Origin of the sequence: Halorubrum sp. Atlit-28R (assembly GCF_003665955.1) — an archaeon.
GTDB lineage: Archaea > Halobacteriota > Halobacteria > Halobacteriales > Haloferacaceae > Halorubrum > Halorubrum tropicale.
This window is the reverse complement of record NZ_QPLS01000004.1, coordinates 109,288-220,636: the sequence shown is the minus strand read 5'-3', so window position 1 is coordinate 220,636 and position 111,349 is coordinate 109,288. Positions and strand designations below refer to the sequence as shown.

General features: G+C 70.3%; 105 protein-coding genes, 3 tRNA genes and 3 pseudogenes (1 of these 111 cut by a window edge). 60 read left to right on the top strand and 51 right to left on the bottom strand.

Going from position 1 to position 111,349, the window contains the following annotated elements; genetic code table 11:
- Together DVK06_RS08510 and DVK06_RS08505 are read right to left on the bottom strand one after the other, a co-directional pair.
- Positions 1–429: the 5' portion of a TRAM domain-containing protein gene (locus DVK06_RS08510; RefSeq protein WP_053770438.1), read on the bottom strand. 45 nt of this gene lie to the left of the window's left edge; the window shows 429 of its 474 coding nt (coding positions 1–429); its start codon is at positions 427–429; its stop codon lies beyond the left edge, outside the window.
- Between the two features lie 146 nt (positions 430–575).
- Positions 576–923 carry a hypothetical protein gene (locus DVK06_RS08505; RefSeq protein WP_053770437.1) on the bottom strand — a complete coding sequence of 116 codons (348 nt, stop codon included), beginning with the start codon at positions 921–923 and terminating at the stop codon, positions 576–578.
- A gap of 96 nt (positions 924–1,019) precedes the next feature.
- On the opposite strand from DVK06_RS08505, the pseudogene DVK06_RS19675 reads away from it, so the two are divergent.
- A pseudogene (locus DVK06_RS19675) lies at positions 1,020–1,250 on the top strand (3-keto-5-aminohexanoate cleavage protein); the annotation flags it as partial.
- 5 nt (positions 1,251–1,255) lie between these two features.
- On the opposite strand, the gene DVK06_RS08495 reads toward DVK06_RS19675, so the two are convergent.
- Complete coding sequence (locus DVK06_RS08495; RefSeq protein WP_121599974.1) at positions 1,256–3,130, bottom strand: biotin carboxylase N-terminal domain-containing protein; 1,875 nt, start codon at positions 3,128–3,130, stop codon at positions 1,256–1,258.
- An 86-nt stretch (positions 3,131–3,216) separates the two neighbouring features.
- Here DVK06_RS08495 and DVK06_RS08490 point away from each other — a divergent pair, with 86 nt between their 5' ends.
- Positions 3,217–3,429, top strand: coding sequence for a hypothetical protein (locus tag DVK06_RS08490; protein WP_053770434.1), 213 nt, complete (start codon positions 3,217–3,219; stop codon positions 3,427–3,429).
- 298 nt (positions 3,430–3,727) lie between these two features.
- Here the strand turns inward: DVK06_RS08490 and DVK06_RS08485 are convergent, their stop codons facing one another.
- Positions 3,728–4,051, bottom strand: a complete 324-nt coding sequence (locus tag DVK06_RS08485; RefSeq protein WP_053770433.1) for a hypothetical protein — start codon at positions 4,049–4,051, stop codon at positions 3,728–3,730.
- Positions 4,051–5,595, bottom strand: coding sequence for an acyl-CoA carboxylase subunit beta (locus DVK06_RS08480; RefSeq protein WP_053770432.1), 1,545 nt, complete (start codon positions 5,593–5,595; stop codon positions 4,051–4,053). The genes DVK06_RS08485 and DVK06_RS08480 overlap by 1 nt, the downstream gene beginning before the upstream one ends.
- A 294-nt stretch (positions 5,596–5,889) precedes the next feature.
- Between DVK06_RS08480 and DVK06_RS08475 the strand changes: the two genes are divergently transcribed.
- From DVK06_RS08475 to DVK06_RS08460, 4 genes are all read left to right on the top strand, one after another.
- The gene (locus DVK06_RS08475; protein ID WP_053770431.1) at positions 5,890–6,528 is read left to right on the top strand and encodes a 50S ribosomal protein L1; all 639 of its coding nucleotides are present in this window, start codon (positions 5,890–5,892) and stop codon (positions 6,526–6,528) included.
- Complete coding sequence (locus DVK06_RS08470) at positions 6,525–7,565, top strand: 50S ribosomal protein L10 (RefSeq protein WP_121599973.1); 1,041 nt, start codon at positions 6,525–6,527, stop codon at positions 7,563–7,565. Before DVK06_RS08475 ends, DVK06_RS08470 begins: the two co-directional genes overlap by 4 nt.
- Positions 7,566–7,581: 16 nt before the next feature.
- Positions 7,582–7,926: a 50S ribosomal protein P1 gene (gene rpl12p / locus DVK06_RS08465; RefSeq protein ID WP_053770429.1), complete on the top strand. Its 345-nt coding sequence runs from the start codon at positions 7,582–7,584 to the stop codon at positions 7,924–7,926.
- 121 nt (positions 7,927–8,047) lie between these two features.
- Entirely contained in the window at positions 8,048–8,239 is a 192-nt protein-coding gene (locus DVK06_RS08460) for a hypothetical protein (protein ID WP_053770428.1), read from the top strand.
- On the opposite strand, the gene DVK06_RS08455 is transcribed toward DVK06_RS08460, so the two are convergent.
- A complete protein-coding gene (locus DVK06_RS08455; RefSeq protein WP_121599972.1) occupies positions 8,220–8,861 on the bottom strand; it encodes an SWIM zinc finger family protein in 642 nt (213 codons plus the stop codon). The two genes, DVK06_RS08460 and DVK06_RS08455, sit on opposite strands and share 20 nt — an antisense overlap.
- 176 nt (positions 8,862–9,037) lie before the next feature.
- Here DVK06_RS08455 and DVK06_RS08450 point away from each other — a divergent pair, with 176 nt between their 5' ends.
- Positions 9,038–9,253 carry a hypothetical protein gene (locus DVK06_RS08450; RefSeq protein ID WP_053770426.1) on the top strand — a complete coding sequence of 72 codons (216 nt, stop codon included), beginning with the start codon at positions 9,038–9,040 and terminating at the stop codon, positions 9,251–9,253.
- 55 nt (positions 9,254–9,308) lie between these two features.
- Here the strand turns inward: DVK06_RS08450 and DVK06_RS08445 are convergent, their stop codons facing one another.
- The 5 genes and pseudogenes from DVK06_RS08445 to DVK06_RS08425 form a co-directional block, all read right to left on the bottom strand.
- Positions 9,309–10,469 (bottom strand): DNA primase, encoded by a 1,161-nt coding sequence (locus DVK06_RS08445; protein WP_121599971.1) that lies wholly within the window; start codon positions 10,467–10,469, stop codon positions 9,309–9,311.
- 105 nt (positions 10,470–10,574) lie between these two features.
- Positions 10,575–11,226, bottom strand: a pseudogene (locus tag DVK06_RS08440) (HVO_2922 family protein).
- Between the two features lie 88 nt (positions 11,227–11,314).
- Entirely contained in the window at positions 11,315–11,968 is a 654-nt protein-coding gene (locus DVK06_RS08435; protein WP_053770979.1) for a protein sorting system archaetidylserine decarboxylase, read from the bottom strand.
- Positions 11,965–13,014: an AAA family ATPase gene (locus tag DVK06_RS08430; protein ID WP_121599970.1), complete on the bottom strand. Its 1,050-nt coding sequence runs from the start codon at positions 13,012–13,014 to the stop codon at positions 11,965–11,967. The genes DVK06_RS08435 and DVK06_RS08430 overlap by 4 nt, the downstream gene beginning before the upstream one ends.
- A gap of 60 nt (positions 13,015–13,074) precedes the next feature.
- Positions 13,075–13,731, bottom strand: coding sequence for a DUF4013 domain-containing protein (locus DVK06_RS08425; RefSeq protein WP_053770422.1), 657 nt, complete (start codon positions 13,729–13,731; stop codon positions 13,075–13,077).
- Positions 13,732–13,902: 171 nt separating this feature from the next.
- Between DVK06_RS08425 and DVK06_RS08420 the strand changes: the two genes are divergently transcribed.
- The 4 genes from DVK06_RS08420 (at position 13,903) to DVK06_RS08405 (ending at position 18,403) form a co-directional block, all read left to right on the top strand.
- The gene (locus tag DVK06_RS08420) at positions 13,903–15,201 is read left to right on the top strand and encodes an ABC transporter substrate-binding protein (RefSeq protein WP_053770421.1); all 1,299 of its coding nucleotides are present in this window, start codon (positions 13,903–13,905) and stop codon (positions 15,199–15,201) included.
- Between the two features lie 53 nt (positions 15,202–15,254).
- Positions 15,255–16,241 carry a carbohydrate ABC transporter permease gene (locus tag DVK06_RS08415; protein WP_053770420.1) on the top strand — a complete coding sequence of 329 codons (987 nt, stop codon included), beginning with the start codon at positions 15,255–15,257 and terminating at the stop codon, positions 16,239–16,241.
- Positions 16,238–17,182 (top strand): carbohydrate ABC transporter permease, encoded by a 945-nt coding sequence (locus DVK06_RS08410; RefSeq protein ID WP_053770419.1) that lies wholly within the window; start codon positions 16,238–16,240, stop codon positions 17,180–17,182. Before DVK06_RS08415 ends, DVK06_RS08410 begins: the two co-directional genes overlap by 4 nt.
- A 102-nt stretch (positions 17,183–17,284) precedes the next feature.
- On the top strand, positions 17,285–18,403 hold the full coding sequence (locus DVK06_RS08405; RefSeq protein ID WP_053770418.1) for an ABC transporter ATP-binding protein: 1,119 nt from the start codon (positions 17,285–17,287) through the stop codon (positions 18,401–18,403).
- Positions 18,404–18,451: 48 nt separating this feature from the next.
- On the opposite strand, the gene DVK06_RS08400 is transcribed toward DVK06_RS08405, so the two are convergent.
- Together DVK06_RS08400 and DVK06_RS08395 are read right to left on the bottom strand one after the other, a co-directional pair.
- Positions 18,452–18,865 (bottom strand): SHOCT domain-containing protein, encoded by a 414-nt coding sequence (locus tag DVK06_RS08400; RefSeq protein WP_121599969.1) that lies wholly within the window; start codon positions 18,863–18,865, stop codon positions 18,452–18,454.
- A 64-nt stretch (positions 18,866–18,929) separates the two neighbouring features.
- Positions 18,930–19,409 carry a DUF192 domain-containing protein gene (locus tag DVK06_RS08395; RefSeq protein WP_121599968.1) on the bottom strand — a complete coding sequence of 160 codons (480 nt, stop codon included), beginning with the start codon at positions 19,407–19,409 and terminating at the stop codon, positions 18,930–18,932.
- Positions 19,410–19,470: 61 nt separating this feature from the next.
- On the opposite strand from DVK06_RS08395, the gene DVK06_RS08390 reads away from it, so the two are divergent.
- Positions 19,471–19,544, top strand: a tRNA-Val gene (locus tag DVK06_RS08390).
- 278 nt (positions 19,545–19,822) lie between these two features.
- On the opposite strand, the gene DVK06_RS08385 is transcribed toward DVK06_RS08390, so the two are convergent.
- From DVK06_RS08385 to DVK06_RS08345, 9 genes are all read right to left on the bottom strand, one after another.
- Entirely contained in the window at positions 19,823–20,638 is an 816-nt protein-coding gene (locus DVK06_RS08385) for an ABC transporter permease (protein ID WP_121599967.1), read from the bottom strand.
- Entirely contained in the window at positions 20,635–21,759 is a 1,125-nt protein-coding gene (locus tag DVK06_RS08380) for an ABC transporter ATP-binding protein (RefSeq protein ID WP_121599966.1), read from the bottom strand. Before DVK06_RS08380 ends, DVK06_RS08385 begins: the two co-directional genes overlap by 4 nt.
- A 71-nt stretch (positions 21,760–21,830) precedes the next feature.
- Positions 21,831–23,999 (bottom strand): NAD-dependent DNA ligase LigA, encoded by a 2,169-nt coding sequence (gene ligA, locus DVK06_RS08375; protein ID WP_121599965.1) that lies wholly within the window; start codon positions 23,997–23,999, stop codon positions 21,831–21,833.
- A gap of 82 nt (positions 24,000–24,081) precedes the next feature.
- Positions 24,082–25,281, bottom strand: a complete 1,200-nt coding sequence (locus DVK06_RS08370; RefSeq protein ID WP_121599964.1) for an amidohydrolase family protein — start codon at positions 25,279–25,281, stop codon at positions 24,082–24,084.
- An 80-nt stretch (positions 25,282–25,361) separates the two neighbouring features.
- Positions 25,362–25,670, bottom strand: a complete 309-nt coding sequence (locus DVK06_RS08365) for a glutaredoxin family protein (RefSeq protein WP_053770411.1) — start codon at positions 25,668–25,670, stop codon at positions 25,362–25,364.
- Positions 25,667–26,047, bottom strand: a complete 381-nt coding sequence (locus tag DVK06_RS08360) for a hypothetical protein (RefSeq protein WP_053770410.1) — start codon at positions 26,045–26,047, stop codon at positions 25,667–25,669. The genes DVK06_RS08365 and DVK06_RS08360 overlap by 4 nt, the downstream gene beginning before the upstream one ends.
- The gene (gene guaA / locus DVK06_RS08355) at positions 26,047–26,964 is read right to left on the bottom strand and encodes a glutamine-hydrolyzing GMP synthase (RefSeq protein WP_053770409.1); all 918 of its coding nucleotides are present in this window, start codon (positions 26,962–26,964) and stop codon (positions 26,047–26,049) included. The genes DVK06_RS08360 and guaA overlap by 1 nt, the downstream gene beginning before the upstream one ends.
- On the bottom strand, positions 26,965–28,620 hold the full coding sequence (locus DVK06_RS08350) for a CTP synthase (RefSeq protein ID WP_121599963.1): 1,656 nt from the start codon (positions 28,618–28,620) through the stop codon (positions 26,965–26,967).
- A 111-nt stretch (positions 28,621–28,731) separates the two neighbouring features.
- A complete protein-coding gene (locus DVK06_RS08345; protein WP_121599962.1) occupies positions 28,732–30,057 on the bottom strand; it encodes a PQQ-binding-like beta-propeller repeat protein in 1,326 nt (441 codons plus the stop codon).
- A 135-nt stretch (positions 30,058–30,192) separates the two neighbouring features.
- On the opposite strand from DVK06_RS08345, the gene DVK06_RS08340 reads away from it, so the two are divergent.
- The gene (locus DVK06_RS08340; protein WP_121599961.1) at positions 30,193–30,618 is read left to right on the top strand and encodes a hypothetical protein; all 426 of its coding nucleotides are present in this window, start codon (positions 30,193–30,195) and stop codon (positions 30,616–30,618) included.
- A gap of 124 nt (positions 30,619–30,742) precedes the next feature.
- On the opposite strand, the gene DVK06_RS08335 is transcribed toward DVK06_RS08340, so the two are convergent.
- The 3 genes from DVK06_RS08335 to DVK06_RS08325 form a co-directional block, all read right to left on the bottom strand.
- Positions 30,743–30,826: transfer RNA gene (locus DVK06_RS08335), tRNA-Leu, on the bottom strand.
- 30 nt (positions 30,827–30,856) lie between these two features.
- Positions 30,857–31,909 carry a PAS domain-containing protein gene (locus DVK06_RS08330; protein WP_121599960.1) on the bottom strand — a complete coding sequence of 351 codons (1,053 nt, stop codon included), beginning with the start codon at positions 31,907–31,909 and terminating at the stop codon, positions 30,857–30,859.
- 60 nt (positions 31,910–31,969) lie between these two features.
- Entirely contained in the window at positions 31,970–32,851 is an 882-nt protein-coding gene (locus DVK06_RS08325) for an EamA family transporter (RefSeq protein ID WP_121599959.1), read from the bottom strand.
- A 137-nt stretch (positions 32,852–32,988) separates the two neighbouring features.
- Between DVK06_RS08325 and DVK06_RS08320 the strand changes: the two genes are divergently transcribed.
- Together DVK06_RS08320 and DVK06_RS08315 are read left to right on the top strand one after the other, a co-directional pair.
- A complete protein-coding gene (locus DVK06_RS08320) occupies positions 32,989–33,540 on the top strand; it encodes a DUF309 domain-containing protein (RefSeq protein ID WP_121599958.1) in 552 nt (183 codons plus the stop codon).
- An 81-nt stretch (positions 33,541–33,621) separates the two neighbouring features.
- A complete protein-coding gene (locus tag DVK06_RS08315) occupies positions 33,622–34,425 on the top strand; it encodes a succinylglutamate desuccinylase/aspartoacylase family protein (protein WP_121599957.1) in 804 nt (267 codons plus the stop codon).
- Here DVK06_RS08315 and DVK06_RS08310 read toward each other — a convergent pair whose 3' ends face one another.
- Positions 34,426–34,806 (bottom strand): cupin domain-containing protein, encoded by a 381-nt coding sequence (locus tag DVK06_RS08310; protein ID WP_053770402.1) that lies wholly within the window; start codon positions 34,804–34,806, stop codon positions 34,426–34,428.
- Positions 34,807–34,890: 84 nt separating this feature from the next.
- Here DVK06_RS08310 and DVK06_RS08305 point away from each other — a divergent pair, with 84 nt between their 5' ends.
- The 3 genes from DVK06_RS08305 (at position 34,891) to DVK06_RS08295 (ending at position 39,306) form a co-directional block, all read left to right on the top strand.
- Positions 34,891–36,075: a CBS domain-containing protein gene (locus DVK06_RS08305; protein WP_121599956.1), complete on the top strand. Its 1,185-nt coding sequence runs from the start codon at positions 34,891–34,893 to the stop codon at positions 36,073–36,075.
- Positions 36,076–36,150: 75 nt separating this feature from the next.
- Positions 36,151–38,199, top strand: a complete 2,049-nt coding sequence (locus DVK06_RS08300; protein WP_121599955.1) for a DUF460 domain-containing protein — start codon at positions 36,151–36,153, stop codon at positions 38,197–38,199.
- A gap of 120 nt (positions 38,200–38,319) precedes the next feature.
- Positions 38,320–39,306, top strand: a complete 987-nt coding sequence (locus DVK06_RS08295) for a tyrosine--tRNA ligase (protein ID WP_053770399.1) — start codon at positions 38,320–38,322, stop codon at positions 39,304–39,306.
- Positions 39,307–39,327: 21 nt separating this feature from the next.
- Here DVK06_RS08295 and DVK06_RS08290 read toward each other — a convergent pair whose 3' ends face one another.
- Together DVK06_RS08290 and DVK06_RS08285 are read right to left on the bottom strand one after the other, a co-directional pair.
- Positions 39,328–40,095, bottom strand: coding sequence for a topoisomerase DNA-binding C4 zinc finger domain-containing protein (locus tag DVK06_RS08290; protein ID WP_199718616.1), 768 nt, complete (start codon positions 40,093–40,095; stop codon positions 39,328–39,330).
- A gap of 88 nt (positions 40,096–40,183) precedes the next feature.
- Positions 40,184–42,526, bottom strand: coding sequence for a DEAD/DEAH box helicase (locus DVK06_RS08285; protein WP_121599954.1), 2,343 nt, complete (start codon positions 42,524–42,526; stop codon positions 40,184–40,186).
- 199 nt (positions 42,527–42,725) lie between these two features.
- Between DVK06_RS08285 and DVK06_RS08280 the strand changes: the two genes are divergently transcribed.
- From DVK06_RS08280 to DVK06_RS08245, 8 genes are all read left to right on the top strand, one after another.
- Positions 42,726–43,088: a TRAM domain-containing protein gene (locus DVK06_RS08280; protein WP_053770397.1), complete on the top strand. Its 363-nt coding sequence runs from the start codon at positions 42,726–42,728 to the stop codon at positions 43,086–43,088.
- A 92-nt stretch (positions 43,089–43,180) separates the two neighbouring features.
- Positions 43,181–47,236: an LAGLIDADG family homing endonuclease gene (locus DVK06_RS08275; protein WP_121599953.1), complete on the top strand. Its 4,056-nt coding sequence runs from the start codon at positions 43,181–43,183 to the stop codon at positions 47,234–47,236.
- Positions 47,237–47,536: a hypothetical protein gene (locus tag DVK06_RS08270; RefSeq protein ID WP_121563234.1), complete on the top strand. Its 300-nt coding sequence runs from the start codon at positions 47,237–47,239 to the stop codon at positions 47,534–47,536.
- Between the two features lie 106 nt (positions 47,537–47,642).
- Positions 47,643–47,981 (top strand): hypothetical protein, encoded by a 339-nt coding sequence (locus tag DVK06_RS08265; protein ID WP_053770394.1) that lies wholly within the window; start codon positions 47,643–47,645, stop codon positions 47,979–47,981.
- The gene (locus DVK06_RS08260) at positions 47,978–48,790 is read left to right on the top strand and encodes a hypothetical protein (protein ID WP_121599952.1); all 813 of its coding nucleotides are present in this window, start codon (positions 47,978–47,980) and stop codon (positions 48,788–48,790) included. The genes DVK06_RS08265 and DVK06_RS08260 overlap by 4 nt, the downstream gene beginning before the upstream one ends.
- A gap of 24 nt (positions 48,791–48,814) precedes the next feature.
- Complete coding sequence (locus DVK06_RS08255) at positions 48,815–49,654, top strand: hypothetical protein (RefSeq protein ID WP_121599951.1); 840 nt, start codon at positions 48,815–48,817, stop codon at positions 49,652–49,654.
- Complete coding sequence (locus DVK06_RS08250) at positions 49,651–50,301, top strand: chromosome partitioning protein ParA (protein ID WP_121599950.1); 651 nt, start codon at positions 49,651–49,653, stop codon at positions 50,299–50,301. The genes DVK06_RS08255 and DVK06_RS08250 overlap by 4 nt, the downstream gene beginning before the upstream one ends.
- A 75-nt stretch (positions 50,302–50,376) precedes the next feature.
- Positions 50,377–51,072: a peptidase gene (locus DVK06_RS08245; RefSeq protein ID WP_121599949.1), complete on the top strand. Its 696-nt coding sequence runs from the start codon at positions 50,377–50,379 to the stop codon at positions 51,070–51,072.
- A 27-nt stretch (positions 51,073–51,099) separates the two neighbouring features.
- Here the strand turns inward: DVK06_RS08245 and DVK06_RS08240 are convergent, their stop codons facing one another.
- Positions 51,100–51,405 (bottom strand): HalOD1 output domain-containing protein, encoded by a 306-nt coding sequence (locus DVK06_RS08240; RefSeq protein ID WP_121599948.1) that lies wholly within the window; start codon positions 51,403–51,405, stop codon positions 51,100–51,102.
- A 123-nt stretch (positions 51,406–51,528) separates the two neighbouring features.
- Here DVK06_RS08240 and DVK06_RS08235 point away from each other — a divergent pair, with 123 nt between their 5' ends.
- The 3 genes from DVK06_RS08235 to DVK06_RS18650 all read left to right on the top strand — a co-directional run bounded on the left by DVK06_RS08235 (position 51,529) and on the right by DVK06_RS18650 (position 55,099).
- On the top strand, positions 51,529–53,058 hold the full coding sequence (locus DVK06_RS08235; RefSeq protein ID WP_121599947.1) for a phenylalanine--tRNA ligase subunit alpha: 1,530 nt from the start codon (positions 51,529–51,531) through the stop codon (positions 53,056–53,058).
- A complete protein-coding gene (gene pheT, locus DVK06_RS08230; protein ID WP_121599946.1) occupies positions 53,058–54,824 on the top strand; it encodes a phenylalanine--tRNA ligase subunit beta in 1,767 nt (588 codons plus the stop codon). Before DVK06_RS08235 ends, pheT begins: the two co-directional genes overlap by 1 nt.
- 119 nt (positions 54,825–54,943) lie before the next feature.
- Complete coding sequence (locus tag DVK06_RS18650) at positions 54,944–55,099, top strand: hypothetical protein (RefSeq protein WP_158293540.1); 156 nt, start codon at positions 54,944–54,946, stop codon at positions 55,097–55,099.
- An 84-nt stretch (positions 55,100–55,183) separates the two neighbouring features.
- On the opposite strand, the gene DVK06_RS08225 is transcribed toward DVK06_RS18650, so the two are convergent.
- On the bottom strand, positions 55,184–55,822 hold the full coding sequence (locus tag DVK06_RS08225; RefSeq protein WP_121599945.1) for a bifunctional 4-hydroxy-2-oxoglutarate aldolase/2-dehydro-3-deoxy-phosphogluconate aldolase: 639 nt from the start codon (positions 55,820–55,822) through the stop codon (positions 55,184–55,186).
- A 196-nt stretch (positions 55,823–56,018) separates the two neighbouring features.
- Here DVK06_RS08225 and dgoD point away from each other — a divergent pair, with 196 nt between their 5' ends.
- From dgoD to kdgK1, 3 genes are all read left to right on the top strand, one after another.
- Positions 56,019–57,170: a galactonate dehydratase gene (dgoD, locus tag DVK06_RS08220; protein ID WP_053770385.1), complete on the top strand. Its 1,152-nt coding sequence runs from the start codon at positions 56,019–56,021 to the stop codon at positions 57,168–57,170.
- 40 nt (positions 57,171–57,210) lie between these two features.
- The gene (locus DVK06_RS08215) at positions 57,211–58,041 is read left to right on the top strand and encodes an SDR family NAD(P)-dependent oxidoreductase (protein ID WP_121599944.1); all 831 of its coding nucleotides are present in this window, start codon (positions 57,211–57,213) and stop codon (positions 58,039–58,041) included.
- A 123-nt stretch (positions 58,042–58,164) separates the two neighbouring features.
- Positions 58,165–59,121, top strand: a complete 957-nt coding sequence (gene kdgK1, locus DVK06_RS08210) for a bifunctional 2-dehydro-3-deoxygluconokinase/2-dehydro-3-deoxygalactonokinase (RefSeq protein ID WP_121600049.1) — start codon at positions 58,165–58,167, stop codon at positions 59,119–59,121.
- An 86-nt stretch (positions 59,122–59,207) separates the two neighbouring features.
- Here the strand turns inward: kdgK1 and DVK06_RS08205 are convergent, their stop codons facing one another.
- The 6 genes and pseudogenes from DVK06_RS08205 to DVK06_RS19240 all read right to left on the bottom strand — a co-directional run.
- Positions 59,208–60,212 (bottom strand): Gfo/Idh/MocA family protein, encoded by a 1,005-nt coding sequence (locus DVK06_RS08205; protein ID WP_121599943.1) that lies wholly within the window; start codon positions 60,210–60,212, stop codon positions 59,208–59,210.
- A gap of 82 nt (positions 60,213–60,294) precedes the next feature.
- A complete protein-coding gene (locus DVK06_RS08200; RefSeq protein WP_053770380.1) occupies positions 60,295–60,867 on the bottom strand; it encodes a peroxidase-related enzyme in 573 nt (190 codons plus the stop codon).
- Positions 60,868–61,259: 392 nt separating this feature from the next.
- A complete protein-coding gene (gene ppk1, locus DVK06_RS08195) occupies positions 61,260–63,641 on the bottom strand; it encodes a polyphosphate kinase 1 (RefSeq protein ID WP_199718614.1) in 2,382 nt (793 codons plus the stop codon).
- A 168-nt stretch (positions 63,642–63,809) separates the two neighbouring features.
- Entirely contained in the window at positions 63,810–64,139 is a 330-nt protein-coding gene (locus tag DVK06_RS08190) for a hypothetical protein (RefSeq protein WP_053770378.1), read from the bottom strand.
- 202 nt (positions 64,140–64,341) lie between these two features.
- Positions 64,342–65,148 (bottom strand): hypothetical protein, encoded by an 807-nt coding sequence (locus DVK06_RS08185; protein ID WP_233561644.1) that lies wholly within the window; start codon positions 65,146–65,148, stop codon positions 64,342–64,344.
- 628 nt (positions 65,149–65,776) lie between these two features.
- Positions 65,777–65,982, bottom strand: a pseudogene (locus tag DVK06_RS19240) (hypothetical protein); the annotation flags it as partial.
- A gap of 201 nt (positions 65,983–66,183) precedes the next feature.
- Here DVK06_RS19240 and DVK06_RS08170 point away from each other — a divergent pair.
- A complete protein-coding gene (locus DVK06_RS08170) occupies positions 66,184–66,627 on the top strand; it encodes a type IV pilin (RefSeq protein WP_199718612.1) in 444 nt (147 codons plus the stop codon).
- A 543-nt stretch (positions 66,628–67,170) separates the two neighbouring features.
- Here DVK06_RS08170 and DVK06_RS08165 read toward each other — a convergent pair.
- Together DVK06_RS08165 and DVK06_RS18645 are read right to left on the bottom strand one after the other, a co-directional pair.
- Positions 67,171–67,243: transfer RNA gene (locus DVK06_RS08165), tRNA-Arg, on the bottom strand.
- Between the two features lie 27 nt (positions 67,244–67,270).
- The gene (locus tag DVK06_RS18645) at positions 67,271–67,438 is read right to left on the bottom strand and encodes a hypothetical protein (protein WP_158600067.1); all 168 of its coding nucleotides are present in this window, start codon (positions 67,436–67,438) and stop codon (positions 67,271–67,273) included.
- Between the two features lie 188 nt (positions 67,439–67,626).
- Here DVK06_RS18645 and DVK06_RS08160 point away from each other — a divergent pair, with 188 nt between their 5' ends.
- From DVK06_RS08160 to DVK06_RS08140, 5 genes are all read left to right on the top strand, one after another.
- Positions 67,627–69,243 (top strand): PAS domain-containing sensor histidine kinase, encoded by a 1,617-nt coding sequence (locus tag DVK06_RS08160; protein ID WP_121599941.1) that lies wholly within the window; start codon positions 67,627–67,629, stop codon positions 69,241–69,243.
- 67 nt (positions 69,244–69,310) lie between these two features.
- Complete coding sequence (rimI, locus tag DVK06_RS08155) at positions 69,311–69,811, top strand: ribosomal protein S18-alanine N-acetyltransferase (RefSeq protein WP_053770375.1); 501 nt, start codon at positions 69,311–69,313, stop codon at positions 69,809–69,811.
- 90 nt (positions 69,812–69,901) lie between these two features.
- Positions 69,902–71,701: an oligoendopeptidase F gene (pepF, locus tag DVK06_RS08150; RefSeq protein ID WP_121599940.1), complete on the top strand. Its 1,800-nt coding sequence runs from the start codon at positions 69,902–69,904 to the stop codon at positions 71,699–71,701.
- A gap of 571 nt (positions 71,702–72,272) precedes the next feature.
- Positions 72,273–73,412, top strand: coding sequence for an aminopeptidase (locus DVK06_RS08145; RefSeq protein ID WP_121599939.1), 1,140 nt, complete (start codon positions 72,273–72,275; stop codon positions 73,410–73,412).
- Positions 73,413–73,646: 234 nt separating this feature from the next.
- The gene (locus DVK06_RS08140) at positions 73,647–74,393 is read left to right on the top strand and encodes an archaellin/type IV pilin N-terminal domain-containing protein (protein ID WP_121599938.1); all 747 of its coding nucleotides are present in this window, start codon (positions 73,647–73,649) and stop codon (positions 74,391–74,393) included.
- A gap of 339 nt (positions 74,394–74,732) precedes the next feature.
- On the opposite strand, the gene DVK06_RS08135 is transcribed toward DVK06_RS08140, so the two are convergent.
- Complete coding sequence (locus DVK06_RS08135) at positions 74,733–76,037, bottom strand: O-acetylhomoserine aminocarboxypropyltransferase/cysteine synthase family protein (RefSeq protein WP_121599937.1); 1,305 nt, start codon at positions 76,035–76,037, stop codon at positions 74,733–74,735.
- A 159-nt stretch (positions 76,038–76,196) separates the two neighbouring features.
- Here DVK06_RS08135 and DVK06_RS08130 point away from each other — a divergent pair, with 159 nt between their 5' ends.
- Complete coding sequence (locus DVK06_RS08130) at positions 76,197–77,408, top strand: SPFH domain-containing protein (protein ID WP_121599936.1); 1,212 nt, start codon at positions 76,197–76,199, stop codon at positions 77,406–77,408.
- Positions 77,409–77,447: 39 nt separating this feature from the next.
- Here DVK06_RS08130 and DVK06_RS08125 read toward each other — a convergent pair whose 3' ends face one another.
- The 3 genes from DVK06_RS08125 to uvrB all read right to left on the bottom strand — a co-directional run bounded on the left by DVK06_RS08125 (position 77,448) and on the right by uvrB (position 80,802).
- Positions 77,448–78,038, bottom strand: a complete 591-nt coding sequence (locus tag DVK06_RS08125) for a hypothetical protein (RefSeq protein ID WP_121599935.1) — start codon at positions 78,036–78,038, stop codon at positions 77,448–77,450.
- Positions 78,039–78,119: 81 nt separating this feature from the next.
- On the bottom strand, positions 78,120–78,650 hold the full coding sequence (locus tag DVK06_RS08120; protein ID WP_121599934.1) for a hypothetical protein: 531 nt from the start codon (positions 78,648–78,650) through the stop codon (positions 78,120–78,122).
- Between the two features lie 97 nt (positions 78,651–78,747).
- Positions 78,748–80,802 (bottom strand): excinuclease ABC subunit UvrB, encoded by a 2,055-nt coding sequence (gene uvrB, locus DVK06_RS08115; RefSeq protein ID WP_121599933.1) that lies wholly within the window; start codon positions 80,800–80,802, stop codon positions 78,748–78,750.
- A 115-nt stretch (positions 80,803–80,917) separates the two neighbouring features.
- Between uvrB and DVK06_RS18210 the strand changes: the two genes are divergently transcribed.
- The 3 genes from DVK06_RS18210 (at position 80,918) to hisG (ending at position 83,302) form a co-directional block, all read left to right on the top strand.
- Positions 80,918–81,352: a hypothetical protein gene (locus DVK06_RS18210; RefSeq protein WP_147438055.1), complete on the top strand. Its 435-nt coding sequence runs from the start codon at positions 80,918–80,920 to the stop codon at positions 81,350–81,352.
- A 148-nt stretch (positions 81,353–81,500) separates the two neighbouring features.
- The gene (locus tag DVK06_RS19575; RefSeq protein ID WP_255410361.1) at positions 81,501–81,626 is read left to right on the top strand and encodes a hypothetical protein; all 126 of its coding nucleotides are present in this window, start codon (positions 81,501–81,503) and stop codon (positions 81,624–81,626) included.
- 785 nt (positions 81,627–82,411) lie between these two features.
- Positions 82,412–83,302 carry an ATP phosphoribosyltransferase gene (hisG, locus tag DVK06_RS08100; RefSeq protein WP_053770365.1) on the top strand — a complete coding sequence of 297 codons (891 nt, stop codon included), beginning with the start codon at positions 82,412–82,414 and terminating at the stop codon, positions 83,300–83,302.
- Positions 83,303–83,317: 15 nt separating this feature from the next.
- Here hisG and DVK06_RS08095 read toward each other — a convergent pair whose 3' ends face one another.
- From DVK06_RS08095 to larB, 3 genes are all read right to left on the bottom strand, one after another.
- Positions 83,318–83,566: a GIY-YIG nuclease family protein gene (locus tag DVK06_RS08095; protein WP_053770364.1), complete on the bottom strand. Its 249-nt coding sequence runs from the start codon at positions 83,564–83,566 to the stop codon at positions 83,318–83,320.
- A 110-nt stretch (positions 83,567–83,676) separates the two neighbouring features.
- Positions 83,677–83,829: a hypothetical protein gene (locus DVK06_RS18935; protein WP_004599353.1), complete on the bottom strand. Its 153-nt coding sequence runs from the start codon at positions 83,827–83,829 to the stop codon at positions 83,677–83,679.
- Positions 83,830–83,965: 136 nt separating this feature from the next.
- Entirely contained in the window at positions 83,966–84,733 is a 768-nt protein-coding gene (larB, locus tag DVK06_RS08090) for a nickel pincer cofactor biosynthesis protein LarB (RefSeq protein ID WP_121599931.1), read from the bottom strand.
- Positions 84,734–85,036: 303 nt separating this feature from the next.
- On the opposite strand from larB, the gene DVK06_RS08085 reads away from it, so the two are divergent.
- Positions 85,037–85,204 (top strand): DUF1931 family protein, encoded by a 168-nt coding sequence (locus tag DVK06_RS08085; RefSeq protein WP_004047560.1) that lies wholly within the window; start codon positions 85,037–85,039, stop codon positions 85,202–85,204.
- Between the two features lie 84 nt (positions 85,205–85,288).
- On the opposite strand, the gene rpiA is transcribed toward DVK06_RS08085, so the two are convergent.
- The 3 genes from rpiA to DVK06_RS08070 form a co-directional block, all read right to left on the bottom strand.
- Complete coding sequence (gene rpiA, locus DVK06_RS08080) at positions 85,289–86,020, bottom strand: ribose-5-phosphate isomerase RpiA (protein ID WP_121599930.1); 732 nt, start codon at positions 86,018–86,020, stop codon at positions 85,289–85,291.
- 106 nt (positions 86,021–86,126) lie between these two features.
- Complete coding sequence (locus DVK06_RS08075; RefSeq protein ID WP_053770361.1) at positions 86,127–87,251, bottom strand: ORC1-type DNA replication protein; 1,125 nt, start codon at positions 87,249–87,251, stop codon at positions 86,127–86,129.
- A 147-nt stretch (positions 87,252–87,398) separates the two neighbouring features.
- Positions 87,399–88,448: a methyltransferase domain-containing protein gene (locus DVK06_RS08070; protein WP_121599929.1), complete on the bottom strand. Its 1,050-nt coding sequence runs from the start codon at positions 88,446–88,448 to the stop codon at positions 87,399–87,401.
- 84 nt (positions 88,449–88,532) lie between these two features.
- Here DVK06_RS08070 and DVK06_RS08065 point away from each other — a divergent pair, with 84 nt between their 5' ends.
- Positions 88,533–89,093, top strand: coding sequence for a TATA-box-binding protein (locus tag DVK06_RS08065; protein ID WP_053770359.1), 561 nt, complete (start codon positions 88,533–88,535; stop codon positions 89,091–89,093).
- Positions 89,094–89,173: 80 nt separating this feature from the next.
- Entirely contained in the window at positions 89,174–89,533 is a 360-nt protein-coding gene (locus DVK06_RS08060) for a hypothetical protein (protein ID WP_121599928.1), read from the top strand.
- Between the two features lie 63 nt (positions 89,534–89,596).
- Here DVK06_RS08060 and DVK06_RS08055 read toward each other — a convergent pair whose 3' ends face one another.
- Positions 89,597–91,813, bottom strand: coding sequence for an ATP-dependent DNA helicase (locus DVK06_RS08055; RefSeq protein ID WP_121599927.1), 2,217 nt, complete (start codon positions 91,811–91,813; stop codon positions 89,597–89,599).
- Between the two features lie 185 nt (positions 91,814–91,998).
- On the opposite strand from DVK06_RS08055, the gene DVK06_RS08050 reads away from it, so the two are divergent.
- The 14 genes from DVK06_RS08050 (at position 91,999) to argF (ending at position 107,670) form a co-directional block, all read left to right on the top strand.
- Positions 91,999–92,469 (top strand): histidine kinase, encoded by a 471-nt coding sequence (locus DVK06_RS08050; protein WP_121599926.1) that lies wholly within the window; start codon positions 91,999–92,001, stop codon positions 92,467–92,469.
- Between the two features lie 55 nt (positions 92,470–92,524).
- On the top strand, positions 92,525–93,025 hold the full coding sequence (locus DVK06_RS08045; protein WP_053770355.1) for an ACT domain-containing protein: 501 nt from the start codon (positions 92,525–92,527) through the stop codon (positions 93,023–93,025).
- Positions 93,026–93,252: 227 nt separating this feature from the next.
- Complete coding sequence (gene radA, locus DVK06_RS08040) at positions 93,253–94,284, top strand: DNA repair and recombination protein RadA (protein WP_053770354.1); 1,032 nt, start codon at positions 93,253–93,255, stop codon at positions 94,282–94,284.
- Positions 94,285–94,781: 497 nt separating this feature from the next.
- Positions 94,782–96,509, top strand: a complete 1,728-nt coding sequence (locus DVK06_RS08035) for an ammonium transporter (protein WP_199718610.1) — start codon at positions 94,782–94,784, stop codon at positions 96,507–96,509.
- 97 nt (positions 96,510–96,606) lie between these two features.
- On the top strand, positions 96,607–97,944 hold the full coding sequence (locus DVK06_RS08030) for a glutamate-1-semialdehyde 2,1-aminomutase (protein WP_053770352.1): 1,338 nt from the start codon (positions 96,607–96,609) through the stop codon (positions 97,942–97,944).
- Positions 97,945–98,303: 359 nt separating this feature from the next.
- A complete protein-coding gene (locus DVK06_RS08025; protein ID WP_121599925.1) occupies positions 98,304–99,542 on the top strand; it encodes an argininosuccinate synthase in 1,239 nt (412 codons plus the stop codon).
- On the top strand, positions 99,543–101,057 hold the full coding sequence (argH, locus tag DVK06_RS08020; protein WP_121599924.1) for an argininosuccinate lyase: 1,515 nt from the start codon (positions 99,543–99,545) through the stop codon (positions 101,055–101,057).
- Positions 101,058–101,279: 222 nt separating this feature from the next.
- On the top strand, positions 101,280–101,468 hold the full coding sequence (gene lysW, locus DVK06_RS08015; protein WP_004599337.1) for a lysine biosynthesis protein LysW: 189 nt from the start codon (positions 101,280–101,282) through the stop codon (positions 101,466–101,468).
- Positions 101,469–101,509: 41 nt separating this feature from the next.
- The gene (gene lysX, locus DVK06_RS08010) at positions 101,510–102,427 is read left to right on the top strand and encodes a lysine biosynthesis protein LysX (protein WP_121600046.1); all 918 of its coding nucleotides are present in this window, start codon (positions 101,510–101,512) and stop codon (positions 102,425–102,427) included.
- Positions 102,424–103,497, top strand: coding sequence for an N-acetyl-gamma-glutamyl-phosphate reductase (argC, locus tag DVK06_RS08005; RefSeq protein ID WP_121599923.1), 1,074 nt, complete (start codon positions 102,424–102,426; stop codon positions 103,495–103,497). The genes lysX and argC overlap by 4 nt, the downstream gene beginning before the upstream one ends.
- The gene (locus DVK06_RS08000) at positions 103,494–104,426 is read left to right on the top strand and encodes an acetylglutamate/acetylaminoadipate kinase (RefSeq protein ID WP_121599922.1); all 933 of its coding nucleotides are present in this window, start codon (positions 103,494–103,496) and stop codon (positions 104,424–104,426) included. Before argC ends, DVK06_RS08000 begins: the two co-directional genes overlap by 4 nt.
- On the top strand, positions 104,423–105,550 hold the full coding sequence (locus DVK06_RS07995; RefSeq protein WP_121599921.1) for an aspartate aminotransferase family protein: 1,128 nt from the start codon (positions 104,423–104,425) through the stop codon (positions 105,548–105,550). The genes DVK06_RS08000 and DVK06_RS07995 overlap by 4 nt, the downstream gene beginning before the upstream one ends.
- Entirely contained in the window at positions 105,550–106,713 is a 1,164-nt protein-coding gene (locus tag DVK06_RS07990; protein WP_121599920.1) for a [LysW]-lysine hydrolase, read from the top strand. Before DVK06_RS07995 ends, DVK06_RS07990 begins: the two co-directional genes overlap by 1 nt.
- Positions 106,714–106,770: 57 nt before the next feature.
- Positions 106,771–107,670, top strand: coding sequence for an ornithine carbamoyltransferase (gene argF, locus DVK06_RS07985; protein WP_121599919.1), 900 nt, complete (start codon positions 106,771–106,773; stop codon positions 107,668–107,670).
- A 47-nt stretch (positions 107,671–107,717) separates the two neighbouring features.
- Here the strand turns inward: argF and DVK06_RS18930 are convergent, their stop codons facing one another.
- On the bottom strand, positions 107,718–107,873 hold the full coding sequence (locus DVK06_RS18930) for a hypothetical protein (RefSeq protein WP_167551886.1): 156 nt from the start codon (positions 107,871–107,873) through the stop codon (positions 107,718–107,720).
- Positions 107,874–108,392: 519 nt separating this feature from the next.
- Positions 108,393–109,124, bottom strand: coding sequence for a deiodinase-like protein (locus DVK06_RS07980; protein ID WP_158600066.1), 732 nt, complete (start codon positions 109,122–109,124; stop codon positions 108,393–108,395).
- A gap of 293 nt (positions 109,125–109,417) precedes the next feature.
- On the opposite strand from DVK06_RS07980, the gene DVK06_RS07975 reads away from it, so the two are divergent.
- Complete coding sequence (locus DVK06_RS07975; RefSeq protein WP_233561642.1) at positions 109,418–109,915, top strand: helix-turn-helix domain-containing protein; 498 nt, start codon at positions 109,418–109,420, stop codon at positions 109,913–109,915.
- The last annotated feature ends 1,434 nt before the right edge of the window (positions 109,916–111,349 follow it).

Sequence of the window (111,349 nt, the reverse complement as noted above, 5' to 3'; positions counted from 1 at the left end):
CGGGCGGTCGCGGCGGCTGCGCTCGTCGTCCGCGTCCTCGTCGTCCCCCTCGTCGCCGTCCGCGGCCTCGCCGTCGGACTCCTCGTCCGGGTCGTCCGGGAGGCGCTCGACCACTTCTTGCGCCGTCGCGTGGCTCGACTTCACGCGGTGGATCTTGACCTCGGCGCGCGCCGGGGGAAGCAGCCCGTCGACGAGGACGATGAACCCGTCGTCGGTGCGGCCGACGCCGGCGCCGCTCTCGTGGATGTCGTCGACCTCGACGACGACCGCCTCGCCGGGCTGGACCGGCTGCTGTTTCAGCTCGTAGATCGGCATGTCGTAGTGGTTACACCACTCCGCGCCGCCTTTGTTGCCGTAGTGTTGACACCCCATCCCCTGGATCCGTTCGTCGAAGCTGGGGCAGTCGTCGGCGAGTGGACAGTCCGCCATACCGTAGGGGAGACCGGCCGCCGTTGTAAACGTTTTCGACTCTCAGACCGAAGTTCGCGAAAACGGCCGATTCACGCGGGCGAGCGGCGGCTGCTTCGAGACGGGGAGAGAGCGGGGAGCGCGGCGGGGCGCGGACCCCGGCGGCCTCACAGGAACTCGCGGACCTCGGAGTACCACATGTCGTGGTGGTCGACGGCGTCGAGCGCGTCCGCGACGTCGACCGCGATGGCGTGCCAGCAGCGCTGGTCGGGGTCGTCGGCGTCGAGGTTGTACGTCGCGTCCGCGCAGTTACACTCTCCCCCCTCGACGACGTACTCGTCCTCGTGGCCCACGACGACGGTGAAGTCGCGGTAACGCTTCACGCGACCCTCGCCGACCGCCTCGATGGCGCGCTGTCCCCGGTCGCCGTGGGCATCGACGATCGCCGCCGCGATCGGGCCGGTCAGCTCTCCGGCCTCGTCGATCGCCGACCGCCAGTCGTCGACCGGCTCCATGGCCATCCGTTCTCGGGCGGTCGGTTAAACAGCGTCGGTCAGATCGGACCGGATCGAATCGGCTCGGAACGGAGCGGAGCGTGCGCCCCGACGCGGGGTTTCAACGTGGTCGGGTTCGGCCCGCACCAGCTCCCGATGACGACCCAGCCGCTGCTGCTCGGCGGGCACGTCCGGGTGGGCTTAGAGGACAACCGGAACTACGAGCGGGGCGAGCCGGCGACGAACGAGCAGTTAGTGGCGCGGGCGGCGCGGCTCGCCGAGGAACTCGGGCGGCCCGTGGCGACGCCCGAGCAGACGCGGGAGCTACTGGGGCTCCGGGGTCGGTAGCCCGCTCACTCCAGCACGATCAGCACGTCGCCCATGTCGACGCTGTCGCCCTCGCCGACGTGGACGCTCGCGACGGTGCCGCCGCGCTCGGCGACCACGTCGTTCTCCATCTTCATCGCCTCGAGGACGCAGACCACGTCGCCGGCGGCGACCTCGTCGCCCTCGTCGACGTCGACCGAGAGGATCGTCCCCTGCATCTCCGCGTCGATGGCCTCGCCGCCCTCGGCCACGTCGACGCCCGAATCGTCGCCGCCGTCGTCGTCGGTGGCTTGCGGCGGGCGCTGCTGTCCGCCGCTCCCGCTTCCGCCGCCGCTCTCGGGCACGGGGATCGCGGGCGCGCCGCGCTCCTCTAGCTCCACCTCGAAGCGCTTGCCGTTCACCTCGACGGTGAACTCGCGCTCGGTCACCGCTTCCTCCTCGTCGTCGCCCGCGGCGGCCGACTCCGTCCCCCACTTCTCCTGCGCGTCGGCGACCAGCTCGCGGTCGAGCTCCTCGTCGAGGTACTTCGTCGTGTGCGTCCCGTCGACGAAGCGCTCGTCGTCGAGCATCAGCCGGTGGAACGGGACGATGGTGACGACGCCCTCCAGGTCGTACTCCGCGAGCGCGCGCTTCGAGCGCGCGAGACACGCCTCGCGGTCGCCGGCCCGGACGATCAGCTTCGCGATCATCGAGTCGTAGTCGGTGACCAGCTCGTCGCCCTGGCGGAGCGCGTCGTCGACGCGGACGCCGATCCCGCCCGGCGGGTCGTACGTCTCCAGCGACCCCTCGTTGGCGGGCTGGAAGTCGTTGGCGGCGTTCTCGGCGTTGATCCGGAACTCGATCGCGTGGCCCTCGAGCTCCACGTCGTCCTGCGAGACCGAGAGGCCCTCGCCGCTGGCGACCCGGAGCTGTTCCTTGACGATGTCGATCCCCGTCAGCTCCTCCGTGACGGTGTGTTCGACCTGGATCCGGGTGTTGACTTCGAGGAAGTAGAACGGCGTGTCGGGGCCGAGCGGCTCCGACGGGTCGCGGTCTGGGTCCTCCTCGACGAGGAACTCGACCGTCCCGGCGTTGGTGTAGTCGGCGGCGGCGACGCCGCGGCGGGCGGCCTCGCCGATCCTCTCGCGCAGCTCGTCGGAGAGCGCCGGGGAGGGCCCCTCCTCGATCACCTTCTGGTGGCGGCGCTGGAGCGAGCAGTCGCGCTCGCCGAGGTGGACCACGTCGCTCTCGCTCACCGAGCCGTTCGGGTCGTCGGCGACGACCTGGACCTCGACGTGGCGGGGGGTCTGGAGGTAGCGTTCGAGGTACACCGAGTCGTTCGAGAAGTACGCCTCGCCCTCGCGCTTGGCGGACTCGAGCGCCTCCGCGGCCTCGTCCGCGCCCTCGACGACCTTCATCCCGCGGCCGCCGCCGCCGCCCTCGGCCTTGATCGCGACCGGGTAGCCGTGCTCGTCGCCGAAGTCCGTGACGGCCTCGGCGTCGGTGACGGGCTCGGTCGTCCCGGGGACGATCGGCACGTCGGCGTCGTCCATCACGCGCCGCGCGTGCGTCTTCTCGCCCAGCCGCTCCATCGCGTCGCTCGACGGCCCGACCCAGGTGATCCCGTCGGCGGCCTCGACGCGGGCCGCGAAGTCGGCGTTCTCCGCGAGGAAGCCGTACCCGGGGTGGATCGCGTCCGCGCCGGCCGACCGCGCCGCCTCGACGACGGCCTCGCCGTCGAGGTACGAGTCGGCCGCGCGGGCGGGCCCGACGTTGTACGCCTCGTCCGCATACCGGACGTGGCCGCCGTGCTTGTCGGCGTCGCTGTAGACGGCGACGGTGTCGACGCCCAGCTCCGCACAGGCGCGCATCACCCGGACCGCGATCTCGCCGCGGTTCGCCACGAGAACCTTATCGAACATTCCTGTCGGTTCTTCCACCAACTGCTACCAAACTCTGTCGGTCCGTGCCGAGACGGTTAAGGGGACCGCGGGCGCCAGGTTGAGGCATGCTCGACGCGGGAAACCCGTACGTGCTGCCGTCCGTGCTGGTCGGCGCGGCCGTCTACCTCGGACTCACCGCGGCCACCGACGCCTCGCTGCCGGTCCGGATCGGCGCGCTCCTCGTCTTCGTGGCCGTCGTGCCGGTGGTCCTCAATCGACTCCTCGGCGGCCGAGGCGGCCCGACCGACCCCGACGACGGCGACGAGACGGCGGAGTAACGGCGACGGACGCGACCGACGCGGGCCGCGCGACCGCCGGCGTCCTCGCCGGCGACGAGCGGGCGCGCCGGCCGACCGCGTGAGCCGCTACCACAGGTATATATGTCAGCGGACGTATCTGCGGACGCGCTCTGAGTAGAGGCCGGATCGACGGCGCGGCGGACCGACGCCGCGCTGTCGGGGGAATGTACGCGGTCGGACGCCGCCGCGTCCGGCGGCGCCGTTCGACGTGTCGAGGACTCGACCAGGGACGGGTCGGGCGGACGAACGCCGAAAGGCGGAGCGGCGCGTCGGCGCGTCAGAACCGGTCGCTCCTGCCCGCCGCGGTCCACGGGTCCGCGGGCGCGTCGGCCGGGACGCGCACCCGGCGGCGGCGGAGTCGCTCGATCCGGCCGGCGAACGCCCAGCGGTCCTCGTCGCGGCCGTCGTCCGCCTCGCTCGCGGCGGCCGCGGCGGCGAGTTCGCCGTCGCGGAGGTGGGCGGCGACCGCGGCGGCGATGGCGGCCGCCTCGTCGTCGCGGGCGTCGTCGGGGATCGAGAGCCCGGCGAGCGCGGCCGCCGGGTCGGCGGTCGCCGCCGGGTCGGTCGCCCCCCTTTCGTCCGGGTGGTCGTCGGCCGCCATCAGATCGGGATGTTGCCGTGCTTCTTGGCGGGCTGGTCCGAGTTCTTCCCCTTCAGCATCTTCAGGTCCTCCACGAGGCGCGCGCGCGTCTCGGTCGGCTCGATCACGTCGTCGACGAAGCCGCGGTCGGCGGCGGTGTAGGGGTTCGCGAACTCCTCGCGGTACTCGTCGATGAGCTCCTGCCTGCGCGCGTCGGGGTCGTCGGCCTCGGCCAGCTCCTCGCGGTAGAGGACGTTGACCGCGCCCTTCGGCCCCATCACGGCGATCTCCGAGGTGGGCCACGCGTAGTTGACGTCGCCGCCGATGTGCTTCGACGACATCACGCAGTAGGCGCCGCCGTACGCCTTCCGGGTGATGACGGTGAGCAGGGGGACGGTCGCCTCCGAGAAGGCGTACAGCAGCTTCGCGCCGTGGCGGATGATCCCGTTGTGCTCCTGGTCCGTGCCGGGCATGAAGCCGGGCACGTCCTCGAAGGTGACGATGGGGATGTTGAACGCGTCGCAGAAGCGGACGAACCGCGCGCCCTTCTGACTCGCCTCGATGTCGAGCGTGCCGGCGTTCACGCGGGGGTTGTTCGCGACGACGCCGACGGAGTGGCCGTCGAGGCGGGCGAAGCCGACGACGATGTTCTTCGCGAAGTTCTCGTGCACCTCGAAGAAGGAGCCCTCGTCGGTGACGCTCGCGATCACGTCCTTCATGTCGTACGGCTTCCGGGGCGCGTCGGGGACGATCTCGGCGAGCTCCTCGTCGGCGCGCTCCGGGTCGTCCCACGGCTCGACGCGCGGCGGGTCCTCCACGTTGTTCGCGGGGAGGTACGACAGCAGCCGCGCGATGTTGTCGAGCGCCTCCTCCTCGCTCTCCTCGGCGAAGTGCGCCACGCCGGAGGTCGACGAGTGAGTGACCGCGCCGCCGAGCTCCTCGAAGCTCACCTCCTCGCCGGTGACCGTCTCGATGACGTCCGGCCCGGTGATGAACATGTGGGAGGTTTCTTTCACCATGAAGGTGAAGTCCGTGATGGCGGGGGAGTACACCGCGCCGCCCGCGCACGGCCCCATGATCGCCGAGATCTGGGGGATCACGCCCGAGGCCTCCGTGTTGCGCCGGAATATCTCCGCGAAGCCGCCGAGCGAGGCGACCCCCTCCTGGATCCGGGCGCCCGCGGAGTCGTTGAGGCCGACGACCGGCGCGCCCACGTCCATCGCCTTGTCCATCACCTTACACACCTTCTCGGCGAACACCTCGCCGAGCGACCCGCCGAAGACGGTGAAGTCGTGCGCGAACACGAACGTCTTCCGGCCGTTCACCTCGCCGTAGCCGGTCACCACCCCGTCGCCCGGGATCTGCTGTTCCTCCATCCCGAACGTGTGGTTGCGGTGGGTGCGGAACCGGTCGAACTCGTGGAAGGTGCCGTCGTCGAGGAAGTAGTCGATCCGCTCGCGGGCGGTCATCTTCCCCTTGTCGTGTTGCGACTGGATCCGGTCTTCGCCCCCGCCCTTCGCCGCCCGCTCGCGGCGCTCGCGGAGGTCCTCGATACGGTCGTCCATCGTCACGGCGGACCACCCTGCGTCATTACCTCGTGGGTCGGCGACCGCCGTCAAAAGGGTTCCCCTATCCGACGTTTCGGCCTTCGACGCCCGTCGAATCCGTCCCGCGGCGGCCGACGACGGGCGCCGGATCCGAACGTGAGCGCGCGAACGACCCGGAGCGGCCCTGTCGCCGGTTCACACGGCGACCGGCGGTTCGACGCTTTTAAACCTCCGATGAACCACTCTCCGATGAGACAGGCTTCGCCTGTTTCACTGACCCGTAGGAGCGACCTGCGTACTACGGAGGTGAAAATGGCAGACACAATACAAGAGGCCGTAACCCTCGCACTCGACGATGCGCCCGAGCGGAACTTCCGCGAGACCGTGGACATCGCGATCAACCTGCGAGACCTCGACCTCAACGATCCGTCGAACCGTATCGACGAGTCCGTCGTGCTGCCGGCTGGAACGGGGCAGGAGACACAGATCGTCGTCTTCGCGGAGGGCGAAACCGCCGTCCGCGCAGAGGAGGTCGCTGACGAAGTGCTCGACAGCGACGACCTCGAAGACCTCGGAGACGACGACGACCGCGCAAAGGACCTCGCCGACGACACCGACTTCTTCGTCGCCGAGGCCAACCTGATGCAGGACATCGGTCGGTACCTCGGTACCGTCCTCGGTCCGCGCGGGAAGATGCCTACCCCACTGCAGCCGGACGACGACGTCGTCGACACAGTCAACCGGATGAAGAACACGGTGCAGCTCCGGTCGCGCGACCGGCGCACGTTCCACACCCGCGTCGGCGCCGAGGACATGGGCGCCGACGCGATCTCGGACAACATCGACGTCATCATCCGGCGACTCGAAGCGAACCTCGAGAAGGGCCCGCTCAACATCGACGGGATCTACGTGAAGACCACGATGGGTCCCGCGAAGGAGGTGCCCGTATGAGCTCGGTCCGCAAGACCGAGACGATCCCCGAGTGGAAGCGGGAGGAGGTCGACGAGCTCGTCGAGTTCATCGACTCCTACCAGTCCGTCGGGATCGTCGGTGTGTCCGGCATCCCGAGCCGGCAGCTCCAGGCCATGCGCCGGGAGCTCCACGGCTCGGCCGCCGTCCGCATGAGCCGCAACACGCTCACGAACCGGGCGCTCGAGGAGGTCGGCGACGGCGTCGAGGCGCTGACGGAGTACGTCAGCGGCCAGGTGGCGCTCGTCGGCACCAACGACAACCCGTTCGGCCTCTTCAAGCAGCTCGAAGCCTCGAAGACCCCCGCCCCGATCAACGCGGGCGAGGTGGCCCCCAACGACATCGTGATCCCCGAGGGCGACACCGGCGTCGACCCGGGGCCGTTCGTCGGCGAGCTCCAGACCGTGGGCGCGGCCGCCCGCATCATGGACGGCTCGATCAAGGTGACCGAGGACTCGACCGTGCTGGAGGAGGGCGAGGTCGTCGACGACGACCTCGCGAACGTCCTCGTCGAGCTCGGCATCGAGCCCAAGGAGGTCGGCCTCGACCTGAAGGCCGTCTACTCCGAGGGCGTGCTGTTCGAGCCCGACGAGCTCGAACTCGACGTCGACGAGTACGAGGCGGACATCCGGTCCGCCGCGGCCGCCGCGCGCAACCTCTCGATCAACGCCGCGTACCCGACGGCCGCCACCGCCGGCGCCCTCATCGCGAAGGCGTCCGGCGAGGCGAAGTCCGTCGGCCTGTTCGCGGAGATCGAGAGCCCGGACGTCGTGCCCGACCTGATCGGGAAGGCCGACGCCCAGCTCCGCGCGCTTGCGGCACAGATCGACGACGAGGAGGCGCTCCCCGAGGAGCTCCAGGGCGTCGAGGCCGCGCCGGCCGCGGAGCCGGCGACGGACGACGCCGACGAGGAAGAGGAACAGGCGGACGACAACACGGAAGACGCCGAGGAGGCCGACGACGACGCCGACGACGACGGCGACGACGGCGGCGAAGGACTCGGCGCGATGTTCGGATAACACGAGGTACACACCAATGGAATACGTTTACGCTGCGCTCATCCTGAACGAGACTGGCGAAGAGATCAACGAAGACAACGTCACCGGCGTGCTGGAAGCCGCCGGCGTCGACGTCGAGGAGTCCCGCGTCAAGGCGCTCGTCGCCGCGCTGGAGGACGTCGACATCGAGGAGGCCATCGAGACGGCCGCCGCGGCCCCGGCCGCTGGCGCGTCCGCCGGTGGCGCCGCCGACGCCGACGCCGCCGACGAGGCGGACGACGACGACGAGGACGAGGCCGACGAGGCCGACGCCGCCGACGAGGCGGACGACGACGAGGACGAGGGCGACGGCGGCGAAGGGCTCGGCGAGCTGTTCGGCTGAGCCGGCGCGCGACTCCCTCGACGCCGACCGCGTCGACCCGTACCGATTTTTCAACGACCCGCTATCCGGAGTGATAACGTCGTCCGCGAATTTATATGTCAATCTCTGATAGACGTGTGTAATGAACATCGTCGACGGAGACAAAGCCGAGTGCGCGCGGTGCGGGGAGGTGTACCCGCTCGCGGACGTCTCGCTGCTGGAGAAGGACACGAACCGGGACTACGAGCGGGTGCTCTGCGAGGAGTGCGTCGAGGTCGTCGGCGTGCCGCGCGGGTACTCGCTGCGGCGGGACATCACGTTTCTGGCGCGGTGAGCCGCGAGGCCGGGAAGGCGTACGTCCGCGCGTCGCGGGGCGCGAAGTCCGGACGGAGCGACGAGACGTAGACGGCTTCGACGGCGGGCTCGTGGGCGCCGTACGCGGCGTTCGACGCGTAGTCGACGAGGGGGCGGCCGTCGTCGGTCCGGTACTCGTCGGCGCGCTCGGTCGTGACCGCGGTCACGACGAGCCGGTCGCCCGTCTCGCGGTCGCTGACGACGGTTCCCGGGTCGAACGCGTGGGCGTCACAGAGGTACGACCCGCCCTCGTCGGCGGGGACGAACGTCGCCGTCCCGCAGACCGCGCAGGCGCCGACGCGCTCGTCGGGAGCGGGGACGACGCCGGCGGTCACCGACAGCGCGACGCGGCGCAGGTGCTTACAGCGGGCGCCGCGGATGGCGTGGTCGGGACAGGTACAGCGCCCGGCGTCGAGGGCGACGACGTACGTGCCGCCGTCGGTGTCGACGACGTACCGACGGTCCGGGAGCTGGCGGACGGTCATCGGCTCCGAGAGGGCCCGCTCGGCCCGCTCGTCGGCCGGGGACGAACGCGTCGCTCGGGGCGTGTCGGAGCGGTTCGGATCGGCGGGTGACGCGGCTGTGTTTCGGGTGTGCGTCATGGGCGACCGCGAGGCGGGGGCCTCGCTTCGACCGAAGATAGGGACCCGAGACTGGTAAACGCACCGGCGAACCGCGGAGAATCGGGCGTTTCGCCCCGGTTCGGCCCCGTTCGCGCCCAGAGCGGGGTGCCGCCCTCATCGAAGTCCTTTTTTAGCGGCGACGGGAAGCCGCGGACATGGAAATCGATGCGGAGTTCCGTCGGCAGATCGCGGTCTCGCTGGCGGCGGCCGCGGTGTTCATCGTCGGGCTGGTCGCCATCGGGGTCACCTTCGGCGGGTCGACGGTCCTCCCGGAGGCGGGGGCGATCGCGCTCGTCGGGCTCCTGACCGGGTTCGTCCTGCTGATGGCCGGCGTCGGGACCTTCCTGATGCGGGCGAACGGCGGCTCGTAAGGCCGTCGAGCCGCAGCGGTCCGCTGTTTCTGTCGCCGCGTTCGATTCGCCGCGCTCACGCCGCTCCCGTCCCGTCGGTTTCGCGGTCCGCCCGCCAGTCGGTCACGTCGTCGGCCGCCGCCACTCGCTTTTCGTAGTACGAGAGAGGGTCCGGCGCGACCTGCATGTGGTCGCCCTCGTTGTGACAGATGCCGTAGTTCGCCAGCGTCTCGCAGGTCGGCGGGGGGTACTGGGTCCCGCGGTCGTCGGTGAGGAACTCGGTCTGGTAACGGATCCCCTCGGCGTCGAGGCTGGTGTCGGCGCAGAAGGCGACGACCTCGTCGGGCGTCATGCCGATGCCGACGAGGAACGCCATCAGCGCGAACGACTCGGCCGCGGAGAGTTCCGTGTCGTTCTCGGCTTTGTGAATGAGATTAGTCATACACGGCGGGAAGAGGTCTCGATCAATGACATCCGGCGGCTCGGCGTACGTCCGCTCGGAGAGCAGCCGGCGGAGGTCGGCGACGCGCGACTCCAGCGCCGCGGCGATCTCCTCGTCGGCACCGAGTTCGAAGGGGAGCCCCTCGGCGACCCGCGCCTCGACGGCGGCCTCCAGCGCCGCGAGCAGCTCCTCGCGGGAGACCCGCACCGCGCCGTCGGCGAGCGCCCGGTTGACCAGCCGCCACGAGTCGCCCCACTCGGGGGAGGTGAGCCGGAGGTAGGGGCCGACGTCGATCCGGTAGCTGTCGGGGTCGCGGCCGGCCCCGCCGCCCGCCGCCGCACCCGCGCCACGGGCGCCGGCGGGCGCGGTCGCGTCCGGTCGCACGGCGTCGGCGAGGTCGAACTCGGCGAGCAGGTCGTCGAGCCCGACCGTCGCGGTCGACACGGACCGCAGCTCGTCGTCGGTCTCCAGGTCGCGGCGGACCCGCTCCACGGCGGTCGCCGCCTCCGCGGCGGCGTACTTCTCGATGGCGGGGTCGGAGTCGAGCAGCGAGACGAGGATCCGCGCGATGGGGTACGAGAGCAGCTCCGCTTGGGCGTCGTACGCGGACTCGCCGGGGAACGCGCCGCTCTCCGAGGCGACGGTCCCCTCGAGGAGGGCGCGTTCGACGCGCTCGCGGGCGCGGTCGACCGCCGGGGCGTCGGTCGCGACGAGCTCCGGCAGCGACACCGCGGCCGACGCGACCGCCTCGCGGGCGCTCGCGAAGAACGGGTACTTGGCGTCGAGCGCGTCCATGTCGCTCAGAGGTAGTGAAGGCCGGCGAATAAGCGGTGCGGTCCGCGGTCGCGCCGCCGGCGGGGCGGCGGTCGGACCGCGGGCGCCTCGCCGCTGGACCGAGACCTACTCGTCCGGCTCCTCGACGGCCGCGCCCGGCGCGTTCGACTTGACGCTGGTGAGGCCCTGTTTCGCCTTCTGCTTGGAGGCGTACCCCTGTCCGCTGTCGGCGATGATGTTGCCGTTCTCGTGGCGGAGCCGCCAGCGGTACTCGTCGGCCTTGTCGCGGAACAGCTCGAACGCGGCGTCGCTGCCGCCCTCCTCGGGCGCCTCCTCGTCGCGCGAGATCGTCGATCACGTGCGCGCCCGCCGCGTTCCGCTGGACGCTCTCGATCCCGGAGCTGGCGTCGCGCTTGTCGGCGTATCCCTCGCCGCCGTCGGCGATGATGTTGCCGTTCTCGTGGCGGAGCCGCCAGCGGTACTCGTCGGCCTTGTCACGGAACAGCTCGAACGTCGCCCTGCTCGCGCTCGCGTCCTCGTCGACGGCGACCTCTTCGTCGGGCCACTCCACCTCGATCTCGAAGCGGACCGTGCCGTCCTCCCGTTCGAGTTCGACCTCGACGTCGCCGGTCCCGGCCGCGTCGACCGTCACCGTCCCGCCTTCGTCGACCGGTACGGGTTCGCCGCGACCGAGCGCGCGGGCGATCCGGCGGAGGTACGTGGCCAGCCCCTGTCGGGTCCGCGACCGACTCGACTCGTGGATGGTGTCGTCGGGCATGCGCGAGAAGCGTCACCGCCGCCAAAGAAAAGTGTACGCCCGAAATCCGGGGTCTCGCGTGGTATCTCAGTCGATCGGTGTTCGACGGTCACGCCGCGGGGTCGGCCGCGTCCGGCCGCTCCGCGATGATCGTCTCGCCCGCGCGGACGCCGTCGCCCTCGGCGACGAGCAGGTCGTCGCGGCTCACGTCCGCGGGCAGCACCACGTCGGCGCGAGAGCCGAACGAGACGTGTCCGACGCGGTCGCCGCGCTCGACGCGGTCCCCCGGCTCGACCGACGGGTGGATCCGCCGGGCGAACCAGCCCGCGATGACGAGCAGCTCGTACTCCCCGAAGTCGATCGCGACCTGCTCGTTGCGGTCCGACTCCTTGTCGAACGCCGGGCGGTTCGCGCCGGGACGGTGGCGGACCTCGCGCACCTCGCCCGCGAGCGGCGCGCGGTTCACGTGCACGTCGGTGACGTTCATGAACACGCCGACGCGGAGCCGCGAGCCCTCCTCGCGGACCACGGAGACGGTGCCGTCGGCCGGGGAAACGACCGTCTCGTCGCCCCTCGGCGGGTCGCGCGCCGGGTCGCGGTGGAACCAAAGGACCACGACGGCGAGCGCGACGAGCGCGGCGCCGACGGGCGGGACGAACGGCAGCGCGACGGCGCCCGCGAGCGCGGGGACGAGCGCCAGGTCCCACGCGGCGTCGACGACCGGGAAGGGGAGCAGCCGCGAGAGCGGCGGGCGGCGGGTCACGGCGCCGCCTCCGCGTCCCGGAGACCGGGCGAGAGCTCGGTCCGCCCCGCCGCCCACGCCGCGAGCAGGTGGACGAGATGGGTCGTGTCGTGGAGCCCGTCGGACAGGTCGAGGTCGGCCTCGCCCGCGAGCGCGTGGAGGCGCGCGAGGTCGTCGCCGCCGTACTCGGAGCCGGCGCGGGCGACGCGGAGCGTCTCGCGGAGCAGCTCCTGGCCGTCGTACCCCTCGTCGAGCAGGTCGTCGAGCGCCGAGCGGGCGTCCGCCAGGTCGCCGGCGCGGGCGTCGGCGAGCGCCGCGCGGATCGCGTCGTCGTCGCCCACGTCGCCGAGCGTCTCGTAGGCGGTCGACATGGTGATCTCGCCGCCCTCGACCGCGGTCGCCTGCGCCGAGAGGATCGCCTCCCGGAGGTCGCCGCCGGCCGCGCTGGCGACGAACTCCAGCCCGTCGCCGTCGTAGTCGACGCCCTCGCGCTCGCAGATCGCTTCCAGGACGTCGATCGCCTCGTCGGTGGTCGGCGATCGGACGCGGACCGGGAAGCAGCGCGACCGGATCGGGGCGATGAGCTTCGAGGGCTGGCGCGTCGCGATCACGAACTGGGTGGTGCGGTGGTGCTTCTCCATCACGCGGCGCAGCGCCTGCTGGAAGTCCTCGCGGATCGCCTCCGCGTTGTCCAACAGGACCGTCTTGTACTCGCCGGACATCGGCGCGTACGACGCGGACTCCTTCAGCACGCGGTTTATCATGTCGCGTTTCGCCATCGAGCTTCGGCCCGCGAGGAACCCCTCGAACCGCGGGTCGGTCCGGATCTCCTTTTTTGTCCGCCCGAAGAAGTCGGCGACGTTGATCTCGATCAGGTCGGCATCCGGGTCGGCGTGCGACGCCGCCGCGAGCGCGCGCGCCGCCGCCGTCTTCCCGACTCCCGGCGGCCCCTGGACGACGAGGTTCATCGGCTCGTCGACGGCCCGACGCAGGCGGTCGCGGGCCTCGTCCTGCCGGATCTCGTCGAGGTCGGGCGCGTGCGCGTCTGTCCACAGCGGTCCGTCCATGTCGTGCGGATCCGGGCCGGGCGGTCAAGAATCGGTCGGTCGCGGCGCCGCGTCGTCGCCCTACCGTCGCCGGGCGCGCTCGACCGCGCGACCCCAGAGGTACGCGGCCACGAGGAGGCCGTACGCGAGGACGAACGTCCCGAACAGCGGCCCCGCGCGCGAGACGGTGAACAGCGCGCCGCCGACGCCGACGGCGACGACGAGCGCGGTGAAGCCGAGGGTCCACCCGAAGAAGTAGGCGGCGTGACCGGCGACCGGCCGGAGGGCGCTCGGGGAGAAGGCCCGGCGGAGCGACTCCTCCCGGCCGTAGGTGATCAGCGAGACGGGCGCGAGGTACGTGCCGAGGACGCCGACGAAGAGGACGGCCGTCGAGCCGGCGAGGATGCGGCCGACCGGCGCGTTCGCGCCGGGGTCGAGCGTGACGACGCCGTAGAGCGTCACGAGGAGGGCCGCGAACGGGACTCCGAGGAACACCAGACAGACGGCCGTCCCGCCGAGCGACCGGCGGAGGAGCGTCCGACCGTCGGCGAGGAAGGGCGGCATCGAGTCGCCCCGCTCGCTGGCGGTCAGCACGCGGACGAGGTAGCCGACGACCGGCAGCGCCGGGAGGACCGGCACGACGACGGCCAGCGCGAACAGCAGCCAGACGGCGAGGAGGGGCCGCTCCCGGGCGTCGCCGGCGACGGGATACGTGACGGCGGCGGTCGAGGGGCGCATGCGTACGCCCATCCGCCGGACCGTAGTATGCCCGTCGGTCCGTCGCCGTCCGACCGGACGTAAAGAACTCCGATTACGACTGTGGGTGACGCCGGATAGATACTTCGAAAATAGTTCTCAAAGAATGAGTAAGTATATATGGCAATCATCCATTGTGTATCGTGAAGTACCATGACAGACCAAGACAAGCGGTTATCGCGGCGACACTTCGTCGGAGCGACGGGGGCGGCGACGCTCGCGGGGCTCGCCGGCTGTTCCGGCGGCGGCGACGGCGGCGACGGCGGCGACGGCGGAAGCGGCAACACGCTCGAAGTTCTTCACGCGTGGACCGGCGGCGACGGCGCCCGCGCGGCGGAGGCGCTCGTCACCGCCTTCGACGAGGAGCACCCGGACGTCGAACACGAGTTCAACCCGATCGGCGGCGGCGGGAACCAGAACCTCGACGCGGTCGTCGCGAACCGGCTCCAGAACGGCGACCCGCCGAGCTCGTTCGCGAACTGGCCCGGCCCGAACCTCCAGCGGTACGAGGGCGTGCTGGGCGAGGTCGGCGACATCTGGGAGTCCGAGGGCTTCGAGGACGTGATGGTACAGGAGGCGGTCGACCTCCACCAGTACAACGGCGCCTATCGGGGCGTCCCCCTCGGCTCGCACCGCCTGAACTGCCTGTTCTACAACACCTCGGTCGTCGAGGAGGCGGGGGTCGACCCCGACTCGCTGACGAGCGTGTCGGCGCTCATCGACGCGCTGGAGACGGTCCAGAGCGAGACCGACGCGATCCCGATGACGCACGGCGCGAGCGGTACCTGGACGACGACCCAGCTGTTCGCCTCGACGATGCTCGGGCAGGAAGGGTACGACGCGTACATGAGCTTCATCGAGGGGAGCCCGGACGAGGCGGCCGTCCGCGCGACCTTCGAGTCGCTCGCCGAGATCCTCGGGAACTACATCAACGAGGACGCCTCCTCGATCGGACTCACGGAGTCCAACCAGAACATCATCGAGGGGAACGCGGCGTTCATCCACCAGGGTAACTGGGCCGCCGGGGCCTACCGGAACGCCGAGGACTTCAGCTACAACGAGGACTGGGGCTTCAAGACGTACCCCGGCTCGGAGAACATGTACATGCTCCACTTCGACTCGTTCCTCTACCCGTCGGACAACCCGAGTCCGGAGGCGACCAAGACCTTCCTCTCGTTCGTCGGGAGCGAGGCGGCGCAGGTCGCGTTCAACCAGTACAAGGGCTCGATCCCGACGCGGACCGACGTCGACATGAGCGAGTTCGGGCCGTACCTCCAGGAGACGCAGGAAGACTTCGCCAGCGCCGAGCAGCGGCCGCCGAACCTACAGCACGGGCTCGGCGTCCCCTCGGAGACGATGACGGCGCTGAACGAAGTGATCTCCAGCGAGTTCTCCGGACCGTACAACGTCGACGCCGCCACGCAGGGCTTCGTCGACGCGGTCTCTAACTGACACCGGTCCTCGATGCGACCGGATTTTAGCGGTTTCGGCACACGACGACCCACATGACACGGAACACTGACACCGGCGACGAGAGTGGCGACGCGGTCACGGACGGCGGCGTCGCCGAGGAGCGCGGCGGGTCCGGGTTCAGTCCGATCGACGCGCTGAACGAGCGCTTCGGCAGCGACTTCGTCGAGTCCTCGCAGTTCTGGCTGCCGCCGTTCCTGCTGGTCGGCCTCTTCGTCTACGGGGCGATCATCTGGAACCTCCTGATCTCGCTGACGGACTTCAGCGGCTTCGGGACCCCGAACTACGGCGACCTGGACCTCGAGATGTACAGCCGCGCGCTGGCCGACAGCGGGTTCGTCGACGCCGCGATCAACACCTTCATCCTGCTCGTCGGGTTCACCCTAGTGACGCTCGCGATCGGGCTCGGACTGGCGATCCTGATAGACCGGAACATCCGGTTCGAGAACACGTTCCGGACGATCTACCTGTTGCCGATGAGCCTCTCGTTCGTGGTCACCGCCCAGTTCTGGGCGTGGATGTTCAACTTCAACAACGGGGTCATCAACATCGTCATCACGTCGCTCGGCTTCGGCCGAGTCAACTGGATCGGCAACCCAGACATCGTCCTCTGGGCGGTGATGTTCGCGCTGATGTGGCAGTTCGCGGGGTACGCGATGGTCGTGTTCCTCGCGGGCCTGCGGGCCATCCCGAACGAGCACTACGAGGCGGCGAAGGTGGACGGCGCCTCGACGGCGCGGATGTACTGGCGCGTGATCATCCCGCAGCTGAAGGGGTCGACCATCAGCGCCTCGGTCGTCCTGATGGTGTTCGCGCTGAAGGCGTTCGACTTCCTCTACTCGCTCGTCGGCGGCTACCGACCGCCCAACGGGTCCGACATCCTCGCGACGAAGATGGTCCGCGAGGCGTACGCGAACCTGAACTGGGCGTACGCGTCGGCGATCGCCATCACCCTGTTCGTGATGACGCTCGGGATCGTCGGCCCGTACCTCTACTACCAGTACAACCGGGGGAACCTATGAACGACGACGCACGAACGGACGGCGGCACGGCATCGGCGACGGACTCCGGCGCGTCCGCGGGGCCGCTCGCGGAGGTCGACGGGTACCGGGTCCTCCTGTACCTCGGGCTCCTCGGGATCCTGGCGTTCTTCATGATCCCGATCGAGTCCGGGCTCGTCACCTCGTTCAAGACGTCGAGCGGCGTCACCGGGTCGCTCCCGTTCGCGCCGCCCACGGGGAGCACGTTCACCTTAGAGAAATGGCGCACGGCGTTCGACGCGCTCGGACGCGGCCTGATAAACAGCGCGCTGTACGCCATCCCGGCGACCGTCATCTCGGCGCTGCTCGGGAGCTTCGCGGCGTACGGCCTCACGCAGTCGGACTGGAAACAGCGGTACAAGGCGCCGGTCCTCGCGCTGTTCGTCGCGGGGATCTTCATCCCGTACCAGGCGGTGCTGGTGCCGCTCTCGCAGTTCTGGTCGATGATCCCGCTCCAGGACGCCCTCGGCTTTCTGTGGGCGCTCGGGATCAACAACGACTACACCGGGATATTCGAACTGATCGTCACGCACGTGGCCTACGGGCTCCCGATCTGTACGGTCCTGTTCAGGTCGTACTACAAGAACATGAGCGAGGAGATGATCGAGGCCGCGCGGCTGGACGGCGCGTCCATCCGCCGGATCTACCGCCGCATCGTGCTCCCGCTCTCGGGACCGATGTTCGCGGTGGTCCTGATCTACCAGTTCACGCAGATCTGGAACGACCTCCTGTTCACCCTCGTGTTGGTCCAGACCGAATCCAGCGCGGCGGCGCCGATCGTGTTGATCCTCGCCGGGCTGGGCACGTCGCTCGAAGGACAAGACTTCGCGCTCCGCATGGCGGGCGCGTTCATCGCCGCCCTCCCGACGCTCGCGGTCTACATCGCGTTCGGCGAGGAGTTCGCCGAGGGGGTGGCGACATGAACGGCGCCGCTCGCGGGCAGCAATCCATGACTCGACAGCAACCACGCAGCCGACCGAAGGTATCGCTCTCAAACCGCCGCGCCGTTCCGCGGGGGCGATAGCATGGGGACGCTCGAACTCGACGGCGTGAGCAAGGTGTTCCCGGACGGGGACGGCGAGGTCGTCGCCGTCGACGACGTCGACATCGAGATGCGCGACGGCGAGTTCCTCGTCGTGGTCGGCCCCTCGGGCTGCGGGAAGTCGACCACCCTCCGGATGGTCGCGGGGCTGGAGACGGTGACCAACGGCGAGATCCGACTCGCCGGGAGCGTCATCAACGACGTGAAACCCCAGCACCGCGACATCGCGATGGTGTTCCAGTCGTACGCGCTGTACCCGCACATGACGGTACAGGAGAACATGGCGTTCGGACTGGAGGAGTCGACGGACCTCTCGGACGACGAGATCGAGACGCGCGTCACCGACGCCGCGGGGACGATGGGGATCGGCGAGCTGCTGGACCGGAAACCGTCGGACCTCTCCGGCGGCCAGCAGCAGCGGGTCGCGCTCGGGCGGGCGATCGTCCGCGACCCCGAGGTGTTCCTCATGGACGAGCCGCTCAGCAACCTCGACGCCAAGCTCCGCTCGGAGATGCGGACGGAGCTCCAGCGGCTCCAGGCCGAGCTGGACGTGACGACGATGTACGTCACGCACGACCAGACCGAGGCGATGACCATGGGCGACCGGATCGCGATCCTCAACGCCGGCGAGCTCCAGCAGGTCGCGACGCCGCTGGAGTGTTACCACGAGCCGGCCAACCGGTTCGTCGCCGGGTTCATCGGGGAGCCGTCGATGAACTTCTTCGATGTCGAGCGCGACGCCGACACCCTCCTCGGCGACGCCTTCGACTACCCGCTCTCCGAGCCCACCCTCGGCGACGTCGGCGACATCACCGACCTCACGCTCGGGATCCGGCCCGAGGACATCTCGCTGGCCGACGACCCGACCGGCGAGCACACCTTCTCGACGGTGGTCGAGGTCGTCGAGCCGATGGGCGACGAGAACACCGTCTACCTGCGGTTCGAGGACGCACCCGAGGGCGAAACGTTCATCGCCACCGTCGGCGGCCTCCAGCAGATCTCGGTCGGCGACGAGGTCCACGTGGAGATCCCCGAGGAGACGATCCACCTCTTCGACGGAACCACCGGCGACGCGGTCCACAACCGCGAGATCGACGAGTAGTCCCGGAGGTCTCCCTCCGCGTCGGCGTCGACGGCTGTCCCGGCGCCGTCACTCCCGGATGCGGTCCACTTCTCGCCGGACGCTCTCTCGCACTCGGGCGGCGACGTCGCCGCCCGAGTCGGTGACGGTCTCGGCGTCTTCGGTCTCCAGGAGGCGGTCGAGCTTGCGCTCGAACTCCCGTTCGTCGATGTCGCCGCGCGCGTAGCGCTCGCGGAGGGCGTCGAGCGCGGGGTCGCCGGTGGCGTCCGCGCGGTCGTCGGCGTCGTCCTCGGGGACCGGCTTCGTGAGGACGTGGAAGACGGGCAGGACGATGACGAGCCCGAAGAACCACACGAGCGGGAGCCACCACCAGACCCCGGTGAGGAGCGGGGCGGCGACGCCGGCGCCGACGACGCAGAGGGCGAACACCCGCCGCCAGCGGTGGCGGAGGTTCCACGCGATCCGGCCGGGGAGTCCGGTCATGGTCGAGGCGACGCCGGCGAGGCCCAAAGCGGTTTCGTCGACCGACCTGGCGGCCGCGGCGGGGTCACTCCCGGTCGATCACGAGTCGGTCGCCGGGACCGACGCCGTGGCGCTCGCTCCACCCGCGCGGCACTTCGAGGACGTACCGCCCCGGCCCCTCGTAGCGGGTGAGCGGCGGCGACTCCGGCGCCGCCTCGTGGACCGTCGTGACGGTCCCGTCGGCGTCGGCGAAGACGATGTCGAGCGCGAACGCCATGTCGCGCATCACGTAGGCGCGCTCGGCCGCCTCGTCGTGGACGAACAGCATCCCCTCGCCGGCGGGGAGGTCGTCGGTCGCGGAGAGCCCGACGTAGCGTTTCACGAAGCCGTCGGCGACGCGGACCTCGACGGTCGCGAGCGTCTCGCCCGTCTCGCCGTCGACGGCCTCGACCGTGGCGGTGTCGTACCCGGTGATCAGGAGGGCCGGGTTCGCGGCGGCGGCGCCGACGGCGGCGAGGGCGATCAGCGCGAGCGCGGCCGCGACACCGACGAGGCGGCGATTCACGGTCGATCCTCGCGCCCGAGAAAGAAACCGTTTTCCGCTCCCGGCGGGTTCAGACGGGTGAGGGCTCGTGGTCTAGCTGGTTATGACGCGGCCTTTACAAGGCTGAGATCGGCGGTTCGAACCCGCCCGAGCCCATTTCTGGGACGAACGAAGTGAGTCACAGAAATGTACCCGAGGGCGGTCGAACCCTGAAAGACGCAGCGTCGAGCGAAGCGAGACGACCGTCTTTCTTCGGTTCGAACCCGCCCGAGCCCACTGTTGCTGTCGCGAGCAAAACCGCGAGCGACAGCGAGGTGCGTGTCTGAGGGCGGGTTCGAAGCAGGGAACGGAGCGAGCGAAGCGAGCGGAGTGAGTGAGGTTCGAACCCGCCCGAGCCCACTATCGGCGCCGCGGACAGCGCCCGAGCCGGTCCGTCACAGGTCGGCCGCGTCGAACTTCAGGAGTCCGGCGAGCGGCGGGGCGAGCGTCCAGAACACCAACATCGCGGCCGCCGACAGCTGCTGGTTGGCGGTCTCGCCGCTGAAGAGCCGCTCCGCGAGGAAAGCGTTCGCGAGCGCCTCGACGGCGGTGGTCGGGTTCGAGGCCCGGAGGAACACGTCGACCTGGGTTGCGGACACTGGCAGGGCGTCGAGGGCGGGCCCGACGGCGCCGACGAGCTGGCCGGTGAGCGGGCCCCACAGCAGGACGAAGAGGACGTAGACCCCGACGCCGCCGATGAGCGCCCGCCGCTGGGTCGAGAACGCAGCCGAACAGCCGACGGAGATGGCGACGAACACGACGCCGAGCGCGGCCGCGAACACGGTGTAACCGAGGAACGCGCCGGCGTTGAACACGACCGGCGCCGCGATCAACACCAGCGCAGGCAGCAGGAACCCGGCGAACACCGCGAGCGCGAGCGCCGCGCCGCGCCCGGCGACCTTGCCTAAGACCACGTCGGCCCGCGAGTGCGGCAGCGACAGGAGCAGCTTCAGCGAGCCGGACTCGCGCTCGCCGCTCACGGCGTTGTAGCCGACGACGACCCCGACGAGCGGGATCAGCGTCGTGACGAGGAAGCGGCCGACGAAGGCGCTCAACAGTAGCTCCGTGGCGAACTGCTCGCTCTCGCCGGTGGGCCGCACCGCGTACGCGAACGCCGCGACGAGCAGCGAGAACAGCACCACCAGCGCGATCATGCCGCGGGACCGAACGGTCTCGCGGAAGTCCTTCCGAGCGACGGCGGCGAGGCTCATCGGTCCACCTCCTCGGTCGCCGGACCGTCCTCGGGCGTCGGGTCGGGATCGGCCGTCGAGTCGGAATCGGCCGTCGAGTCGGAATCGGCCGTCGAGTCGGAATCGGCCGTCGAGTCGGAATCGGCCGTCGAGTCGGAATCGGCCGCCGGGTCGGGATCGGCCGCCGAGTCGGCGGCGGCGGGTTCCGAGTCGGTCCCGTCGGGCGCCGAACCGGCCGCGTCGCCCTCAGTGTACGCCAAGAAGAGGTCCTCCAGCGAGGCCTCGCGGGTGTGGAAGTCGTCGACCGCGACCCCAGCGTCTTCCAGCGCCGCGATGACCCCCGTCTTCGCCTCGCTGGCGCAGTTCACCACCAGTTCGTCGCCGTCGCGGGAGACCCCGGAGACGCCGGCGACGGCGCGGACCGCCGCGACCGCGTCCCCGTCGGCGCCCGCGGCCGCGACTTCGAGCGTCTCCTCGCCGCCGACGGCCTCGCGGAGCCCCTCGACGGAGTCCTCGGCGACGAGTTCGCCGTCGCGGAGGATGCCGACGCGGTCGCAGACGGCGTCGACCTGTTCGAGGATGTGCGAGGAGAAGAAGACGGTGGCGCCGCGCTCGGCCTCGGCACGGACGATCTCGCGCATCTCCTTGGCGCCGGCCGGGTCGAGGCCGGAGGAGGGCTCGTCGAGGATCAGCAGGTCTGGATCGCCGACGAGCGCCATCGCGAGGGCGAGCCGCTGGCGCATCCCCTTCGAGTACTCGCCGGCGGCGCGGTCGGCGGCGTCCGCGAGGCCGACGCGGTCGAGCAGCGCGTCCGGGTCGTCGGCGGCGTCCTTCGACTCGACGGCGAACTCGACGTGTTTTCGCCCGGAGAGCCGGTCGTACACCGAGAAGCCGTCCGGGAGCACGCCCGTCCGCCGCCGGATCTCGACGCCGTCCGTCGCGACCTCTGCGCCGAGCACGCGGACCGTCCCCGCGGTCGGGCGGACGAGGTCGAGGAGCATGTCGATCGTCGTGGACTTGCCCGCGCCGTTCGGCCCGAGGAACCCGTACACCTCGCCGTCTTCGACGGTGAGATCGAGGTCGCGAACGGCCGTGACCTCGTCGAACCGCTTGGTCACGCCCCGTAGCTCGATGGCGGTCATGCCTTCCGGTTCCGGCGTGAGTTGATAAAGGGTTGCGGGTCGGGGCGAGCGTCGCGCGGGCGTCGCGGCGCTCACGCGTCGCCTGCGGGCGGCCACGCCACGCCGCGCTCGGCGAGCAGGTCGGCGAACGCGTCCTCGTCGAGGACGGGGACGCCCTCGGCGTCGGCGTCGTCGCGCTTCGACCGACCCGGGCTCTCGCCCGCGACGAGGTAGTCGGTGTTCCCGGAGACGCTGGACGTGGCGTTCGCGCCGTGCGCCTCGACGTGCGCCTGCGCGTCGCCGCGGGGAACCGACAGCGACCCGGTGAACACGAAGGTGAGCCCGTCGAGCGCGTCGGTCGGGCCGGAGGCCGCGTCGGTCTCGAACGGCTCGGGGTCGACCCCGCGCTCGCGGAGCCCCGCGATCGCCGCGCGGTTCTCCTCGCGGTCAAGGAAAGACCGGATCGAGGCGGCCACCTCGGGGCCGACGTCGTCCACCTCGCGGAGCGCGTCCTCGTCCGCGTCGAGGAGCGCGTCGAGCGTCCCGAAGTGCGCGGCGAGCGCCCGGGCCGTCGTCGCGCCCACGTCCGGGATCCCGAGCCCGGCGAGGAAGTCGTCGAGGGGCGGGTTCCGCGTCGCGTCCAGTTCGGCGATCAGGTTCTCTGCGCTCCTCGAACCCCACCCCTCCAGTTCGGCGAGCTCCGCGGCGGTCAAGTCGTACAGGTCCGGCAGCGACTCGACGAGGCCGGCCTCGCGGAGCTGCTCGACGCGCTCCGGGCCGAGCCCCTCCACGTCGAGCGCGTCGCGGCGCGCCCAGTGCTCGACCGCGCGCTCCAGCTGCGCCGGACAGCCGAGCCCGCCGGTACAGAACGCGAGCGGGCCGTCGCGCTCGACCGCGGCCCCGCAGACCGGACACTCGTCGGGGAACTCGTAGGTCCCCTCGCTGCGCTTCTCGACGACCTCCGGGACGTAGGGGATCACGTCGCCGGCGCGGTAGATCCGGACGCGGTCGCCGACGTTCACGCCGAGGGCCTCGATCTCGGCGGGGTTGTGGAGCGTCGCGCGCGAGACGGTGACGCCGCCGACGTCGACGGGGTCCAGCTCGGCGACGGGCGTGAGCCGGCCGGTTCGGCCCACCTGGACCGTCACCCCTTCGACGGCCGTCGTCGCGGTCCGCGGCGGGAACTTGTGCGCGAACGCCCAGCGCGGCGCGCGCGACGTGCTCCCGAGCGCCTCGCGGTGCGCGAGGGCGTCGACCTTGATCACGACGCCGTCGACCGCGTAGTTCAGGTCGTCGCGGGCGTCGAGGACCGCGTCGCGGTACTCGATCGCGGCCTCGACGTCGTCGACGATCTCGACCCGGTCGTTCCGGCGGAGCCCGAGCGACCCGAACGCGTCGAGGACGTCGCGGTGGCGCGCGGGGCGCTCCGGGCCGTCCTCGCCGGCCTCCCACGCGAGCACGTCGAAGAAGAAGACGTCGAGGGGGCGCTCGGCGACGACCGCGGGGTCGAGCTGGCGGAGCGTGCCGGCGGCGGCGTTGCGCGGGTTCGCGAACGGCTCCTCGCCGCGCTCGATCAGCTCCTCGTTGTACGCCTCGAAGGCGTCGCGGGGCATGTAGACCTCCCCCCGAACGGCGAGCCGGGCGGGGCGGTCGTCGCCGCGCAGGCGGCCGGGGACGGAGGGGATCGTCCGGACCTGCTCGGTGACGTCGTCGCCCTCGCGGCCGTCGCCGCGGGTGGCCGCGCGGACGTACTCGCCGTCCTCGTAGATCACCTCGATCGAGAGCCCGTCGAACTTCGGCTCGCAGACGTACGCGAGGTCGGCGGGGTCGAAATCGGTGAGGTCGCCGGCCTCGGCGGCGTCCGCGAGCCCCCCGCGGACGCGCTCGTCGAACTCGCGGACGGCCGCCGCGTCGGTCGCGTTGTCGATGGAGCGCATCGGCGCGACGTGCTCGACGGTCGCCAGTTCCTCGAGGGGCTCGCCGCCGACCCGCCGGGTCGGGGAGCCCTCCGTCGGGAGGTCGAAGGCGGCTTCGAGCTCCTCCAGCCGGGCGAACAGCGCGTCGTACGCCGCGTCCGAGATCAGGGGGTCGGCCGCGACGTAGTACCGGTGGTCGTGCTCGCGCACCGCCGCGCGGAGCAGTTCGGCCTGCTCTGCCGCCTCGTCGGCGGAGAGGTCGTCGACCGGGTCGAAGTCGGTCGGCGGGTCCTCGACGTACGGGTTCTCGGCCGGGTCCGCGTGCCGGGTCGACGGAGTCGTCATCGACCGGAGATGGGGCCGACTCGGGGTAAAAATGCCCGTTCCGGCGGCGGTGGGTGAGCGGGCGGTCCGGGGTCGGCCTCGGTCAGGCGACGCGGTCGCCGCGCGCGAACACGGCCGCGGGGTCCTGCCACGCCGTCACGTCCTCGGTCGGGTCGGCGTCGAGGACGACCAGGTCCGCCGCGTACCCCTCCGCGACGCGGCCGACGTCGTCAAGGCCGAGCAGGTCGGCCGCGTTGACCGTGGCGGCTTCGAGCGCCCGTTCCGGCGAGAGCCCGTAGTCGACCATGTACGCCAATTCCTGCGGGATGTCGGCGAAGAAGTTGAACGGCGTGCCGGCGTCGGTCCCCATCGCGATGGGAACGTCGGCCGCCAGGGCGTGGTCCCACGCGTCGTCGAAGCGGTCCACGGCGTCCTCGGCCTTCGCGACCGCGTCCTCGGGGATGCCGGCCTCCACGCCGTGGTCGGCGATGCCGCGGAGCGCGCTCGCGGTCGGGACCCAGTAGGTGCCGCGCTCGGCCATCATCTCGGCGGCCTCGCGGTCCATGAACGTCCCGTGTTCGACGCTGGAGATGCCGGCCTCGACGGCGTTTTTGATCCCCTCCTCGCCGTGGGCGTGGGCCGCGGTCGGCGTGTCGGTCGGCGCCGCCGCGTCGGTGAACGCGGCCAGCTCCTCGGGGGTCAGCTCCGGCGCGCCGGTCACCGCGCCCTCGGTGAGGACGCCGCCGGTGGCCATACACTTGAGCACGTCCGCGCCGGCCTTCAGCTGCTCGCGGGCCGCCTTCCGCACCTCGGCGGGGCCGTCCGCCTCGCGGCCGAACCAGTTCCCGTGGCCGCCGGTCATGATCACGTTGCGGCCGCACGCGAGGACGCGCGGGCCGTCGATCTCGCCCGCGGCGACCGCCTCGCCCGCGTCGAGCGCGAGCGTCCCGCGGCTGCCGAGGTCCCGGACGGTGGTGACGCCGGCCGAGAGGGCGGCGTCGAGGTTGCCCGCGGCCCGGTAGCTCGCGGTGTAGTCGCTCTCGGAGACCGCGGTCGAGACGTCCGGGCGGCCGTCCATCATCACGTGGACGTGCGCGTCGATCAGCCCGGGCGCGACCACGCGGCCGCTCGCGTCGACGCGTTCGAGGTCCGCGTCCGGAACGTCGTCGACCGCGCGCTCGACCGCCTCGGGGTCGCCGACCGCCGCGATCTCGCCGTCCACGACCGCCACGTCGGCCAGCCGCGTTCCCTCTGCGTCCGCGACTCGACCCCCGGTGAACAGGTGTGCGCCGCTGTGTGCCATGCCGATCAGAGAGGGAGACGCGAAGGTAAAGGGTCGGGTCGCGGTAGGAGGGGCGGACGGTGCCCGGGACGCCGACCGCGTCAGGTCGCCGCCAAGAGCTTCAGCCGCAGGTCGCGCTCGTCGACCTCGTACTTGAACGCCGGGGTGCCGTCGACCAGGACGTACGGGACGCGCTCGCCGTACTCGTCGGCGAGCTCGGGGTCGGCGTCCACGTCGACCACGTCGAGGGCGACCGTCACGCCGTCGAGGTCGGCCGCGACCGACTCGATCGCCTCGCGGGCGACGACGCACAGCGAGCAGTCCTCGCGGGTGTAGAGGGTGACCGGGACGGTCGTCGCGTCCGCGGCGTCCTCGCGTCCGGCCGGGTCGCCGGCGTCGTCCCCGCTCACGGCTCGCCGTCGTCGAAGAGCAGCTCCTCGGCGACCGTCGCGGCGCCCAGCAGGTCGGGGTCGACCGCGAGGTCGGCGACCGTCGCGACGAACTCCGGCAGCGACCGGCTCGCGTAGGTGACGACGCGGACCTCGGGGTTCAGCTCCTTGGCGACCGGGATGCCGGTCGCCTCCTCGACGTCGGTGAGGACGAAGTAGGCGGCGTCGGCGACGCCAGCGTCCTCGAGCTTCGGCGCCGTGACGAGCCCCTCGACCCGACGGACCTCGACGCCGAGCGCGGCGAGCTCCTCGCCGAGGCCGTGCCGGTCGGGGCCGGCGACGACCGCGAGTCGGCCCTCTGTGCGGCCGCCGTCGGGGCGGGCGGGGGTCCCCGCCATCACTCGTACTCGATCGTCGCGGGCGGCTTGTGGGTCACGTCGTACACCACGCGCGCCACGTTCTCGTTCTCGCCGGTGATCCGGCTCTGGATCCGCTGGAGCGTGCTCCAGTCCAGCTCCTGTGCCCGGGCGGTCATCCCGTCGCGGCTCTCGACGGAGCGCACCGCGACCACCCAGCCGTGGACCCGATTGTCGCCCTTGACCCCCGTCGCCTTGCCGAGGACCGCGGCGAACGCCTGCCACGGGTCGTACTCCGCCAGTTCCTCCTCGACGACGTGGGTCGCCTCGCGGGCGACCGCGGCCTTCTCGGGCGTGACCTCGCCGACGATCCGGACCGCGAGACCGGGCCCGGGGAACGGCATTCGCTCGGAGATGATCGCTTCGAGGCCGAGCGCGCGGGCGACTTCGCGGACCTCGTCCTTGTAGAGGTCGCGCACGGGCTCGACGATCCCCTCGAAGTCGACGACCTCGGGGAGCCCGCCGACGTTGTGGTGCGACTTGATGTTCCCCTCCGACTCGATGCGGTCGGGGTAGATCGTCCCCTGGACGAGGTAGTCGGCGTCCACGTCGCGCGCGACCGTCTCGAACTCGTCGATGAACCCCTCGCCGATGACGTGGCGCTTCTCCTCGGGGTCGGTGACGCCCGCGAGCCGGTCGAAGAAGCGGTCCTGCGCCTCGATCACCCGCAGCGACTCCATAAACTCGAACGTGTCGCGGATCTCGTCGGTCTCGCCCTTCCGCATCAGCCCCGTGTCGACGTAGACGGGGGTGAGCTGGTCGCCGACCGCCTCGTACGCGAGCGTCGCCGCGACCGAGGAGTCGACCCCGCCGGACAGGGCGATCACGGCGTTCGCGTCGCCGATCGCCTCCCGGATCTCCGCTTTCGCCTCCGCGATGAAGTCCTCCGTCTCGACCATCTATAGCCTCACGTCCGCGTTCCGCTCGGTTGTGTCCGTCGATCCCAGCGCCGCCTCGACGAGGGAGACGAACGGCGGGCTCGCGCGGTCCGGACGCGACCGGAACTCGGGGTGCGCCTGCGTGCCGAAGAAGAACGGGTGGTCGGCGCGTTCGAGGATCTCCATCCGGTTGTCCGCGCGGCCGGAGAAGACGAGGCCGTCGGCCTCCAGGGCGTCGATGTACTCGGGGTTCACCTCGTAGCGGTGGCGGTGGCGCTCCGTACAGGCGTCGGCGCCGTACACCTCGGCCGCGAGGGTGTCGGGCTCGATGTCGGTCTCGTGGGCGCCGAGCCGCATCGTCCCGCCCATGTCCTCCGTCTCGTACTGCTCGGGGAGGAGGTCGATGACGGGGTGGGGCGTGTCGGGGGCGATCTCCGCGGAGTGGGCGCCGTCGAGCCCGAGGACGTGCCGCGCGTGTTCGACGACGGCCATCTGGAAGCCCAGGCAGAGCCCAAGGAACGGCACGTCGTTCTCGCGTGCGTAGCGGACCGCCTCGATCTTCCCGTCGGTGCCGCGGGAGCCGAACCCGCCGGGGACGACGACCGCGTCGGCCGTCGCGAGCCGCTGCTCGTGTTCCGCCCGCGTCTCGTCGGCGTCGACCCACAGCACGTTCACCTCGGTGCCGGTCTGGATGCCGGCGTGCTTCAGCGCCTCGTGGATCGACATGTAGGCGTCTTCGAGGGCGTACTTGCCGACGAGCGCCACGTCGATCTCCTCGTCGCGGTCGCGGGTGACGAGGTCCCGCCACTCGGTCGAGCGCTCCGCCTTCGGGAGCGCCTCGTCGGCGAGGCCGAGCCGCTCCATCACGTACTCGTCTAACCCCTCGTCTTCGACCATCAGCGGGACGTGATAGATGTCCTCCACGTCGGGGTTCGAGAAGACGGCGTCCGTGGGCACGTCGCAGAACAGGGCGATCTTCTCTTTGGTCTCCGGGTCGAGCCGGTCCTCGGAGCGCCCGACGAGGACGTCCGGCTGGAGCCCGATCGAGCGCAGTTCCTTCACGGAGTGCTGGGTCGGCTTCGTCTTCTGCTCGCCGTTCTTCGAGTACGGGACCAGGGTGACGTGCGTGAAGAGGATGTCCTCGTCGTCCTCCTCGTGGGCGAACTGGCGGAGCGCCTCGAGGAACGGCATCGACTCGATGTCGCCGACGGTCCCGCCGATCTCGACGAGGCAGACGTCGGAGCCCTCGGCGGCCTCGCGGATCCGCCGCTTGATGTCGTCGGTGACGTGCGGGATGATCTGGACCGTCTTCCCGAGGTAGTCGCCGGCGCGCTCGCGCTCGATGACGTGCTCGTACGTCTTCCCCGTGGTGACGTTGTGGTCGAACGTCATGTCGGTGCCGAGGAAGCGCTCGTAGTTGCCCAGGTCGAGGTCGACCTCGCCGCCGTCCTTGAGCACGTACACCTCGCCGTGCTCGTACGGGTTCATCGTCCCGGCGTCGACGTTGAGGTACGGGTCCACCTTGACGGCGGTCACGTCGAAGCCCGCGTTGGCGAGAAGGCGCCCGGTGCTGGCGGCGGTGATGCCCTTGCCCAGCCCGGACATCACTCCGCCCGTGACGAACACGAACTTCCGACCCAGCGAGGGGTCGTACCCCGTGTCGGGATCTGCTGGCATATCGACCGTCCGGCAGGCCGGGGCAAAACCGTTTCGGACCCCGCGTTTCGCTGGACGTTCGTGGCTATCTGCCGAGGCTCCGCCCGACCGTTCGACGGCGGTGCGGCCGGCTCACTCCGGCGCGGCGAGCCGGTAGCACATGCCGGGTTCGTCGGTGTCCTCAGGGGCGCGCTCGGTGTAGTAGACCCCGTCGTCGGTGACGAACGGGGCGCTGGTCACCTCGCCGTTGCCCTCGACCGCCCAGGTCACCGAGCCGTCCCCGCGGTCGAGCGCGTAGAGGTGGTGGTCGTACGAGCCGACGAGGACGTGCCCGTTCGTCACGGTCACGTTCCCGGTGATCCACCCGTCCGTCGGGGTCGACCACAGCTCCTCGCCGGTCGCCAAGTCGATCGCGTAGACGTTCGTGTCGTGGCTCCCGACGTACACCGTCCCGTCGTGGACCGCCGGCGCGCACATGACGCCGCCCGTGCGGATCGGGTCGGGATCGCCCGACGGCGACACGGACTCGTCGGTCTCGAACGCCCAGAGCCCGGAGCCGTCGGCGACGTCGACGGCGGTGACGGTGCCGGCCCACGACGGCACCACCGCGATCCCGCGGCTGACCGCGATCGGGGCCTTGACGTCGCCGCCGGTGTCGAAGGTCCACGCGCGCTCGCGGTCGGAGACGGACCACGCGTAGACGCGGCCGTCGTTGGCGCCGAACAGGAAGCGGTCGCGGTCGAGGTCGACCGCGACGGTCGAGTGGGGGTGGTCGGTCGGCCGGCCGTCGCGCCACACCTCCTCGCCGCTCTCGGCGTCCAGCGCGACGGCGGCGCCGCTCGGCGGCGTGAACTCGACGGCGAGGTACAGCGTCCCGTCGTGGTACGTCGGGCTGGCGGCGGCCGCGTCGCCGACGTCGGTCTGCCACTCGATATCGCCGGTCGCGACCGAGACCGCGGAGACGACGCCGTCGTAGGTGCCGACGTACGCCGACCCCTCGGCGACCGCGGGGGTGCCGTGGCTCCCCCACTTGGCGTCGGAGAGGTCCGTCGCCCAGTTCGTCGTCCCGTCGACCGCGATCGACTGGATCCGGCCCGTGTCGTCGGCGACGAGGACGTCGCCCGCCGGCGTCGGCATCGGGCTGCCCTTCGAGGCGGAGTGCTCGCCGCGGTTCGCGGGCACCGACCACCGCACCTCGACGCTCTCGGGTATCGTCGCGTCGATGTGGCCGTGGTTCCGGAGCCCCTGTCGGAACTGCGACGTGAGCCCGTCCGACGACTGCGGGCGGGCGGTAAGGTCCAGCGGCAGGTCGACTCCGTCAAATCCCGACCCGGCGCCGGCGGCGGGCGAGTCGCCGTCGCCCGGCGAGTCGCCGCCGAGCGAGCTACACCCGGCGAGGCCGGCGACGCCGACGCCGCCGGCGACGCGGAGCCAGTCGCGGCGCGTCCGTTCGGTCATGCTCCCCGGTTCGCGGGAGAGGGTAAAAAGGCATGCCGCTCGGCGATCCGGGCGCGCGGCGACGCGCCGACGCGGCCGCAGTCGGGGAACCGGGAGCGAAAGGCACTCACCGCGCGGGGGAGAGGGCCCGGCCGCATGGACTGGTCCCCGCTCCCGCCCGCGACGGCCGCCGCCGTCGCGCTCGCGGTCAGCCTCACGCGTAGCGTCACGACGATCGCCGTCGGCACCGCGATCGACGTCCCGGGTCCCGGCGCGCTCGCCCTGTACAGGTTCGGCGGGCGCGCGGTCGGGTTCGTCCTCGTCTACGGGCTGCTCGGCGGCGTCGCGTACCGCGTCGGTCGGCGCGGCGACGCGCTCGACGTCGGCCCCACGGCGCTCGCCACCGGCCTCGTCGGGGGCGTCTCGTTCCTCCTCGCGACCGGCGCGGTCCTCGCGTGGATCGGCCCACAAAACGTGATCGTCGCCGTCGGAACGGTCGGCGCCGCCGTCGGCGTCGGGGTCGAACTGGCGGTCGTCGCGCTCGCGGGGCTCTCGCTCGGGCGGCTGCGAACGGCCGGGTGAGCGCCGAGCGCGGACGGTTCCGCACGGAGCCGTCGCTCTCCGAGTCGCGGTCGCGTCGAGAGGTTTTGCGAGGGAAGAGCGCTCCGAGAGCGTCTTCCGCATCACGGGGGGTGGACCCCGGCGATGCGAGGGGAGGGATTTGAACCCACGGACCTCTACAGGAGCGGATCTTGAGTCCGCCGCCGTTTCCGGGCTTGGCTACCCTCGCACGCGGGCTGGCGTTAGATGGGCGCCTCCTTTACGCCGTCGGTTCCGCGCCGACCAGCGTCGCGCGGAACCCGCCCGCGGCGGACTCGTCGATTTCGAGCGTCCAGTCGTGCGCGGCCGCCACGCGCTGGACGATGGCGAGCCCGATCCCGGTTCCGCCTCCGGGGGAGACGCCGAAGTCGGTCAGGGCCGCGCGCGCCTGCTCGTCGTCCGGCAGCCCCGGGCCGTCGTCGGCCACGTACACCCCCCGGTCGTCGACGCCGACGCGGACCGTGGGGGCGTCCCCGCCGTACTCGAAGGCGTTGCCGATGAGGTTCCCGACCGCGCGCCGGAGCAGCGTCGGGTCGCCGGTGACGGGACCGGCCTCGTCGACGACGAGGTCGGCGTCGGGGGGGCAGTCGCCGAAGTCGCCCGACTCCAAGCAGTCGGCCGCAAGCTCAGCGAGGTCGACCGCGGCGTCCTCGGTCTCGATCGCTTCGGGCTCGCGGGCCATCACGAGCGCCTCGTCGATCATCGTCTCGATCCGGTCGAGCGCGTCCTCGGCCGCCGCCAGCCCCTCCGTCTCGTCGGTCTCGCGCGCGAGGTCGACGTAGCCGCGGGCGACCGACAGCGGGTTCCGGAGGTCGTGCGAGAGGAAGCCGGCGAGGCGTTCGAGCCGCTCGTTGAGCCGCTTCAGCTCGCGCTCGCGTTCGACCCGCTCGGTCACGTCGCGGATGACCCCGACCGCGCCGACGATCGACCCGTCGTTCTCGATCGGCGTCAGCCGCGTCTCGGTGGTGACGTCGCTGCCGTCCGCGAGCGTCGTCGTGAGCTGGACGCGCTCGTCGTCCACCTCGCCGTCGAGGACCCGTTCGACCGCCGCCCGGTAGCGGTCCCCCGTCTCCGCGCTCCAGTACCCCGCCTCCACGAGCCGCTCCGGGTGTCTCCCGTGGAGGACGGCCTCGTCGAACCCGGTCACCTCGCGGAGGCGCTCGTTGACGAACACCCGGGTCCGATCGGCGTCGAGGACGTAGGCCCCGTCGCCGAGGGCGTTCACGATCGACTCGGCGTGGTCGATCGGACTCGACTCCGACGGGGGTTCCATGCGGTCGCTACGGGGCGAACCGTAAAGTCCTCTCGGGTGACCGACGGCGCGCCCGGCGAGTCACCCGGCTATCATGGCGACGCCGACCACCGCGAGGACGGCCGCGACGAGCCGGAGCCGGAAGTGGCGCTCGCCGAGCAGCACGCCGCCGAGAACGACCGCGACGATAGCCTGCGTGTTGATCACGGGCGAGGCGACGCTCGCGGGCAGCGCCGCGAACGCGACCGTGGTCAGGTGCTCGCCGACGGCGACGAGCGCGCCGGCCGCGAGGAACTTCGGAACGTCTTCGCGACTCGCGTCGATCGGGGTTTGCACCGCCGCCGGGAGCAGCACGACCGCGACGCCGGCGAGCAGCAGCGGCACCCAGAGCGTGCCGGGGATCGCGAGCTCCTGGAGCGCGACCCGCTTGCCCACGTCGCCGACGGCGTAGCAGGCCGCGCTCGCGAGCGCCAGCTGGGCGGGCCGCGAGCGGGCGGCCCGCGCGAGCGGCGCGAAGAAGCTCCCCGGCTCGTAGTTCGCGACGTACACCGCGAGCGTGGTGACGACGGCGCCGGCGACCTGGATCGGCGCCAACACCTGACCGAGCAGCCCGACCTCCAGCGGGAGGACGAACATCGGGACCACCTTGTTGATCGGCGCGACGTACGAGACCGCCCCGTCCTCGATGGCCCGCAGGAAGAGGACGAAGGCCGCGGCCGTCGCGACGCACGTGCCGGCGACGACGGCGAACCGCCGGGGGACGGCGATCCCGGCCAGCCCGGCCGCGGCGTCGCCGAACCCGACCGTGAGCCCGGTGCCCGCGAGGAACCACCCGAGCGCCGCGGCGTTGACCGCCACCGTCAGCGCCGCCGGGGGATAGTCGGCGAAGGCGCGCTTCAGGACGAAGAGGTACGTCCCCCAGACGACGGCGGCGGCGACGGCGAAGAGGAGCCCGGCGTCCATTCGTTCGCCCCGAGCGCGACCGGCGAAAAGAAGGGTTCGATCCGGTGGCGACCCCGTACCGGCGCCCTCGCCGCGACAGCGGCCTCTCTCTCGTCCCCGCGAAACCGTTAGGTCGCTCCCGCGTGAACGCCGCGCACATGGACGACCACACCCGCGACCCGGGCGTCGCCCCGCCGCTCGGGAACCCGACCGGGTGGCACGCGGGCGACGAGCCGTCCGGCGACGGGGAGACGTCGGCGGAGGGCGCGGCCGACGCGGGGGCCGTCGGGGGGTACTGGGAGCACGCGACGCTCCGGCGCGCGACTGAACACGGGGTCCGGCTGTTCAACGACGGCGCCTACCACGAGAGCCACGACTGCTTCGAGGACGAGTGGTACAACTACGGGAGCGGCACGGCGGAGAGCGCCTTCCTCCACGGGATGGTCCAGGTCGCGGCCGGCGCGTACAAGCGCGTCGACTTCGAGAACGACGCCGGGATGCGGTCGCTGTTCGAGACGGCCCTCCAGTACCTCGACGGCGTCCCGAGCGACTTCTACGGCGTCGACGTCGCGGACGTCCGAGAGACGCTCCGCGCCGCGCTCGACGACCCGAACGCGGTCGACGGCTGGCAGATCACGCTCGACGGCGCGCGGCCCCCGGCGTACCCCGCGGACTACGAGTACGCGGAGCGGGTCGACGAGAGGCACTGAGGGCGGGCCGACGACGCGGGCGAGGGCTCGCGGCCGCCGCCGATCCGAACGCCACTTATCAGCCGCCCGCCTGGAAGTCGTATGGAGATTCACGACCTTGGCGACGGGGAGCCCGAGGTCGCCGTGGTCGGCGCGATCCACGGCGACGAGCCCTGCGGCGCCCGCGCCGTCGAGCGCCTGCTCGGCGCCGACCTCGCCCCCGAGCGTCCGGTGCGGCTGATCGTCGCCAACGAGGCGGCGCTCGACGCCGGCGAGCGGTACCTCGACGCCGACCTCAACCGGGCGTTTCCGGGCAACCCCGACGCGGCGGCCCACGAGGTGCGGCTGGCGGCCGACCTCGTCGACGCGCTGGCGGGGTGTACCACCCTCGCGATCCACTCGACGCAGTCGTACGCCGAGCCGTTCGCCGTCATCGACTCGATGGACGAGGTGACCCGCGCGGTCGCGCCGCACCTCCCCGTCGACGCCGTGATCCAGACCGACGCGTTCACCGAGGGCCGGCTCATCGAGCACCCGCACACGCTCGAAGTGGAGGCCGGGCTCCAGGGCTCCGAGAGCGCCGCCGACAACGCCTACTGGCTCGCCCGCGCGTTCCTCGCGGCGACCGGCGCCATCACCGCGCCCGGCGCGGACGACGTCCTCGACGCCGGGGGCCGCGAGGACGTGTCCGTGTTCCGGCTCCGCGAGCGGATCCCGAAGCCCGACGCCGAGGCGTACGAGGTGTTCGCGCGCAACTTCGAGCGCGTCGAGTCCGGCGAGCGGTTCGCGGCCGCGGACGGCGAGCCGCTGCTCGCCGACGAGCCCTTCTACCCCGTGCTGCTGTCGCCGAACGGCTACCGCGACCAGTTCGGCTACGTCGCCGACCGGGTCGGCACGCTGGAGTAGCTACTCAACGAGCTCGATGGCGTCGTCGCCGTTCGGCACCGCGCAGATGAACGCGCCCGGCTCGTCGCCCGCGTTCCGGTACCAGTGTTCGACGCCCGCGGGGATGAGGAGGGCGTCGCCCGGCGACACCCGATGCTCCTCGTCGCCGACGCCGACGACGTACTCGCCGGAAAGGACGTACTGCTCGTGTTCGACCGCGTTGGTGTGGCGCGGGACCTCGGCGCCCGGCGCGAGTTCGAACCGGCGCATCGCGAAGTTCGGGGCGCCGTCGGACTCGTCGAGGAGGACGGCCTTCGAGAGCCCCTCGGCGGCGTCGACCGGCTCGGACGCGACCGCGTCGGCGCGTTTCACGACCGCCCCGGGATCGGCTGTGTCGCTCATGGGCGTCCGTGACGGGCGGGAGGTACTTAACCGATCACCGCACTGACCCGGTGACTTAACCGATCACCGGCCGAACCGGAGGGTATGCGTGGAATCAAGGTCGGGAGCGCGTTCGGTATTCCGATCCGCCTCAACTGGACGTTCTTGCTCGTCTTGCCGCTGTTCGCGTACCTCATCGGCGGAGAAGTGAGCACCATCGCGGAGGTGATGAACGAGGTCGCCGGGCTCGGCATCGACACGGCCGCGGTCGCGACCGGGACCACGCCGTGGATCCTCGGCCTGTCGGCCGCGGTGGGGCTGTTCGCCGGCGTGCTGCTCCACGAGTTCGGGCACTCGCTCGTCGCCATGCGGTACGGCTACGAGATCGAGTCGATCACGCTGTGGCTGCTCGGCGGCCTCGCCAGCTTCGCCGAGTTCCCCGAGGACTGGAGACACGAGTTCTGGATCGCGATCGCCGGCCCGCTCGTCAGCGTCGCGGTCGGGGCGGCCTGCTACGCCGTCGTCCTCGTCGCGCCGATGGGCTCGAACGCGGTCCTCTTCGTCTTCGGCTACCTCGCGCTGTTGAACGTCGTGCTCGCGGTGTTCAACATGCTCCCCGCGTTCCCGATGGACGGCGGCCGCGTCCTCCGGGCGCTGCTCGCGCGGAACCAGCCGCACGCGCAGGCGACCCAGCGGGCCGCCGCCGTGGGGAAGGTGTTCGCGTTCCTGATGGGGATCATCGGCCTGTTCACCTTCCAGCTGCTGCTCATCGTCCTCGCCTTCTTTGTCTACATCGCCGCCTCCGGCGAGGCCCAGCAGACGACCCTGAAGGCCGCCTTCGAGGGCGTCAGCGTCACCGACGTGATGACGCCCCGCGAGGACCTCCACACGGTGACTGAAGACACCTCCGTCGCCGACCTGATGAGCCGGATGTTCGAGGAGCGCCACACGGGCTACCCGGTCCTCGACGGCGACGACCTCGTCGGGATGGTGACGCTCGAAGACGCGCGGTCGGTCCGCGAGGTGGAGCGCGACGCCTACCGCGTCAACGACGTGATGGCGACCGACCTCGTCGCCGCCGACCCGAACGCCGACGCCCTGACCGCGCTCCAGACCATGCAGGAGCACGGCGTCGGGCGCCTCCCGGTCGTCGACGCCGACGGCGCGCTCGTCGGGCTCATCTCGCGGTCGGACCTGATGACCGCGTTCAACATCATCCAGACCGGCGGCACGCCGGGCGTCATCAGCGGCCGACGACAGGGGGCCGGCGACGAGTCGCGGATCCTCTGACCGCTCGCGCCCCGGCGACGGCCGGCCGCACCCCCCGGCGTGGGGTATATACGCGGCAACGACCTACCTCGGTACGTGACAACCCGGACTATCCGCGCCCGCGACCGGCCGGTGTTCGGCGTCGACGTCCACAGCGGCGACGTCCGCGGCGACAGCCCCTCCTACGCGCTCGTCATCCTCGACCCCGTCGACGAGGACGACCCGGACGCCCCGGACGCGGACGGGCCGATGGCCCGGGTCACCCGCGACGTGGTCTCCTTCCGGAAGCTCTGCCGGCTGATCGACGACCGCGAGCCCCTCTACGTCGCCACCGACAACGCCTACGAGCTGGCGGCCGACAAGAACGAGCTGGTCGGCTTCCTCCGGTCGCTGCCGGACGGGACGCGGCTGGTCCAGGTGACCGGCGCCGAGCGCCCGGAGCCGCTCTCGCGGGTCGCTTCCCGGCACGGGATCCCCTACGGGAAGGAGCCGATGAAGGAGGCGGAGGCGGCCGCGCGGCTCGCCGCGGCCAACGTCGGCCACGAGGTGACCGCCTTCACCGACGAGACGACGGTGAAGGTGTCCCGCGGCCGCTCGACGGGCAAGGGCGGGTGGAGCCAGGACCGCTACACCCGGCGGATCCACGGCAACGTCCGGAAGCGGACGCGGCAGGTCCAGTCGAAGCTGAACGAGGCGAACCTCGACTTCGAGCGCGACGTGACCGAGAAGTACGGCGGCTACGCGAACGCGACGTTCACGGTCGCGGCGCGCCCGGAGGACATCCCCGTCTCGGACTCGCGGGCCGGCGACGTGCGCGTCGAGGTCGAGCGCGAGCGCCGCGACGGCATCGAGTACGAGCCGCTGGTGAAGCGGCGCGACCGCGTCATCGTCGGCATCGACCCCGGCACCACCACCGCGGCCGCGGTCGTCGGCCTCGACGGCACCGTCCACGCGCTCTACTCCTCGCGTACCGGCGACACGGCCGAGGTGACCGAGTGGATCGTCGAGCAGGGGCGGCCGATCATCGTCGCCGCCGACGTGGAGCCGATGCCGGAGACCGTCGAGAAGTTCCGGCGCTCGTTCGACGCGGCCGGGTGGCGCCCCACGACGGACCTCCCGGTCGACGAGAAGCTCCACCGCACCCGCGAGGCGAGCTACGACAACGACCACGAGCGCGACGCGCTCGCCGCCGCGCTGTACGCCTACGACGACCACGAGGACCAGTTCGAGCGGATCGCGGCGAAGACGCCGCCGCGGCTCGACCGCGAGGCGGTGATCGCCGGCGTCGTCGCCGGCGGCTCGTCGGTCGAGGCCGTCGTCGAGGACCTGAGCGAGGACGACGGCGACGGCGACGACGGGGGCGACGAGGCGGAGGCGGACCCGACGGAGCCGGAGCGCACCGAGGAGGAGGAGACGATCCGCCGGCTCCGCGAGCGCGTCGACCGGCTGGAGTCCCACGCCGAGTCGCTGGAGGAAGACCTCGACGAGCGCGACGACCGGATCGCGGAGCTGGAGTCCGAGTTGGAGGAGGCGAAACGCGAGGAGCGCATCGAGGCCCGCACGCGGCGGGCGGTCTCGCGGCTCGAACGCGAGACGGACCGGCTGGAGCGCGAGCGCGACGAGGCCCGCGAGCGCGTCGAGGACCTCGAACGGAAGGTGGAGACGCTGAAGGAGCTGTGGCGGCTCGACCACTCGAACTTCGGCGACGTCGCCGAGGGGCAGGGCCTCGTGAGCGTGAAGATCGTCGAGCAGTTCACGCTCGACGCGCTCGACGCCGCCGACGAGGCGTACGGGCTCGTGGCCGGCGACGTGGTGTTTCTCCGGGACGCCTCCGGGGCGGGTCGCCGGACCGCCGAGCGGCTCGCCGAGGCGGAGCCCCGCGCGGTGATCCGCGGCGAGGGGAACCTCTCGGACGTGGCCGACGAGGTGCTGTTCGAGCGGGCGGTTCCGGTGGTGCCCGCGGACGCGGTGCCGGTCCGCGAGGTGGACGAGCTGGCGGTCGCGAGCGAGGAGGCCCTCGTCGAGGCCGTCGACGAGTGGGAGGAGCGCGCCGAGCAGCGCCGCCGCGACGAGAAGGCCGAGCGGATCGACCGGATCATCTCCGAGCACCGCGCGGGGCGGACGCTGCCCGAGACCGAGGAGTGACCCCGACCCGGTCGCCTCGAAACCGAGGAACCGGCGGTCGACGGCCGCGCTGGCGGCGCTCCCCGTGAGTCGTCGGCACGCATCCAGAAGTCATATGTCCGGGAACGCACACTCGGAGGTATGGACGCTCACGAGCTGATCACCCGGAACGCGGCCGAGGTGGTCACCGAGGCGGAGATCGAGGCGCTGGCCGACGACCCCGAGGGCAAGCGGGCGTACGTCGGCTACGAGCCCTCGGGCGTGCTCCACATCGGTCACATGCTCACCGCGAACAAGCTCATCGACCTCCAGGAGGCGGGCTTCGAGGTCACCGTGCTGCTGGCCGACGTACACGCCTACCTCAACGACAAGGGATCGTTCGAGGAGATCCGCCACACCGCCGAGCGCATGCGCGACCAGTTCATCGCCTACGGGCTCGACGAGTCGAACACGCAGTTCGTGCTCGGCTCCGACTTCCAGCTCGACGACGACTACACGCTCGACCTCCACGCCCTCGAACTGGAGACCACCCTCTCCCGCGCCGAGCGCGCGATGGCGGAGATCAGCTCGGGCGACTCGGTGAAGGTTTCGCAGGCCGTCTACCCGCTGATGCAGGCGCTCGACATCCCGTACCTCGGCGTCGACCTCGCGGTCGGCGGGATGGAGCAGCGCAAGGTCCATATGCTCGCGCGCGACGTGCTCCCGAGCATCGACCGCGAGCCGCCGACGAGCCTCCACACGCCGCTTATCGCCGACCTCGGCACCGGCCGCGGGAAGATGTCCTCCAGCGAGGGCGTCACCATCTCGATGGAGGACTCCCGCGAGGACATCGAGTCGAAGGTGAACGACGCCTACTGCCCGCCGACGGCCGACCCCGAGCCGACCGACGACGGCGCCGAGCGCGAGAACCCCGTCCTCCAGGTGTTCGAGTACCACGTCTTCCCGCGGTTCGACGCGGTGACCGTCGAGCGCCCCGAGGAGTACGGCGGGAACCTGGAGTACGACGCCTACGACGACCTGGAGGGCGACCTGGAGTCCGGCGAACTCCACCCCGCGGACGCGAAGGGCGCGCTCGCGGAGTACCTCGACCGCCTCATCGCGCCGGGGCGCCAGCAGCTCGCGGAGTAGGTCGGTCGTTCCGCGGCGCCCTCACTCGGCGTCCGCCTCGTTCCTCGCCGCGCGACCGTCGAGGGCGCAGGTCCCGTCCAGACAGCCGAGCCCCGCCGCGGTCTCGAAGACGGGGAGCCCGCAGTCGCACTCGTCGACGACGACCCCGGCCGGGAACGAGAAGGTCGTCTCGCAGTCGGGGTAGTTCTCGCAGCCGAGGTAGACGCGGCCGGGCGCGGAGCGGACCCGGAGGTCGCCGTCGCAGTCCGGGCAGTCCCAGACGCCGTCGAAGCGGTCGCTGACTGCCTCCGCCATGGGGTCGCAGCCCGGGTCGAGACAGAGGTGAAACGGCTCGCCGCGCTCGACGCGAATCTTCGGGAGCCCGCAGTCGTCGCAGGTGGCGTCCGTGACGCTGGCGCCCGACGGCAGCCCCCGCCGCTCCTCGCAGTCCAGGCAGACCACGTCGCCGCGCGAGCGCACGAGCGGCCCGCCGTCGTCCGGGCAGGTCCCGACCGGGACGCCGGCCTCGGTGACGGGGAGGGCCCGGCTCGCGGTCGCCTCCGCCGCGACGACGCGGAGTCGCCGGGAGCCGTCGCGGGCGGTGACGGTGAACCCGTCGCCGTCGCCCTCGACGACGACGCTCTCGGGGCGGGTGAGCCACGCGACGGGCTGGTAGCCGTCGGCGTCGTGGACGAGCGTCGTGTCGTCGGGTTTGATCAGGACGACGACCCGTCCCCGGTGGGTGCGGGTGCGGTCGCCGCGGTCGGTTACCTCGCAGTCGCCGGCCAGCACGCGGAGTCGCTGCGGCATGGGGCGACTGGCCGCGGAATGGCTGAAAAGCGCTCGTGACGGGGTTTATCCGGGATGCGGAGCGCCGGTAGCGGGCGGGGCGACGCCGTCACTCCACCCGGACCGTCCGCGTCGCGGTGACGGGGAGGAGCGGGAGGTCCGGGAAGGCGACCTCGACGACGAACTCCAGTTCGTCGGCGTCCGGCGGCCCGAACACGCCGACCGGGACCGTCGCCGTCCCGTCGAGGTACGTCGTCGTCGCGGTCATCTCCACGTCGTTGACCGTGACGCGGATCCCGGCGCGCGCGCCGCCGGAAACGGCCTCGACGGCGACCTCGCACATCTCGTTGTCGCCGACCGCGATGGCCTCGGGGAAGTCCCCCCAGTCGACGTCGACGCGGGGGCAGTCGCGCGCGGCGTCGACGATCCGCTCCGCGACGGAGTCGCTCATGCCGGCGCGTTCGAGGTCCGCCGCGCCGGCGTCGACCACGTCGACCGGGGAGGCGAGGCCGGCGTCCGCGAGGCGCTCGGCGCGCCCGGAGCCGACCCCCTCGATCGCCGTGAGCGCGACCGCCTCGCGGGAGACGCCGTGCTCGACGCGCGCCTCGACGCGGCGGGCGAGGTTGGCGGCGCGCGGGCCGGCGAAGCGGTCGAGGAACTCCGCGAGCGCGGCGAGGAGGCGGAGCGCGTTCTGTCGGATCACCCACGCGTCGGACCGGAGGTCCGAGGGGATCGAGTCTGCCATGCCGGCGAGCAGGATGGCGAACACCTTGCGGTGGCCGTCCTCCAGGTCGGTGTCGCGCCCGTCGAGGACCCGGTCGATCGCGTCCGACTCGGCGGACCGCGCCGAGACGGAGTCGAACTCGCCGGCCGACGCGACGGTCTCCAGCACGGAATCGACCGTCAGCGTCTCGCGGTCGGCGAGGCGGCGGAAGCGGCGGGCGGTGTCCAAGCGGAGGTAGTACTTGGAGGCGAGCCGTCCGAGGGCGGTCGGCTCGATCGCGAGGTCGTCGTCGGCCGCGACGAACCCGTCGTCGACGAGCGATTCGAGGTGGTCACGCACGCGGTCGCGGAGCGTCGGGAAGTCGTACTGCTCCGGTTGCGACCGCGCGCGGACGTAGTAGAAGGTGGTCTCCAGCCACGCCATCACGTCCTCGAGCCCGCGGATCGTCCCCATCGCGATCTCGGCGTTGAGGTGCGACTCGAGGTCGGCGGCGAGCCGCGACTCGATCTCCTTGCCGTCGCGCAACAGTTTGCGGTACCTGTCGGCGTCCCCGCGGTCGCAGACCACCCAGCCGTACCCCACGTCGTCGTACTCCGGCCGGCCGGCGCGCCCGAGCATCTGGAGCACGTCCAGCGGCGAGATGTCGGTCTCACCCTCCAGCGGGTCGTGGTACTTGGTGTCGCGGATCACGACGCAGCGCGCGGGGAGGTTCACCCCCCACGCCAGCGTCGACGTCGAGAAGAGGACCTTGATCTTCCCCTGCTTGAACCACTCCTCGACGCGGTCGCGGTCGTCCTTCCCGAGGCCGGCGTGATGGAAGCCGACGCCGTCCGTGACCGACTGGCGGAGCGTGTCGTTGGTGAGCTCTTTGGCTTCGTTGTGGAAGTCGTAGTCGTCGCGTGAGTCGATCGGGATGTCCCGCTCGGTTATCTCGTCGCGCGCCTTCTTGGCGGCCTGAACCGTGTCCTGCCGAGAGGAGACGAACACCAGCGCCTGCCCGTCCTCGCGGACGTGCGGCTCGGCCAGGTCGAGCGCGCGGTAGAGCCGCCGGTACTTGTCGGCGAAGGCGTTCGAGCCGTGCGAGTACGTCTTCACGCCCGTTTCGAGGTCGACCGGGCGGTACTCGTCGCCGAAGGCGTAGGTCGTCTCCGCGGGCGCGTCCAGCCACTCGGCGACGTCGTCGATGTTCGGCATCGTCGCCGACAGCGCCACGACGCGGGGGTCCTGGAGCCGGCGGAGCCGCGAGACGGTCACCTCCAGCACCGCACCGCGCTTCTCGGAGTCGAGCAGGTGGACCTCGTCGATGACGACGCAGTCCACGTCGGTGATGAAGGAGTAGCGCGCGGAGTCGTGCTTCCGGGTCGCGCTGTCGGCCTTCTCGGGCGTCGTCACCAGCACGTCGGCGCGCTCGGCGCGGCGCGGGTTGAGGTTCCGCTCGCCGGAGACGACGTAGACGGAGTAGCCCAGCTCCTCGAAGCGCTCCCACTCGCTCTCCTTCTCGTTGGTGAGCGCGCGCAGCGGCGCGACGAAGAGGGCCGTCCCGCCCGCGTCGAGCGTCTTACAGATGGCGAGCTCGGCGAGCGCCGTCTTCCCGGAGGCCGTCGGCGCCGACGCGACCACGTTGTGGTCGGTCTCTAAGATGCCCGGCAGCGCCTCCCGCTGCATCCGGTTGAACTCGTCGAAGCCGAAGGCGTCGGCGAACTCCGGCACCGCGTCCGCGACCTTCACGGCACACCACACCCGTGCACGAGTCGTCGGGATCCGCGGCTGTGTCGCATTCGGATCGAGAGGGGGGCTTCGAGGGCAAAGGCGTTTCTCATGCGCCCGCGGGGAAGCCGAGGCGGTCGAGGGAGACACAGGCGAGGTGATCAGTCCCGCGGCGCCGCGTACCCACACCGTTTAGGTGACCGCGGCCGACCGCCCGGGTATGATTCCAACGTCGCCGCTCGTCGTCGGCATCGCCGTGGCGGTCGCGCTGCTCGCGCTGTTCGTGCTCGCCCGCCGGCTCCGCGGGCCGTCGAGCGAGGCGCGCGAGTCGAAACGCGCCCACGAGGCGGCACAGGAGCGCGAGCCGCCGGTCGAGATCGGCGAGACCTACGAGTTCGGCGTCACCGAGCTCACCGACCACCACTCCGGCGACGAGGTCGCCGTCGGGAAGGTCGAGGGGTTCGTCGTCTTCACCGAGGAGATCCCGAGCGGGCTCGAACCGGGCGACGTGATCCGCGCGAAGGTGCTCTCCTTCAACGAGGGCCGCACCTCCGCCGACGCGACGTTCGTCGAACGCGCGTAGCCGAGGGCGGACCGGCAGAGCGAGACGGCGGCCGAGACCACGTCCGCTCCGAACCGGAGGTTCATACGTGATGCCGACGAAGTGGTGTCGCAATGGCTCAGGCCGGCACCCAGGACCTCACGGAGCGGTTCATCCAGTTCTATCGCAACTACTACCGTGAGGAGATCGGACAGCTCGCCCAGCGGTACCCCAACGAGCAGCGCTCGCTGTACGTCTCCTACGACGACCTCTTCCAGTTCGACCGCGACCTCGCCGAGGACTTCCTGAACAAGCCGGAACAGATGCGCGAGTACGCCGAGGAGGCGCTGCGGCTCTACGACCTCCCCGCCGACGTGAGCCTCGGCCGCGCGCACGTCCGCATCGAGGACCTCCCCGAGAGCGTCGACATCCGCGGCATTCGGGTCCACGACGACCACATCGGCAAACTCGTCTCGATCCAGGGCATCGTCCGCAAGGCCACGGACGTCCGCCCCAAGGTGACCGAGGCCGCCTTCGAGTGCCAGCGCTGCGGCACGATGACGTACATCCCCCAGTCCGACGGTGGCTTCCAGGAGCCTCACGAGTGTCAGGGCTGCGAGCGACAGGGCCCGTTCCGGGTCAACTTCGACCAGTCCGAGTTCGTCGACTCCCAGAAGCTCCGCATCCAGGAGTCGCCCGAGGGCCTCCGCGGCGGCGAGACCCCCCAGTCGCTCGACGTCGACATCATCGACGACATCACCGGCGAGGTGAGCCCCGGCGACCACGTCACCTGCGTCGGCGTCCTCCACATCGAACAGGTCGAGCAGGGCAACGAGAAGTCCGCCATCTTCGACCTGTACATGGACGGCGTCTCCATCGCCATCGAGGACGAGGAGTTCGAGGACATGGACATCACCGACGCCGACAAACGCGACATCATCGAGCTCTCCGAGCGCGACGACATCTACGAGGCGATGGTCGGGTCCATCGCACCCGCCATCTACGGCTACGAGGAGGAGAAGCTCGCGATGATCCTCCAGCTGTTCTCCGGCGTCACGAAGCACCTCCCCGACGGCTCGCGGATCCGCGGCGACCTCCACATGCTCCTGATCGGCGACCCTGGCACCGGGAAGAGTCAAATGATCAGTTATGTCGAGAATATCGCTCCAAGATCAGTTTATACCTCAGGAAAAGGATCATCTGCGGCGGGCCTCACGGCCGCGGCCGTCCGCGACGACTTCGGCGACGGCCAGCAGTGGTCGCTCGAAGCCGGCGCGCTCGTCCTCGCGGACAAGGGGATAGCCGCTGTCGACGAGCTGGACAAGATGGACTGCGTCACCGGCGACGCGCTGGTTTCTCTCGCCGACGGGCGCGTCGAGCGCATCGGAGAGCTGGCGCGGGAAGCGGCCGAGGACGGCGAGGTCGAGGAGCTCTCGAACGGGCGACGTATCCGCGACGTCGACCTCGACGTCTGGTCGATGGACGAGGGCGGGAACCTCGTCGAGCGGTCGGTTTCGGCGGTCCACGAGTACGACGTGCCGTCGGAACTGACCCGAGTGACGACGGAGACGGGCGAGTCGCTGACCGCGACCGCCGACCACCCGTTCTTCGTCCTCGACGACGGCGAGCGCGTCGAGCGCGAGGCGGCCGCGCTGAACGACGGCGACTGGGTGTACGTCCCGCGCGAGATCGCGACGAGGGCGGCGGACGGCGGAGCGGTGGCCGCGAGCGGGGGAGGGGGGCCGGCGACCGAGCCCGGCGACGGCCCGACGGTCGACGCTGACGGGGTCGACCCCGCCACGGCGAGCGTCCTCGGGTACCTCTCCGGCGACGGCAACGTCTACTACGACCGCGACGAGGGCGTCTACGGCGTCCGGTTCACGAACACGGACGACGAACTCCTGAACGACTTCGAGCGCGCGGCGCGGGCGGCGTTCGACGCGGAGCCGGTGCGGCCGCCGAGCGAACGGCGCGACGACGGCGTCGAGACGGTCAGGGTCACCGGGAAGGAGCACGCCGACGCCGTCCTCGACGCGGGGATGAACCTCGGTCGGTACGACGAGAAGTGCTTCCCGACCGCCGTGACGACGGGGAGCCGCGCGGCGAAGGCCGCGTTCGTCCGCGCGCTGGCCGACAGCGAGGGCCACGTCGACGAGTCGGCGGGCAACGTTCGGATAGCGTCGGCGAGCCGAGACCTCCTCCGCGGCACCAGGAACCTCCTCTTACAGTTCGGCGTGTCGAGCCAGCTCCAGCACCGCGAGCGAGACGGCGGGCGCGACGTGTACTACCTCACGGTGACCGACGCGGATTCGCTCGCGGCGTTCCGGCGGTACGTCGGGTTCACGGCCGCGCGGAAGGCCGAATCCCTCGACCGCGTCGTCGCTGCCGCCGACGGCGACCGCACGATTCTCGACGTGGTCCCGGAGGTCGACGGCGTGCTGGCGCGGTGTCGCGAGTCGCTACGGCTCCACCAGAGCGAGTGCGGCATCGGCGCCGTCACGTACCACGACTTCGAGACCGGGAGCGCGAACGTCTCGCTCCACCGCGCCGAGCGGATACTCACGGCGTTCGAGAGGCGGCGCGAACGCGCGGCCGACGACCGCGGCGCGCTCGACGCGACGCCGACGTGGGAGACCCTCTCGGAGCTCCGGAGTCGATACCACGTCTCGCAGTCCGAGTTAGCCGAGGGGACGACGCTGTCCCAGCAGCAGGTCTCCCGCGAGTGGGGGGAGAGCGACGAGGTCCGTCGGACGGTGGCCGCGCGACTCCGGGAGGTACTCACCGACGTCGCGGAGACCGACCTCGACGACCTCCGGGAGTTCGTCCGCGGCGAGGTGAAGTGGCGTCGGGTCGAGTCGGTCGAGACGGTCCCGCCCGGGTCGGTCGAGCACCGCGGCGAGGTGCTCCGGCAGCGCCTCGTCGACGTCATCGGCGGGCCGGTCGACACGGCGGAAGCGCGCGCTCACGAACTGCTCGACCGCGGTCCGGTCGGCGAGACGCGAGCGGCGCTGTCGGCGGCGCTCGACGCTCACGGCGTCAGTCAGGCGGACGTGGCGTCGGGACTCGACGTGAGTCAGGCGACCGTGTCGCGCTGGCTGTCCGGCGCGGTCGAGACGGACCGGTTCGACGACCTGCGCGAGGCCGTCGTTGAGGAGGTCGGCGCCGTGGAGGCGGAACTGCGGTCGATCCTCTCCCGGATCGACGACGGCGAGCGACCGAGGGTGTACGACCTGACCGTCGAGGGGACGCACAACTTCGTCGCGAACGGGCTCGTCGTCCACAACTCCTCGGACCGCTCCGCCATGCACGAGGGCCTCGAACAGCAGAAGATCTCGGTCTCGAAGGCGGGGATCAACGCGACCCTCAAGGCGCGGTGCTCGCTGCTCGGCGCCGCGAACCCCAAGTACGGTCGGTTCGACCAGTACGAGCCGATCGGCGAGCAGATCGACTTAGAGCCCGCGCTCATCTCGCGGTTCGACCTCATCTTCACGGTGACGGACAGCCCGGACCCGGAGCACGACTCCCGGCTGGCCCAGCACATCCTCAAGACCAACTACGCGGGCGAGTTGAACACCCAGCGGGCGGAGGTGCCCTCCTCGGAGTTCACGGCCGAGGAGGTCGACAGCGTCACGGAGGAGGTGGCGCCGGAGATCGACGCGGAGCTGTTACGGAAGTACATCGCCCACGCGAAGCGGAACTGCTACCCGACGATGACCGACGAGGCGAAGGACATCATCGAGGAGTTCTACGTCGACCTCCGGTCGAAGGGCGCCGACGAGGACGCGCCGGTGCCGGTCACCGCGCGGAAGCTGGAGGCGCTGGTGCGCCTCTCGGAGGCGAGCGCGCGGGTCCGCCTGTCGGACACGGTCGAGCGGGAGGACGCCGACCGCGCGACCGACATCGTCGAGTCGTGTCTCAAGGACATCGGCGTCGACCCGGAGACGGGGCAGTTCGACGCCGACGTGGTCGAGACGGGCACCTCGAAGAGCCAGCGCGACCGCATCAAGAACATCAAGGGGCTCATCGCGGACATCGAGGAGGAGTACGAGGAGGGCGCGCCGGTCGACGAGGTGCTCGACCGCGCCGACGAGATCGGGCTGGACCCGGGGAAGGCCGACCAGGAGATCGAGAAGCTCCGGACGAAGGGCGAGGTGTACGAGCCCAAGCAGGGCCACCTCCGGACGACGTAGATGGACCGCATCTCAGCGATACGGAACGTCGAGGACGCGCTCCGCGAGTTCGAGGACGGCGAGGCCGACCTCGCGGCCACGGAGCGGCGCGTCGCGGCCGTCCTCCGCACGTACGCAACCGAGTTCGACGGCGACGGCGACGTGTTCCGCGCGGTCGGCGACGACCCCGTCGACGGCACCGTCGTCGTCGCGCCCTCGGAGCCGGCGGCTCGGGAGCGCGTCCTCGCCGCCAGCGGCGTCGACGGCGAGCGCGACCCGGACGGCGGGGACGGGCCCGCGTTCGACGTCGAGCGCTTCTGAGGACCGGCCTCGAAGGCGGGAGCGTCGGCCGGGAGGGCGGTCGCTGAAGCCGACTGAAACGTTCCGGTCCGGAACGGATAAATTGGAAAATCGACCACCCGCGGGCGTGCTGCTGGTCGTGACGTATTCGGCGGCCGCCCGAACCGGCCTCCGGAACCTGTGTCGCCGCCACGAGGCGGTCGTCGCCCGGCGGTTCGGGCGCGCCGCGCTGCTCGACGAGACGGTGTACGCCGCGTTCCTCGCGCTGCGGCTCCGCGAGTCGCACGGCGGGGACGTCCAGATCGAGCGCACCGAGCCGTTCAACGAGTTCGTCGCCGTCGACGAGCCGGTCCGAGAGGCCGCCGCGGCCTACGCGGACCGGAGCGCGGAGTCGACGCCGTACGCGGCGTTCGCGGCGGGGACGGACCACCCGGACCCGGACGCCATGCGCGGCAGAGAGCTGTGACCGAGACGAGACCGACACCGCGGGAGCCGGACCGGAAAGAGGAGGCCGACGGCAACGAGGACGAGTCGGCCGCGGTCGAGGGACCGTCGGAGCCGAGCGCGGTGCTCCGGCGGCTCCCCACCGACGCGGGACTCCGTCGGCAGCTCGCGGCGGCCGCGCGCTCGCGGGGACGGACCGCGTCGGTCGCGGCGGAGATCGACGAGATCGAGGCGGAGCTCGCGGCGATCGAAGTCGAACCGGTGGACCTGACCGCGGCGCGGCGGCGGGTCGCCGAGACGAGCGGCGAGATAGAGCGCCTGAAAGAGCGGGTGGCGGCGCTGCGCGGCGACGCCCGGGCGCGCCGCGCGGTCGACGCCGAAGCGGACGACGCGCTCGACGACCTGGAGGCGGCGGCGGCGGAGCTGTCGGCCGCGCAGACGGAGGCGATCGCCGCCGAGCAGGCGCTCGAACGCGCGCGGGCGGAGGCGGCCCGGAACCGCGACGAGCGGCGACGGCGCCTGCGGCTCCGCGACCGGCTCCGGAACCGCCGCCGCGCCGCCCGCCGCGAACTCGCCGAGGGGATCTATCCGGCGTTTCGGCGCGCGCTCGCGGTCGTCCCGGGCGGCGATCCCGGGGCCGCCGGCGCGGCCCCCGACGCGTACGACGGCGACCCGGTCGCGGCGTCGCTCGCGGCGGTCAGGGTGGCGGCGCTCGACGGCGCCGTCGAACTGCGAGGGGACGCGGCCCGGAGGGTCGCGGCCGCCGACCGAGCGGCGAGGTCGCTGCTCCGGACCCCCGACGTCCGCGCGGCGTCCGACCCCGACGGTTAAATACGATTCCGCGGGAGTCGGCGCATGGAACTCGACTGGTCCGTCGACCGCGAGGGGGAGGCGTCGCTCGTGGGTGTCCGGGTTCGCAACGCCGGGGCGGTCCCGCGGCGGGTCCGGATCGAGAGCCGGCTGGACGGTCCCGTCCTGCCGCCGCGTCGCGGCGGTGTTCCCGAACGCGGATGGGACGCGACCGGCGTCACCGCGGTGATCGACCCGGGCGAGCGCGCGGCGTTCGGGTTCGCGGCGGTGGCGGAGCCGGTCGACCCGCCGGTCGAAATCGCGGGGGTCGAGCCCGCGACCGCGGAGCCGAACGGGGATGACGCGGCGACCGGAGGCGACGCGGTCCGCGTGCGGGAAGCGGTCCGCGACCTCGACTCCCATCGTCCTCCGCGGCAGGTGGTCGACGGTGCGGGGGCGGTCAACGGTGACGGAAACGTGAGCGACGGCGACGAATCCGGGAGCGCGAGAGCGAGCGACTCGGACGAGACCGAGCGGGCGCGAAGCGGGGGCGACCCGGGAACCGACGACGACGCGGACGCGAGCGGGGGGGCCGCCGAGGGCGACACGGAGCGGTCGGCGACAGCCGAGTCACCGCCGACTGCGACGGCGGCCGACGGGGTCGACGCGTGGTTCGCGGCCGTCGAGGACCGGGTCGAGCGGGCGGAGCGGCTGAGCGGCGCCGACCTCGAAACGGCGACCGCGGTCGTCGAGGAGGCCGGCGGCCTCGACGCGGTCGCGTCTCTCGACGAGCGCGTCGCGGTAGACGCCGAGCGGCTGCGGGCGGTCCGCGACCGCGCCGCGGCGCTGGCCGAGCGGGCGGAAGCGAGCGAGGTGCCGACCGCTGCGCTGGAGGATCTGGCGTGATCCTCGCGGTCGCCGGCGGGAAGGGCGGCGTGGGGAAGACGACGCTGGCGTACAACGTCGCCGCCGCGCTCGGCGGGATCGTCGTCGACGCGGACCTCGGGATGGCCGACCTGCCGGACGGCCGCGGCCCCGACCTCCACGACGTGCTGGGCGGCGCGGCGGACCCTGTCGATGCGGTGCGGCCGGGACCGGTCGACATCGTCCCGTGCGGCCGGACGCTGGCAGGGGCGCGGGCGACCGACCTGACGCGGTTGGAGGGGGCGGTCGCCGCGGTCGAACGGGAGTTCGGGACCGTCGTCCTCGACTGTCCCGCGGGGCGCCGCGCCGACGCCGGCGTGCCGCTCGCGGTCGCGGACGCCTGCCTCCTCGTCGTCTCGCCCCGGGCGTTCGCGCTGGCCGACGCGATCCGCACCCGGGAGCTCGCCCGCGAACTCGACGCCGGGCTGGTCGGCTGCGCGGTCAACCGCGTGACAGAGCCGCCGCCGGTCGAAGCGATCGGCGACGCGCTCGGCGCGCCGGTCGAGGTGATCCCGGCCGATCCCCGCGTCGGCCGGTCCGTCGCCGCGGAGCGGCCGGTCGTCGGCGCCGCGCCCGACAGCGAGGCCGCGGCGGCGGTCCGGGCGCTCGCTCGCCGCGTTCCGGAGTGACCGGCGGAGGCGGCGACCCGGCGGCACGTCGCGACACCGCGCCTTTTTACTCCGGGCGTCCCGTCAGCGAGAGCGATGATCAGGGTCGCGCTCGTCGTCGGCGTCGCCGTCGTCGCCGCGCTCGCCGTCGCCGTCGGACCGCTGTACGCGGCCGACCGCTTCCGGGACCTCCGGGAGCCGACGGACGCCGAGCGGGCGCAGATCGCGGCGCTCGCGGACCCCGGCGGGCTCGGCGTCGACCGGATCGCAATCGAGTCCGTCGACGAGGAAAACGCGGCGGGCGTCGACGGCGCCTCGGCGGCCGCCGGCCCCGCGGAGGTGTCGGTCCGGGGACCGCCCGGCCGACGGGTGTTGTTCCTCACGGAGGACGTGCTGACCGACCTCGACGAGGACGCCGCGATCGGCCTGTTCGCGGCGGAGGCGGGGCGGGTCGCGACGTACTACGCCGAGTTCCGCGCGGTCGCGGTCGGGGCGGTGCTGGCGGCGCTTTCGGCCGTCGTCACGGCGCTCGTCCCGTTCGAGTCCGGCTTCGCCGCCCTCGTCGCCGTCGGGCTCGTCTCCTTCTGGGCCGGGCGGCGCGTCCAGTACGCGGCGGACGGCCGCGCCGCGGACGCCGTCGGCGCCGCCCGCGTCGCGGACGCGTTCGAGCGGGTCGCGGCGCGCCGCGGCGCCGAGCCTGAGACCGGCGACTGGTCGACGTGGTTCGAGGTCCAGCCGCCGCTCGGGGACCGGATCGCGCGGCTCCGCGAACGGGCGGCGGAAGATGAGTAACGGCGGCGTTCGGAACCGATTCCCGAGTTAGTTCCGCGCCCGGCGAGCGACCGCGGAGTCGGGGCCGACGCGGACGTCGTAGCCCGCGACCGTGAGCGAGACGTCGACGTCCGCGCCGGAGCGACCGGCGACGAGCGCGTTCAGCGCGTCGGGATCGACGTGGTCGTACAGCACGACGCCCTCCTCGGGGAGTTCGGTCGGGTCGACGTCGGCGAGTTCGGCGATCGCCTCGACGACGGCGAGGCTCGGCGCGGGGCCGTCGCCGCCGTGACTGACGCGCGCCGTCTCCGGGACCGGTCCGGAATCGCTCGATTCGGCCGTTACGCTGCTCATACCCTCTCTACTCGCATATACTATATAACTCAGTCGTTCAACTTATCAGAAATGATTATCGAAGGTCGCGGTCCGGTCCCGGAACCGTTACCAACCAGCCGCCCGCGTGTAGGGATAACTCGAATGCGACTCCCGGAACGACAGCTCGCGGTCCTCGAGGCCGCGAGCGCGACGGACGAACGAACGGTGGCGGAGATAGCCGACGGGACAGACCTCAGGCCGGAGACGGTCGCCGGCGCCGCCTTCGACCTGGCCGACGAGGGGCTCGTGGAGGTCGGCTCGGCGACCGACGAGACGCTCGATCTCACCGACGAGGGGCGGCGCTACGTCGAGGCGGGGCTGCCGGAGACGCGGCTCTACCGGGCCGGGCTCGACGCGGGCGCCGACGCCGAGCCGGCCGCGATGGGCGCGGTCATCGGCGAGGCGGACCTGGACGGTCCCGAGGTCGACATCGCGCTCGCGAACTTCGCGCGGAAGGGCCTCGGGAGCGTCGACGGCGGCGAGCTCTCGGTCGACCCGGACGCCGACCCGGACGCCGACCCCGAGGCGGCGGCGCTCGCGGCGCTCGCGGACGCCGGCGGCGAGGGGCTCGACGCGGACGCCCTCGGCGTCGACGGCGCCGTGATCGAGCAGCTCGACTCGCGCGGGCTCGTAGCGGTCGGCGAGTCGGTCACCCGGACGGTGACGCTGACCGACGACGGCGTCGACGCGCTGATGACCGGCGTGGAGGCGACCGAGACGGTCGGCGCGCTCACGCCCGAGCTCCTCGCGAGCGGCGACTGGCGCGACGCCGAGTTCGCCGAGTACAACGTCGAGGCCGAGGCGGAGACGGCCCGCGGCGGCCGCAAACACGTCCTCCGCCGGACCGCCGACCGCGTGAAGGACGTGCTGGTCGGCATGGGGTTCCAAGAGATGGAGGGCCCCCACGCCGACGCCGACTTCTGGATCAACGACTGCCTGTTCATGCCCCAGGACCACCCGGCGCGGACCCACTGGGACCGGTTCGCGCTCGACGTGGACCCGATGGACTCGATCCCGGACGAGCTGATGGCCCGGGTCGAGGCCGCCCACCGCGACGGGTGGGGGCTCGACGGCGACGGCTACCACTCGCCGTGGTCGGCCGACTTCGCCCGCGAGGTGGCGCTCCGCGGCCACACCACGTCGCTGTCGATGCGCTACCTCTCCGGGGTCGCGGGCGCCGAGCTGGAGCCGCCCCAGCGCTACTTCTCCGTCGAGAAGGTGTACCGCAACGACACGCTCGACCCGACGCACCTCCTGGAGTTCTTCCAGATCGAGGGGTGGGTGATGGCCGAGGACCTCTCGGTGCGCGACCTGATGGGCACCTTCGAGGAGTTCTACCGGCAGTTCGGCATCACCGACATCCGGTTCAAGCCGCACTACAACCCCTACACCGAGCCCTCCTTCGAGCTGTTCGGCGAGCACCCGGAGACGGGCGAGGAGATCGAGATCGGGAACTCCGGCGTCTTCCGCGAGGAGGTCACCGGCCCGCTCGGCGTCGACTGCGACGTGATGGCGTGGGGGCTCGCCCTCGAACGCCTCGCGATGTTAACCACCGGCGCGGAGGACATCCGCGACCTCCACGGCACCCTCGCCGACATCGACTTCCTGCGGAACGCGGAGGTGAGCTACTGATGCCCGTCGTCGACGTCGACCCCGACGAGCTGCGCGAGCTCACCGGCCACGACGAGAAGGGCGACGCGGAGCTGAAAGACGACCTGTTCGGGCTCGGCTTAGAGTTCGAGGGCGAGACCGACGACGGCATGTTCCAGTTCGAGTTCGCGCCCGACCGCCTCGACCGGCTCTCCGTCGAGGGGGTCGCGCGCTCGCTGCGCTACCACTACGGCGACGCGCGCGGCGTCTACGTGCCGAGCGCGAACGACCCCGAGTGGACCATCGAGGTCGACGAGTCGGTGCCCGACGAGCGGCCGTTCGTCACCGGCGCCGTGGTCCGCGGCGTCGACCTCGACGAGGCGGCGCTGGAGTCGCTGATCCAGCTCCAGGAGAAGCTCCACGCGACGATGGGGCGCGGCCGCGCGAAGGGCGCCATCGGGATCCACGACCTCGCGATGGTGAAGGGCGCGCCGCTCCAGGAGGGCGCGGAGCCGTCGATCACCTACCGCGGCGTCGACCCCGAGGGCGACGCGTTCGTCCCGCTCGACGCGAACGACGAGCTGACGCCCGCCGAGGTCCTGGCGGAGCACGACACGGGGACGACCTACGCGGACCTCGTCGAGGACCTCGACCGCTACCCGGCGATCTACGACGAGCTCGGTCTCTTCTCGTTCCCGCCCGTCATCAACGGGAAGCGGACCGAGGTGACGACCGGCTCGCGCGAGCTGTTCGTCGAGCTCACCGGCACCGACCAGTGGACGATCGACCGGATGTGCAACATCATCTGTTACGCGCTGTCGGCTCGCGGCGCGACGATCGAGGAGGTCGAGGTGAACTACGCCGACGGCGCGACGCACCCGAGCGAGTACGGGGCCGAGCTGGTCCGCCCGAACCTCGACACCGACGAGAAGAGCGTCTCGCACGACCGGATCGAGACGCTGCTCGGCGTCGACTTCGAGCCCGAGGAGGTCGTCGACTGCTTCGAGCGCGCCGGTCTCGACGCCGCCTACACGCTCGACGAGGACGTTCGCTACGACGTGGAGATCCCCCCGTACCGCGTCGACGTGCTCCACCCGCTCGACCTCGTCGACGACGTGGGGCGCGCGTACGGCTTCGACAACTTGGAGCCGCGCTACCCCGACGTGGGCACCGTCGGCGGGCGCCACGAGCGCTCCCGCTTAGAGGACGCGGTCCGCACGAGCCTCGTCGGGCTCGGCTTCGAGGACCTGCTGAACTTCCACATGACGAGCGGGACCGAGAACTACGACCGGATGCGGATCGAGCCGGGCACCGGCGGCGCCGCGGTCGCGGACGACGAGGACGGCGTCTTCGGCGGCGGCGACCCCGTGGAGATCACGGAGCCGTACAGCGAGGAGTACACCCAGCTCCGCACCTGGGCGCTCCCGTCGCTCGTGATGCTGTTGGAGCGGAACACCCACAATTCCTACCCGCAGGACGTCGCCGAGGTCGGCTTCGTCGCCGAGCGCGACGACGCCGCGGACTCGAACGTCGCCGAGTCGCGCCGCGTCGCCGGCGCGGTCGCCCGCCGCGACGCCTCCTACGAGGCCGCGAAGGGACGCCTCCAAGCGCTCTGTGACGACTTCGACGCCGAGCTGGCGACCCCGCGGACCGAACACCCCTCGTTCATCGAGGGGCGCGCCGCCACCGTCGAGATCGACGGCGAGCGCGTCGGCGTCATCGGCGAGCTCCACCCCGCGGTGCTCGTCGAGCACGACCTGGAGGTCCCGGTCGCGGCCTTCGAGTTCGACCTCGACGCGCTGCGCTGAGCGGCCGGGAGGCTCGATCGGAGGACGACGGAACTTCCGGTTCGGCGGTTCCGTCACGAATTATCACGAGTCCGATCCGGAGCAGAAGACATATATTCGTCTTGCCGTACTCGCCGGGCATGAACTGCGACAGATGCGGCGTCGACGCCTCGCTCGCGCACCGGGACGTCGACGGCTTCGCGTACTACCTGTGTGACGCCTGTATCAACGGGTGGGACGCGGTTCGCGGTTCGTCGCCCGAGGCCGGCGACGAGACGCGCTCGACCGCGCAGTAGCGCGCGTCGCCCGCGACGGCGACGCCGAAGCCGGAGCGTCGGCGCGCGGAGCGGCCGCTCCCGGCGCGCCGGAGAGCGGAGCGGTCACTCGCGGGCCGCCGCGACGGCTTCGACCACCACGCGCGCGTTCGCCCGGACCGCGTCGAAGTCGCCGGCGGCGATCGCCTCGCTGTCGGCGATCGAACTGCCGACGCCGACCGCGGCCGCGCCCGCGTCGATGTACTCGCCGGCGTCGTCCGCGCCGACGCCGCCGGTCGGCACGAGCGGAATCTGCGGGAGCGGGCCGCCGATCGCCGCGACGTGGTCCGGGCCGCCGGTCGCCGCGGGGAACACCTTCACGAGGTCGGCGCCCGCCTCGAAGGCGTCGAGCGCCTCGGTCGGCGTGTACGCCCCGACCGCGATCGGCGTCCCGTAGCGGTTCGCGGTGCGGATCGCGCCGCGGTTCACCGTCGGCGTCACGAGGAACTCGGCGCCGGCGAACTGCGCCGCGCGCGCGGTCTCCGCGTCGAGGACGGTGCCGGCGCCGACGACCGCGTCGTCGACGCGGTCGGCGATCGCCGCGATCGACGCCGTCGCGTCCGGCGTGTCCGCCGTCACCTCCAGCGCCGTCACGCCGGCGTCGACGACCGCGTCCGCGACTCGCACGGCGTCGTCGCGCTCGACGCCGCGGAGGATCGCGATCACGCCGCCGTCCGTGATCCGGCCGAGTCGGTCGGTTCGCATGCGTGGTACCTGCCCGCGGGGGGGCTTAAATCGGCCGTGTGGGGATCGGGCGCGGACGACCGCACCCGCCCGCTATTTAACCGGCGGACGGGCAAGTACGACCGAGGCGACGGACCGGTCCGCGTCGGACGGCGACGGCGACGGACGACGCCCGAGTCCCGCGGCCGTCGGACCGGTCCGGAGACCCCAACACACCATGCACATCACCGACTACGAGCTGTTCGAAGTGCCGCCCCGCTGGCTGTTCCTGAAGCTCACGACGAGCGACGGGACCGTCGGCTGGGGGGAACCGATCGTGGAGGGGCGGTCCCACACGGTCGTCGCGGCCGTCGAGGAGCTGCTCGACGACTACCTGCTCGGCGAGGACCCGGCGCGGATCGAGGACCACTGGCAGGCGATGTACCGCGGCGGCTTCTACCGCGGCGGGCCGGTCCTGATGAGCGCCATCGCCGGCGTCGACCAGGCGCTGTGGGACATCAAGGGGAAGGGGATCGGGGCGCCCGTCCACGAGCTGCTCGGCGGTCGCGCGCGCGACCGGGTCCGCGTCTACCAGTGGATCGGCGGCGACCGACCGGCGGACGTGGGCGAGGCCGCTCGCGAGAAGGTCGACGCCGGCTTCTCCGCGCTGAAGATGAACGCCACCCCGGAGCTGGAGTCGATCGACTCGCCGGCCGCGGTCGACGCCGCGGCCGACCGGATCGCGGCCGTCCGGGAGGCGGTGGGCGACGAGGTCGACGTCGGCGTCGACTTCCACGGCCGGGTGGCGAAGCCGATGGCCCGCCGGCTCGCGGCCGCGCTGGAGCCGTACGACCCGATGTTCATCGAGGAGCCGGTGCTGCCCGAGAACAACGACGCGCTGCCGGCGATCCGGGCGTCGACGACGATCCCGATCGCGACCGGCGAGCGGATGTACTCGCGGTGGGACTTCAAGGAAGTGTTGGAGGCGGACGCGGTGGACCTGATCCAGCCGGACGTCTCCCACGCCGGGGGGATCACCGAGCTGAAGAAGATCGCCTCGATGGCCGAGGCGTACGACGTGTCGGTCGCGCCGCACTGCCCGCTCGGCCCGATCGCGCTCGCGTCCTGCATCCAGGTCGACGCCTGCACGCCGAACGCGCTCATCCAGGAGCAGTCGCTCGACATCCACTACAACGAGACGAGCGACGTTTTGGACTACCTCGCCGACCCCTCGGTGTTCGAGTACCGCGACGGGTTCGTGGAGGTCCCCGACGGCGACGGGCTCGGGATCGAGGTCGACGAGGCGCACGTGCGCGAGCAGGCCGAGGAGGCGGTCGACTGGCACAACCCCGTCTGGCGCCACGACGACGGGTCGGTCGCGGAGTGGTGATCCCGATGGCGATCGACCCGCGGCGACGGGGGGAGAGCCGATGACCCGTCGACCGGAGTCGCCGACCGAGGGCGCGGTCCCGGGCCGGTTCGCCGGCGAGACCGCGGTCGTGACGGGGTCGACTCGGGGCATCGGCGCCGGCGTCGCGGAGCGGCTGGCCGCCGAGGGGGCGAACGTCGTGGTCAGCGGGCGCTCGGAGGCGGCCGGCGAGGCCATCGTCGAGCGGATCGCGGCGGGAGGCGAGCGAGGAGACGCGACGTTCGTCCGCGCCGACATGCGCGACCCGGACGACGTGGCCGCGCTGGCGGAGGCGGCCGCCGAGCGCTACGGCTCGGTCGACGTGCTCGTGAACAACGCCGGGGTCCAGACGGAGACGGCCGCCGACGAGGCGACGCTCGACGACTGGGCGTTCGTCGTCGAGACTGACTTCCGGGCGTACTGGCTGGCGGCGCGGGCCGCCCTCGAACACATGGACCGCGGCGCGATCGTGAACGTCTCGTCGAACCACGCGTACGCGACGATGCCGGCGCACTTCCCGTACAACGCGGTCAAGGCGGGCATCAACGGCATGACGCGGTCGCTCGCGGTCGACTTCGGCCCCCAGGTTAGGGTGAACACGGTCGTCCCCGGCTGGGTGGAGGTCGAGCGGACGCGCGAGGAGCTCCCCGAGGGGCGGCTGGAGGAGGTCGAGGCGATCCACCCGGCCGGGCGGATCGGGACGCCGGCCGACGTCGCCGGCGCCGTCTCCTTCCTCGCGAGCGATGACGCCGCCTTCGTCACTGGGGCGGCGCTGCTCGTCGACGGCGGCCGCGGCGCGGTGATGCAGGACGACACGCTCCCGGACTACCGGGCGCGAGAGGACGCGGAGTAAGCGCGCGCCGCGGCGGCGGATCGGGCGGGCCGCGCGGTCGACGGCGATCACCCCCTCTTATAATCGGCCGAGAGTAGCACCCAATATGAATCCGTCCGAGATCCGCGCCGCGGGGTGGCGCCGATGACCGACCTCGTCACGTTCGGCGAGACGATGCTCCGGCTGTCGCCGCCGCGCGGCGAGCGGCTGGAGACGACGCGCGAGTTCACCGTCCAGGCCGGCGGGGCGGAGAGCAACGTCGCGGTCGGGGCCGCGCGGCTCGGCGCCGACGCCCGCTGGCTCTCGAAGCTCCCCGACTCGCCGCTCGGCCGGCGGATCGCGACCGAACTGCGGAGCCACGGCGTCACTCCGAGCGTCGCGTGGGCCGACGCGGACGAGAGCCGCGTGGGGACCTACTACCTCGAACACGGCGGCGAGCCGCGGGGGACGAACGTGATCTACGACCGCGCCGACGCGGCGATCACGACCGTCGAGCCCGACGAGCTCCCCACCGACGCGGTCGCGGCGGCGGACTGGTTCCACACGACGGGGATCACGCCCGCGCTCTCCGAGGCGACGGCCGAGACGACGGCCGCGCTGTTGCGGACCGCCGGCGAGGCGGGGACGACGCGCTCGTTCGACCTGAACTACCGGGCGAAGCTCTGGGACCCGGAGACCGCGCGGGCGGCCTACGAGGACCTGTTCGAGGACGTCGACACGCTGTTCGTCCCGCGGCGGGACGCCCGGGAGGTGCTCGACCGCGAGGGGGGCGCCGTCGAGATAGCCCACGGGCTCGCCACGGAGTTCGACTTCGACACGGTGGTCGTCACCCGCGGGCTGGAGGGGGCGGTCGCGCTCCACGACGGCTCGGTGTACGAACAGGACGTGTACGAGGCGGAGACGTTCGACGCGATCGGCACCGGCGACGCGTTCGTCGCCGGCTTCGTCGCCGAGCGGCTGCGCGGCGGCGACCTCTCCGCGGCGCTCCGGTGGGGGTCGGCGACCGCGGCGCTGAAACGCACCACCGACGGCGACCTCGCGGTGACGACCCGGGCGGAGGTCCGCGGCGTCATCGACGGCGAGAGCGGGATCGACCGGTGAGCCGGGCGGCGCCGAGCGGAGACTGACGGACTCTCGGGGCGCTGCGCCGGCGCCCGGCGAGGGCGGGTCGGGCCCGGTTCCGGCGGTCAGAGGTCGACCGGGCCGCCGTCGGCGGCGCTCTCGGCGAGCGCGTCGATGACCGCCATGTTGGCGACCGCCTCCTCGCCGCCGGTCAGGGGGGCGCTCCCGTCGGCGACGCGCTCGGCGAAGTGCTCGACCTGGAGCCGGTACTGGTCGACGGCGGGGAACGTCTCGACGCCGTGCCGGCCGTCGATCTCGTACGTCAGTTCGACGGGCTCGTCGGTCGGCGCGTCGAACGCGCGCTCGACTTCGACCCAGCCGTTCGTCGCGTCGACGCGGTACCGCTGGACCAGCTGCGTGTCGAACCCGGACGCGACCCGCGCCGAGCGGCCGTCGTCGTACGAGAGCACCCCCGCGAGCTCCGTGTCGACCCCGGCGCCGCGGGTGTCGCCGGCGTGGGCGTAGGCGCGGTCGGGCTCGCCGAGTATCGTCCGCGCGATCGAGACGGGGTAACAGCCCACGTCCATCAGCGACCCGCCCGCGAGGTCGGCGTCGAGCCGCACGTCGTTCGGGCGGTCGTACAGCGGGAAGCGGAAGGTGGCCGTCACCGTGCGCACGTCGTCGAGGTCGTCCGCCGCGAGCGCGACGGCGCGCTCGGTGCGGGGGTGATAGCGGTACATGAACGCCTCCATCAGCGTGACGCCCCGCTCGTCGCAACGGGCGACCACGTCGCGCGCCTCGTCGGCGTCTGCGGCCAGCGGCTTCTCGCAGAGGACGTCCAGCCCGGCGTCGGCCGCGCGTTTCGTCCACTCGGCGTGGCTTCCGTTCGGGAGCGGGACGTAGACGGCGTCGAGCGCGTCGTCGTCGAGCAGGGCCCCGTAGGAGCCGTAGCTGCGGGGGATTCCGTTCTCGGTCGCGAACCGCTCCGCGCGGGCGGCGTCGCGGGACGCCACCGCGCCGACGGCGTGACCGCTGGCGGCGATCGCCGGGATCACCGCTTTACGGGCGATCGACGCGGTGCCGAGGACGCCGAATTCGAGGCTCGTCGAGCCGGCCGATGAATCGGACATGGCCGGGGCGACGCGCCCCCCGGGCAAGTCGGTTGGGGTCGGTGAGCGCGACGGCGGTCGGGTCCCAGGTCAATCGAGCCGGTCAGTCGCCTCGGCCCATCGCGTAGAACTCGTCGTTGGGGCGCATGTCGGCCACGGTCGCCATGCGGTTAGAGAGGTTGAAGAAGGCAGCCACAGCGGCCACGTCCCACACTTCCTCTTGTGAGAATCCGGCGTCGCGGAGTCGCTGGATATCTTCGGCGGCCACGCTCTCGGGGGAGTTCGTGAGTGTGACGGCGAAGTCCACCATCGCCATGTGGCGGTCCGAGATGTCCGCCTGTCGGTGGTTCGTCGCGAGCTGGTCGGCGAGTTTCGGTGCTCCGGCGTAGATACGACAGAGCGCCCCGTGACCGACCACGCAGTAGAGACAGTCGTTCGCGCCCGACACCGCCACCACGATCATCTCGACTTCCTCACGCGCGAGCGGCGTGTCTGTCACGAGCGCGTCGTAGTACGCGAAGAACGCGCGGAAGTGACTGGGCTTGTAAGCGAACGCCGAGAACACGTTGGGAGTGAATCCAGCGTCCTCGGTCTCCTCGTCAATCCTGTTGCGGAGGTCCTCCGGGAGGTCCTCGTACTCAGGCACTGGGAACCGTCGCATCGCGTCATCGTTCATGATCGCAGGGCCACGCTGAGACAACATAGCCGTTCCCCCTACCGATTCCGCGCCCGTCCGTCCGTCCGGAAGCGCGAACGCCTGCGCTCGTGGAACCTCCGGGAGGGCGCGACGTGACAGTTCCCGACGACACGCTTTTTGCTCACCGGTGACCCCCCGGCTGGGCGTTCTCGCGCCGTCGGCCTCGCTATCAGCCGCGCCTACGGCGGAACGCTCGCCGCCGACGACTGCCGAACCGACGAATCCCTCACCGTCGAGGCGACGAGTCATCGAGCGCGCTCGCTCGAAGAGCGTCGACCCGGCCCGAACGACTCCACGCAGGCGGCCTCGGTAGTCGGAGGTCCGCCGGCGGTGAATATTCACTACCGTGATAAACGGAACTCCGGCAGAGGTCACTCATACTCTGTCCGAAGCCGATTCCGTGCTCCGTCGCGCGTTTTGAAGTATCGCCGTTCGCCCTCCGCCGTTCGAACAGCCCAATCGTACGTCTCGCTATCAGGACGGTACCAGTGGTCAGCGTACACGTCGAACGCAGACGCGTCTCCGCCGTCCGAGTAGGTCTGTTCGTCGTCGGTATCGGAGGAGTCTTCGTTCGACCCTTCGGGGCTAGCGTCTGTCTCGGTCTCCGCCGCATCCTCGACGAGGAGCTCCTCCTCGACCAGATCCGTATCGACGATCATCCCCGGACCGTAGCCGTTGTCAAGCGCTGCTTCCGTGGCCGTCATCAGAATCTCTTGGATGTCTCGCACCGATTCGTCGTCGGAAGAGACCGGCTCGTAGGTCCCGTCGCTTTGCATCAGCCATCGACGGCGGTTGTCCGTTAGCGACGCCTCCAAGATGAACCGGAGCTGTTCGCGCAGTTGCGTGTCTTCGACCGGCGTGACCGCTTCCACTCGATAGTCGAGATTCCGGGTCATCCAATCGGCGGACCCGATGTACCACTCGGGGCTGCCCCCGTTCTCGAAATAGAATATCCGCGCGTGTTCGAGGAATCGACCGACGATCGAGTGGACGGTGATGTTCTCACTCAGTCCGTCGATACCGGGACGGAGTCGGCAGATGTCCCGGACGATCAAGTCGATCTCGACGCCGGCCATCGAGGCACGGTAGAGTTCCTCGACCATCGACGGGTCCTCGAGCCCGTTTACCTTGACCACCATCCGTGCCCGTCGACCGGCGCGAGCGTGCTCGGCCTCGCGTCTGACCATCTCCGTGAACCGCTCACGCATCGTGACGGGCGCGATCAGGAGCTTCCGGAAGCGATCGTCGATCGTCGGTCCGGTAAAGAAGTTGAACACTTTCGTGAGATCGAACCCGATGTCCCGGTCGGCCGTCAACAGCCCCAAGTCGGAGTACCCTTTCGCGGTCCCGGAATGGTAGTTTCCGGTCCCGATGTGCGAGTAGAGCTGAACGCCGTCGTCTTCCTGGCGCACGACGAGTGCCGTCTTCGTGTGCGTCTTCAGTCCCACAGTGCCGTACGCGACGTGGATCCCTTCCTCCTCGAGTTGCCGTACCCATTCGAGGTTGTTCTTCTCGTCGAAGCGAGCCTTGAGTTCGACCATCACCGCGACCTGCTTCCCGTTGTCGGCGGCGTTGATGAGACTCTGAATGACCTTCGAGTCGCTCGCCGTTCGATAGATTGCCGCCTTCACCGCCAACACGTCGGGGTCGGTCGCCGCCGCGTTGAGGAACCGCTGAACGGTACCCTCGAACGAGTGATACGGATGATGCGCCAGGATGTCGCCGTTCTTGATCTCGTCGAATATCCGCGCCGTCTCGTCGCTGGCCTCGCTCGTCACCGAACCCAGTCGCGGATGCGGCTTGGGTGACCACGCCGGGAGTTTGAGGTCGGGCCGGTCGTGGTCGATGAGTTCGAAGAAGTCCTCGAAGTCGATCGGCCCCTCGCGGTGGAACACCTCCCGGTCGGCGACCTCGAGTTGATCTTTGAGAATCGCCAGCGACTCGTCGGGCATGTCGGCGTCGACCTCCAGCCGGACCACCGTCGCGAAGCGTCGCTGTTCGATAACGTCCTCGACCATATCGACGAGGTCTTCGGCGACCTCTTCGTTCCGCCGCACCTCTGCGTTCCTCGTCACCTTGAACTTCGAGACGTCACGGATGTCGAGGTCCGGAAGTAGCAGATCGAGATTCCGTTCGATGAGGTCCTCGATGAGAACGTACCGGTCTGCCTCACCGGGGACGGTGATGAAGCGGGGTTGGTTCGGCGGAATCTTGATCCGAGTGAACGTCGGCTCGTCGCTCCCGGTCGACGAGAGAACGGCGAGCGAAAGCGAGAGGTTGGAGATGAACGGGAACGGGTGAGCGGGGTCGAACGCGAGCGGCGTCAGCGTCGGTAGGATGGACTCCTCGAAGTGCGTCCGTAGCTGTGCTTGATTCTCGTCGGAGAGTTCGGCAGGGGTACAGATCTCGATCCCGTTGTCAGCGAGCGTCGGCTTGAGAACGGACTGCCAGTACGCTGACTGTTGTGTGAACAGTGGTCGCGCGGCGTCGAGCACCTCGACCCACTGCTCTTTCGGTGTGCGTCCGTCGGGCGTCGTCTTCGTCACGCCGGCGTCGATCTGCTGTTTGAGTCCGCCGACGCGCTTCATGAAAAACTCGTCAGTGTTCTTCGTGAAGAACGCGAGAAACCGGAGCCGTTCGAGCGGCGGATTCCGATCGTCCATTCCCTCTCGGAGAACTCGCTTTTGGAACGCCAACTCGGAGAGTTCTCTGTTGAGGTAGTACTCCGAGTCCGTGAGGTCTCTCTCGGTCACGGCATCACCCGCGCGGAGAGCGTCGATACCGCGGAGCGACTCCGGAACGTGTGAGATGTGAGCTGCCGTGCCGCCGCTGACACGGTGACGGCGGCTCCATCTGGACGAGTGAGCGGCGCTCGGTCGGTGAATCCACCTGAGCGTGGACGGTTACGCCTCAACATCGAACTAGAGAGACGAAACCTCGACGGAAGAGGTTGACGCTGACTGGGACCGTTCGCCGCCGGACAGTGCGCCGTCCGGGAGCCATGTGTCGTCGCGGCCGGTCCACTCTTTGGTCGGGAGTCGGCGGTGGCTCTCCGAGGGCACCACAATTTCAGTCGCGTCCGAAACGATCCCGTACTTCCGGATTGCCACCTTGGGTTCATCGAGATCGTGGCCGCGCAAGTGAGTCTCCGCCTGCGAGGACAGTTTCTGTTTCGAGTACTCGTTTCGTCGGCCTCCAAGCGCGCGGACAGCGTCACAGATCGGACACCGAAGGACCACGGCCGGTTTCATAGCCAATCGGTGAACTGCTAGCTATAAGAATCCCTATTAATAGGTCTATATATCAATATGATATATGTAACAATAAGCGATCTAGCTCTCGGTCGAGGCCCAACGTTCGAAACGATCCTCGTGTGAACCGCTGTGCGTGCGTGATAGTGCTACGGACGATATTCGCCTTGGTAGCCTCGTTGGAGGACCCATGTCTTGATAGCTAATGCTGGCGGAGCTCCGACGCGTCGGCGATCGTCTGAAACTGCGTCGGATCTCGGAGGAACCCCCGTCCTGCGTCGGCGATCGCCGACCGATCGATGTACTCGATGCCGTCGCCATACACCGCCAGGACCGGCTCGTCTCGGAAGTCGCCGATCGGGCGAGACGTGGTACACTCCACTGCGACGTACGTGTCTCCCGGCAGCGTCGGCGCGTCAGCGTACGCTCCCGGGAGGTCGTCTTGGTGAACGGCCGCCAGCATGTGACCGGGGAGGACCCCCACCGCGGTTCGATAGCCGAACGCCGGCTGGGAGAGCATTCCGGCCAGCAGGTACGTGAGGTCCTCACAGTCACCACGGCCGTCGACTAGGGTCTCCTCGACGGTTCGAATGTAGTCCGGCAGTCCCGTCGATTCCGCGTCGGTCACGTACTCGAGCGAGTGGACGAGTCCGATCGCTCCTTCAAACCGAACCGACTCGGGGAGCGACCGGTGAGCGCGGTCATCCGTCACGCTCGCGTCCGCGAGCAGGTCCGTGAGCCGCTCGGCGTGACCGCTCGCCTTCGCCGCCTCGAAGCCGCTCAGGTATCCGTGCGTCTCGTCGACCGCCTGTCTGTACGCGGACCGCTCGAGTCGAAACTCCAGACGCCACTCTCGCCCCGCCCGGTCCGTCCACTCGTACGTCATCGCGTAGCCGTCCGCAGTCCGTTCTCGGGAGGCCGCACCGCCCTCGTCGACGGGTGCTGGCCGCGTCGGTTCGGCAGAGAAGAGAGACGACGCCACGGACCGCAGATCGGACGGGTCGACCACAGAGGAGACGACGGCCCCGAACGCGACTCGATCCAGCGCGGAGCCAAGGAGTTCCCGTCGTTTCAGACCCACCGAGGGATCACCTCAACCTCACCCGTTACCGGGGAAGGCACCTGGGTACTCGTCGGCCGGGGCGGTGGACCTGTCCCGGGCGAACTGCGTCGAACCCCTCGCCCTTCTCTCCGGCCGCGCTCGGGGTGTGTTCGGGCGGTTATCGGAAGCATTCCGGCTCGATGACGGAGTCGAGATCAACCGTCACCCACGCCGACATCCGCTCGTCGTCAGTCGCGTCAGCCGGGAACACCGTGACCCGGTCGGGGCCCGACGAGCGCCTGTCGACCTGATGAACCAGATCTGTGTACGGGGGGGTCGTCGATTTCGGTCCGGTCGTCTCGGGGGTCGTCGGCGTCCGATTAGTGTCCGTTGTCATCCGTTACTCGGTCGGGGCATTCGGCGGCCGGTGCTTGAACCCTTATAATAGGTGACCGAACGCGTCGGCATCTGACCAGTGGACTATATACTCGTCGTGACCGGTCCGCTACGCTCGGTCTCGCTCGGCGAAGACGACCTCATTCTGAGTGTTAACTACGACTGCCTTCGGTCAAAGTAACACGCCGATGTCGCGGTCTCGGACGTGGTCCGGAACGGTGTCCTTGAGCCACCCGCGAACGCGCTCGGGAGGGCGGTCGAGCGCGCGACCGACGCGGGCCCGTCCGGCGTCCGGTGTTCGGCAGCGTACCCGCGAACACGGCGGTAATCGAGAACCTTCTCCCACGGGTCTGGATACACGCGATCGCCGTGAGTTCGAGCAGGAACTTTTGCCGTGGGGTCCAGAGAAATTAATACACATCAACAATTTTGACTCTCTCCGTCCAATTTTCTGCGCTGATACTCATGCCAATAAGTACATAAGGCAGTTAGATGAATGGGTGTACAACCAGCAACCGATCCGAACGAAGACAGAGACAGACAGGCGTCGGCGGCGGCGCTTACGTCTCCGAGATCTCGTTCGTCGGTGGCCGCTGGGTTCAAACAATGAAACCAAGCAACCAATCCAACGCGGACGACAGGGCAGTGAGTCCCGTTATCGGTGTCATCCTCATGGTCGCAATCACTGTCATCCTGGCGGCCGTTATCGGGACGTTCGTGCTCGGACTCGGCGATCAGTTAGGAGATACCGCTCCGCAGGCGAGTTTCGATGTGGATAGTGCCGGCGATAATGCTGCCGGCGATACTACACTCAACATTACCAAAACTGGAGGACAGGATATTCCGACCAGTGATCTCGTTTTGTCGATTGACGGGGTAAGGTATGATAATGCCACGGTCAGTGGTAGCGGCGACTGGCAAACTGGTGAGACAAGGACCTACACTGAAGACAGCTCAGGCGACTTCCCGTCCGGAGAAGCTACGGTTCAGATTGTTCACGACCCGAGTGGGAACGTGATCTTCGAAGCAACAGCCGACTTCAGTACGTAACCGGGCTGTTAGTCCCTCGATCGGCTTTCTATTATTGTTCGATACCGCAATCCGAGTACATCGGTGTTGAACTTCTGGATCGTGAATACATCCGCGTCGGACCCCACGGGGTCGCGTCAAGAACCCACTTCCGCGAGGTTTCACGCTCGCACCAAGAGTTCGAGTAGCGTCTGCAGTTCACCGTTCTCGGGGAAGGGCACCAGGTACGAGCGCTCCCCCCGCAGATCCGCACCCACGAGTCGTACTCGAGACACCGGTGAGCAGGTCCTTGTCGTCGCCGTGAACTCGACCGAACCGCGACAGGAGGTGCGACCCGCACTTCCGACGGACCCCGGACTCGTCCGACTCGATCCGGAGGTCCATCATCCGGAGATCGCCCCGACGTTGGTCGGGTCGATCGGCCGACGCGAAGGGGTCGCGATCGGTGCCGCATTCAACCCGATCTTAGGACCGGGTTTCGAAGAAGACTATTCGTCTGCTTCCGTGGCTTAGCAAGTCGCTGCGGCGGAATTGGCAGTGGTCGTGAAGCGGTTCGTGAGGAAGCGGGCGCGACGGGATTTGAACCCGCGGCATCTTGGTCCGGAACCAAGTGCTCTGTCCGCTGAGCTACGCGCCCTCACGAGGCGATACCCGCGGAGCGCGTTTAACCCTTCTGACTCGGATCCTCGGCCGCCGGTCGCGGATCAGTCTGCCACTCGAAGGCGCCGGCGTCGACCGCCGCGTCAGTACCGCCGTCGGTCCGGGCGCGGTCAGTCGCGTCGCTCTCGGCGTCGACGTCTCGGTGCCGCTCCCGCCAAGTATGTTCGACCATGTCCGCGCCGCCGTCAGAGAGGTGTGGGCCTCGCAGCGGCGACGTCTCACGATCCGCGAGGCTTCGTCGGACACCAACGGTGGTACGCGGCCGGGATCCATCGGCTGCGCGATAGTCAATTATCAATTCTGATTCCGACGGCGCGCAGTTTTATGCTATCGTAGTCGTACTATCTAGCAGAACTGACTGTGACCCTCCGGCCATCCGACACGTCGACGCCGGGCCGCGGCGCCGACGAGGGCGACGCTTCGAACACCGACGACCGATCGGCGGTCGACGCCCCCCGCACGGACACCGCATCGGCGTCGGCCGGCGCGGACGCGACGCCCGCCGAGAGCCGGTCCCGGGTCACCGAGGCGGACCGGTTCCTGCTGGCCGTGGCCGTCGACGGCGAAGTCCTGTTCGCGGGGCCGTCGGCGCCGGACGTCGTCGGCGTGGACCGCGGCGAACTCGTGGGCAGCGACCTCCTCGACCGCGTCCACCCGAGCGACCGCGAGCCGGTCGCCGACGCGCTGTCCGCGGTGGCGACGAGCCGGACGGTCACCCACCGCATCCGCCGCGCGAGCGGCGGGTACGCGTGGGTCGAGTCCGTCGTCGACGAGGAGCTCGCCCCGCAGTTCGCCGGGCGGATCGTCACGGTCCGGCGCGTCGACGTCGACCGCACCTTCCCGGAGCGCTACCGCGCCTTCCTGGAGTACGGCAGCGACCTCGTCACAGTCGTCGACGGAGACGGGGTCGTCGTCTACGAGAGCCCCTCCGTCGCGGAGGTGCTCGGCCACGAGCAGGGGTCGACCGTCGGGCGCTCGCCGCTCGGCTACGTCCATCCGGACGATCGCGAGCGCGTGACGGAGCGGTTCTATCGCGCGCTCGGCGAGCCGGACGCGTCCCCGACGCTGGAGTACCGCTACCGCACCGCCGACGGCGACTGGGTCTGGCTGGAGTCGCGGACCCGCTCGCTGCCGGCCGACAGCCCAGTGGGCGAACTGCTCATCAACTCCCGGGACGTGAGCGCCCGGAAGGCGCGCGAGCGGCGGCTCACAGACCGGAACGAGCGGCTCGACCGCTTCGCGAGCATCGTCTCGCACGACCTGCGGAACCCGCTGTCGGTGATCCGGGGGTCGATCGAGATGGCGCGGCTGCGCGGCGAGACGGAGCCCCTCGAACGCGGCGAGCGCGCCGTCGACCGGATCGACCAGCTCGTCTCGGAGCTGCTCACCCTCGCGCGACAGGGGACCGGCATGGACCAACCGACGGAGTTCGCGCTCGCGAGCGTCGCCCGCGACGCCTGGGAGACCGCCACCGAGGGCGAGGAGAACGCGGAGTTGGTCGTCGCCCGCGACGCCCGGGTGTACGGCGACCGCGGTCGGGTGCGACAGGCCTTAGAGAACCTGTTCCGCAACGCGACCGAACACGCGAATCCGGACGCAAACGAGTCTGAGGCACCCGAATCGGGGGAAGACGTGCCCGAGTCCGGCGGCGACGCAGACGACCTCACCGTCCTCGTCACCGCCACCGACGAGGGGTTCCTCGTCGCCGACGACGGGACCGGCATCGACCCCGACGACCGGGAGTCCGTGTTCGACTCCGGGTACACGACGCGAGCGGACGGGACGGGCTACGGGCTCGACATCGTCCGCGAGGTGGTCGAGTCGCACGGGTGGCGCGTCGACCTTCGGACGACCGCGGACGGCCCCGTCGGCCTCGCCGACGGCCGTCGGCTCCGGCCGCCGGACGGCGCCTGCTTCGAGGTGTGCGCGCCCGACCCCGCCGACGCCGACCCGGGCGAGCCCTGGATCGAGGCGTGAGCGAGGCGGCGCGCCGCCGCCCCGGTCGACCCGGCGCGTTTATTCCCCGCGGGCCGCAAACTGACCCGTGAGCGCCGCCGACGTCACGATCCGAGGCGCCGAGTCCGCCGACCTCCTCGCGGTGGTCCGGATCGAGCGGGCCTGCTTCTCGGACCCGTGGCCGCACGACGCCTTCGAGCGGCTGCTCGACGAGCCGGCGTTCCTCGTGGCGGAGCGGGCGGGCGCGGTCGTCGGGTTCGTCGTCGCCGACCGGACCCCGAACCACGGCCGCGACATCGGCCACGTCAAGGACCTCGCCGTTCACCCCGACGCCCGCGGCGAGGGGGTCGGCCGAACCCTCCTCCGGTCGGCGCTGGCCCGCCTCCGTGCGACCGGCGTGGCCGTCGTCCGGCTCGAAGTGCGCGAGGGGAACGACCCGGCGCGGTCGCTGTACGCCGACGAGGGGTTCGAGCCGATCCGCCGGGTCGGCGGCTACTACCGCGACGGCGAGGACGCGCTCGTGCTCGTCGTCGACCTCGCGGCGTGGGCCGAGGGCGATGAAAGCGGCGGACGGGGCGAGCCGCGTTGACACGCCACGGGTGGTTCCGGTTCGCACGCATATCGGTCCGCCGCGCGGGGTTTGACAAGGCTTAGTGTGCGGGAGGCCGACCTGAGCGGTATGAGTTCGGTTCCCGAGCGGTCCGAGATCGACACCGAGTACAAGTGGGACCTCGACGGCATCTACCCCGACGACGAGACGTGGGAGTCGGCCTACGAGACAGTCGCCGACCGGGTCGACGAGCTGGCCGCCTACGAGGGGCGGGCGGTCGAGGACGCCGCCACCCTCCTCGAACTGCTCGAACTGCGCGAGGAGATATTCCGTGAGCTCCAGCAGGTGATGACCTACGCCCGCCTGCGCAGCGCCGAGGACACGCGGAACCAGGAGTACCAAGCCATGTCCGCGCGGGCGTCGTCGCTCGGCTCCGAGGCGTCGAGCGCGGTCTCGTACCTCGAACCGGAGATCCAATCGCTCACGGAGTCGGACGTCGAGGCCTTCGTCGACGACGAGCCCGCCCTCGCCGAGTACGAGCACTACCTCGACGACGTCCTGCGAAAGAAGCCGCACACGCGGTCGAGCGAGGTCGAGGAGGTGCTGGCGGACCTCTCGGAGGTCACCGACGCGCCGAGCGAGATCTACTCGATGCTGACGAACGCCGACATGACCTACGGCGTCGTCGAGGACCCGGACGGCGAGGAGGTCGAGATCACGCAGGCGAACTTCACGAAGCTCCAGACGAACCCGGACCGCGAGTTCCGCGAGCGCGTCCACGAGACGTTCTACGACGAGTGGGCCGACGTGCGCAACACGGTCGGCACCTCCTTGGAGAAGGCCGTCCGCGAGCACGTCACGAGCGCCGAGATCCGCGACTACGACTCCGCGCGGGCCGCCGCCCTCGACGACTCGAACGTCCCGGTCGAGGTGTACGACACCCTCGTCGACACCGTCGACGACAACCTCGACGTGCTCCACCGCCACGCGGAGCTGAAGGCGGCGGCGCTCGGCGTCGACCAGCTCCAGAGCCACGACCTCTACATGTCGCTGACTGGCGACCAGGGGCCGGACGTGGAGTACGAGCAGGCCCGCGAGTGGGTGATCGAGGCGGTCGCGCCGCTCGGCGACGCCTACCAGGAGCGGCTGGCCGAGGGACTCGACTCGCGGTGGGTCGACGTGTACGAGAACCGCGGGAAGCGCTCGGGCGCGTTCTCCTCGGGCACCTACGACACCCAGCCGTACATCATGATGAACTACCAGGACGACATCGCGTCGATGTACACGCTGGCCCACGAGCTCGGGCACTCGATGCACTCGGAGCTGGCGGGCGACGCCCAGCCGTGGCACGACGCGAGCTACGAGATCTTCGTCGCGGAGATCGCCTCCACGGTCAACGAGACGCTGCTCACCCACCACCTGCTCGACACCGTCGAGGACGACGAACTCCGCACCCACGTCCTCGACGAGTACCTCGAACGCTTCCGCTCAACCCTCTTCCGCCAGACGATGTTCGCGACGTTCGAACAGCGGATCCACGAGCGCGTGGAGGCCGGCGACGCGCTCACGCCCGACGCCTTCGACGAGATGTACGGCGACCTGAAGAGCGACTACTACGCGCCCGCCGAGCTGACCGGCGGCATCGAGCGCGAGTGGCAGCGCATCCCGCACTTCTACTACGACTTCTACGTCTACCAGTACGCGACCGGCATCTCCGCCGCGGCCGCCATCGTCGAGCGCGTCCTCGACGAGGGCGAGTCCGCCGCGGCCGACTACCGCGAGATGCTGAAGGCGGGCGGCTCCGAGTACCCGCTCGACGTGGTCGAACTCGCCGGCATCGACATGGCCTCGCCCGACCCGGTCGAGTCCGCGGTCGGCGTCTACGACGACTACCTCGACGAGATCGCGGCGCTGCTCGACCTCGAATAGTCGGCTCGGCGCGATCTGACGGGCGTTCCATTTTATAAATAAAAATGCGGTGGCGCGCCGGTGAGCGGCCGCCACCGGCGGCCGCGAACCGCCCGCGAGGGAGTCGGGCGCACCGAGGGCGACCGCGGGGAGCCCGACGGACGCGCCCAACGAGGCTGGGGAGGCGTGAGGCTGCGGTTGCGGTGCGGGGTGGGACTCAAAGGGGCAGTCGCGAGGGCGAAGCACGGCGACGTAAGCACTGGAACGAGGGAGCGAAGCGACCGAGTGAAGCGCGTGGTTCGAAACGGCGAAGCCGTTTCGTCATCGCCGGAAATCTCCGATTTCCGGCTAGCAGTCAGAATGCTCCGCGTTCTGACGACATCACGAGACGCCGGAGGCGTCTCGAACGACAGCGAGCCGCGCGAGCCCTCGCGGCTGGGGCTTTGCCGGTGTTCACCGCTAGTCTCCGGTCGAGTGTTTATAAACCACCAACTGAGCGGATAGCGGGACCCGTTCCCGATACGGCGTCGACCGCTTATGAATACTCTCCGTCCCGGCACCGATTTACCGCTTCCCCGCAAGACGAGTACTCATGGACGAACGCGTACGCGAGCACGCCGCGGTGCTCGTCGACTGGAGCGCGCGGGTGGAGGCCGGCGACGACGTCGTCGTCAGCGTCGCGGAGGACGCCCACGAGCTGGGCGTGGCGGTCGCCGAATCCCTCGGCGAGCACGGGGCGAACGTCACGACGCTGTACGGGTCGAGCGAGGTCTCGCGCGCCTACCTCAAGGGCGTCGAGGCCGGGACCGACGGCGACGTCGAGGCCGACGACTTCGAGTCGGACCCCGCCGTCGACCGCGCGATCTTCGAGGCGGCCGACGCCTACCTCCGTATCGGGGGCGGACGCAACACCACCGCGTCGGCGGACGTGGGCCGGTCGACCCGGCAGGCGTACGCGACGGCGCGCAAGGGCGTCCGCGAGGCGCGGATGGACACCGACTGGGTGTCGACGGTCCACCCCACCCGCTCCCTCGCCCAGCAGGCGGGGATGGCCTACGAGGAGTACCGCGACTTCGTCTACGACGCCGTCCTCCGCGACTGGGAGTCGCTCGCCGAGGAGATGGCGCAGATGAAAGACGTGCTCGACGCGGGCGACGAGGTCCGGATCGTCACCGAGCGCGACGGCGCGCCCGACACCGACGTGCGGATGTCGATCGCGGGCCGCACCGCGGTCAACTCCGCGGCCTCCGTCGCGTACGACTCCCACAACCTCCCGAGTGGCGAGGTGTTCACGGCGCCGTACGACACGGAAGGCGAGGTCTTCTTCGACGTGCCGATGACCATCGACGCGACGCGCGTCCGGAACGTCCGCCTCGCGTTCGAGGGCGGCGAGGTCGTCGACTTCTCGGCCGAGGCGGGCGAGGACGCGCTCGCGGACATCCTCGACACCGACCCGGGCGCCCGGCGGCTGGGCGAGCTGGGCATCGGGATGAACCGCGGCATCGACCGGTTCACCGACTCGATCCTCTTCGACGAGAAGATGGGCGACACCGTCCACCTCGCGGTCGGCCGCGCCTACGACGCCTGCCTCCCCGAAGACGAGTCCGGGAACGACAGCGCGGTCCACGTCGACATGATCACCGACGTGAGCGCCGACTCGCGCATGGAGGTCGACGGCGAGGTCGTCCAGCGGAACGGGACGTTCCGGTGGGAAGGCGGGTTCGAGGAGTAGGCCGGAAGGACGGTCGCTCCGTGAGAGGCCGCCGGCGCCGTCGAAATCCGCAACTAGTGGCACGTTCCCATAGGCGCGCTGAATGTAGAGCGCGTATTTCCGGCCCTCAGTTGGCGTGTGACCGGACAGTGATGGGCGATATTAGAACTGATACGTGGATCGGAATGTATACCACCGTGACAGACCGCCGTGCTGATATGAGTGGCAGTCAGGTCGCCTGCGCCGAAGTGAGCGATGGACGGTAGCCGTGACCGCGGCGTCACTACCGTCGTTGCCACGATTCTCATGGTTGCGATCGTGGTGATAATCGCTGCGACTATCGGCGTCGCCGTTCTTGACTTCGAGAGCGGGCTCTCCGAACCGCAAGAGCTGCGCGGGTTCAGCGACGCCGAGGTAACGCTCGGTCCCGAACACCGAGCGTGGGGCGGGTGGAACGATGGGAACAGTACCCCACCTCGCGGAGACATTGACGTCGTTCGAGTGCCCTACGTCTCGGGGCCGACCTTCCAGGGCGACGAGATCGGTTCGATACTGGTTCGCTGGGAGGGCAGCGACGGCGAGGGCGGTCAGGTCCGGTTCCTGAACCCGAACCGCTTCGACGCAGACACCAATCAGACGTTTCACGACGACGACGTCGGCGAGTTCTGTACCGGCGATTTCGCCGTCGGTGAAACGCTGACGATCCGGATGGCACACAACCGGTATCAAGCGGGGGGAACCGGGACCGATGTGGAAGATATTGGTGAGCAGTACGTCGAGTCGAACCAGAACGACATCGCTCGCGGCGGCGACGAGCCCTTCTTCCGGGTCGAAAACAGGTATCCGGTCTATTTCAGCGGTGACCGCCCGATGGAGCCGGGAGACTCGGTCGAGATCCTCTTCATCGGCGTCAACGACGAACAGCCCATCGCCAAAACGACCGCAGTCGCAACCGCGGCGACTGGCGAACCCACGGAGCGGGACAAGCCGGCGTGTCCCTGAAACTCGTCGACCGTCGCGGAACCGCGCACATATTGCCACGGGGTCGACACTGGCCCTGAGGTGATGTCTGCCCCATGATATACGACGCGGCTTCCCGGCTCGCAGGCGGTGTATTCGCTGGTCCACGACGCTACTTGTCCTCTTGTTCGGAAGATCCAGATTTCGCGGTCGAACAGGGTATCGGACGATACAGAGGGCACGCTCTATCGGTTGAGACAGCGGTCAAACAAAGATATCGCAGCCCTCGTGCTGACTGTATCCCTTGTATCTCGCACGCAGATCGTGGCAGTCCGAAAGCGTAGTAACGGAGCCACCCAGTCGGAGGCAGGCGGACCGCGGTTACGCCGTCGCCGCCTCGATGGCGGCCTCCAGGTCGGCGACGATGTCGGCCGGGTCCTCGATGCCGACCGACAGGCGCACCATGTCGGCGGTGACGCCGGCGGCCTCCTGTTCTTCCTCGGTCAGCTGCTGGTGAGTCGTCGACGCCGGGTGGATGAGGAGCGTCTTCGCGTCGCCGACGTTCGCGACCAGCGAGGCGAGGTCCGCCTCCTCGACGGTCGCGCGCGCCGCCTCGTAGCCGGCCTCCAGGCCGAAGGTGAGCATGCCGCCGTACCCCCCGTCGAGGTACTCCGTCGCCTCCTCGTGGGTCTCGTGGTCCTCCAGGCCGGGGTAGTTCACCCACGCGACGTCGCCGTGGTCCGCGAGGTACTCGGCGACGATCCCGGCGTTCTCGCAGTGACGGTCCATCCGCAGCGGGAGCGACTCGGTCTGCTGGAGCGTGTTCCAGGCGTCGAACGGCGACTGCTGGTCGCCCAGGTCGCGCAGGCCGCGGGTGATCGCGGCGAAGGTGAAGGCGGCGTCACCGAACCGCTCGGCGAAGTTGATCCCGTGGTACGCGGGGTTGTCCTGCGCGATCTCCGGGTACTTCTCGGCGTGATCGGCCCACGGGAACGAGCCGCCGTCGACGACGACCCCGCCCACGGTGGTGCCGTTGCCGGTGAGCCACTTCGTCGTCGACTCCCAGACGAGGTCGGCGCCGTAATCGAGCGGCCGGCAGAGGTACGGCGTCGCGAACGTGTTGTCGACGAACAGCGGGGCGCCGTGCTCGTGGGCGATGTCCGCGATCCGCTGGATGTCCGGGGTGACGAGGGCGGGGTTGCCGATCGTTTCGAGGTGGACGTAGGCGGTGTCCTCGTCGATGGCCTCGGCGTACCCCTCGTAGTCGAGCGGGTCGACGAACCGCGTCGAGACGCCGCGGCGCTCGACCGAGTGGGTGAGGTAGGTGTACGTGCCGCCGTACAGCGCCGACGAGGAGACGATGTTGTCGCCCGCCGAGGCGAGCAGGAACGTCGTCACGTCCAGCGCGGCCATGCCCGAGGCGGTCGCGACCGCGCCGACGCCGCCCTCCAGCGAGGCGATCCGTTCTTCGAGGGCGGCGTTGGTCGGGTTCATCAGCCGGGAGTAGACGTTGCCGGCCTCTTCGAGGGCGAAGAGGTCCGCCGCGTGGTCGGCGTCGTCGAACTGGTAGGCGGTCGTCTGGTAGATGGGCGTCGCGCGGGCGCCGGTCGCCGGGTCCGGGTCCTCGCCGGCGTGGACGCTTCGCGTGCTGAATTTGGGGCCGTCTGTCTCCTCGTCGGATGGCATGCTATCAGGTTCGGCCGCCGCCCAATTAAAGCCGGCCGGCCCGTGCCGACCTTTCCGGTATCTCGGAGTCCGACGCCGCGGGGGAGAATCGACGGGCGCGACGCGGATCGGGCGCGGGCTCGTGCGAACCGTTAACAGCGTCCGGCTGTAACTCCGGGTATGGGAACACAAGGTCCGCGCGGCGAGTCCCCCGAGCTGGAGGATCTGCTGGCGGAGGTCCCGGACGGGGTCTGGCAGTACCTCGCGCTCGGCGTCGCCCTCCTCGTCGGGGTCGCCCTCCTCGGGCAGAGCCTCGTCTTCGGCGTCGCGGCGCTCGCGGTGCTTCTGGCGGCCGTCACGGTCGTCAGCGCCGTCGAGATCGTCGACGCCTACGACAAGGAGGCGCTCACCGTCTTCGGCGAGTACCGCAAGCTGCTGGACCCGGGCGTTCACATCATCCCGCCGTTCGTCTCGCGGACGTACGCGTTCGACATGCGGACGCAGACGATCGACGTGCCGAGCCAGTCGGCGATCACGCGCGACAACTCGCCGGTGACCGCCGACGCCGTCGTTTACATCAAGGTGATGGACGCGAAGAAGGCGTTCTTAGAGGTCGACGACTACAAGAACGCCGTCTCGAACCTCGCGCAGACCACGCTCCGCGCCGTCATCGGCGACATGGAGCTCGACGACACGCTCTCGCAGCGGGAGCTCATCAACGACCGGATCAACGAGGAGCTGGACGAGCCCACCGACGAGTGGGGGATCCGCGTCGAGGCCGTTGAGGTCCGCGAGGTGAGCCCGTCACAGGAGGTCCAGCGCGCGATGGAGCAACAGACCGGCGCCGAGCGCCGCCGGCGCGCGATGATCCTCGAAGCGCAGGGGGAACGCCGCTCCGCCGTCGAGCAGGCGGAGGGTGACAAGCAGTCGAACATCATCCGCGCACAGGGGGAGAAGCAGTCCCAGATCCTCGAAGCGCAGGGGGACGCCATCTCGACCGTGCTGCGGGCGCGGTCCGCCGAGTCGATGGGCGAGCGCGCCATCATCGAGCGCGGCATGGAGACGCTCGAAGAGATCGGTAAGGGCGAGTCCACCACCTTCGTCCTCCCGCAGGAGCTGACGAGTCTGGTCGGCCGCTACGGCAAGGCCCTCTCCGGCTCCGACGTCCAGGAGATGGAGGGGCTCGAAAGCAAGGAGTTCGACGCGGAGACGGAGCAGATGCTCGGCTTGGAGGACATCGAGTCCGCGTTGGAGGAGCTCGACAGCTACTCCGACGAGAACCTCTCGGCGAGCCGCGACGGCGAGGAGATCCCGGACGCCGAGGTGGAGGAGTTCGAGGTCGACGAGGCCGACATCGACCTCGAAACGGAGAGCGAGCGGCCGAGCGATTAGGCCGGGAGCGGGGTCGCGGCCGCGCGACGGGGCGCGTTCTCAGGGCCGCCAGCGCTCGGGGTCGACCGCCCAGAGCAGGCCGACGGCGACCGCACCGCCGAGGCCGCCGGTGGCCAGCGAGACGGGGTCAGAGGCCCCGGCCGCGAGCGCCGCGAGCAGCAGGACCGCGCCGGCGAGGAGCGCGGCCGTGTCCTCGGTCGTCGTCGCGCGGATCACCGGTGCCACGGCGCCCCCGGCGACGACGCCGGTCGCGACGGTGCCGGGTGCCCCGGCGACGGCGGCAGCGAGCGCGGCGGGATCGGCCAGCACCGGGAGGATCGCCGCGGGCGCGGCGGCGACGCCGGCGACGAGCGCGAACGCGGCGACGCCGCCGAGCGCCGGCGCGAGGAGGGCCGCGCGCGCCGACAGGTCGGCGCTCGCGAGCGCGGCCGCGCCGCCGATCAGGAGCACCGCTCCGACCGCGAGGAGCGGCGGCGTGGCGAGGAACGAGTACGGGGTGGGAGCGATGAGCGACACGGAGTCGGTCGCCGATTCGGGCGGGACCGTGGGCGCGAGAGAGACCGTCGCCGCGAACACGGCCAGCGACGCGACGAGGAGGGCCGAGCCGAGGAGCCGACTGCGGAGTGACATGGTCGGGGAGAGACGTTCCGGCCACAAAACGATCGCGGGACGGAGGCGCGGTCGGTGGGGAAGGCGAGGCGATCCCGACCGTCAGATCGTGATCCCGGCGCGGCCGTCCCCGATGACGACGATCGCCCGCTCCGGCGGGCCGCGCTCGTCCGAGAGCCGCAACAGGAGCGTCTTGACCACCGGGTCGTCGGTCTCGACCTCGCCGCGGACCCCGCTCTGGTCGACCGCGATCCGGAGCGAGTGGTCGCCCGTCCGGCTGATCCCGCCGAGCCGGAGCTTGACCTCGGGCGCCGTGAGCCGCTGGGCGATCACCAGCACCGCGTCGCCGCCGTCGTCGACGAAGTCGGTGCGCTCGACGAACTCGCGGGACTCGGTCGCGTCGGGCGTGAGCGCGCCGCGGGCCGCGGCGACGGAGCGGAAGGAGGCCGCGTGCGTCACCAGCTCCTCGGGGCGGTCGAGGACGCTCCGGCCGTCGACCAACGGGTTCCCGTCGATGAACCGGCTCCGCACGCCGAGGTCGCGGGGGGTGGAGGCGGCGACGTCGTGGAGGCGGTCGACGCACCCGGCGGTGGCGACGGCGAACGTTCCGGCGACCACCGCGCGACGGTACACGATCGCGAGTGTGACACACCAGGGTAAAAACCCCGCCGTCGTAGTGACGCGGACTGAGAATCGGAGCGGCGGTCCGCGGTCGGCGGGCCGCGACCCGCTATTCGTCCATCGCGGGCGCCGGGACGCCCTCGTCGCCCGCGTCGATTTCGAAGGCGCGCCGCAGCTCCGCGATCCGGTCGCGGATGTCCGCCGCCAGCTCGAACTCCAGGTTGCTCGCGGCCTCGTCCATGCGGTCTTCGAGCGCCTCGATCTGCGCTCTCGCCTCGTCTTCGCTCTCCACGTCGCCGACGCTGACGTTCGAGGTGTCCGTCTTCGAGCCGGGGAGGTTCGTCTCGCTGACCGGCTTGTCGATGGTGGTCGCCTCGTAGCCGTGTTCCTCGTTGTACTCCAGTTGGATCTCGCGGCGGCGCTGGGTCTCGTCGATCGCTTCCTCCATCGAGTCGGTGGTCTCGTCGGCGTAGAGGACGACCTCGCCGTTGACGTTGCGGGCGGCCCGTCCCATCGTCTGGACGAGGGTGGTGGTGGAGCGCAGGAACCCCTCCTGGTCGGCGTCGAGGATGGCGACGAGGCTCACCTCCGGGATGTCGAGCCCCTCGCGCAGCAGGTTGATCCCGACGAGCACGTCGATGTTGCCGAGCCGGAGGTCGCGGATGATCTCGTGGCGTTCGAGGGTGTCCGTCTCGTCGTGCATGTACGCCACGTCGACGCCGGCCTCCTCGAGGTACTCCGTGAGGTCCTCGGCCATCCGCTTGGTGAGCGTGGTGACGAGGACGCGCTCGTCGCGCTCGATCCGGTCGTCGACGCGCTCCAAGAGGTCGTCGACCTGCCCCGTCGCGTCGGTCACCTCCACCTTCGGGTCGACGAGGTGCGTCGGGCGGACGATCTGCTCGACGATCCGGTCGGAGGTCTCGCGCTCGTAGTCGCCGGGCGTCGCCGAGACGTAGAGGGTGCGGTCCGTCTTCTCCTCGAACTCCTCGAACGTCAGGGGGCGGTTGTCGTAGGCGGTCGGGAGCCGGAACCCGTTCTCGACCAGCGAGTCCTTCCGCGACTTGTCGCCCTCGTACTGCCCTTTGATCTGGGGGATCGTCTGGTGGGACTCGTCGACGACCGTGAGGAAGTCGTCGGGGAAGTAATCGAGCAGGGTGTAGGGGGCGTCGCCCGACTCGCGGTCGTCCATGTGGACCGAGTAGTTCTCGATCCCCGAGCAGTAGCCCGCCTCGCGAAGCATCTCGATGTCGAAGGTGGTTCGCTCCTCGATGCGCTGGGCCGCCACGAGGTCGCCCTGCCGCTCGAAGTAGCTGACCCGCTTCTCCATCAGGTCCTCGATCTCGGCGATCGCCTGTTCCAGCTTGTCGTCCGGGATCGAGTAGTGCTCCGCCGGGTGGAGCATCACCGCCGGCTCCTCGCTCACGACCTCGCCGTGCATCGGGTCGACCTTGATCATCCGGTCGATCTCGTCGCCCCACAGCTCCACCCTGACGGCGTACCGGCCGTACATCGGGTAGATCTCGACTGTGTCGCCGCGCACGCGGAACGTGCCCTGCGTGAAGTCCACGTCGTTGCGCTCGTAGTTCAGGTCGACGAGCCGGGTGAGCAGCTCCTCGCGGCCGATCCGCTCGCCGACCTCCAAGCGCAGCGCCATGTCGCGGTAGTTCTGGGGGTCCCCGAGCCCGTAGATGGCCGAGACGGAGGCGACGACGATCACGTCGTCCCTGGTGAGCAGCGAGCGCGTCGCGGAGTGGCGGAGGCGGTCGATCTCCTCGTTGATCGACATCTCCTTGTCGATGAATGTGTCCGTCTGCTCGACGTACGCCTCCGGCTGGTAGTAGTCGTAGTAGGAGACGAAGTACTCGACGGCGTTGTCCGGGAACAGCTCGCGGAACTCCTCGTACAGCTGGGCCGCGAGCGTCTTGTTGTGGGCCAAGACGAGCGTCGGCTGGTCGAGCTCCTCGGCGACCCACGAGACGGTGTTCGTCTTCCCGGACCCCGTCACGCCGAGGAGCGTCTGCTTCTCGGCGCCCGACTCGAACCCCTCGACCAGCCCCTCGATGGCCTCGGGCTGGTCGCCCGCGGGCTCGAACGGGGCGTCGACGCGGAGGGGGCGGTCGACGGTCGGGCGGTCCTCCGAGAGGGGGGAGTCGGCGTCGCTCACGATACGCGTCGTTGGGCGGCGATACACTTGAGCGGCGCGCTCAGGCGGCCGGTCCGCGGCGGGTTCGTCGCGTTTCGGTGGAAAGCACTTACGGCTTCCGTGCGAATTCGGGGTCGTGAAACGAAGGGCCCTCCTCGCCTGTGCGCTGCCCGCGGCCATCGCGGGCTGTGCCGGTGACGCGCTGCTCGGTAGAGACGAGGAACCGGGCGGTGGCGAAAGCGAGTCTAGTGGTGGAAGCGACGGGTCCGACGGCGAGGGCAACGAGACGAGTGACAGCGGAGGCGACGACGTGGAGGCGGGGTACACGGTCGGCGTCGAAGCGCCGGTGTCGGACCCGGGCGACAGTGTGGTCTGCGAGTTCGAGTCGCTCCCGGACGCGGCACGGGAGGAGTTCGAGGCCGCGATCGAGGGGGTCGACTTCGAGACCGACGACCGCGGGTATTACTCGTCGGAGAACTCCCCGGCGCTGTTGAACACGGACTGTTACAACGCCTACATCGCGTACGAGGACGAATACTACTGGGTCAGCGTCGACGCAGTGGGCGGGTGAGTTCCCTCGTAGCGGTGCGATCGGCTCGAATCCTCTCTCAGCCGATTCGAGGCTCGTCCAAGGGTCGGCACCAACGTCGGGCGGGGACAGACGGTTAACCGACTGTTCGGGGACAAGAGCCATCACCGAGCGGTCGGAACGCTGGATCGTGTCCCTCCAACTCACGCCCGTCGTCGCCGTCGGTGTCCTCTGCTTCCTGCTCGTCTGGGTCGCCATCGGCGCGTGGGTCAACTTCGACGCCCACGCCCGCGGAAGCGACCATCCGGGTGTCTGAGGCGTCCTCGCGCCGCTCTCGGGGATCGTACTGTTGTACTACCTGCTGTGGTGGCGCCCCGGACGGGGCCGCCGGTATCCCCCGTCACGGTGGGAGCGAGGGGCGGCCGCCGTCGCAGTCGCCGGTCCCGCGGGGCTGGTCGCCGCGAGCCTCGTCTCGCCGCCCGACCCGGCCTCGCAGTTGACCGTCTGGCCGGTCGCGTTCGCCGGCTGTCTCCCCCTCGCGTACTTGGTGGTCGGGAGGAGGTTCGACGCGACCGGCGGCTCGCCTATGAATAATCGATTGTAGATCGACGGCAGACACCCCAAAGCGCCGGTCGCTCGCTCACAAACGGCCGCTCACGGACCGGCCGCGAACACCTCCAAAGCCCCAGCCGCGGGGGCCGCGTACACTCGCTGTGCTCCTCACTCGGTCACTCACTCCGTTCGCTCCCTCGTTGCGGTGCTTACTTCGTCTACGCTGGCCCCGCGACTGCCCCTTCGAGTCCCGCCCCTCCGGAAGACGGTCCTGCTCGCTCACTCCGTTCGCTGCGCGGGCAGCGACTTCCGTGCTCCCGCTCGCTGCGCTCGCGGGAACGCACAGCCCCGCACCTCACGCCTCCCCAGCCTCGTCACCGGACTACGTCCGGTTTCAAGCGAGAGCTTCGCTCTCGCCCTGTCGCTCACTTCGTTCTCCAGTGAGGGACCGAAGGTCCCTCTGGCAGCCGGGCGGAGCCCGACGACCTCGCGCGTGCTCCTCGCGCTCCGGACGAAAACGTTTCCCCCTGTCCCCGCGAGGCGTGGCGTATGCGCATCGCCGTCCCCAACAAGGGCCGCCTACACGAGCCGACGCTCTCGCTGTTGGAGCGCGCCGGGCTCCACGTCGAGGAGACCGCCGACCGCCAGCTGTACGCCGACACCGTCGACGAGGACGTGACGGTGCTGTTCGCGCGGGCGGCCGATATCCCGGAGTACGTCCGGGACGGCGCCGCCGACCTCGGCGTCACCGGCCTCGACCAGGCGGCCGAGTCGGGCGGCGTCGTCGGCTCCGCGGACGAGGCGGCCGACGGCGACCTCGTCGACCTGCTCGACCTGGGCTACGGCTCCTGTAAGCTCGTCCTCGCGGCGCCGGAGGACGGCGACGTGGCGGCCGTCGAGGACATTGCCGGACGGACGGTCGCCACCGAGTTCCCGAGCGTCACGGAGGCGTACCTCGACCGCGTGGGCGTCGACGCCGACGTGGTCACCGTGACGGGCGCGACCGAACTCACGCCGCACGTCGACATGGCCGACGCCATCGTCGACATCACCTCGACGGGGACGACGCTGAAGGTGAACCGCTTGGCCGTGATCGACGACGTGCTCGACTCCTCGGTGCGGCTGTTCGCCCGCCCGGACGTGGTCGACGGCCCGAAAGTCGAGCAGGTGCTGACCGCCTTCGAGTCGGTCCTCGCGGCGGACGGCCGCCGCTACCTGATGATGAACGCCCCGAAGGCGCGGCTCGACGAGGTGAAGGACGTGATCCCCGGGCTCGGAGGGCCGACCGTGATGGACGTCGAGGCCGACGAGAACGGCAACGGGATGGTCGCGGTCCACGCCGTCGTCGACGAGCGCGACGTGTTCGAGACCATCTCGGAGCTGCGCTCGGTGGGCGCGACCGGCATCCTCGTCACGGAGATCGAACGGCTCGTGGAGTGAGGCCGGGACGGGGCCCTACTCGTCGTCGATCAGCCGCTCCTTCTCGGCGCGCGACAGCGACTTGACGGCGTGCTCCCGCGACATCGCCGCCGACCGCGAGTCGAACGACTCGACGTGACGCAGCGTTACGGGGGTCCGACCGCGGGTGTACTTCGCGCCCTCTCCGGCGTCGTGTTCGGCGACGCGGCGCTCGACGTCGGTCGTGTACCCGGTGTAGAGGGTGCCGTCGGCGCACTCGATCACGTACACGTAGTGGTCGGCCACGAACGGCCGTGCGAGCGCGAGCGCAAAGTGAGTAGGGATGTGCCCGGCGGGGGGACCCGGACGGAGCCGCCGCTCCCCGTGCGCTCGGTCTCACACCGGCGGTTCGGCGGTCAGTCCCCGGTTCGCGTCCGCTCGCGAGACACCTCGGCGATGCCCGCGTTCGCGGAGCACTTCGGGCACGCGTTCAGGTCGCCGTGCTCGTCCGCGAAGACGCGCGCGAAGCGGTCCGAGACGTGCGACCCGCAGTGGTCACAGCGTGGCATGTGATGCCGACGTGCGTCGGCACCATTGGTAGGGGCTGGACGAACAAATACCCTTTCTCGGGCCCGTCGACTTCCGGTATTCGCGCGTTTAATGCGAGCCGAGATCCGGGCCGGAGCCCGCGGTCGGCGGGCCCCCCTACTCGGCCCGGGCCGCGTCGACCGCGCGGGCGATCAGGCCGGCCTGCGCGCCGGCGACGAACCCGGCGTCGACGTTGACGGTTGTGAGCACGGAGCACGACTGGAGCGCGCCCTCCAGCGCCGCGACCCCCTCGCCGCCGACCCCGTAGCCGGTCGAGACCGGGGCGGCGATCACGGGGGCGTCGACGAGGCCGGCGACGACGGTCGGGAGGGCGCCCTCGCGGCCGGCCGCGACCACGACCGCGTCGGCCTCGCGGACCCGGTCGACCTGGTCGAGGATCCGGTCGAGGTTGGCGACCCCCACGTCGTCGACCCGGTCGACCGCGGCCCCGACCTCGCGGGCGACGACCGCCGCCTCGCCGGCGACCGCCGCGTCCGCGGTGCCGGCGGCCACGACCGCGACCGCGGCGTCGAGCGACGGCGGCTCGAAGTCGGCCGCGTGGACGACGACGGTGCCCGCGCGGTCGTCGCGGTCGACCGTCGCGTCCGCCTCGACGTCGCCGACCGCCGCCGCGACCGCGGACGCGGCGGCCTCGTCCGCGCGGGTCACGAGCGCCCGGCCGGTGGTGTCGAGCGCCGTGGTCGCCAGCGCGGCGACCCCCGCGGGCGTCTTCCCCTCCGCGAGGATCGCCTCGGGGATCCCGCGCCGCCGCTCGCGGGCGGCGTCGAACCGCCCCGCGTCCGTGGTCGCGTAGCCCGCGAGCCGCGACTCCGCCTCCTCGATCCCGATGTCGCCCGCCTCGAGCGCCGCCAGCGTCTCTCGCATGGACGGTGGTGCGCGGCGGCCCCGGTCGAACCTGTCGGTTCGGGTCCGGCCCGCCGCGCGCCGACTTCGGCCGGGGGCGGAGCGGGCCCCCGGGCGTCACGCGACGGGGGACGCGGCCCGAGCGAGGCCGGACCGACCCGGGGTCAGCGGCGGTTCCGAGCGTCGTTGAGGCGGAGCGCGGACGAGAATCCCACAAGGCTTATAAGCGACTATCCTCGCAACCCCCCGCGAACCGGCGTCACGGCGCCCCTCGCGGGCGAATTCAGGAACTCTTATTAACCATCACCGGGTAGGCCCGATCGCATGGCAGACCTCATTGTCAAAGCGGCCGTCAAGGAAGCCCTGGACGACAAGAACGTCGCTTCGGACTTCTACGACGCGCTGGACGACGAAGTGGACGAGCTGCTCGAAGACGCCGCGCGCCGCGCCGAGGCCAACGACCGGAAGACGGTCCAGCCGCGCGACCTGTAAGGCGGACCCGTTTCCGTTCCACTTTATTTGGACGCCGACCGGCCAGCGGCCGCGCCGTCGCTCGCGTCGCCGCTCGGCGACGGTTCAGACCTCGTCGACCCGGACGCCGGACTCCGTACCGACGTGAACCTCGTCCGCGAGCCCGACGAAGAGCCCGTGCTCGACGACGCCCGGGACCGCCGACAGCGTCGCCGACAGGGCGGCCGGGTCGGCGATCTCGCCGAACGCGCAGTCCGTCACGAGGTTCCCGTTGTCCGTCACGACGGGCCCGTCCTTCCGCTCCGCGCGGCGCAGCGTCGGCTCCCCGCCCGCGTCTCGCACCGCCGCGGCGACCGCGGTCCGCCCCGCTGACAGCACCTCGACCGGCACCGACCGGTCCAGTCGCGGCGACTCCTTCGAGGGGTCGGCGACGACGAGGAAGCGGTCCGCGGCGGCGTCGACGAGCTTCTCGCGGGCGTGGGCCGCGCCGCCCCCCTTGATCAGCGCGCCGCCGGAGAGGGGGTCGTCGCCCGCGGCGCCGGTGGCCACCTGATCGGCGCCGTCGATCGCGACGTCGATCCCCGGGCCCTCGGGCCCGACCGCGTCGGGGAGATCGAGGAGCGGAATCCCCGCCTCGGCCGCGAGTTCGCGGCTCGCGAAGGAGGTGGGGACGCCGCGCACGTCGAGGCCGGCGTCGGCCCGCTCGCCGAGGCGCCGGATGGCGTGCGCCGCGGTCGACCCGGTCCCCAGCCCGACCACGTCCCCGTCGGTCACCGCCTCGGCCGCCGACTCGCCGGCGCGTCGCTTCGCCGCGTCGCTCCCGCCGCTCGTCTTCATGTGGTCGAGTGCGTGCGGCGGCGTTGAAAAGGCGTCGGGGAGGAAGACGGCGGGGCAGAGAGGGCGATACGAGGCGGAGACGGCGGGACGGGGCGGGCGGGACCGCTCACTCCAACCGGTCCAGCACCGCCTCCGCGTCGTAGGCGAGGGAGAGCTCGCGAGAGCGGCCGCGGCCGTCGACGTCGGCGTACTCGGCGTCGATCACGCCGAGCTGGTCGAGCTTGTTGATGATCTCCGAGTAGCGGGTGTAGCCGAGGTCGGTCGCGTCGTTGAAGGCGTCGTACACCGCGCCGGCGCGCTCGCCGTCGTGTTCGGCGAGGACGCGGACGAGGTCGCGCTCGGAGTCGGAGAGGCCGCGGAGCGACCGCGAGAGGTGGACGTGCTTCGACTTGTCGTAGGCGTCCTCGACGTCCGCCTCCGAGACCGTCTTCGAGGCGCGCATCTCGGCGTTGAGTCCCGCCCGGCGCAGGAGGTCGATCCCGACACGGAGGTCGCCGCTCTCGGCGGTGAGGTCCGCGACGCGCTCCAGTTCGGCGTCGCCGATGACCCCCTCGTGGAAGCCGCGCTTGGCGCGCTCCGCGAGGATGTCGTAGATCTCGGTCGCGTCGTAGACCGGGAAGTACACCTCCTCGGGGCGGAAGACGGACTGGACCCGGGTGTCGAGGTCGTCGATCACGTCGAGCCCGAGGTCGGAGGAGACGACGATGACGCCGATCTTCGCGCCGGAGTGCGCCTCGTGGGCCCGCAGGAGCGAGTAGAGGGTGTCGGAGGCTTCGTTCTCGTAGAACAGGTAGTTCACGTCGTCTAAGGCGACGACGAGGACCTCGTCCTCCTCGACGAGCCGGTCCGTGATCTGTCCGAACAGCTTCTTGAACGAGATTCCCGAGGAGGGGGGCTCGTACTCGAATATCCCTTCGAACAGCCGGGAGAACACCGCGTAGCGCGTGGAGTCGACCTGGCAGTTGACGCGGACCGTGCGCACCTCGGTACGGGCGCCGAGCTCGCCGAACAGCTTCTGGACCGCGGTGGTCTTGCCGGTCCCGGGCGGGCCGCGGACCATCGTGTTGAGGGGGCGGGAGCCGCGGACCGCGGGGCGGAGCGCGTACTTCAGGTTCTCCAGCTGGCTCTCCCGGTGGCGGAACGTCTCGGGGACGTGGTCGATCTCGAACACCGACTCGTCGCGGAACACGGACTCGTCCCACGAGAGCATGTCCCCGGCGTCCCCGGTCATGCGAGTACCACGAGAGGCCGCGCACTTAACCGTTGCCCGGCGCCGGGGCGAAACTGAAACTTGTCGCGCGAGCCCCGGAGAGAATCGATTCCGCCGATCGGTCGTTCACTCTCGGTCCGGCGGGATCCCCGCCGCGCTCGCCGCCGATCACCTCGCGTCGCCGCGGCGCAGCACCAGCACGTGCCGCGTCAGCGAGCGGTGGACCCGGCGCTCGAACGCCGCGTCGACCGTCCAGCCGGCGGCGCGGGCGGGGGCGCGCCAGTCGCGGTCCGCGACCAGCACCGCGCGCGGCGCGACCCGGGCGGCCTCGTCGAGCGCGCCCCCGACGAGGTCCGCCAGTTCGTGGCGAGCGATCTTCGACTGCCGGCCGTACGGGGCGTCGAACGCGACGCCGTCGACGGCGTCGTCGGGGAGGGGGAGCGCGGTCGCGTCGCCGCGCGCGACGTGCCAGTCGGGGGACCCCTCGCCGCCGGCCTCGCCCAGGTACTCGCGGAGGTTCCGCCGCGCGCCGCGGACCATCTTCGCCTGCGCGTCGCAGGCGACGGCGTCGGCGCCGACGAGGCCGGCCTCCAGCGGGAGGCCGCCGGTGCCGCACATCGGGTCGAGGAGGGTCCGGCCCGGGGCCGCGCCCGCGAGGTTGGCGTAGGCGCGGGCGTCGGCCGGAGCCATGCTCCCCGGCTGGAAGAAGGGGCGGTCGGTGGGGTCCGGCGCGAAGTCGCGGGCCGCCTCGACCGCGACCCAGCCGAGGGCGCACAGGTCCGCGTCGCCGCCGTCCGCGCCGGCCACCGCGTCGTGCTCGGCGCGCGGGCCGGCCGCGAACAGCGCGCGGAGGACGTGGTCCGGGTCGTCGAGGTCGACCTCGAACCCGCGGTCGACGAGGACGCCGCCGAGCGCGCGCTCGGCCGCCCCCGTCGAGACGCCGGAGGTGGCCCGGACGTCGCGGGCGCGAACCGCCACGCTCCCGGATCGGTCGAGCGACGCGGCCCGGAGCGCGGCGGCCGCGGCGTCGACGTCGGCGTCCGTCCGCGCGATCGCCTCGTGCGCGGCGCGAGTGTACGCGAGCCGGCCGGCGTGATCGGGATCGATCCCGCCGGTGCGCGCGACTCCCGGCGCGAGGAGGTCGACGCCGGTCGCGGCGGTCGCGGCCTCGCGGGCCGCGAAGGCGTCCGTCTCGCCGGCGAGTTCGAGCCAGTACACGCCGACGGCTCCGCGCGGCGGCGGCAATAGCGTGGCGGTTCCGGCCGGCCACCATTTAAGTGCGTTCGGGCGAGAATCGAGGTGATGACGGCCGACCCGAAGGAGACGATCACCGTAGAGAACGTCGTTGCCTCCACGGGGATCGGACAGGAACTCGATCTCCAGAGCGTCGCGATGGACCTCGAGGGCGCCGACTACGACCCAGAGCAGTTCCCCGGGCTCGTCTACCGGACCACGGACCCGAAATCGGCCGCGCTGATCTTCCGGTCGGGGAAGATCGTCTGTACGGGGGCGAACTCGATCGAGGCGGTCCACGAGAGCCTCGACACCGTGTTCGGGGAGCTCCGCGCGCTCCAGATCCCGATCGAGGACCCGGAGATAACGGTCCAGAACATCGTCACCTCGGCCGACCTCGGCGAGAGCCTGAACCTGAACGCGATCGCGATCGGCCTCGGCTTGGAGCACATCGAGTACGAGCCGGAGCAGTTCCCCGGGCTCGTCTACCGCCTCGACGAGCCGGAGGTCGTCGCGCTGCTGTTCGGCAGCGGCAAGGTCGTCGTCACCGGCGGCACCAGCGCCGACGACGCGGCCGCCGCCGTCGACGTGATCGTCGAGGAGCTGAACGGGCTCGGACTGCTGGGGTGACGCCGCGACCCCGCGACGGGAGCGGGACCGACGCGGCCGCGTTCCGCGACCACTTTTAGTCGTCGCCCCGTAGACCGACCATGCTCTTACAGACGGTGACGCCGGTCTCCGTGCTCGGGACGACCGTCCTGTTGGCGCTGTTCCTCTCCGTGACCGCGCACATCGCGGCCCGGAACGTCCTCGGCGACGTCGACCCCCGGCGCGCCCTCTACGTCGGGCCCCTGCCCGCCGTGATCAGCGTCGTCGGGAACGCGTTCGAACTCTCCGGGGCGCTCATCCTCCTCGCGGCGCTCCTCGTCGACGGGACGATGTTCTGGTGGAGCTACGAGCAGCCGCGGCGGACGGTGCTCGCGATGACGCTGATCCACGGCGTGGTCACGACGCTGCTCAGCGGGCTCCTGCTCTTGGCCTCGATCCTGATCGCGTCGATGCCGGGGTAGGGTCGCCGGCGGTCCTCGCGAACGACCGCGGCGCGGCGGCGGCGGACCCCGCCCGCGACCGCCTCACGGCGACGGCGGCTGGCCGTCGTAGGCGTCGTGGTCCTGGTAGAAGTTCAGCATCGCGAACTTCAGCTTCGTCGGGTCGACGTCGAGCAGCTCCTCGCGCTCCTCGGGCGGGAACGCGGACCGAACCGAGTACTTCCCCATGTCGGCGGTCGTGTAGCGGCGGTCCGCGAGGATTCGAACCCCGAAGTCGTCGGGCCCGCGGATCACGCGCCCGAGCGCCTGCCGCGTCTTGCGGATCGTCGGGATCTCGACCGCGTAGGTCCACCCCGGGTCGCGGGCGCGGTCGCGGTCCGCGAACGCCCGGTCGTAGGCGTCCTGAACGGCCTGGGTGCGGTCCGAGAGGTGCGGGTACGGGACGCCCACGACGACGACCGTGCGGGCGTCGTCGCCGTCGAAGCTCACCCCCTCGCCGAGCGTCCCCCACAGCGACGTGAACAGCGCGGCGCCGTCGCTCTCGACGAACTCGCTGCGGAGCCGCTCCTCGTCCACGCCCGGGCCGTCGAGGTAGACGGTTCCGAGGTCGGCCGCGCCCGCCTTGCCGGAGCCCTCGGCGACGCCGCCGGACGCCGCCCCGCCCGGGCCGGTGAGCCGCTCGTGGTAGCGCTCGGCCTCCGCGTACGAGGGGAAGAAGGCGAGCGCGTTGCCCGGAGTGAATCGGATCGCGTCGCGGAGCAGCGACGACACCGCCTCTTGGGTCTCCGGGTCGTTGCGGTCCGAGGCGAAAAGCGGCGGCACGTCGGCGGCGAACGTCCGGCGGTTCGCCTCGGGGTAGCCCATCTCGTAGGCCATCGACGCGACGTCCTCCAACCCCAGCACGTCCTCGGTCACGTCGAACGGGCGCAGCGTCGCACTCATCAGGACCGAGGCGGCCACCTCGTCGAACAGCTCGCCGGTGACGCTCCGCGGGATACAGGTGTACAGCTCCGCCCGCCCGTACACCTCGTCTGTGCCCGCGTCGCGCCGGACGGAGACCACCGGGTACTGGCCAAACTCGGCCCCCTCGTCCATCCACGTCGCGACGAACCGGGCGGCCGCGAGCGTCTGCGACTCCGAGCGGGTCGTCGCCTCGCCGTCGCGGTAGCGGCGCTCGTACTCCTCGTCTATCGCCTGGCCGAGCTGGACGGCGAGCTCGGCCTCGGCGTCGATCCCTCGCCCCTCGTAGTTGCGGAGGAACGCCAGCGTGAGGTCGTCGCGGCGGTCGTCGTTGGCGATCGAGACGTCCTCCCAGTTCTCGTCGACTCCGCCGAACCCGAGCCCGTCCTCGTAGGTCTCGACGAGGGCGTCGCGGAAGGCGCGGAGGACGTTCTCCGCGGGCTCGGCGCGGGAGTCGTCGCTGTCGGCCAGCTCGTCGAGCGCGGCGTCTAAGGTGTTCTCGGTCAGCGTCCGGGTGGCGTGGTCGCGCGCGGCGTCCTCGATGTTGTGCGCCTCGTCGAAGACGGTGATTATCTCGCTCGGGTCGCGGTCGATCCAGCGGAAGAACTGCTCGCGGATGTTCGGGTCGAGGAGGTGGTGGTAGTTACAGACGACGAGGTCGACGCCCTCCATTCCCTCCTTCAGCAGCTCGTAGCCGCACAGCTCGCGCTCGTCGGCGTACGCGTACACGTCTTCGGGGGTCCGGACGTCCTCGAACAGCCAGCCGAAGAACTCGTCGGTGTCGCGGGTGAGGTTGTTCCGGTAGTGTTCGCAGACGTTCGCGGCCTCGTACTCGTCGAGCTCGCCCTCCAGCTCGTCGAGCTCGTCCATGATCGCCTCGCGGGCCTCCGCGGCGCTCGCGTCGCCCTCGCGGCTCTCGGCTAACAGCTCGCGCTGTCGCGACTCCAGTTCGCGGACCTCCGACTCCGTCTCGACCATCTCGCGGGTGGTGTCCCGGAGGGTCTGACACTCCTGATAGTCGACGTCGATGTGGCACATCGACGACTTCCCCTTGAAGACGACGGCGCGGATCGGCTCCTCGCGGGTGATGGCGCGGGCGTCCTCGACGAACTGCCGCATCTGCTGGTGGACGTTGGTCGTGATGACGACCGTGCGGTCGTGCTCGCGGGCGTGTTCCAGGGCGGGCACGAGCGCGGAGAGCGTCTTGCCCGTCCCGGGCGCCCCCTCGAACAGCACGTCCTGCCCCCGGTCTAACGCGTTGGCGACCCTGTCCATCGCCTCGCGCTGGTTCGGGTAGGGCTCCTCGTACGGGAAGAACCGCAGGTGCGGCGACTCTGACACGGGGTGGGGTTCGGCGCCACCGGCCAAAAGGGGTGGGGTGGCGAGGCGGAAGTGGTCCGGCGGGGGCGAGCCGATTTTAGTCCGTATTTGAGGCTTCAACAAATATATATTTCTTTGGGGTCGGTGCGAGCGAGTCGCATTATTCCGGCATCTATCACCGGTTCTCAGGCCACCTCGGTAGTGACATGGCCACAGAAACTGCGACTGCGACCGACGTACCGACCGAGACCGGACGCTGGCAGGCGGGCGTGACCGGCGGCATCGTCGGAGCGCTCGCCTTCGGCGCGATGATGTCGATACTGACGCCCGGCGTCCTCGAGATGGGGATCCCGGCGATGTACGGCATCGCGGGGCCCGCCGGCGCCCTCGGCTGGGTGATCCACGTGTCCCACGGCGCGATCATCGGTCTCGGACTCGTCGCGATCGCGAGCCTGAGACCCGCTCTCGGCGACTCGATCGGGACAGGCGTCGGCGCCGGCGCGGGCTACGGCCTCGTCGTGTGGGTCGCGCTCGCCGTCGTCGTGATGCCGATCTGGCTGGGCGCCGTTGGCTTCGCGGGCGCGCCTCCGCTGCCGAACGTCGGAGTCGAGAGCCTCGTCGGCCACGTCGTCTACGGCGCAGTCCTCGGGGGCGTCTACTCGGCGATGGCGAACTGACCGCTGCGACGGGACCCCATTTTTAACCCCTCGTATCGCCGATCCGTAGCAACGAATGTTCGACGAGATCCTCGAGAAGTTCGAGGGGTCACCCAGCCAGCAGGCGGTGATCCGGCTGTTCCTGGAGCGCGGCTTCTCGGTCAACGAGGAGGGTCGGGTCGTCTCCGGCGGGATCGAGATCCCGTACACCGGCATCGCGCGCGAGCTCGACGTCGACCGCCGCGTCGTCGACTCGACGACGGACGCGATCCTGGCCGACCCCGAGCTGAAGCGCATCTTCACCAACATCTCGTCGGTACCGAGCCTGATGGACTTAGCGCCCGTCCTGGACCTCACGGTGCTCACCATCGAGGTCGCGGCCGCCGACGAGGCCGGGATCGTCGCCGAGGTGACCGGAATCTTAGCCGACCGTGGCGTCTCGATCCGACAGGTGCTGAGCGAGGACCCCGAGTTCACCGACGACCCGAAGCTGTACGTGATCACCGACGCCGACCTGTCGGGTGACCTGCTCGTGGAGATCCGCGACCTCGACTACGTCCGCCGCGTCGGCTTCTGAGGCCCCCTCGGTCGGCGTCACGTCCTTTTCGCGGCGGCGACGCCCGAGGCGCGCACCCGCCGCGGCGGCGCCCCTCCGACCAGTTTCACCGGCCCGTCGGGGCGTCCGCTCCGGCGAGTCCGTTCGAGAGCGAGCGAACCGCGAGCGAGCGGACTCGCCGCGTCCGTTTCACTTTCACTCGGGTGTAAACCAGTCTTTATACCCGATGGCGAACAAGGACCGTGTACATGCCTGAAGACGAACTCGAGGACCTCCCCGGCGTCGGCCCGGCGACCGCGGACAAGCTCGTGGACAACGGATTCGAGAGCTACCAGTCGATCGCGGTCGCGAGCCCCGGCGAGATGTCCAACACCGCCGACATCGGCGAGTCGTCCGCCGCGGACATCATCAACGCCGCCCGCGACGCCGCCGACGTGGGCGGGTTCGAGACGGGCGCGAGCGTGCTTGAGCGCCGCCAGGAGATCGGCAAGCTCTCCTGGCAGATCGACGAGGTCGACGACCTCCTCGGCGGCGGCATCGAGACCCAGTCGATCACCGAGGTGTACGGCGAGTTTGGGTCCGGCAAGTCGCAGGTCACCCACCAGATGGCGGTCAACGTCCAGCTGGAGCCGGAGAACGGCGGCCTCGACGGCGGCTGTATCTTCGTCGACTCCGAGGACACGTTCCGCCCGGAGCGGATCGACGACATGGTCCGGGGGCTCGACGACGAGATCCTCGCCGACGAGATGGAGCGCCGCGAGATCGAGGGCACGCCCTCGGACGAGGAGGCGTTAGCGGCGCTCGTCGAGGCGTTCCTCGACCAGATTCACGTCGCGAAGGCGTTCAACTCCAACCACCAGATCCTCCTCGCCGAGAAGGCGAAGGAGCTTGCCGGCGAACACGAGGAGACGGAGTGGCCGATCCGGATCGTCTGCGTCGACTCGCTCACCGCGCACTTCCGCGCGGAGTACGTCGGCCGCGGCGAGCTCGCCGAGCGACAGCAGAAGCTCAACAAGCACCTCCACGACCTGATGCGCCTCGGCGACCTGTACAACACCGCCATCCTCGTCACCAACCAGGTCGCGTCGAACCCGGACTCCTACTTCGGCGACCCGACCCAGGCGATCGGCGGCAACATCCTCGGGCACGCCTCCACCTTCCGGATCTACCTCCGGAAGTCGAAGGGCGACAAGCGGATCGTCCGCCTCGTCGACGCGCCGAACCTCGCCGACGGTGAGGCCGTGATGCGCGTCCAGAACGAGGGGCTGAAGCCCGAGTGACCGGCGGGTCGGTCTCCCCGCGGGCGGCGCGTCGGGCGGGCGGCTCGCGCGGATCGGACGGGCGGTCGCCCGACCGCGCGGCCGGTTGACGAACGTCAACTTTCTTCGAACGCCGCCGAAACGCCCGATATCGACAGGTAGGGGGCCTTTTTCACCGGTAGACGCGATTTGGCTGTGGCGATTTTTGCCACGACCGCCCGCGCCTCGGCGCGATGCGCCGGATTCCACCCGATCGGCGGTGAAATAGCAACTTTTTGATAATACGTCCGTTCGGTTCTCTCGCAACGATTGCCGCGGAATCTCGCGTTAAACATCCTTATATTACATATCTTCGTCTTTATATCTGACGTGCGGCGTATTATCAAACGCATTTTTTGAGAAACCCAACTCGAACGTTTATATGTGGGCGTTCCCGGGAGTCGAGACGTGATTCAACGCATGAACACGAGCGAAACACGGTTCGAACCAGACGCGCGTTCAGTAGAGGTGGGTGAAGCGTGACGGCCGGCGTCCTCGCGGCGATCGACCCGAGCACGTTCGCGTCCGCGATGAACGGAACGTGGATCCTCGTCGTCACCTTCCTCATCTTCTTCATGCACGCCGGCTTCGCCATGCTGGAGGCGGGCCAGGTACGCTCGAAGAACGTCGCGAACCAGCTGACGAAGAACCTCCTGACCTGGAGCGTCGGGGTGACGGTGTTCTTCCTCATCGGCACGGCGTTCACGAGCCTCGTGAACGGGTCGGCGGGGATCACGTCGGCGGCGGGCGCGCTGTTCTCCGGCGGCGAGATGGCCGTCGAGTCCGGCGTCGTCGGCCCGTACGTCAACTGGCTCTACGGCGCCGTCTTCGCGATGACCGCCGCGACGATCGTCTCCGGGGCGGTCGCGGGGCGCGCGAAGCTCCGCGCGTACGTCACGTACACGTTCCTGCTGGCCGCGGTCATCTACCCGATGGTCATCGCGTTCACCTGGTCGGCCTCCGGTGACGGGCTCGTCGCTCAGCTGACCGGCGTCGCGTTCCACGACTTCGCGGGCGGCATGATCGTCCACGGCATGGGCGGTATCGCGGGCCTCACGGCCGCGGCCGTCCTCGGTCCGCGGATGGACCGCTACGCGAAGGACGGCTCGACGAACGTCATCCCCGGCCACTCGCTGACGTTCGCCGTGCTGGGGACGCTCGTCCTCGCGTTCGGCTGGTACGGCTTCAACGTCGGCACGGCGTCCGTCGTCAGCGGCGGCGTGTTCAACACGCTGACGCTCAACCTCGTCGCGATGGGGACGACGATCGCGATGGCGTCGGGCGGGATCGGCGCCGCGCTCGTCGTGTGGCTCAAGACCGGGAAGGTCGACACGCTGTACGTCGCGAACGGCCTGCTCGCCGGTCTCGTCGGCATCACCGCCATCCCCGACACCACGGCGTGGTGGGGCGCCGTCGTCGTCGGCGGCCTCGCAGGCGCGCAGCTCCCGATCGTCTTCGAGTTCGTCTCCGACACGCTGAAGATCGACGACGTCTGCGCGGTGTTCCCGGTCCACGGGAGCGCGGGCGTGCTCGGCACGCTGCTGTTCCCGTTCGTCGCCGCGCCGGGCCAGCTCAGCGCCGGCATCGGCGCGCACTTCGTCGCCCAGCTCGTGGGCGTGGTCATCATCGGCGGCTGGACGATCACCGCGACCGCCGCGGTCTGGTACGTGCTCAAGGCGTCCGGCGAGGCGCGCGTCACGCCGGAGCACGAACAGGAGGGGCTCGACATCTCCGAGCACGGCGTCGAGACCTACCCCGAGTTCGGCGGCGACCGCGTCGCCACCGACGGCGGCCCGGCCGTCGTCGACACGACCGAGTCCGACGGCGGGTCGCCGCGCGCCGACGGCGGCGCGGAGGCGGGCACGCAGATCAAGATGGTCACGGCGGTCGTCCGGCCCGACAAGCTCGGCGACATCAAGCAGGCGCTCGCCGAGGTGCAGGCGCCGTCGCTCACCGTCACGAACGTCTCCGGTCGCGGCTCCCAGCCCGCGAAGACCGGCCAGTGGCGCGGCGAGGAGTTCACTGTCGACCTCCACCAGAAGGTGAAAGTCGAGGTCGTCGTCGCCGACATCCCGGCCGACGAGGTCGCGAACGCCATCGCCGACGCCGCGAAGACCGGCGAGGCGGGCGACGGCAAGGTGTTCATCATGCCCGTCGAGGACGCGCTACAGGTCCGGACGGGCGCGACCGGTCCGGAGGCGGTGTAGGCGCGCGACGCGCGGTCCGACGGGTCGTTTTTTCGGCGTCCGAAGCGGTTCGCCCGGTTCGGCAACTACTTTCAGCCCGACGCCCCAACCGATCGGTATGAACCACGAGCGCTCGCGCGGGCTGTACGACCGCGCGCTGTCGGCGATGCCCGGCGGCGTCAACTCCTCGGTCCGGGCGACGATGCCGCATCCGTTCTTCGTCGAGCGCGGCGACGGCGGCCACGTGATCGACGCGGACGGGAACCGCTACGTCGACTGGGTGATGGGGTACGGGCCGCTGCTGTACGGCCACGACCTCCCCGACCCGGTCGAGGCGGCGGTCCAGTCCCACGTCGCAGAGGGGCCCATGTACGGCGCGCCCACGGAGGTCGAGGTCGAACACGCCGAGTTCGTCGCTCGCCACGTCCCCAGCGTGGAGTCGATCCGCTTCGTCAACTCCGGCACGGAGGCGACGGTGTCGGCGGTGCGGCTCGCCCGCGGCCACACCGACCGCGACAAGATCGTCGTGATGCAGGGCGGCTACCACGGCGCGCAGGAGTCGACCCTCGTCGAGGGGTCGCCGGGGGACGCGCACCCCTCGACGGCGGGGATCCCCGAGTCGTTCGCCGAGCACACCCTGCCGATCCCGTTCAACGACCCGGCGGCGGCCAAGGAGGTGTTCGCGGAGCACGGCGACGACATCGCCGCCGTCCTCGTGGAGCCAATCTTAGCCAACATGGGGATCGTGATGCCCGTCGACGGCTACCACGAGACGCTGCGGGACCTCTGTGACGACCACGGCTCGCTTCTGATCTTCGACGAGGTGATCACCGGGTTCCGGGTGGGCGGCCTCGGCTGCGCGCAGTCGAAGTTCGGCGTCACCCCCGACGTGACGACGTTCGGCAAGATCATCGGCGGCGGCTTCCCCGTCGGCGCCATCGGCGGGAAGGCGGAGATCGTCGAGGGGTTCACCCCGGCCGGCGAGGTGTTCCAGTCCGGGACCTTCTCCGGGCACCCGGTGACGATGGCCGCCGGGAAGGCCGGCCTGGAGTACGCCGCCGAGAACGACGTGTACGAGCACGTCAACCGCCTCGGTCGGAAGCTCCGCGAGGGGATCGCCGAGATCTGCGCCGAGCGCGCGCCGGAGTACACCGTCGTCGGCACCGACTCGATGTTCAAGACGGTGTTCACCCGCGAGGCGCCCGACGACGTCGACGCCTGCTGCGCGGGTGGCTGCCGACAGGACCCCGACTGCGCCCGGTACGACGCCTGCCCGAAGACGGGCGCCGACGTGGCCGACGCCGCGACCGACCGCTGGGAGCGCGTGTTCTGGCAGGAGATGAAAGACCGCGGCGTGTTCCTCACCGCGAACCAGTTCGAGTGCCAGTTCACCTCCTACGCGCACACCGAGGAGGACGTCGAGAAGACGCTGGCGGCGTACCGCGAGGCGCTGTAGTCGGGCGGACGCCCTCGGGAACCGGTCCGGCAAGCCTTGCGACGGTGGAGCGGTGCGGAACAGTTTTATACCGGAGATCGGATATGTACACGTGATGACCGCAGCGGCTCGTCTCGACGCCGCCCTTCTCCGAGACCGACGAGCCCTGCGACCGCGACGAGATGTCCGACCGCCGCGACCGGCCTCCGGCGCGGCGCGACGACGAGGCCCTTCGGGCCAGTAATCCTCACCTCTCGTCGCGTTCGCGCCGCTCCGTTCCGAAGAGTCCCGACTCCGCGTTCCGCGAGCGGCCGCTCCGTGTTTTTCTTACAGTATTAAAACCGCTGAATTTAAAGGTCTAGGCCGGGTGTACACTGGTAATGACGAGCGTTGCACTCGCGTTCAGCGGGGGACTCGACACCACGGTCTGCGTACCGCTGCTGAAAGAGGAGTACGGCTACGACGAGGTCATCGGCGTCAACGTCGACGTCGGCCAGCCGACGGAGGAGTTCGACGAGGCCGAGGAGACCGCGGAGGCGCTGGGGCTCGACATCCACGTCGTCGACGCGAAAGACGAGTTCGCGGACCTCTGTTTCGATGCGGTGAAGGCGAACGCCAGCTACCAGGGCTACCCGCTCGGCACCGCCCTCGCGCGTCCGGTCATCGCCGAGGCGATCCTCGGCGTCGCCGAGGAGCAGGGCTGCGACGCCATCGCGCACGGCTGTACGGGGAAGGGCAACGACCAGCTCCGCTTCGAGGCGGTCTGGCGCGGCTCCGACCTCGACGTGATCGCCCCCGTGCGCGAGCTGGGCCTCACCCGCGAGTGGGAGATCGACTACGCCGCCGAGAAGGACCTTCCCGTCGAGGCCGGCGACGGCGGCGTCTGGTCCATCGACGAGAACATCTGGTCGCGCGCGGTCGAGGGCGGGAAGCTGGAGAACCCGGACTACGAGCCGCCGGAGGACATCTACGAGTGGACCGCGGAGCCCGAGGGCGAGACCACCATCGAGGTGACGTTCGAGGCGGGCGTCCCGGTCGCGGTCGACGGCGAGGCGATGGACCCGGTCCCGCTCATCCAGCACCTCAACGAGTACGCCGGCGGCTACGGCGTCGGCCGCACCGACGTGATGGAGGACCGCATGCTCGGGCTGAAGGTGCGCGAGAACTACGAGCACCCGGCCGCGACCGTCCTCTTGACCGCCCACCAGGCGCTCGAAGACCTCGTCTTGACGAAGAACGAGCGCTCGTTCAAGAAGGGGATCGAGCAGGAGTGGTCCGAGAAGGCCTACGAGGGGCTCGTGTTCGCGCCCGTCGTCGACGCGCTGAACGCCTTCGTCGACGAGACGCAGGACGTGGTCACCGGCACGGCAACGGTGAAGGTCTCGGGCGGCGACTGCCGCGTCGTCGCGCGCGACTCCGAGTACGCCGTCTACTCCGAGGAGATGGCCTCGTTCAACACCGAGGACGTGGCGGGCATCGCGCAGTCCGACGCGACGGGCGTCGCGAAGTACCACGGCCTCCAAGAGCGCCTCGCGAACGACGTGAAGGCGAGCGTCTCGAAGCCCGAACTGGCCACCGACGGATCCGGTGAACCGGACGCGACGGACGCCGGGGAGTAGATGAGCGACGACGATCCCGACGCCGCGGCGGACGCCGACGGCGGAGCGAGCGGCGGGAGCGACACCGCCGTCCGCCGCGACCGCTTCAGCGGCGGCCCCGCCCGCGAGTTCCTGTCGAGCCTCGCGGCCGACGCGGCCATCTTCGAGGCGGACCTCGCGGTCGACCGCGCGCACGTGGTCATGCTCGCGGAACAGGGGATCGTCGACGACGCGGTCGCGGGCGAGATCCTCGGCGCGCTCGACGCCGTCGAGGCCGCCGGGCACGGCGAACTCCCCGCCGGCGAGGACGTCCACGAGGCAATCGAGACCGCGGTCATCGACCGGGTCGGCCCGGACGGCGGCCGGATGCACACCGCCCGCTCGCGCAACGACGAGGTGGCGACGTGTATCCGCTACCGCCTGCGCGATGACCTGCTCGACGCCGTCGAGGCGACGGTCGCGGCCCGCGAGGCCCTCGTCGAGGTCGCCGAAGAACACGCGGAGACGGTGATGCCGGGGTACACCCACCTCCAGCCGGCCCAGCCGACGACGGTCGGACACTACCTGCTGTCGTACGAGGGCGGGCTCGCGCGCGACACGGAGCGGCTGCTCGACGCGTACGACCGCGTGAACCGGTCGCCCCTCGGCGCGGCCGCGTTCGCGGGGACCCCGTTCGACGTCGACCGCGACCGCACGGCGGCGCTGCTCGGGTTCGACGGGACGGTCCGCAACTCGATGGACGCCGCCTCCGCGCGCGACTTCCTCGCGGAGTCGGCGAGCGCGCTCGCGACGCTCGCGACGACGCTGTCGGGGCTCGCGGAAGACCTGATCGTCTTCTCGAACAAGGGCGTCGTCGAGCTGGCCGACGCGTACGCCTCCACCTCCTCGATCATGCCCCAGAAGAAGAACCCCGACACGCTGGAGCTGACCCGCGGCGTGGCGGGCGACGCGATCGGCGAGGCGACCGGCACGCTGAGCCTGCTGAAGGGGCTCCCGCGCGCCTACAACCGCGACCTCCAGCGCGCTCACGCGAGCGTCTTCGAGGTCGCGGGCGACGTGCGGGAGGCGACCGAGGTCGCCGCGGGCGCGGTCGCGACCGCCGAGTGGGACGAGGCGGCGCTCGCGACGGCCGCCGGAGAGGGGTTCTCGACGGCCACGGGCGTCGCCGACCTGCTCGCGACCGGCGGGTTACCCTTCCGGACGGCCCACGAGATCGTCGCGGCCGCGGCGGAGACGGTCGCGGACGACGACTCGCCGGCCGCGGCGGCCGCAAAAGTTGACGAGGCCGCTCGAAAGGTGACGGGCGAGCCCCTCTCCGCGTACGTGAGCCGCGAGGACGTGGAGTCGACGCTCGACCCGGCCGAAAGCGTCGCGAGCCGCGACTCCGTCGGGGGACCGGCGCCCGACGCGCTCGCCGACGCGCTCGCCGACGCCGAGGCGGGGATCGAGGGAGACGAGGCCGCGCTGACGGCCGAGCGCGACGCGCTCGCCGACGCGAGCGAGGCGCTGGACGCGGAGGTCGACCGCTATGTCTGAGCCGCGACGCCCGCGAGGTCGGCGTCGGCTCGGTCGGGACCGACCCGACCGACGACGACGACCGTCCCCGTAGGGGGACATACTTACTACCGAGATCTGACATTCGATCTCGACACGCCGGTATTTCGCCGATCTCTTTCCGTTAGCGGCCGATCCACTTTGTATAAATTATCTTACAAGTTCGAAGCCTTTATGCCCGTTCACGGCGGAGATGTGGGCACGATGACGAGCGACACCGACACCCTGACCGCGGAGGACCCGATCACGGGCGAGGAGATCGAGATCCCGGCCGACGTCGAGGTCGGCGAGATCATCGACAGTCCGGTCACCGGGACCGAACTGGAGGTCATCTCGCTCGACCCGGTCGTCTTGGAGGAGGCGCCGGAGCTCGAGGAGGACTGGGGCGAGTAGATGGCGACGACCGCCACGGCCGCGACACGCGAGTGGTCGACATGCGCGTAGGGGTCCTCTACTCTCGGATCCGGAAAGACGAGAAGCTCCTCCTCGACGAGCTTCGCGACCGGGGCCACGCGGTCGAGAAGATCGACATCCGGAAGGAGCGGTTCGGGCTGGAGTCCACGACGGCGGTGGTCGACGACCTCGACCTCGTCGTCGACCGCTGCCTGTCGACGAGCCGGTCGCTGTACGCGACCCGCTTCCTCGACAGCTACGGCGTCCCGGTGGTGAACTCCCCCGAGACGGGCGACGTCTGCGCCGACAAGGCGAGGAACTCGCTTGCGCTCGCCGAGGCGGACGTGCCGACCCCGGCGACGGAGGTGGCGTTCACGAAGGAGGCCGCCTTGGAAGCGATCGAGGAGTTCGGCTACCCGTGCGTCCTCAAGCCGGTCACTGGTTCGTGGGGCCGGCTGATGGCGAAGATCGACTCGCGCAACGCCGCCGAGGCGATACTGGAACACAAGGAGACGCTCGGCCACTACGAGCACAAGGTGTTCTACGTCCAGGAGTTCGTCGACAAGCCCGGCCGCGACGTCCGCGTCCTGGCGGTCGACGGCGAGCCGGTCGCGGCGATGACGCGGTCGTCCGACCACTGGCTCACGAACGCCGCGAAGGGCGGCGAGACGGAGTCGTTCGGCCTCGACGAGCGGGCGACGGAACTGGTCGAGAAGGCCTCGGACGCGGTCGGCGGCGGCATGCTCGGCGTCGACCTGATGGAAGTGGGCGTCGACGCGGACGCCGACCCCGCCGAGGGCGGCGCGGAGGACTACACCGTCCACGAGGTGAACCACACCGTCGAGTTCAAGGCGCTCGACGCGGCCACCGACGTGGACGTTCCGGCGCGGGTCGTCGACTGGCTGGAGGCGAAAGCGGGCGAGTTCGCCGAGGGATCGGTCGCGGGGGTGGACGCGTGAACACGACCGACGGCGGCGACGCGACCGCGGAGACGTACACCGCGAGCGTCGTCGGCGGCACCGGCTTCACCGGCGGCGAGCTGCTGCGGCTCCTCGCCGGCCACCCGGGATTCGAGGTCGTCCAGGCCACCTCGCGGTCGGCCGACAACATGACCGTCGGGCGCTCGCACCCGAACCTGCGCGGGCTCGACCTGCGCTTCTCGGACCCCGACGATCTAGAGTCGGTCGACGTGCTGTTCGCGGCGACGCCCCACGGCGTCTCGATGGGCCGGGTCGACGAGTTCTTGCAGGCGGCCGACACGGTCGTCGACCTCTCGGCGGACTTCCGGCTCCCCGAGGCCGACGCCTACGACGAGTGGTACGACGGCCACGAGTCGCCCGAGTACCTGGAACGCGCCGAGTACGCGCTCCCGGAGATCAACCGCGAAAATCTCCCTGGCGCCGACCTGATCGCCGGCGGCGGCTGCAACGCGACCGCGGCGATCCTCGGGCTGAAGCCGCTCGTCGACGCGGGCGCGCTCGGTCCCGAGGCCGGCGAGGTCGTCGTGGACGTGAAGGTCGGCTCCTCGGAGGGCGGCGCCGGCGGCGGCGCGGCCTCCTCGCATCCGGAGCGGTCGGGCGTCGTGCGCCCGTACGCGCCCACGGGGCACCGCCACGAGGCGGAGATCGAGGCGTACCTCGGCCTCTCCGTCTCCTTCACCGTCCACGCGGTCGACATGGTGCGCGGCGCGAGCGCGACCTGCCACGTCTTCCCCGACGAGCCGGTCTCGAAGGGCGACCTGTGGGGCGCGTACCGCGACGCCTACGCCGACGAACCGTTCATGCGGATCGTCTCGGGCGGGGGCGGCGTCTACCGCTACCCCGAGCCGAAGTCGGTCGCCGGGACGAACCACGGCGAGGTCGGCTTCGAGCTCGACCCCGGGAACCGGCGCGTCGTCGTCTTCTCGGCCATCGACAACATGACCAAGGGCTCGGCGGGACAGGCGGTCCACGCGGCGAACGTCGCGCTCGGGCTGCCCGAGACCGCCGGCCTCGAGTTCGACGGGCTCCACCCCGTGGGATCGCCATGAGCGGGGAGCGGACCGGCGGCGCGGCCGCCGACGAGCCCCCGGTCGTCGTGAAGGTCGGCGGCGCGAAGGCGGTCGACCCCGCCGGCGCGGTCGGCGACGTGGCGCACCTGACGGCGAACGGCCGCGAGGTCGTCGTCGTCCACGGCGGCTCGACGGTCGTCGACGAGACGCTCGAACGGCTCGGCATCGAGCCCGAGTACGTCGAGTCCGCCTCCGGCGTCACCGGTCGCTTCACCGACGCGGCGACGATGGAGGCGTTCGCGATGGCGATGGCGGGCAAGCTCAACACCGAGCTGACGGCGCGGTTCCGGTCGGCCGGGGTCGACGCGGTCGGCCTCTCGGGCGTCGACGGCGGGCTCCTCTCCGGGCCCCGCAAGTCGGCGGTCCGCGTCGTCGAGGACGGCAAGCGGAAGATCCGCCGCGGCGATCACTCCGGACGGATCGAGTCGGTGAACGCCGACCTGCTCGCCGGCCTCCTCGACGACGGCTACACCCCGGTCGTCTCGCCGCCGATGGCGGGCGACGAGGGCGACGGCGAGGTGACACCCGTCAACGCGGACGCCGACCGCGCGGCCGCGGCGGTCGCCGGCGCGCTCGGCGCCGACCTCGTCCTCCTGACCGACGTGTCGGGCGTGTACGCCGACCCGGACGACCCCGAGACGCGCATCGACGCGGCCGCGACGCCCGAGGAGCTGGCGGCCGTCGAGGACGCCGCCGAGGGGTTCATGGGCAAGAAGGTGATGGCCGCGACGGAGGCGCTCGAGGGCGGCGCCGGCCGCGTCGTGATCGCGGACGCCAACGTCCGCGACCCGGTCGTCGCCGCGCTCGGCGGCGAGGGGACGGCCATCGAGCGGTCCGCGCTCGGCGACGGCGCGGGCGACGACGCCGGCGGCGGCGAGGCCCCCGAGGAAGGGGGTGAGACCGCGTGAGCGGCTTCGTCTTCTCCGAGAAGCCGATCGAGATCGCCTCGGGCGACGGGGTCCACCTCACGGACGCGAACGGCACCGAGTACCTCGACTTCGGCGCCAGCTACGCCTGTACGCCGGTCGGCCACTGCCACCCCGAGGTCGTCGACGCCGCGACGAGCCAGCTGGAGGAGCTCATGTACGTCCAGGCGTCGTACCCGCACGCGGCGCGGACGGCGCTGTACGAGCGGCTGGCCGAGCTCGCGCCCGTCGACGTCGACAACGTCTGGCTCTGTAACTCCGGCACGGAGGCGAACGAGGCCGCGCTGAAGTTCGCCCGGCACGCGACGGGCCGCGAGAAGATCGTCGCGACCACGCAGGGGTTCCACGGCCGGACGATGGGGACGCTCGCGACGACGTGGAAGGACAAGTACAAGCAGGGGTTCGGCCCGCTCGCGGGCGGCGTCGAGTTCGTCGAGTACGGCGACGCCGACGCGATGCGCGAGGCCGTCGACGAGGACACCGCCGCGGTCATCCTGGAACCGCTCCAGGGCGAGGGCGGGATCAACCCCGTCTCGACCGAGTACCTCCAGGCCGTCCGGGTCGCGACCGCGACGAGCGGGGCCGCGATGATCCTCGACGAGATCCAGACCGGGCTCGGCCGGACCGGGTCGATGTGGGCCGCGGAGAATCACGACGTGGTCCCGGACATCCTCACGACCGCGAAGGGACTCGGCAGCGGGCTCCCGATCGGCGCGACGCTGTGCCGCGACTGGATCGCCGCGGACGCCGGCGACCACGGGTCGACGTTCTCCGGCGGCCCCGTCGTCTCCGCGGCGGCGGGCACCACCCTCGACGTGATCGAGCGCGAGGACCTGCCCGCGCACGCCGACGAAGTGGGGTCCTACCTCCGCGGCGAGCTCCGCGACCGCCTCGGCGACGACGTGCGCGACGTGCGCGGCGACGGGCTGATGGTGGGGATCGAGGTGCGCCGCGGCTCGAACCGGCTGCTGCGCGACCTCGCCATCGAGCACCAGATCCTCGCGCTCCCCGCGGGGCGGACCGTGCTCCGCCTGCTCCCGCCGCTGACGATCGAGCGCGAGCACGCCGACGCGGTCGTCGACGCGATCGAGGAGGTGATCGGCTGATGGCGGCCGGGAAGGGACGTGAGGCCGACGCCGCGTCCGAGGGGGGCGGCGACGTGGTCGCCGGCGGCGGCTACCCGGCGGCCTGCGACACGCCCGCCCGGAAGCTGCTGTACGACATGGTCTCGATCCCCTCGCCGTCGGGCGAGGAGGAGCGGGCCGCGGAGCGGCTCGTCGACTTCTTCGAGGCGAACGGCCGGGAGGCGTGGATCGACGACGCCGGGAACGTCCGCGCGCCGGCGGACGACGCCGTCCTCCTCACCTCCCACGTCGACACGGTGCCGGGCGACATCCCCGTCGAGGTGCGGCCGGCGCCGCCCGAGGGCGAGCTGCCCGAGCCCTCGGACGTGCGCGTCGGCGAGCCCGGCGACCCCGTGCTGTGGGGCCGCGGCGCGGTCGACGCGACCGGCCCGCTCGTCGCGATGGCGGTCGCGGCGGTGAAGACGGGCGTCTCGTTCGCGGGCGTCGTCCGCGAGGAGGTCGACTCCGGCGGCGCGCGCGCCCTCATCGGCGACCGCGACGCGCCCGAGGCGGTGATCAACGGCGAGCCGTCGGGCTGGCGGGGGATCACCCTCGGCTACCGCGGCCTGCTGGAGGGGACGTACGTGAACACGAGCGAGTCGGGCCACTCCTCGCGGCCGGAGCCGAACGCGATCCAGCACGCGATCGACTGGTGGCACGGCGTCGAGGAGACGTTCACCCCCGACGACGACGAGACCGCCGTCTTCGACCAGGTGACGACGAAGCCCATCTCGGTCGACGGCGGCCTGAGCGACGACGGGCTCGCCGTCGAGGCGACGATGGACGTCCAGCTCCGGGTCCCGCCCTCGCGGCCGGTCGACGAGATCCACGAGCTGGCGGAAGCCGAGCTGACCACCGGCTCGGTCCACTGGGGCGAGCCGATGCCGCCGGTGATGGAGAGCCCCCGGACCGACCTCGCGCGGGCGTTCCGCGTCGCGATCCGGGGCGCCGGCGGCGACGTGCGCCTGCTCCGGAAGACCGGCACGAGCGACATGAACCTCTTCGCGGCCGCGTGGGACTGCCCGATGGTCACCTACGGCCCCGGGAACTCCGACCTCGACCACGCGCCCGACGAGCGGCTCCCGCTGCCCGACCTCGACCGCGCCGTGTCCGTGCTGACCGAGGTCTGCCGCGAGCGACGCTGACCGACCGCCACGACCTTCGAACTCGACCGGTCTCCAACGACACCACACCACCCAACGATGCCACTCGCCACCGACGACTTCCTCGACATCGACGACGTGACGCCCGCCGAACTGGACGCCCTGCTCGACCGCGCCGCCGCGATGAAGGCGGGCGAGACCGACCCCCGACTGGCGGACGCGACGCTCGGGATGATCTTCGAGAAGCCCTCGACGCGCACCCGCGTCTCCTTCGAGACCGGGATGACGCGGCTCGGCGGCCACGCCATGTTCCTCGGCCCCGACGACATCCAGCTGGGCCACGGCGAGCCGCTGCGCGACACCGCGCGCGTCCTCGGCCGCTACGTCGACGGCGTGATGGCGCGCCTCTTCGACCACGCGGACGTCGAGGTGCTCGCGGAGTACGCCGACTGCGCCGTGATCAACGGACTCACCGACGAGGCGCACCCCTGCCAGACGCTCGCGGACCTCCTCACGATCCGCGAGACGGTCGGCGCGGACGCCACGGTGGCGTGGGTCGGCGACGGCAACAACGTCGGGCAGTCGTTCGTCGTCGGCGCGGCGATGGCCGGGATCGACGTGGAGGTGGCCACCCCCGCCGACTACGGGATGAACCCCTCCGTCTTCGACCGCGCCGCCGAGTTCGGGCTGGACGTGACGCCGACGACCGACCCCGAGGCCGCCGTCGAGGACGCCGACGTGATGTACACCGACGTGTGGATCTCGATGGGCCAGGAGGACGTGCGCGACGAGAAGCTCGCCGCCTTCGACGGGTTCCAGGTGAACGCCGACCTGCTCGCCGGCACCGACGCGAGGGTGATGCACTGCCTCCCCGCGCACCGCGGCGAGGAGATCACCGACGACGTGCTCGAATCCGACCGCGCGCTCGTCTGGGACCAGGCGGAGAACCGGATGCACGCGCAGAACGCCCTGCTCGTCGAACTGCTCGGCGACGACTGAGGCCTGCGGGCGCTCGGCGGGCGACGCGTCGGGGGGCCGCCGCGTCCTCACTGACGCCGCGGCGGGTCGCGGTCGTCCATGAGGAAGACGCTGTCCTGATGCGGGTCGAAGTACACCTCCAGCGCGCGGAGGGCGCCCACGTACGCCGCGATCGCGGCGAACACGAACGAGACCGCTGCCGGAACGAGGAGACCGAGGACCATACGCGACCGTTCGCTCGTCCGGCGACAAAGGCGTATCGACGGCGCGGCGGCGCGCGCCCGTGAGCGGCCGCCGGTGGCGGCCGCGAACGGCACCGCGCGAGGGAGTCGGCCGACCGGGGGGAGGCCGACGAGGCTGGGGAGGCGCGAGGTGCGGTCTGTGCGGAGCGGGACGCAAAGGGGCAGCCGTGAGCGGGCACGGGCCTTCACGAGGGCAACCGCTCGTGAGCCAATCAGAACGCTCCGCGCTCTGATGACGACGGCAGCACCGCGGGAGCGAGCAGCGCGAGCGACTGAGGAGCACAGCGAGCGTGCGCCCGTCTCACGGCGGGGGCATTGGCGGTGTCCGCCGACGATCCGTTATCACGGCTCCGTTGAAACCCTAAAGAACGGATAGGATCGCCGTGCGAGATACAGAGCGTGTATCTATGACGGCATCGGATTAACGGCCCCGGCGTGACCGGTAACCGATCATCACGATTGAGCGGAATTCCGGGCTTTTTGCGGCGGATCGTCTCTTAACTACTTGTTCGACGACTTGTTTCTGAACTCTTTTTTCAGATGCATCCAGCCGAGCACCGGCATGTTCTTCAGGAAGTCCCAGACAGCTCTCGGGCCCGCCTCAACTAGCACTCGGATGGCACCCTTCTTTCGGGTGAAAAAAAGCGGCCGCCCCCGGTAGATATCCCGTTTGTATATCCGATCGTCTTCCCGTCGCTCAAGCACCTCCCTGACCTTGCTCACGTGGTTCCAGTCGCCCCGCATCACAACGACTCCGTCCGGGGTGATGACGTGTACCGAATTCGGCATCCCGCCGTACTTCCGGTGGCCCGTTCCTTCGATATCGTCCACGAGGACCGTGCGCTCGACATCGTAGTCGGCCTCAAACTTCCTCGCGCGTTCCAGTTTGTCCTGGAACGAGTGGTGCGCCTCGCAGTTCTCTCCTGGGTGGGCCTCCCGCGTGTACAAGAGGATGAATACGACGTCTTCGAACTCTTGAGAGAGTTTATCCATAGCCTGGACCTTCGAATCGGTAATCGGACACGTGAGGCTTCCCGTCTCTAAGACTACCCAGGATCCCCCGAAGTCCGAGAGGCTGACGGCATTCCCATCGAGCGTGGTCGCCTCGAAATCGGGGGCCTCGTCACCCGGTCTGGGACCGTCGAACCGCTTGAAATCGTAGTACTCCGGCCCAAAATGCCGGTAGTTGTACGTATCTGTGACATCTCTGCGGGCTGTTTCGGGCGTTTCCATGGCACTCATAGCAGTTGGGTACGGTGGGGGGAAGAGTTAGGCTACTGCCTAGCACTATCGGTAGTATATATGAGAGCCGGTGAGAGAGGCGTTGATTGGTGTCCGCAGCGAGGACCGAAGCGAGAAACGTACGTCGTATGAGAGCGGTCACGTTCACCCTCGGACAGCCTTCCGGTTCGCATATCTCCTCTCGGATGTTCGGCCCGGACTCGGAGTTCGAACGGGATCGAATTCATCACCTGAACATCCTGGCGGACGAAACCGTTGTCCTGCTCGGCCGGCTGCGCGGTGATATGGACGACGCGGCGAGGTTGTTGAGCGAAAACGCGGACGTCCTCGGTCACAGCATCTCCAGCGAGCAGGGCGGGAGCGCGCTTGTGTACGTCCATGCCTACCCACCACCCGAACTCAAGGAGTTCCTCAAGTTACCACGTACGCACGAGGTGTTCTTCGACTTCCCCATCGGGAGCACGCAAGACGGGCGACACCGAGTGGTTCTGATCGGGGAAACGAACCAGGTGATACAGGAGGCCCTCGCCGATCTACCACCAACACTCGACGTGTCGATTGAACGGATCGGACCCTATTTGGAGGCAGGGACGCCGCTGCCTGTCCAGTTGACGGACCGTCAACGGGAGGTGCTCAATGTCGCCCTCGATCTCGGGTATTATGACGTACCACGCCAAGCGACCCATCAGGATATCGCCGACCGATTGGAGCTTTCTGCTGGAACGGTAGGCGAACACCTCCAGAAAATCGAGTCTCGGGTGTTCGAGGCATTCCGTTCCTAAACCAACTCGGTCGCGCGAGCCTCCGTATCCGGTAGGATTCGACTCCATGAATGGGTGATGAAAACGATCGATAGATTACTTTTCGAGGTGATTTCGAAAGAACTCTCTATGCAAGACTCGCGCCCTCCATGCAGCACGAATCAGCTGAACCACTCGTCTCCTGTCAGTATCGGCCTGACCGATACAGAGAATGTAGCCAGCACGGGGACTGCGTTATTTTCTTAAAATGGATCCTGAATTAGCCGATAGAACGTGCCTGCGTATCAACTAATGTTGGTCAACGGACGTGTTGTGACCACACTCGTCGGGCGCGTCCATCGAATACTGTTATAACGAGCCCAAGAGAGCAAAAGAATCCGAACCCCCCAACGGATAACCAGAGTCGATAGAGTGTAGTGACGAGGAATAAATAGACGGCCAAACCGAGAGAGACGGATGTCAACAAGGCGAACGTCACTGCTTTCCAACTGGGAGATGCGTCACGGAAGTACCTATACGCATTTGTCGTAAGCACAACGAGAGAGGCCCAGCCTGCCGCAAGCACGGAACCAAAGAAGACCGATGAGGATGAGAACTGAACCAACTGTCCCCTGAAACCCGAAACCTACAATGGTTCCGCAAAGCAGGAAAAGATAGAAACCTACTACGAATTCCTCAAGAGACCTGATTGACGATTCAGCCATACTGACTTTATTTTACGATTACTACATAATTGCTGGGGATGAAAGATTCATACTACTGTTTTCGAACTACCCCTCCTGAGTCAATTAATAGGTGAATTCCCTGTACCGAACGAACTACAGTAGATACTTCCGGAGTTGCGCGACTGAATAAACCGCAAGACCGCGCTTGCTTATTGAATTCAGTTACGCGTATTGTTCATCTCTTATCTCGCTGAAACCTCGTCCGATCAAGTACCCAACTAGTGTAATCAATCCAGATATGATTGCTCCGGCGACAAGTGGGAATATGAAAGCGCCCGGCCCCGCCATGACCGGGATGAACAGATTGAGTGTGAAACCAAGACATGGACCGAATGTGAGTATCAAATTCCCAACAATATCTGCGCCTTGAAACGCTCGAAAGACAACGATGCCAGTAACAAGGAGCGCGCCCAGCCAAACAATAGCCGATTGTACTGAAGTCGAGGGTTCCAAGTCCCAGACTCGCAACCCAGTCAACGACCCAAGGACAAACAGAAACGCGGCCGTAGCCGCTATAATCTCACTTATTCGCTTGTTCAAGTGCATATACATTTTGCCTGTCTTACACCATGTATGCCTTGGGGGTCAAAATGGGGCTAAGCAATCTACGAGTCCTCTGTACTGACGGAATCGATCTATCCTGATTTCGTCACCTCGACGTGCCACATTCGCGCTCTCTATGCAGCACAGCTCTAAAGACATATCACCTACTGAGGGGTTCAACGAAGCC

What these genes read in the sequence shown, in the direction of transcription:
- DVK06_RS08245 (WP_121599949.1), top strand. Translation starts at nt 50,377, where the DNA reads ATGATCAGGGTCGCGCTCGTCGTCGGCGTCGCCGTCGTCGCCGCGCTC.
- radA (WP_053770354.1), top strand. Translation starts at nt 93,253, where the DNA reads ATGCCTGAAGACGAACTCGAGGACCTCCCCGGCGTCGGCCCGGCGACC.
- DVK06_RS08140 (WP_121599938.1), top strand. Translation starts at nt 73,647, where the DNA reads ATGGACGGTAGCCGTGACCGCGGCGTCACTACCGTCGTTGCCACGATT.
- ligA (WP_121599965.1), bottom strand. Translation starts at nt 23,999, where the DNA reads ATGACGACTCCGTCGACCCGGCACGCGGACCCGGCCGAGAACCCGTAC.
- DVK06_RS08255 (WP_121599951.1), top strand. Translation starts at nt 48,815, where the DNA reads ATGGAACTCGACTGGTCCGTCGACCGCGAGGGGGAGGCGTCGCTCGTG.
- DVK06_RS08330 (WP_121599960.1), bottom strand. Translation starts at nt 31,909, where the DNA reads ATGGAACCCCCGTCGGAGTCGAGTCCGATCGACCACGCCGAGTCGATC.
- DVK06_RS08345 (WP_121599962.1), bottom strand. Translation starts at nt 30,057, where the DNA reads ATGACCGAACGGACGCGCCGCGACTGGCTCCGCGTCGCCGGCGGCGTC.
- DVK06_RS08400 (WP_121599969.1), bottom strand. Translation starts at nt 18,865, where the DNA reads ATGACCGGACTCCCCGGCCGGATCGCGTGGAACCTCCGCCACCGCTGG.
- DVK06_RS18930 (WP_167551886.1), bottom strand. Translation starts at nt 107,873, where the DNA reads ATGGTCCTCGGTCTCCTCGTTCCGGCAGCGGTCTCGTTCGTGTTCGCC.
- DVK06_RS08410 (WP_053770419.1), top strand. Translation starts at nt 16,238, where the DNA reads ATGAACGACGACGCACGAACGGACGGCGGCACGGCATCGGCGACGGAC.
- pepF (WP_121599940.1), top strand. Translation starts at nt 69,902, where the DNA reads ATGAGTTCGGTTCCCGAGCGGTCCGAGATCGACACCGAGTACAAGTGG.
- DVK06_RS18645 (WP_158600067.1), bottom strand. Translation starts at nt 67,438, where the DNA reads ATGGTCGAACATACTTGGCGGGAGCGGCACCGAGACGTCGACGCCGAG.
- DVK06_RS08470 (WP_121599973.1), top strand. Translation starts at nt 6,525, where the DNA reads ATGAGCTCGGTCCGCAAGACCGAGACGATCCCCGAGTGGAAGCGGGAG.
- DVK06_RS08405 (WP_053770418.1), top strand. Translation starts at nt 17,285, where the DNA reads ATGGGGACGCTCGAACTCGACGGCGTGAGCAAGGTGTTCCCGGACGGG.
- DVK06_RS08425 (WP_053770422.1), bottom strand. Translation starts at nt 13,731, where the DNA reads ATGCGCCCCTCGACCGCCGCCGTCACGTATCCCGTCGCCGGCGACGCC.
- DVK06_RS08445 (WP_121599971.1), bottom strand. Translation starts at nt 10,469, where the DNA reads ATGGACGCGCTCGACGCCAAGTACCCGTTCTTCGCGAGCGCCCGCGAG.
- DVK06_RS08275 (WP_121599953.1), top strand. Translation starts at nt 43,181, where the DNA reads ATGGCTCAGGCCGGCACCCAGGACCTCACGGAGCGGTTCATCCAGTTC.
- DVK06_RS08075 (WP_053770361.1), bottom strand. Translation starts at nt 87,251, where the DNA reads ATGACCGGGGACGCCGGGGACATGCTCTCGTGGGACGAGTCCGTGTTC.
- DVK06_RS08325 (WP_121599959.1), bottom strand. Translation starts at nt 32,851, where the DNA reads ATGGACGCCGGGCTCCTCTTCGCCGTCGCCGCCGCCGTCGTCTGGGGG.
- DVK06_RS08360 (WP_053770410.1), bottom strand. Translation starts at nt 26,047, where the DNA reads ATGGCGGGGACCCCCGCCCGCCCCGACGGCGGCCGCACAGAGGGCCGA.
- DVK06_RS08315 (WP_121599957.1), top strand. Translation starts at nt 33,622, where the DNA reads ATGGAGATTCACGACCTTGGCGACGGGGAGCCCGAGGTCGCCGTGGTC.
- DVK06_RS08200 (WP_053770380.1), bottom strand. Translation starts at nt 60,867, where the DNA reads ATGAACGATGACGCGATGCGACGGTTCCCAGTGCCTGAGTACGAGGAC.
- DVK06_RS08290 (WP_199718616.1), bottom strand. Translation starts at nt 40,095, where the DNA reads ATGCCGCAGCGACTCCGCGTGCTGGCCGGCGACTGCGAGGTAACCGAC.
- DVK06_RS08505 (WP_053770437.1), bottom strand. Translation starts at nt 923, where the DNA reads ATGGAGCCGGTCGACGACTGGCGGTCGGCGATCGACGAGGCCGGAGAG.
- DVK06_RS08295 (WP_053770399.1), top strand. Translation starts at nt 38,320, where the DNA reads ATGGACGCTCACGAGCTGATCACCCGGAACGCGGCCGAGGTGGTCACC.
- larB (WP_121599931.1), bottom strand. Translation starts at nt 84,733, where the DNA reads ATGCGAGAGACGCTGGCGGCGCTCGAGGCGGGCGACATCGGGATCGAG.
- DVK06_RS08455 (WP_121599972.1), bottom strand. Translation starts at nt 8,861, where the DNA reads ATGACGCACACCCGAAACACAGCCGCGTCACCCGCCGATCCGAACCGC.
- DVK06_RS08045 (WP_053770355.1), top strand. Translation starts at nt 92,525, where the DNA reads ATGTTCGACGAGATCCTCGAGAAGTTCGAGGGGTCACCCAGCCAGCAG.
- DVK06_RS08240 (WP_121599948.1), bottom strand. Translation starts at nt 51,405, where the DNA reads ATGAGCAGCGTAACGGCCGAATCGAGCGATTCCGGACCGGTCCCGGAG.
- DVK06_RS08485 (WP_053770433.1), bottom strand. Translation starts at nt 4,051, where the DNA reads ATGGCGGCCGACGACCACCCGGACGAAAGGGGGGCGACCGACCCGGCG.
- DVK06_RS07975 (WP_233561642.1), top strand. Translation starts at nt 109,418, where the DNA reads ATGGACGACGCGGCGAGGTTGTTGAGCGAAAACGCGGACGTCCTCGGT.
- DVK06_RS08280 (WP_053770397.1), top strand. Translation starts at nt 42,726, where the DNA reads ATGATTCCAACGTCGCCGCTCGTCGTCGGCATCGCCGTGGCGGTCGCG.
- lysW (WP_004599337.1), top strand. Translation starts at nt 101,280, where the DNA reads ATGACGAGCGACACCGACACCCTGACCGCGGAGGACCCGATCACGGGC.
- DVK06_RS18650 (WP_158293540.1), top strand. Translation starts at nt 54,944, where the DNA reads ATGAACTGCGACAGATGCGGCGTCGACGCCTCGCTCGCGCACCGGGAC.
- DVK06_RS08385 (WP_121599967.1), bottom strand. Translation starts at nt 20,638, where the DNA reads ATGAGCCTCGCCGCCGTCGCTCGGAAGGACTTCCGCGAGACCGTTCGG.
- dgoD (WP_053770385.1), top strand. Translation starts at nt 56,019, where the DNA reads ATGCACATCACCGACTACGAGCTGTTCGAAGTGCCGCCCCGCTGGCTG.
- kdgK1 (WP_121600049.1), top strand. Translation starts at nt 58,165, where the DNA reads ATGACCGACCTCGTCACGTTCGGCGAGACGATGCTCCGGCTGTCGCCG.
- DVK06_RS08235 (WP_121599947.1), top strand. Translation starts at nt 51,529, where the DNA reads ATGCGACTCCCGGAACGACAGCTCGCGGTCCTCGAGGCCGCGAGCGCG.
- DVK06_RS08065 (WP_053770359.1), top strand. Translation starts at nt 88,533, where the DNA reads ATGACGGCCGACCCGAAGGAGACGATCACCGTAGAGAACGTCGTTGCC.
- DVK06_RS08270 (WP_121563234.1), top strand. Translation starts at nt 47,237, where the DNA reads ATGGACCGCATCTCAGCGATACGGAACGTCGAGGACGCGCTCCGCGAG.
- DVK06_RS08420 (WP_053770421.1), top strand. Translation starts at nt 13,903, where the DNA reads ATGACAGACCAAGACAAGCGGTTATCGCGGCGACACTTCGTCGGAGCG.
- DVK06_RS08085 (WP_004047560.1), top strand. Translation starts at nt 85,037, where the DNA reads ATGGCAGACCTCATTGTCAAAGCGGCCGTCAAGGAAGCCCTGGACGAC.
- DVK06_RS08495 (WP_121599974.1), bottom strand. Translation starts at nt 3,130, where the DNA reads ATGTTCGATAAGGTTCTCGTGGCGAACCGCGGCGAGATCGCGGTCCGG.
- rpiA (WP_121599930.1), bottom strand. Translation starts at nt 86,020, where the DNA reads ATGAAGACGAGCGGCGGGAGCGACGCGGCGAAGCGACGCGCCGGCGAG.
- DVK06_RS08000 (WP_121599922.1), top strand. Translation starts at nt 103,494, where the DNA reads ATGAGCGGGGAGCGGACCGGCGGCGCGGCCGCCGACGAGCCCCCGGTC.
- lysX (WP_121600046.1), top strand. Translation starts at nt 101,510, where the DNA reads ATGCGCGTAGGGGTCCTCTACTCTCGGATCCGGAAAGACGAGAAGCTC.
- DVK06_RS08340 (WP_121599961.1), top strand. Translation starts at nt 30,193, where the DNA reads ATGGACTGGTCCCCGCTCCCGCCCGCGACGGCCGCCGCCGTCGCGCTC.
- DVK06_RS08310 (WP_053770402.1), bottom strand. Translation starts at nt 34,806, where the DNA reads ATGAGCGACACAGCCGATCCCGGGGCGGTCGTGAAACGCGCCGACGCG.
- DVK06_RS08125 (WP_121599935.1), bottom strand. Translation starts at nt 78,038, where the DNA reads ATGTCACTCCGCAGTCGGCTCCTCGGCTCGGCCCTCCTCGTCGCGTCG.
- pheT (WP_121599946.1), top strand. Translation starts at nt 53,058, where the DNA reads ATGCCCGTCGTCGACGTCGACCCCGACGAGCTGCGCGAGCTCACCGGC.
- guaA (WP_053770409.1), bottom strand. Translation starts at nt 26,964, where the DNA reads ATGGTCGAGACGGAGGACTTCATCGCGGAGGCGAAAGCGGAGATCCGG.
- DVK06_RS08490 (WP_053770434.1), top strand. Translation starts at nt 3,217, where the DNA reads ATGCTCGACGCGGGAAACCCGTACGTGCTGCCGTCCGTGCTGGTCGGC.
- DVK06_RS08370 (WP_121599964.1), bottom strand. Translation starts at nt 25,281, where the DNA reads ATGGCACACAGCGGCGCACACCTGTTCACCGGGGGTCGAGTCGCGGAC.
- DVK06_RS08205 (WP_121599943.1), bottom strand. Translation starts at nt 60,212, where the DNA reads ATGTCCGATTCATCGGCCGGCTCGACGAGCCTCGAATTCGGCGTCCTC.
- DVK06_RS08030 (WP_053770352.1), top strand. Translation starts at nt 96,607, where the DNA reads ATGAACCACGAGCGCTCGCGCGGGCTGTACGACCGCGCGCTGTCGGCG.
- DVK06_RS08475 (WP_053770431.1), top strand. Translation starts at nt 5,890, where the DNA reads ATGGCAGACACAATACAAGAGGCCGTAACCCTCGCACTCGACGATGCG.
- DVK06_RS08215 (WP_121599944.1), top strand. Translation starts at nt 57,211, where the DNA reads ATGACCCGTCGACCGGAGTCGCCGACCGAGGGCGCGGTCCCGGGCCGG.
- rpl12p (WP_053770429.1), top strand. Translation starts at nt 7,582, where the DNA reads ATGGAATACGTTTACGCTGCGCTCATCCTGAACGAGACTGGCGAAGAG.
- DVK06_RS08050 (WP_121599926.1), top strand. Translation starts at nt 91,999, where the DNA reads ATGGCCACAGAAACTGCGACTGCGACCGACGTACCGACCGAGACCGGA.
- DVK06_RS08135 (WP_121599937.1), bottom strand. Translation starts at nt 76,037, where the DNA reads ATGCCATCCGACGAGGAGACAGACGGCCCCAAATTCAGCACGCGAAGC.
- DVK06_RS08145 (WP_121599939.1), top strand. Translation starts at nt 72,273, where the DNA reads ATGGACGAACGCGTACGCGAGCACGCCGCGGTGCTCGTCGACTGGAGC.
- DVK06_RS08320 (WP_121599958.1), top strand. Translation starts at nt 32,989, where the DNA reads ATGGACGACCACACCCGCGACCCGGGCGTCGCCCCGCCGCTCGGGAAC.
- DVK06_RS08380 (WP_121599966.1), bottom strand. Translation starts at nt 21,759, where the DNA reads ATGACCGCCATCGAGCTACGGGGCGTGACCAAGCGGTTCGACGAGGTC.
- DVK06_RS08305 (WP_121599956.1), top strand. Translation starts at nt 34,891, where the DNA reads ATGCGTGGAATCAAGGTCGGGAGCGCGTTCGGTATTCCGATCCGCCTC.
- DVK06_RS08350 (WP_121599963.1), bottom strand. Translation starts at nt 28,620, where the DNA reads ATGCCAGCAGATCCCGACACGGGGTACGACCCCTCGCTGGGTCGGAAG.
- DVK06_RS08480 (WP_053770432.1), bottom strand. Translation starts at nt 5,595, where the DNA reads ATGGACGACCGTATCGAGGACCTCCGCGAGCGCCGCGAGCGGGCGGCG.
- DVK06_RS08225 (WP_121599945.1), bottom strand. Translation starts at nt 55,822, where the DNA reads ATGCGAACCGACCGACTCGGCCGGATCACGGACGGCGGCGTGATCGCG.
- argH (WP_121599924.1), top strand. Translation starts at nt 99,543, where the DNA reads ATGAGCGACGACGATCCCGACGCCGCGGCGGACGCCGACGGCGGAGCG.
- DVK06_RS08025 (WP_121599925.1), top strand. Translation starts at nt 98,304, where the DNA reads ATGACGAGCGTTGCACTCGCGTTCAGCGGGGGACTCGACACCACGGTC.
- DVK06_RS07990 (WP_121599920.1), top strand. Translation starts at nt 105,550, where the DNA reads ATGGCGGCCGGGAAGGGACGTGAGGCCGACGCCGCGTCCGAGGGGGGC.
- argF (WP_121599919.1), top strand. Translation starts at nt 106,771, where the DNA reads ATGCCACTCGCCACCGACGACTTCCTCGACATCGACGACGTGACGCCC.
- DVK06_RS08060 (WP_121599928.1), top strand. Translation starts at nt 89,174, where the DNA reads ATGCTCTTACAGACGGTGACGCCGGTCTCCGTGCTCGGGACGACCGTC.
- hisG (WP_053770365.1), top strand. Translation starts at nt 82,412, where the DNA reads ATGCGCATCGCCGTCCCCAACAAGGGCCGCCTACACGAGCCGACGCTC.
- DVK06_RS07980 (WP_158600066.1), bottom strand. Translation starts at nt 109,124, where the DNA reads ATGGAAACGCCCGAAACAGCCCGCAGAGATGTCACAGATACGTACAAC.
- DVK06_RS08430 (WP_121599970.1), bottom strand. Translation starts at nt 13,014, where the DNA reads ATGGACGGACCGCTGTGGACAGACGCGCACGCGCCCGACCTCGACGAG.
- DVK06_RS08170 (WP_199718612.1), top strand. Translation starts at nt 66,184, where the DNA reads ATGAAACCAAGCAACCAATCCAACGCGGACGACAGGGCAGTGAGTCCC.
- DVK06_RS08130 (WP_121599936.1), top strand. Translation starts at nt 76,197, where the DNA reads ATGGGAACACAAGGTCCGCGCGGCGAGTCCCCCGAGCTGGAGGATCTG.
- DVK06_RS08190 (WP_053770378.1), bottom strand. Translation starts at nt 64,139, where the DNA reads ATGAAACCGGCCGTGGTCCTTCGGTGTCCGATCTGTGACGCTGTCCGC.
- DVK06_RS08460 (WP_053770428.1), top strand. Translation starts at nt 8,048, where the DNA reads ATGAACATCGTCGACGGAGACAAAGCCGAGTGCGCGCGGTGCGGGGAG.
- DVK06_RS18935 (WP_004599353.1), bottom strand. Translation starts at nt 83,829, where the DNA reads ATGCCACGCTGTGACCACTGCGGGTCGCACGTCTCGGACCGCTTCGCG.
- DVK06_RS08415 (WP_053770420.1), top strand. Translation starts at nt 15,255, where the DNA reads ATGACACGGAACACTGACACCGGCGACGAGAGTGGCGACGCGGTCACG.
- DVK06_RS08450 (WP_053770426.1), top strand. Translation starts at nt 9,038, where the DNA reads ATGGAAATCGATGCGGAGTTCCGTCGGCAGATCGCGGTCTCGCTGGCG.